The 106,595-nt window shown below is 70.3% G+C and carries 96 protein-coding genes and 2 tRNA genes; 51 read left to right on the top strand and 47 right to left on the bottom strand.

The window, feature by feature from the left end:
• From VGT80_RS05405 to VGT80_RS05375, 7 genes are all read right to left on the bottom strand, one after another.
• The coding region (locus VGT80_RS05405; RefSeq protein WP_327453611.1) for a Coq4 family protein at positions 1–746 on the bottom strand (746 nt) is incomplete at its 3' end.
• Positions 747–748: 2 nt separating this feature from the next.
• Entirely contained in the window at positions 749–1,063 is a 315-nt protein-coding gene (locus VGT80_RS05400; RefSeq protein ID WP_327453610.1) for an EF-hand domain-containing protein, read from the bottom strand.
• An 82-nt stretch (positions 1,064–1,145) separates the two neighbouring features.
• A complete protein-coding gene (locus VGT80_RS05395; protein ID WP_327453608.1) occupies positions 1,146–2,078 on the bottom strand; it encodes a prephenate/arogenate dehydrogenase family protein in 933 nt (310 codons plus the stop codon).
• 3 nt (positions 2,079–2,081) lie between these two features.
• Complete coding sequence (gene hisC / locus VGT80_RS05390) at positions 2,082–3,239, bottom strand: histidinol-phosphate transaminase (protein WP_327453606.1); 1,158 nt, start codon at positions 3,237–3,239, stop codon at positions 2,082–2,084.
• Positions 3,240–3,290: 51 nt separating this feature from the next.
• Positions 3,291–4,100, bottom strand: a complete 810-nt coding sequence (locus VGT80_RS05385) for a chorismate mutase (RefSeq protein ID WP_327453604.1) — start codon at positions 4,098–4,100, stop codon at positions 3,291–3,293.
• Positions 4,101–4,555: 455 nt separating this feature from the next.
• A complete protein-coding gene (locus VGT80_RS05380; RefSeq protein WP_327453602.1) occupies positions 4,556–5,605 on the bottom strand; it encodes a hypothetical protein in 1,050 nt (349 codons plus the stop codon).
• A gap of 131 nt (positions 5,606–5,736) precedes the next feature.
• A complete protein-coding gene (locus VGT80_RS05375) occupies positions 5,737–6,846 on the bottom strand; it encodes a response regulator (protein WP_327453600.1) in 1,110 nt (369 codons plus the stop codon).
• A gap of 184 nt (positions 6,847–7,030) precedes the next feature.
• Here VGT80_RS05375 and queC point away from each other — a divergent pair, with 184 nt between their 5' ends.
• From queC to VGT80_RS05360, 3 genes are read left to right on the top strand one after another with little or no spacing between them, the layout of a single operon-like run.
• Positions 7,031–7,756 (top strand): 7-cyano-7-deazaguanine synthase QueC, encoded by a 726-nt coding sequence (gene queC, locus VGT80_RS05370; RefSeq protein ID WP_327453598.1) that lies wholly within the window; start codon positions 7,031–7,033, stop codon positions 7,754–7,756.
• Positions 7,753–8,388, top strand: coding sequence for a 7-carboxy-7-deazaguanine synthase (gene queE / locus VGT80_RS05365; protein WP_327453596.1), 636 nt, complete (start codon positions 7,753–7,755; stop codon positions 8,386–8,388). The genes queC and queE overlap by 4 nt, the downstream gene beginning before the upstream one ends.
• 43 nt (positions 8,389–8,431) lie before the next feature.
• A complete protein-coding gene (locus VGT80_RS05360) occupies positions 8,432–8,803 on the top strand; it encodes a 6-carboxytetrahydropterin synthase (RefSeq protein WP_327453594.1) in 372 nt (123 codons plus the stop codon).
• 3 nt (positions 8,804–8,806) lie between these two features.
• On the opposite strand, the gene VGT80_RS05355 is transcribed toward VGT80_RS05360, so the two are convergent.
• The 4 genes from VGT80_RS05355 to VGT80_RS05340 form a co-directional block, all read right to left on the bottom strand.
• Positions 8,807–9,034: a hypothetical protein gene (locus VGT80_RS05355; protein WP_327453592.1), complete on the bottom strand. Its 228-nt coding sequence runs from the start codon at positions 9,032–9,034 to the stop codon at positions 8,807–8,809.
• Between the two features lie 58 nt (positions 9,035–9,092).
• Positions 9,093–9,605: a response regulator gene (locus VGT80_RS05350; RefSeq protein WP_327453591.1), complete on the bottom strand. Its 513-nt coding sequence runs from the start codon at positions 9,603–9,605 to the stop codon at positions 9,093–9,095.
• Positions 9,606–9,770: 165 nt separating this feature from the next.
• A complete protein-coding gene (gene aroC, locus VGT80_RS05345; RefSeq protein WP_327453589.1) occupies positions 9,771–10,892 on the bottom strand; it encodes a chorismate synthase in 1,122 nt (373 codons plus the stop codon).
• Between the two features lie 47 nt (positions 10,893–10,939).
• Positions 10,940–11,620 (bottom strand): DnaJ domain-containing protein, encoded by a 681-nt coding sequence (locus VGT80_RS05340; RefSeq protein ID WP_327453587.1) that lies wholly within the window; start codon positions 11,618–11,620, stop codon positions 10,940–10,942.
• A gap of 117 nt (positions 11,621–11,737) precedes the next feature.
• Here VGT80_RS05340 and pdxH point away from each other — a divergent pair, with 117 nt between their 5' ends.
• The 3 genes from pdxH to VGT80_RS05325 all read left to right on the top strand — a co-directional run bounded on the left by pdxH (position 11,738) and on the right by VGT80_RS05325 (position 15,614).
• Complete coding sequence (gene pdxH / locus VGT80_RS05335) at positions 11,738–12,403, top strand: pyridoxamine 5'-phosphate oxidase (RefSeq protein WP_327453585.1); 666 nt, start codon at positions 11,738–11,740, stop codon at positions 12,401–12,403.
• The gene (locus VGT80_RS05330; RefSeq protein ID WP_327453583.1) at positions 12,400–13,881 is read left to right on the top strand and encodes an AAA family ATPase; all 1,482 of its coding nucleotides are present in this window, start codon (positions 12,400–12,402) and stop codon (positions 13,879–13,881) included. The genes pdxH and VGT80_RS05330 overlap by 4 nt, the downstream gene beginning before the upstream one ends.
• Before the next feature lie 80 nt (positions 13,882–13,961).
• Positions 13,962–15,614 carry a long-chain-fatty-acid--CoA ligase gene (locus VGT80_RS05325; RefSeq protein ID WP_327453581.1) on the top strand — a complete coding sequence of 551 codons (1,653 nt, stop codon included), beginning with the start codon at positions 13,962–13,964 and terminating at the stop codon, positions 15,612–15,614.
• A gap of 6 nt (positions 15,615–15,620) precedes the next feature.
• Here VGT80_RS05325 and VGT80_RS05320 read toward each other — a convergent pair whose 3' ends face one another.
• The 3 genes from VGT80_RS05320 to VGT80_RS05310 are packed head-to-tail and all read right to left on the bottom strand — an operon-like array spanning position 15,621 to position 17,466.
• A complete protein-coding gene (locus VGT80_RS05320) occupies positions 15,621–16,142 on the bottom strand; it encodes a hypothetical protein (RefSeq protein WP_327453579.1) in 522 nt (173 codons plus the stop codon).
• Positions 16,143–16,155: 13 nt separating this feature from the next.
• Complete coding sequence (locus tag VGT80_RS05315) at positions 16,156–17,052, bottom strand: MBL fold metallo-hydrolase (protein WP_327453577.1); 897 nt, start codon at positions 17,050–17,052, stop codon at positions 16,156–16,158.
• Between the two features lie 3 nt (positions 17,053–17,055).
• Positions 17,056–17,466: a TIGR01244 family sulfur transferase gene (locus VGT80_RS05310; RefSeq protein ID WP_327453575.1), complete on the bottom strand. Its 411-nt coding sequence runs from the start codon at positions 17,464–17,466 to the stop codon at positions 17,056–17,058.
• Positions 17,467–17,592: 126 nt separating this feature from the next.
• Here VGT80_RS05310 and oppB point away from each other — a divergent pair, with 126 nt between their 5' ends.
• Positions 17,593–18,516: an oligopeptide ABC transporter permease OppB gene (oppB, locus tag VGT80_RS05305; protein ID WP_327453573.1), complete on the top strand. Its 924-nt coding sequence runs from the start codon at positions 17,593–17,595 to the stop codon at positions 18,514–18,516.
• Positions 18,513–19,418 (top strand): ABC transporter permease subunit, encoded by a 906-nt coding sequence (locus VGT80_RS05300; protein WP_327453571.1) that lies wholly within the window; start codon positions 18,513–18,515, stop codon positions 19,416–19,418. The genes oppB and VGT80_RS05300 overlap by 4 nt, the downstream gene beginning before the upstream one ends.
• A 67-nt stretch (positions 19,419–19,485) precedes the next feature.
• Here VGT80_RS05300 and VGT80_RS05295 read toward each other — a convergent pair whose 3' ends face one another.
• Positions 19,486–20,025 carry a hypothetical protein gene (locus tag VGT80_RS05295; RefSeq protein ID WP_327453569.1) on the bottom strand — a complete coding sequence of 180 codons (540 nt, stop codon included), beginning with the start codon at positions 20,023–20,025 and terminating at the stop codon, positions 19,486–19,488.
• A gap of 443 nt (positions 20,026–20,468) precedes the next feature.
• Between VGT80_RS05295 and VGT80_RS05290 the strand changes: the two genes are divergently transcribed.
• The 3 genes from VGT80_RS05290 to VGT80_RS05280 all read left to right on the top strand — a co-directional run bounded on the left by VGT80_RS05290 (position 20,469) and on the right by VGT80_RS05280 (position 25,892).
• A complete protein-coding gene (locus tag VGT80_RS05290; protein WP_327453567.1) occupies positions 20,469–23,459 on the top strand; it encodes a TonB-dependent receptor domain-containing protein in 2,991 nt (996 codons plus the stop codon).
• Positions 23,460–23,592: 133 nt separating this feature from the next.
• On the top strand, positions 23,593–24,261 hold the full coding sequence (locus tag VGT80_RS05285) for a Fe2+-dependent dioxygenase (RefSeq protein WP_327453565.1): 669 nt from the start codon (positions 23,593–23,595) through the stop codon (positions 24,259–24,261).
• Positions 24,258–25,892 carry a tetratricopeptide repeat-containing sulfotransferase family protein gene (locus tag VGT80_RS05280; protein ID WP_327453563.1) on the top strand — a complete coding sequence of 545 codons (1,635 nt, stop codon included), beginning with the start codon at positions 24,258–24,260 and terminating at the stop codon, positions 25,890–25,892. The genes VGT80_RS05285 and VGT80_RS05280 overlap by 4 nt, the downstream gene beginning before the upstream one ends.
• Before the next feature lie 9 nt (positions 25,893–25,901).
• On the opposite strand, the gene VGT80_RS05275 is transcribed toward VGT80_RS05280, so the two are convergent.
• The 4 genes from VGT80_RS05275 to VGT80_RS05260 form a co-directional block, all read right to left on the bottom strand.
• Complete coding sequence (locus VGT80_RS05275) at positions 25,902–26,438, bottom strand: hypothetical protein (protein ID WP_327453561.1); 537 nt, start codon at positions 26,436–26,438, stop codon at positions 25,902–25,904.
• 13 nt (positions 26,439–26,451) lie between these two features.
• Complete coding sequence (locus VGT80_RS05270) at positions 26,452–26,718, bottom strand: hypothetical protein (protein ID WP_327453559.1); 267 nt, start codon at positions 26,716–26,718, stop codon at positions 26,452–26,454.
• 94 nt (positions 26,719–26,812) lie between these two features.
• Positions 26,813–27,643, bottom strand: a complete 831-nt coding sequence (locus tag VGT80_RS05265; RefSeq protein ID WP_327453557.1) for a 2OG-Fe(II) oxygenase — start codon at positions 27,641–27,643, stop codon at positions 26,813–26,815.
• Positions 27,633–28,673 (bottom strand): hypothetical protein, encoded by a 1,041-nt coding sequence (locus VGT80_RS05260; RefSeq protein WP_327453555.1) that lies wholly within the window; start codon positions 28,671–28,673, stop codon positions 27,633–27,635. Before VGT80_RS05260 ends, VGT80_RS05265 begins: the two co-directional genes overlap by 11 nt.
• A 136-nt stretch (positions 28,674–28,809) precedes the next feature.
• Here VGT80_RS05260 and VGT80_RS05255 point away from each other — a divergent pair, with 136 nt between their 5' ends.
• Together VGT80_RS05255 and VGT80_RS05250 are read left to right on the top strand one after the other, a co-directional pair.
• Entirely contained in the window at positions 28,810–29,769 is a 960-nt protein-coding gene (locus VGT80_RS05255; protein WP_327453553.1) for a retropepsin-like aspartic protease, read from the top strand.
• Positions 29,770–30,051: 282 nt separating this feature from the next.
• Positions 30,052–33,108, top strand: a complete 3,057-nt coding sequence (locus tag VGT80_RS05250) for a TonB-dependent receptor domain-containing protein (RefSeq protein WP_327453551.1) — start codon at positions 30,052–30,054, stop codon at positions 33,106–33,108.
• A gap of 282 nt (positions 33,109–33,390) precedes the next feature.
• On the opposite strand, the gene sppA is transcribed toward VGT80_RS05250, so the two are convergent.
• Together sppA and VGT80_RS05240 are read right to left on the bottom strand one after the other, a co-directional pair.
• Positions 33,391–35,169 (bottom strand): signal peptide peptidase SppA, encoded by a 1,779-nt coding sequence (gene sppA, locus VGT80_RS05245; RefSeq protein WP_327453549.1) that lies wholly within the window; start codon positions 35,167–35,169, stop codon positions 33,391–33,393.
• A gap of 121 nt (positions 35,170–35,290) precedes the next feature.
• Positions 35,291–35,367 (bottom strand) — tRNA-Pro (locus tag VGT80_RS05240).
• Between the two features lie 135 nt (positions 35,368–35,502).
• Here VGT80_RS05240 and VGT80_RS05235 point away from each other — a divergent pair.
• Positions 35,503–35,576 (top strand) — tRNA-Gln (locus VGT80_RS05235).
• A gap of 38 nt (positions 35,577–35,614) precedes the next feature.
• Here VGT80_RS05235 and VGT80_RS05230 read toward each other — a convergent pair.
• The 3 genes from VGT80_RS05230 to VGT80_RS05220 all read right to left on the bottom strand — a co-directional run bounded on the left by VGT80_RS05230 (position 35,615) and on the right by VGT80_RS05220 (position 37,515).
• Entirely contained in the window at positions 35,615–36,541 is a 927-nt protein-coding gene (locus VGT80_RS05230) for a cytochrome c (protein ID WP_327453547.1), read from the bottom strand.
• Between the two features lie 34 nt (positions 36,542–36,575).
• The gene (locus VGT80_RS05225) at positions 36,576–37,028 is read right to left on the bottom strand and encodes a cytochrome c (RefSeq protein WP_327453545.1); all 453 of its coding nucleotides are present in this window, start codon (positions 37,026–37,028) and stop codon (positions 36,576–36,578) included.
• A 103-nt stretch (positions 37,029–37,131) separates the two neighbouring features.
• Positions 37,132–37,515 (bottom strand): cytochrome c, encoded by a 384-nt coding sequence (locus VGT80_RS05220; protein WP_327453543.1) that lies wholly within the window; start codon positions 37,513–37,515, stop codon positions 37,132–37,134.
• Between the two features lie 222 nt (positions 37,516–37,737).
• On the opposite strand from VGT80_RS05220, the gene VGT80_RS05215 reads away from it, so the two are divergent.
• From VGT80_RS05215 to VGT80_RS05205, 3 genes are all read left to right on the top strand, one after another.
• The gene (locus VGT80_RS05215; RefSeq protein ID WP_327453541.1) at positions 37,738–39,939 is read left to right on the top strand and encodes a TonB-dependent receptor; all 2,202 of its coding nucleotides are present in this window, start codon (positions 37,738–37,740) and stop codon (positions 39,937–39,939) included.
• Between the two features lie 191 nt (positions 39,940–40,130).
• Entirely contained in the window at positions 40,131–40,808 is a 678-nt protein-coding gene (locus VGT80_RS05210; RefSeq protein ID WP_327453540.1) for a TetR/AcrR family transcriptional regulator, read from the top strand.
• A gap of 11 nt (positions 40,809–40,819) precedes the next feature.
• Positions 40,820–42,487, top strand: a complete 1,668-nt coding sequence (locus VGT80_RS05205) for a carboxylesterase/lipase family protein (RefSeq protein WP_327453539.1) — start codon at positions 40,820–40,822, stop codon at positions 42,485–42,487.
• Positions 42,488–42,502: 15 nt separating this feature from the next.
• Here VGT80_RS05205 and VGT80_RS05200 read toward each other — a convergent pair whose 3' ends face one another.
• The 5 genes from VGT80_RS05200 to VGT80_RS05180 all read right to left on the bottom strand — a co-directional run bounded on the left by VGT80_RS05200 (position 42,503) and on the right by VGT80_RS05180 (position 48,354).
• A complete protein-coding gene (locus tag VGT80_RS05200) occupies positions 42,503–44,005 on the bottom strand; it encodes a putative 2OG-Fe(II) oxygenase (protein ID WP_327453538.1) in 1,503 nt (500 codons plus the stop codon).
• A 26-nt stretch (positions 44,006–44,031) separates the two neighbouring features.
• On the bottom strand, positions 44,032–45,189 hold the full coding sequence (locus VGT80_RS05195) for an aspartyl/asparaginyl beta-hydroxylase domain-containing protein (RefSeq protein ID WP_327453537.1): 1,158 nt from the start codon (positions 45,187–45,189) through the stop codon (positions 44,032–44,034).
• A 106-nt stretch (positions 45,190–45,295) separates the two neighbouring features.
• The gene (locus tag VGT80_RS05190; RefSeq protein WP_327453536.1) at positions 45,296–45,721 is read right to left on the bottom strand and encodes a VOC family protein; all 426 of its coding nucleotides are present in this window, start codon (positions 45,719–45,721) and stop codon (positions 45,296–45,298) included.
• 10 nt (positions 45,722–45,731) lie between these two features.
• Complete coding sequence (locus VGT80_RS05185) at positions 45,732–46,277, bottom strand: GNAT family N-acetyltransferase (protein ID WP_327453534.1); 546 nt, start codon at positions 46,275–46,277, stop codon at positions 45,732–45,734.
• Positions 46,255–48,354, bottom strand: a complete 2,100-nt coding sequence (locus VGT80_RS05180; protein ID WP_327453532.1) for a S9 family peptidase — start codon at positions 48,352–48,354, stop codon at positions 46,255–46,257. Before VGT80_RS05180 ends, VGT80_RS05185 begins: the two co-directional genes overlap by 23 nt.
• Positions 48,355–48,534: 180 nt before the next feature.
• Here VGT80_RS05180 and VGT80_RS05175 point away from each other — a divergent pair, with 180 nt between their 5' ends.
• A complete protein-coding gene (locus VGT80_RS05175) occupies positions 48,535–49,362 on the top strand; it encodes a serine protease (protein WP_327453530.1) in 828 nt (275 codons plus the stop codon).
• 25 nt (positions 49,363–49,387) lie between these two features.
• On the opposite strand, the gene VGT80_RS05170 is transcribed toward VGT80_RS05175, so the two are convergent.
• Both VGT80_RS05170 and VGT80_RS05165 read right to left on the bottom strand, forming a co-directional pair.
• Positions 49,388–49,837, bottom strand: a complete 450-nt coding sequence (locus VGT80_RS05170) for a MaoC family dehydratase (protein ID WP_327453528.1) — start codon at positions 49,835–49,837, stop codon at positions 49,388–49,390.
• Between the two features lie 91 nt (positions 49,838–49,928).
• Positions 49,929–51,470 (bottom strand): acyl-CoA synthetase, encoded by a 1,542-nt coding sequence (locus VGT80_RS05165; protein WP_327453526.1) that lies wholly within the window; start codon positions 51,468–51,470, stop codon positions 49,929–49,931.
• A 139-nt stretch (positions 51,471–51,609) separates the two neighbouring features.
• On the opposite strand from VGT80_RS05165, the gene VGT80_RS05160 reads away from it, so the two are divergent.
• The 3 genes from VGT80_RS05160 to VGT80_RS05150 all read left to right on the top strand — a co-directional run bounded on the left by VGT80_RS05160 (position 51,610) and on the right by VGT80_RS05150 (position 53,926).
• Positions 51,610–52,494 carry a crotonase/enoyl-CoA hydratase family protein gene (locus VGT80_RS05160; protein WP_327453524.1) on the top strand — a complete coding sequence of 295 codons (885 nt, stop codon included), beginning with the start codon at positions 51,610–51,612 and terminating at the stop codon, positions 52,492–52,494.
• A gap of 317 nt (positions 52,495–52,811) precedes the next feature.
• Positions 52,812–53,231, top strand: coding sequence for a MucR family transcriptional regulator (locus tag VGT80_RS05155; RefSeq protein ID WP_327453522.1), 420 nt, complete (start codon positions 52,812–52,814; stop codon positions 53,229–53,231).
• 209 nt (positions 53,232–53,440) lie between these two features.
• The gene (locus VGT80_RS05150) at positions 53,441–53,926 is read left to right on the top strand and encodes a PAS domain-containing protein (protein ID WP_327453520.1); all 486 of its coding nucleotides are present in this window, start codon (positions 53,441–53,443) and stop codon (positions 53,924–53,926) included.
• A gap of 56 nt (positions 53,927–53,982) precedes the next feature.
• On the opposite strand, the gene VGT80_RS05145 is transcribed toward VGT80_RS05150, so the two are convergent.
• Entirely contained in the window at positions 53,983–54,408 is a 426-nt protein-coding gene (locus tag VGT80_RS05145; RefSeq protein ID WP_327453519.1) for a SufE family protein, read from the bottom strand.
• Between the two features lie 42 nt (positions 54,409–54,450).
• A complete protein-coding gene (locus VGT80_RS05140) occupies positions 54,451–55,158 on the bottom strand; it encodes a HAMP domain-containing sensor histidine kinase (protein ID WP_327453517.1) in 708 nt (235 codons plus the stop codon).
• A gap of 323 nt (positions 55,159–55,481) precedes the next feature.
• Here VGT80_RS05140 and VGT80_RS05135 point away from each other — a divergent pair, with 323 nt between their 5' ends.
• Complete coding sequence (locus tag VGT80_RS05135; RefSeq protein WP_327453515.1) at positions 55,482–57,056, top strand: HAMP domain-containing sensor histidine kinase; 1,575 nt, start codon at positions 55,482–55,484, stop codon at positions 57,054–57,056.
• Here the strand turns inward: VGT80_RS05135 and VGT80_RS05130 are convergent, their stop codons facing one another.
• On the bottom strand, positions 57,057–58,100 hold the full coding sequence (locus VGT80_RS05130) for a hypothetical protein (RefSeq protein ID WP_327453513.1): 1,044 nt from the start codon (positions 58,098–58,100) through the stop codon (positions 57,057–57,059). It abuts the gene before it with no gap.
• A 40-nt stretch (positions 58,101–58,140) separates the two neighbouring features.
• Positions 58,141–59,055, bottom strand: a complete 915-nt coding sequence (locus VGT80_RS05125; protein WP_327453511.1) for a hypothetical protein — start codon at positions 59,053–59,055, stop codon at positions 58,141–58,143.
• 205 nt (positions 59,056–59,260) lie between these two features.
• Between VGT80_RS05125 and VGT80_RS05120 the strand changes: the two genes are divergently transcribed.
• The 6 genes from VGT80_RS05120 to VGT80_RS05095 are packed head-to-tail and all read left to right on the top strand — an operon-like array spanning position 59,261 to position 64,313.
• Positions 59,261–60,019 carry a methyltransferase domain-containing protein gene (locus VGT80_RS05120; RefSeq protein ID WP_327453509.1) on the top strand — a complete coding sequence of 253 codons (759 nt, stop codon included), beginning with the start codon at positions 59,261–59,263 and terminating at the stop codon, positions 60,017–60,019.
• A 4-nt stretch (positions 60,020–60,023) separates the two neighbouring features.
• Positions 60,024–60,359, top strand: coding sequence for a hypothetical protein (locus VGT80_RS05115; protein WP_327453507.1), 336 nt, complete (start codon positions 60,024–60,026; stop codon positions 60,357–60,359).
• Between the two features lie 4 nt (positions 60,360–60,363).
• Positions 60,364–61,305, top strand: coding sequence for a glycosyltransferase family 2 protein (locus VGT80_RS05110; protein ID WP_327453505.1), 942 nt, complete (start codon positions 60,364–60,366; stop codon positions 61,303–61,305).
• A 1-nt stretch (position 61,306) separates the two neighbouring features.
• On the top strand, positions 61,307–62,875 hold the full coding sequence (locus tag VGT80_RS05105) for a hypothetical protein (RefSeq protein ID WP_327453503.1): 1,569 nt from the start codon (positions 61,307–61,309) through the stop codon (positions 62,873–62,875).
• 34 nt (positions 62,876–62,909) lie between these two features.
• A complete protein-coding gene (locus VGT80_RS05100) occupies positions 62,910–63,242 on the top strand; it encodes a DUF1491 family protein (RefSeq protein WP_327453501.1) in 333 nt (110 codons plus the stop codon).
• Between the two features lie 21 nt (positions 63,243–63,263).
• Positions 63,264–64,313 carry an ATP-dependent DNA ligase gene (locus VGT80_RS05095; protein WP_327453499.1) on the top strand — a complete coding sequence of 350 codons (1,050 nt, stop codon included), beginning with the start codon at positions 63,264–63,266 and terminating at the stop codon, positions 64,311–64,313.
• Here the strand turns inward: VGT80_RS05095 and VGT80_RS05090 are convergent.
• Complete coding sequence (locus tag VGT80_RS05090; protein ID WP_327453497.1) at positions 64,304–66,679, bottom strand: transketolase; 2,376 nt, start codon at positions 66,677–66,679, stop codon at positions 64,304–64,306. The two genes, VGT80_RS05095 and VGT80_RS05090, sit on opposite strands and share 10 nt — an antisense overlap.
• Positions 66,680–66,851: 172 nt before the next feature.
• Between VGT80_RS05090 and VGT80_RS05085 the strand changes: the two genes are divergently transcribed.
• The 3 genes from VGT80_RS05085 (at position 66,852) to VGT80_RS05075 (ending at position 71,165) form a co-directional block, all read left to right on the top strand.
• A complete protein-coding gene (locus tag VGT80_RS05085; protein WP_327453495.1) occupies positions 66,852–68,483 on the top strand; it encodes a peptide chain release factor 3 in 1,632 nt (543 codons plus the stop codon).
• Positions 68,484–68,656: 173 nt separating this feature from the next.
• Entirely contained in the window at positions 68,657–70,039 is a 1,383-nt protein-coding gene (locus tag VGT80_RS05080) for a hypothetical protein (protein ID WP_327453493.1), read from the top strand.
• Between the two features lie 49 nt (positions 70,040–70,088).
• Positions 70,089–71,165, top strand: a complete 1,077-nt coding sequence (locus tag VGT80_RS05075; protein WP_327453490.1) for a TonB family protein — start codon at positions 70,089–70,091, stop codon at positions 71,163–71,165.
• Here the strand turns inward: VGT80_RS05075 and VGT80_RS05070 are convergent.
• The 5 genes from VGT80_RS05070 to VGT80_RS05050 form a co-directional block, all read right to left on the bottom strand.
• Positions 71,162–71,929: an ABC transporter permease gene (locus VGT80_RS05070; RefSeq protein ID WP_327453488.1), complete on the bottom strand. Its 768-nt coding sequence runs from the start codon at positions 71,927–71,929 to the stop codon at positions 71,162–71,164. The two genes, VGT80_RS05075 and VGT80_RS05070, sit on opposite strands and share 4 nt — an antisense overlap.
• On the bottom strand, positions 71,926–72,663 hold the full coding sequence (locus VGT80_RS05065) for an ABC transporter ATP-binding protein (RefSeq protein ID WP_327453486.1): 738 nt from the start codon (positions 72,661–72,663) through the stop codon (positions 71,926–71,928). The genes VGT80_RS05070 and VGT80_RS05065 overlap by 4 nt, the downstream gene beginning before the upstream one ends.
• Before the next feature lie 10 nt (positions 72,664–72,673).
• A complete protein-coding gene (locus tag VGT80_RS05060; protein WP_327453484.1) occupies positions 72,674–73,684 on the bottom strand; it encodes an ABC transporter substrate-binding protein in 1,011 nt (336 codons plus the stop codon).
• Between the two features lie 528 nt (positions 73,685–74,212).
• Complete coding sequence (locus VGT80_RS05055; RefSeq protein ID WP_327453482.1) at positions 74,213–76,021, bottom strand: ABC-F family ATP-binding cassette domain-containing protein; 1,809 nt, start codon at positions 76,019–76,021, stop codon at positions 74,213–74,215.
• Between the two features lie 60 nt (positions 76,022–76,081).
• Entirely contained in the window at positions 76,082–76,351 is a 270-nt protein-coding gene (locus VGT80_RS05050; protein ID WP_327453480.1) for a hypothetical protein, read from the bottom strand.
• Between the two features lie 138 nt (positions 76,352–76,489).
• Between VGT80_RS05050 and VGT80_RS05045 the strand changes: the two genes are divergently transcribed.
• Complete coding sequence (locus VGT80_RS05045) at positions 76,490–76,954, top strand: YcgN family cysteine cluster protein (protein WP_327453478.1); 465 nt, start codon at positions 76,490–76,492, stop codon at positions 76,952–76,954.
• Here the strand turns inward: VGT80_RS05045 and VGT80_RS05040 are convergent.
• The gene (locus VGT80_RS05040) at positions 76,951–77,442 is read right to left on the bottom strand and encodes a DUF805 domain-containing protein (protein WP_327453477.1); all 492 of its coding nucleotides are present in this window, start codon (positions 77,440–77,442) and stop codon (positions 76,951–76,953) included. The genes VGT80_RS05045 and VGT80_RS05040 overlap by 4 nt on opposite strands.
• A gap of 158 nt (positions 77,443–77,600) precedes the next feature.
• Here VGT80_RS05040 and VGT80_RS05035 point away from each other — a divergent pair, with 158 nt between their 5' ends.
• The 16 genes from VGT80_RS05035 (at position 77,601) to VGT80_RS04960 (ending at position 95,139) form a co-directional block, all read left to right on the top strand.
• The gene (locus tag VGT80_RS05035; RefSeq protein WP_327453474.1) at positions 77,601–78,554 is read left to right on the top strand and encodes a J domain-containing protein; all 954 of its coding nucleotides are present in this window, start codon (positions 77,601–77,603) and stop codon (positions 78,552–78,554) included.
• 66 nt (positions 78,555–78,620) lie between these two features.
• A complete protein-coding gene (locus VGT80_RS05030) occupies positions 78,621–78,953 on the top strand; it encodes a hypothetical protein (protein WP_327453472.1) in 333 nt (110 codons plus the stop codon).
• A 22-nt stretch (positions 78,954–78,975) separates the two neighbouring features.
• On the top strand, positions 78,976–79,665 hold the full coding sequence (locus VGT80_RS05025; RefSeq protein ID WP_327453470.1) for a response regulator transcription factor: 690 nt from the start codon (positions 78,976–78,978) through the stop codon (positions 79,663–79,665).
• A 95-nt stretch (positions 79,666–79,760) separates the two neighbouring features.
• Complete coding sequence (locus tag VGT80_RS05020) at positions 79,761–81,143, top strand: sensor histidine kinase (protein ID WP_327453468.1); 1,383 nt, start codon at positions 79,761–79,763, stop codon at positions 81,141–81,143.
• An 86-nt stretch (positions 81,144–81,229) separates the two neighbouring features.
• A complete protein-coding gene (locus VGT80_RS05015) occupies positions 81,230–82,615 on the top strand; it encodes a hypothetical protein (RefSeq protein WP_327453467.1) in 1,386 nt (461 codons plus the stop codon).
• Positions 82,616–82,656: 41 nt separating this feature from the next.
• The gene (ccmI, locus tag VGT80_RS05010) at positions 82,657–83,739 is read left to right on the top strand and encodes a c-type cytochrome biogenesis protein CcmI (protein WP_327453465.1); all 1,083 of its coding nucleotides are present in this window, start codon (positions 82,657–82,659) and stop codon (positions 83,737–83,739) included.
• A complete protein-coding gene (ccmE, locus tag VGT80_RS05005) occupies positions 83,736–84,239 on the top strand; it encodes a cytochrome c maturation protein CcmE (protein WP_327453463.1) in 504 nt (167 codons plus the stop codon). Before ccmI ends, ccmE begins: the two co-directional genes overlap by 4 nt.
• Complete coding sequence (locus VGT80_RS05000) at positions 84,236–86,209, top strand: heme lyase CcmF/NrfE family subunit (protein ID WP_327453461.1); 1,974 nt, start codon at positions 84,236–84,238, stop codon at positions 86,207–86,209. Before ccmE ends, VGT80_RS05000 begins: the two co-directional genes overlap by 4 nt.
• Complete coding sequence (locus VGT80_RS04995; protein WP_327453459.1) at positions 86,206–86,658, top strand: cytochrome c-type biogenesis protein; 453 nt, start codon at positions 86,206–86,208, stop codon at positions 86,656–86,658. Before VGT80_RS05000 ends, VGT80_RS04995 begins: the two co-directional genes overlap by 4 nt.
• 148 nt (positions 86,659–86,806) lie before the next feature.
• Entirely contained in the window at positions 86,807–88,390 is a 1,584-nt protein-coding gene (locus VGT80_RS04990; RefSeq protein WP_327453457.1) for a Do family serine endopeptidase, read from the top strand.
• 36 nt (positions 88,391–88,426) lie between these two features.
• Positions 88,427–89,098, top strand: a complete 672-nt coding sequence (locus tag VGT80_RS04985) for a response regulator transcription factor (protein WP_327453455.1) — start codon at positions 88,427–88,429, stop codon at positions 89,096–89,098.
• Positions 89,099–89,129: 31 nt separating this feature from the next.
• Positions 89,130–90,533: a HAMP domain-containing sensor histidine kinase gene (locus VGT80_RS04980; RefSeq protein WP_327453617.1), complete on the top strand. Its 1,404-nt coding sequence runs from the start codon at positions 89,130–89,132 to the stop codon at positions 90,531–90,533.
• A gap of 34 nt (positions 90,534–90,567) precedes the next feature.
• Positions 90,568–93,450 carry a bifunctional [glutamine synthetase] adenylyltransferase/[glutamine synthetase]-adenylyl-L-tyrosine phosphorylase gene (locus VGT80_RS04975; protein WP_327453453.1) on the top strand — a complete coding sequence of 961 codons (2,883 nt, stop codon included), beginning with the start codon at positions 90,568–90,570 and terminating at the stop codon, positions 93,448–93,450.
• Between the two features lie 117 nt (positions 93,451–93,567).
• Positions 93,568–94,203, top strand: coding sequence for an RNA polymerase sigma factor (locus tag VGT80_RS04970; protein WP_327453615.1), 636 nt, complete (start codon positions 93,568–93,570; stop codon positions 94,201–94,203).
• A gap of 22 nt (positions 94,204–94,225) precedes the next feature.
• Positions 94,226–94,639: a hypothetical protein gene (locus tag VGT80_RS04965; protein WP_327453451.1), complete on the top strand. Its 414-nt coding sequence runs from the start codon at positions 94,226–94,228 to the stop codon at positions 94,637–94,639.
• Positions 94,636–95,139 carry a periplasmic heavy metal sensor gene (locus VGT80_RS04960; protein ID WP_327453449.1) on the top strand — a complete coding sequence of 168 codons (504 nt, stop codon included), beginning with the start codon at positions 94,636–94,638 and terminating at the stop codon, positions 95,137–95,139. Before VGT80_RS04965 ends, VGT80_RS04960 begins: the two co-directional genes overlap by 4 nt.
• On the opposite strand, the gene VGT80_RS04955 is transcribed toward VGT80_RS04960, so the two are convergent.
• The 4 genes from VGT80_RS04955 to VGT80_RS04940 all read right to left on the bottom strand — a co-directional run bounded on the left by VGT80_RS04955 (position 95,136) and on the right by VGT80_RS04940 (position 102,980).
• Positions 95,136–96,965 (bottom strand): sensor histidine kinase, encoded by a 1,830-nt coding sequence (locus tag VGT80_RS04955; protein ID WP_327453613.1) that lies wholly within the window; start codon positions 96,963–96,965, stop codon positions 95,136–95,138. The genes VGT80_RS04960 and VGT80_RS04955 overlap by 4 nt on opposite strands.
• A 106-nt stretch (positions 96,966–97,071) precedes the next feature.
• Complete coding sequence (gene pepN / locus VGT80_RS04950; protein ID WP_327453447.1) at positions 97,072–99,702, bottom strand: aminopeptidase N; 2,631 nt, start codon at positions 99,700–99,702, stop codon at positions 97,072–97,074.
• 217 nt (positions 99,703–99,919) lie between these two features.
• A complete protein-coding gene (locus VGT80_RS04945) occupies positions 99,920–101,104 on the bottom strand; it encodes a glycosyltransferase (RefSeq protein ID WP_327453445.1) in 1,185 nt (394 codons plus the stop codon).
• A 274-nt stretch (positions 101,105–101,378) separates the two neighbouring features.
• Positions 101,379–102,980, bottom strand: coding sequence for an amidase (locus VGT80_RS04940; protein WP_327453443.1), 1,602 nt, complete (start codon positions 102,978–102,980; stop codon positions 101,379–101,381).
• A gap of 112 nt (positions 102,981–103,092) precedes the next feature.
• Between VGT80_RS04940 and VGT80_RS04935 the strand changes: the two genes are divergently transcribed.
• Entirely contained in the window at positions 103,093–104,184 is a 1,092-nt protein-coding gene (locus tag VGT80_RS04935) for a YeiH family protein (protein WP_327453441.1), read from the top strand.
• A gap of 115 nt (positions 104,185–104,299) precedes the next feature.
• Here the strand turns inward: VGT80_RS04935 and VGT80_RS04930 are convergent, their stop codons facing one another.
• On the bottom strand, positions 104,300–104,482 hold the full coding sequence (locus VGT80_RS04930; RefSeq protein WP_327453438.1) for a CsbD family protein: 183 nt from the start codon (positions 104,480–104,482) through the stop codon (positions 104,300–104,302).
• Between the two features lie 214 nt (positions 104,483–104,696).
• Here VGT80_RS04930 and VGT80_RS04925 point away from each other — a divergent pair, with 214 nt between their 5' ends.
• Both VGT80_RS04925 and ettA read left to right on the top strand, forming a co-directional pair.
• Positions 104,697–105,062, top strand: coding sequence for a hypothetical protein (locus VGT80_RS04925; protein ID WP_327453436.1), 366 nt, complete (start codon positions 104,697–104,699; stop codon positions 105,060–105,062).
• Between the two features lie 76 nt (positions 105,063–105,138).
• The coding region (ettA, locus tag VGT80_RS04920; protein ID WP_327453434.1) for an energy-dependent translational throttle protein EttA at positions 105,139–106,595 on the top strand (1,457 nt) is incomplete at its 3' end.

Below are 106,595 nucleotides of genomic sequence, written 5' to 3'. Positions count from 1 at the left end.
GCCAGCACCACGGCCAGGAACATCGCCGAATAGTGGTGGCCGAACTGGCCGAGCTGGAAGCCGGAGATCGCCGCCTCGTGCAGGGCGGTGGTGCGGTAGCCGGCCGCCAGGTGCCACAGGTCGTGGCACTGCAGGATGCGGGCGTTGAGGTAGTTGTGCGGATGGGGCGCCTGCGCCAGGCCCATGGCGTCGCGGTCGAGCACTTCCAGGTCGAAGCCGTTGTCGACGATCAGGTCGTGGAAGGCAGCCCCCAGCGAACCCTTGGGGCAGCGGGCCAGGGCGTCGAGCGTGAAGCGCTGCGGATAGCCCTGCGCCACCGCCGCCGCGCAGCCGGGATAGGCCAGCGACGCCGCCCCCACCCGGGCGCTCAGGCCCGGCGCCAGCAGGCCGAGCAGCTCCGCCGTGCGCACCGTCACCCCGCCCGCGTCCAGCCCGCCGGCCGGCTCGTCCAGCAGCGCCCAGAACCCCTGCCAGAACGCCCGCGGGATCGGCTCCGGCGCCCGGTCGGTGAGGGGGATGTCCGGCGCCGCCGGGGCCTGGCCGAGCCACCCCGCCGCCGCCCCGTCGTAGATCGCCGGCAGCCGCTCGGGCGCCGCGGCCGCCGCGTTCAGCCACAGCGCCGCCAGGGCCTCCAGGTCGGTCCGCTCGCCGCGCGCCTTGAGCGCCTGGGCCAACGACCGCGCGCAGGCCCCGTCGCCGGGCGCCTGGGTCAGTTCCTCGAAGGCTCGCCGGTCGACGTCCGCCATGCTCAGCGCGGGCCGCCCGGCGGGAGCGCCGGGGCCGGGGCGGGCGGGGCCGGCGGGGCGCCGCCCTGCCGCTGCCGCATCGCCGCCATCGCCGCCGTCAGCTCCTCGACCGTGATCTTCCCGTCGTGATTTAGATCAACCAAATCAAAGCGTTCGGCCGGGCGGCCGGCGGCGATCCACTCGGCCTTGTCGACCGTGCCGTCGCCGTCCTTGTCCCAGGCCTTGATGATGTCGGCCGGCGCTGGGGCCTGCGCCGAGGCGGTCGTGGCGACGGCCAGCATGGCGGCTGCCGACGCTGCCAGGATGAGGGTGCGCATTTGACGTCGTTCCCTGAATGTTCTAGAATACCGTTCGGTTCGTAGGCTATCAGACACCGTCTATTTTGCGCTTGTGTTGCGGCTACGGTTGCCGGTGGTCGCGGCCGAAGTTGGGCTCCGGGCTCTCCTGGCCGGCGGCGACGATGCCGCGGCGGATGTCGCGGGTCCGGCTGAACAGTTCGAACAGCTTGTCGCCGTCCCCCCACCGGATGGCCCGCGACAAGGCCTGCAGATCCTCGGTGAACCGCCCCAGGATCTCCAGCACGGCGTCCTTGTTGCTGAGGAATACGTCGCGCCACATGGTGGGGTCCGACGCGGCGATGCGGGTGAAGTCGCGGAAGCCGCCGGCCGAGTACTTCATAACCTCGGCCTGGGTGACCTCCTCGAGATCGGCGGCGGTGCCGACGATGTTGTAGGCGATCAGGTGGGGCAGGTGGCTGGTGACGGCCAGCACCAGGTCGTGGTGGGCGGCGTCCATCCGCTCGACGTTGGAGCCCAGCGCCTTCCAGAAGTCGGCAAGGCGTTGGACGGCGTCCAGATAGGCGTCGTCCTCGCGCTTCTGCGGCGTCAGGATGACCCAGCGGTTGTGGAACAGCTCGGCGAAGCCGGCGTCTGGGCCCGACTGCTCGGTGCCGGCGATCGGGTGGCCGGGCACGACGAAGACATTGGCCGGCGCGGCTTCGGCCAGGGCGTCGGCCACCGAGGCCTTCACCGAGCCCACGTCGGTGACGATGGCGCCCGGCTTCAGGGCCGCGGCGGCGGCCTTGGCGGCCTCGCCCATGGCCAGCACCGGGACGGCGAAGACCACCAGGTCGGCGTCCCGCACCGCCTCGGCGATGTCGTCGGTGACCTGGTCGGCGAGCCCCAGCGCCTGCACCCGCTCACGGGCGGCGGGAGAGGCGTCGGCGACGGCGATCTCGCCGACCACGCCTGCCGCCCGCGCGCCGCGGATCAAGGAGGAGCCAATCAGGCCGCAACCGATCACCGCCAGCTTGGGGAAGAGCACCTTGGCCATGCCTCAGGGCGCCTGCATGAAATCGGCGAGCGCGTCGACCAGGGCGCGGTTGTGCGCCTCCAGGCCGACGGTGATGCGCAGGTGATTGGGCAGGCCGTAGAGACTGACGCCGCGGACCAGCAGGCCGCGGCTGGCGAGGTAGGCCTCCGCCTCGGCGGCGGTCCTGCCCGGCGCCGTCGGGAAGCCGACCAGCAGGAAGTTGGTCGCCGAGGGGCCGACGACGTCGAGCCCCGCTCCGCCGAGTTGCTGGGTCAACCAGGGCCGCCACTGCTCGACGAGCGCGATGGACGCCCGCTGGAAGTCCTCGTCGGCCAGCGCCGCCACGGCGGCCGCCTGGGCCGGGACCGAGGTGTTGAAGGGCAGGCGGATGCGCTCCACCGCTGCGGCGATCTCGGCCGGGGCATAGCCCCAGCCGACCCGCAGGCCGGCCAGCCCATGCAGCTTGGAGAAGGTGTGGGTGACCACGATGTTCGAGGAATCCCGCGCCAGATCGAGCCCGTCGTTGAACTGAGCATCGAGCGCGAACTCGCCATAGGCGCCGTCCAGCACCAGCACCACCGACGGCGGCAGGGCCTCGTGCAGCCGGCGGACCTCGGAGAAAGGGATCCAGGTCCCCGTGGGATTGCCGGGGTTGGCCAGGAAGACGATGCGGGTGCGGTCGTCGACGGTCGCCAAAAGCTCGTCCACGTCGATGCGGTAGCCGGGCTCCTTGGCCAGCTTCACCTCGCCGCCGGCCGCCCGGGCGCCGATGCCGAAGGCGGCGAAGCCGAACTCGCCCTGCACCATGTTGTCGCCGGGCTCCAGGAACACCTGGTTGAGCAGTTGGAACACCTCGTCGGAGCCGCAGCCGAACACCAGCCGCTCCGGCTCCAGCCTGAAGCGCTCGGCGATCGCAGCGCGCACGATATTGGCGCGGGGGTCGGGATAGACGTGCAGTTGGCGGGCGGCCTCGGCATAGGCTTCCAGGGCCTTGGGGCTGGAGCCGAGGGCGTTCTCGTTGGCCGACAGCTTGATCGGCGCCGCGACGCCCTCGGCCTTGGCCTTGCCTGGGACATAGGCGTGAATGTCCAGGATGCCAGGCTTGGGGGCCGGGCGGTCGGCGGCGGCGCGGTCGGAGGGGGCCTTCGGCGCGCCGGCGAGATCAGACGAGACTTCAGACATACCGGTCGGTTTCACGTGCGGCCCCGGAGGGGGCCAAGGAGGCTGAGCCTCTTACACGTCCAGCGGGCCCGGCGCAGCCCCGATCACGCCGGAGAGCCGGCCGGGCGCGCGGACCAGGCGCGGATCGTGCGCCTGGTAGTAGCCGCCGAGCACAAAGAGCTTCAGGCCGCCCGCCTGCACCAGCAAAGTCGCCGCGACCCCGTCGCGACTCAGAGCGGCCTCGATGGCCGGCCCCGGCTGCGCCGCATCTGTAACCCAGAAGGTCCGGTCGTCGCCGGTGGGCTCGACCTCGACCTGGGCGACGGCCAGGGCCGCCATCGGGCCCCAGGCGCCGAGGCAGGGCAGGGCGGCGAACACCTTCAACTGCGGTTCGGCCAGCAGCCGGCCCCACCAGGCGTTGTCGGCGGCGAGCGCACAGATCGCGACCCCGCCGTTCGTGCGGGCGGCGGCCAGGGCCTCCTCGGGCTTCGCAAGGTTGCGCAGCGGCGCGGCCGCGCCGAACCGAAGGCGGGCGAGCTCGACGGCGCGCGGCGCATCCTTGCCGCCCCAGACGTTCAGGTGGAAGGGCCCTTGGGCGGCCAGGCTCGCGCCCATCAGCTCGCGCCAGATGCGCACCACCAGCGAGGCCGAGGCCGAGCCGCGCGGGGCGGAGAGCAGCTTGCGGAGCAACTGGGCCTCGCGGCCGGGGCGCAGGCCGAAGCGGCCGGCGTCGCCCGCGGCGGCCTTGGCGGCGACGACGGCGCTGGCCAGCCCCGCCCGCTCGTCCACCAGGCGCAGGAGCTCGGCGTCGATCGTATCGATGCGCGCGCGTACCTCCTCCAACGACGGGGTGGCGGACGGTGCGGGCTTGGCCTGGGCCATATTCTCCCCCGAAATGAAGGTTCGCGACCTAAGTCATTGCGGACGGTGGCGCAATAGGGCGTCTAGCCGCAAAATTGTTGCCGGGGAAACGACGAGCCGGCGCAGGCCGGCGCCTTCAGTCTGGTCCTGACCTGCCCGGAGGGCCCGTCACGCCGCTCGCTGGCCGGGGCCGGGGATCAGATGGTCGGCGATGATCGAGCGGGGTCGCTGCGGCGACGACAACCATGACCATGCTGAACGACAACAGGGGCAAGCCGAACACGGTCAGCCAGAAGCGCAGGATCTAATGCAGAAACAGCAGGATCGTCGCCGCTGCTCCGATCACGCCGACCGCGAGCACCAGTCCGGGCCCGCGGGTCCTGCAAATGGGGCCGGCGTCCGTCAGCCCGCCTAGCGGCAAACCCCGACTCCCCGAAATGGGTAATTAGGCGAACAGGCGCCGAACATCGCCTCGGCTAGGACGCCTTGGCGGCCGGCTTGGCCGGCGGGCGCGCAGGCGCTGCCGCGGGCGCGGCGGGCTTTGCCGCCGCTTCAGCGGCCGCGCGCTCCTCCGCCCGCGCGCCGGACAGGGCGTTGGCCAGGCTGTAGTTGCCCTCGTGGCAAGCGTATTCGTAGATCGGGCCCTTGGACGGCCGCATGGGCATCTGGGCGCTCCACGGCTTCTTGAAGCTGGCCGGATCGCTGACTGTGAACTCGTACATGATCTCGTTGGCGGCGGTGCGGGTGAACCGCTCGACGATGCGGGTGGTCGCCGAATAGGCGAAGCCGCCGCCCAGGCCAGCCACGCTCACGCCCGGCCGCAGATTGGCGGTCTCGACCACCAGGGTGTCGCCATCCCACCAGCCCACCGAGTCGCCCAGCCACAGGCGAATCGCCTCAGGCGCATGCTGGCGGTCGGTCATCCGGATGATCCGCACGTCGTGGTTCATCTCGATCTCGATGGCCACGTGGTCCGGGGTCTGGACGATCTGGTAGTTGGCGTTGAAGCCGGTGTTCAGCATCGGCGGGCCGTCCGGCGAGCCGACGGCTGTCAGGCATTGCTCGGACAGCGGTCGGCCCTCGGGGCCCTCGTAGGTGTCGGTGTTGGCCGCGCGGTTGGCCTTGCGGCCCGCGTCGGTGAACGGGATCTTGCCATCCGCCGGGTCGACGATCCAGGAGGAGCGCATCTGGCCGTTCACCTTGGCCAGGTGCAGGTCCATCTCCAGGTAGTCGGCCTGCGGGGCCTCCTTGACGACCGCCGGCGCGCCGCCCTTGGGGTCGGCGGTCGGCTTGAGCAGGTCGCCCACCAGGCTGTTGAAGCCGGCCTCCATGGTCTTGGCCTCCGCCTCGGTCGCCACCAGGTTCTTGAACACCGGCGGCCGCTGCATGAAGGTCAGCGAGGAGTTGGTCCAGAGGCCCTGCAGGTCCGGCCTCCCGGTGCTGGTGCGCGGGGCGCGATAGGGCGCGGCCTGGGCGGCCCCGGCGAGGACCGCGAGCGCGGCGATCAGGTAGGTCAGGCGGCGCATAGCGACTCTCGCATTCCCGGGTTGACGAGCGTGACTATCCACCCGGGCGCGGCGCGGAGCCATGACGTCACGCCTCAGATTCATGACCCTGCGTAACAGGGCGCGCCGAAAGGCGGCGGGGCGGCAGCGCCTCAGGCGACGGCCGTCTCGCCGGCCATGCCGTTCAGCGCCTGCTGCAGGACCGCCAGCAGGTGCTCGGGCTTCATCGGTTTTTCGATCACCCCGTCCATGCCCGCGGCCAGATAGCCGGCGGCGTCGTCGGGGTCGGCGTTGGCCGTCAGCGCGACGATCGGGATCTCGCCCGCCTCGCCGCCGAGCGCGCGAATGGCCCGGGCGGCGGTGACGCCGTCCATCTTGGGCATCTTGATGTCCATCAGGATCAGGTCGAAGCGGCCGTTGCGCACCGCCTCGATGGCCTCCAGCCCGTCGCAGGCCGCCTCGCAGGTGCAGTCGAACATCTCGCAAAGCGCTTGGGCGACCATGCGGTTGGTGGCGTTGTCGTCGACCACCAGCACATGGGCCGAGCGGCTGGTGGTGCGGCGCTCCGGCCCCGGCGCGGCGGCGGTCTCTTCCAGCTCCATTTCGAAGATCACCGTATGGCCGGCGCCGGGATTGACCTCGTCCGTCAGTCGCCCGCCGAGGTCCTCGACGATGCGCCGCGCCAGCAGCACGCCCAAGGCCACCTCGAGCCCGAATTGGGAGGCGACGTCGCGGACCCGCGCCTCGAGTTCGCGGGTCTCCCAGGCGGGATCGCGGGGCCCGCGCACCCGGCCTTCGACGCGCAGGTGGCCGCCGGCGGCCTGCGCCTTGAGGCTCGCTTCCACCGCCTCGCGGCGCGCGCCGCCCATCGCCTCGCCGATGAAGCCGTCGAACACCTGCAGCAGACGGACGCGATCGGAGATGACCGCGGCATCGGGATCGCCGTCGTAGGACACCAGCAGGGTGACGCCCGCCATGGCCGCGGCCGCGCGCCAATGATCCTGCACCTCGTCCATCAGCTCGCGCAGGCGCAGCGGCTTCGCTTCGAGCCGCAGACCCTCCGTGGCTACCTGGCGCAGGTCGAGGGCGGCGGTGAGCATGCGCCGGACGCTGTCGGCCGCCTCGGAAACGCCGGAAACACACGCCTGGGCGTCGGGGGAGAGGCGCTGGCGCGCCAGCTGCTCCGTGAGCGCCGCGATGCCCTCCATCTGCTGCCGGATGTCGGCCGTCACGCGGTCGAAGATGAAATCCGGCAGGGCCATGGACTTGAACGAACTCGGAGCCTGTTGGCCCGGCAATATGACCGGCAGCGCTTGCGGAGAGGTTAAGTCGGGTAAGTGACCCTGACCGCGGGCTCAAGGGGGCCAGGACGAAGAGATGTTCTGCGCCCAGGGGCAGCGAACGGCATGCTGCCGGGCGCTTCCGCTTTGGCCGTCGAGCGCGCATATGGGCCCCATGAGCGAGACCGCCCTTGTCCTGTTCTCCGGCGGACAGGATTCCACCGTCTGCCTGGCCTGGGCCCTCGAGCGCTACCCGCGCGTCGAGACGGTGGGTTTCGACTACGGCCAGCGGCACGCGGTGGAGCTGCAGGCCCGCCAGACGGTGCGCGCCAAGTTCGCCACGGCCTTCCCGCCCTGGGCGAAGCGTCTGGGCGAGGACCACATGCTCGACCTCAAGGGCTTCGGCCAGGTGGCGCAATCGGCGCTCACGGCCGAACGCGCCATCGAGATGACCGACAAGGGCCTGCCCTCCACCTTCGTGCCGGGGCGCAACCTGGCGTTCCTCGTCTATGCGGCCGCGCTCGCCGACCGCCGGGGCTTGCAGGCCTTGGTCGGCGGCATGTGCGAGACCGATTTCTCCGGCTACCCAGATTGCCGGCGCGACACGATCGAGGCCATGCAGACCGCGCTCAACCTCGGCATGGCGCAGGACTTCACGGTCGAGACCCCGCTGATGCAACTCACCAAGGCGCAGACCTGGGCGATGGCCAAGGCGCTGGGCGGCGCGACCCTGGTGGAGATCGTGCGGACCGACACCCACACCTGCTACCGCGGCGAACGCGGGGAGCTGCACGCCTGGGGCCACGGCTGCGGAACCTGCCCGGCGTGCGAGCTGCGGGCCCAGGGCTGGGAAGCCTGGGTCGCGGACGGGCGGCCCTCGCTCGCAGCATGAGCAGCTACGCCGTCAAGGAGATATTCCTCACCCTGCAGGGCGAGGGCGGCCAGGCGGGCCGGGCGGCGGTGTTCTGCCGCTTCGCCGGCTGCAACCTGTGGTCCGGCCGCGAGCAGGATCGGGCGAGCGCTGTCTGCAGCTTCTGCGACACCGATTTCGTCGGCCTGGACGGACCGGGCGGCGGACGCTTCGCGACGGCCGATGACCTGGCGGCGGCGGTCGAGGGGGCCTGGCAAGGCGGGCGCGGCGACCGGCTGGTCGTTCTGACCGGCGGCGAGCCGCTTCTTCAGGTGGATGACGAGCTGATTGCAGCGCTGCATGCCCGCGGCTTCGCCCTGGCTCTGGAGACCAACGGCACGCTTCCGGCGCCCCAGGGCATCGACTGGGTCTGCGTCAGCCCCAAGGCCGATGCCGCCGTCGTCCAGACCACGGGCCAGGAGCTGAAGCTGGTCTATCCGCAAGCCGGCGTCGATCCGGCGCGGTTCGAACGGCTCGACTTCGAGCGCTTCCTGCTGCAGCCGATGGACGGGCCCGACCGCGCCGCCAACACCGCCGCCGCCATCGCCTATTGCCTTGCCCACCCCCGGTGGCGTTTAAGCGTCCAGACGCACAAATATCTGGGCATCGCGTGAGGGACAGCTCCGCGATCCCCGCTGAAAATCCCCCCGAGAGTCCATGAGCTCCGCCATTTTTGAGATCACCAAGGCCGCGACTTTCGACGCGGCGCACCATCTGCCGGACGGCCCCGTCGGGCCCTACACCCGCCTACATGGCCACTCGTTCCGCGTGGAGGCCACGGTGCGGGGCGAGGCGCAGGGTCCCGTGGGATGGGTGGCCGACCTCGGCGACCTCGACCGCGCGCTGAAAACCATCGCGGGCGAGCTGGACCACGGCCTGCTGAACGAGAAGCCCGGGCTGGAAAGCCCGACCCTGGAGCGGCTCTGCGTCTATTTCGCCGAGAAGCTGAAGGCCGAGTTCCCCGGCCTGGCGCGGATCGTCGTCTCGCGGCCGACCGTTGGCGAGAGCTGCGCGCTGGTGATCGACTAGCCCCTACTCGCCGGCCTTCTTCTGATCCTTGTTGTCGCCGCCGCCGGTCGCGGCGTTCACCGCCATGTGGCCGACGTGGACGGTCCCGGCGGCCACCTTCGCCGTGGTTCCGACCGCGGCGCTGGCGACGCCGACCGCCGTGCCGGCCACGGCTGCGGCCAGGCATCCCGAGAGGCTGGCGCTCATGAGGCCGAGCACGGCGAGGCGGATGGCGATGGACGTCAGGCGCATGGTTCTTCCCCCAGGGAGACGGCACCATGCCAGAGCCCGGGCCCGGAATTAGGGCGGACTACCCGTCCTTCGGTGCGGCGTTTTGCTGCGTATCGGTGGAACGCCGCCAGGGCCCGTTAAAGTTCGGGTCGGCGCGGCGGCGGCGGTCGGGGCCGAAGTAGTTGCCGGTCCTGACATAGGGACGCGGGTTCTCCACCACCTGGCTGAGGCGCTCGATGACGCCGCGCGCAGTCAGCGGCTTGACCAGGAATTCGTTGACCCCGGCGTCGCGCGCCTCGGCCACCCGCTGCATGGTCGAATGGCCGGTCACCATGATCACCGGAACCATGGGATTGGGGCTGTCGGGTGAATTGCGCAGCAGGCGCACGAAGTCGATGCCGTCCAGCGGCTGCATGGAAAGGTCGGTCATCACGATGTCGACGGGCGCGCTGCGCATGGCCTGCAGGGCCTCGGCGCCGTCGTTCGCCTCGTGGATTTCCTTGACGCCGATGGCGCGCAGGATCTCGGCCAACAGCACCCGCATGTAGTGGTTGTCGTCGACGAGCAGGATCTTGAGCAGGTCGTAGCGCAAGTTTGACGGCCAATCGTCAGAAGCGAGGAAGGCGCTGATTACGGGTCCGCAATGAGTGCGGTCAACCGGAAAAGCGGTGTTCGTCGGAGTCCGCCTAAGCCCTTGTCACGAGTAGACTATCGACCTGCAAGCTTAACTTGTATCGTCTTTCCGACCAATGCGGCCCTAGCGCCGACCACTCGCGCCAGGCGCGAATGCGCCGCCGCCGGTCTGCGCGCGGTGGCGCAGGAAGGCGTCGGCCAGCACGCAGGCTGCCATGGCTTCGACCACCGGGGCGGCGCGCAGGCCCACGCAGGGGTCGTGGCGGCCCTTGGTGCGCACCTCGATCTCCCCGCCCGCCTCGTTCAGGCTTAGGCGCGGCGTCAGGATCGACGAGGTCGGCTTGAACGCCACCCGGGCGGTCACCGGCTGGCCGGTGGAGATGCCGCCCAGCACCCCGCCCGCCTGGTTCGACAAGAAGGCCGGCCCATCATTGCCGGCCCGCATCTCGTCGGCATTCTCCTCGCCGGACAGCGCCGCGGCGGCGAAGCCCGCGCCGATCTCCACCCCCTTGGCCGCATTGATCGACATCAGCGCGCCGGCCAGTTCCGCATCGAGCTTGCCATAGACGGGCGCCCCCCAGCCGGGCGGCACGCCGTGCGCCTCGACGGCGATGATCGCCCCGGTCGAGGAGCCGGCCTTGCGGATGGCCTCCAGGTGCTCTTCCCAGACGCCGACCATGGCCGGGTCCGGACACCAGAACGGATTGTCGCCCACCGTGGCCCAGTCCATGCGCTCGGGGGCCACGGCGTGAGGCCCGATCTGCACCACGCAGGCGCGGAGCGAGACCTGCGGGATGATCTTGCGGGCGATGGCGCCGGCCGCGACCCGGGCGGCGGTCTCGCGCGCCGACTGGCGGCCGCCGCCGCGATAGTCGCGCACGCCGTACTTGGCGAAATAGGCGTAGTCGGCGTGGCCGGGGCGGAAGCTGTCGGCGATGTCCGAATAGTCGCGGCTGCGCTGGTCGACATTGTCGATGATCAGCGAGATCGGCGTGCCGGTCGTCACCTGCTCGGCATGGCGCTCGTCGGAGAACACCCCCGACAGGATGCGCACCGCATCCGGCTCCTGCCGCTGGGTGACGAACTTGCCCTGGCCCGGGCGGCGCTTGTCGAGGAAGCCCTGCAGGTCGGCCTCGCTGAGCGGGATGCCCGGCGGACAGCCGTCCACCACGCAGCCCAGCGACGGCCCGTGGCTCTCGCCCCAGGTGGTCACGCGGAAGAGGTGGCCGAAGGTGTTGTGCGACATGGCGGGCGCGTTCTAGCGGAAGCGCCGCCGCGCGCCAAACGTCCGGCTCAAGCCGCCCAGGCGGCGGTGAAGCGGCGCAGCAGGTTGCGGGCGGCGCTGTCGAGCGGTCCGTGCTTGGGCGCCAGGCGCACGAACAGGCAGCCTTCCGGGTGTCGCCCGCGGGCGGGAAGCCCGAGGCCGGGCGCGCGGACCAGCCGGCGCTCGCCCGCCTTCTTGGTGACCCACAGGATGCGTCGGCCGATCGGGGTGACGACCGGCACGCGGCCGCCTTCCTCGAGGGTGCGGGCCGGCACGCTGACGGTGATCCACAGATCGTCGCCGCGGACGATCATGCCGCCCTGGCCGCGGATCGTCACCGCCAGCCTCTCGGTCCCGGCGCGGACGATATCGCCATTGCGCAGGCCGACCGGCAGGCGGATGCGGAGCTTCTTGCCATCGGCGGCGGTGTGCTCGACGGCCCCGCCGCCCCAGGCCATCAATGGCGTAATGGCAAGCTCGCCGGTGGCGTAGCTGGGCCGGGACGGCGCCGCGCCCTGTGCGCGCTCCAGGCTATGGGCGGCCGGCTCGAGCTGGCGGTAGGCGGCGACGATGCGGCGGAAGTCGTCGGCCGCGCCGCCGGAGGCGTCCGGGTGGGCGGCCTTGGCCTTGGCGCGGAAGGCGGCACGAATGTCGGCGGCGGTCGCGGCGGCCTTCACGCCCAGCAGGGCGCGGGCTTCGCTGAGCGTCATCTCATGAGACGCGTTCTCTGGGGACGAGCCGGCCATGGGGACGAAGTCTGCACGCGAGGGGGTCAATGCGGGGTTAAGTCTCGGCAGGGCTTGGGAAGTCGCGCTATATCCGGCGCGATGACCGACAAGGCCCCGATCCCGCCGTCGCCCAGCGAGGACGACTACGTCGCCCGGGTGGCGACCGCCGAGCCCCCGCCGCTGCTCAGCGAGGCGGACCCCTTCGCGCTGTTCAACGAATGGCTGCGCGAGGCCTTGGCCAAGGAGCCGAACGACGCCAACGCCATGTCGCTGGCCACCGTCGATGGGGCCGGCATGCCGGACGTGCGCATGGTGCTCCTGAAGGAGGCCGACGCCCGCGGCTTCGTCTTCTATTCGAACCTGGAGAGCGCCAAGGGCCGTCAGCTCGCGGCCAATCCCAAGGCCGCCCTGCTGTTCCACTGGAAGTCGCTGCGCCGCCAGGTGCGGGTGCGCGGCGCCATCTCGCCGGTGTCCCCCGCCGAGGCGGACGCCTACTGGGCGACGCGGGCCAGGCCAGCCCAGCTCGGCGCCTGGGCGTCCGACCAGTCGCGGCCGCTCACCGACCGGCTGGCGCTGGAGAAGAAGATCGCCGAGGTGGGCCTGAAGTTCGGGCTCGGCAAGGTGCCGCGCCCGCCGCACTGGTCCGGTTTCCGGGTGAGCCCGCAGATCATCGAGTTCTGGCGTGACCGGCCGTTCCGCCTGCACGAGCGGCTGGTGTTCGAGCCGGCCGGCGACGGCTGGACCACGCGGCGGCTGTTCCCTTGAGCGATGCGCAGGAGGCCGAGCTGGTCGACTGGCTCTCTGGCCAGGCCGAGCGCGTGGTCGAGACGGCCTGCGCGCGGGTCTTCCTCATGGACGAGGTCGCCTACAAGCTGAAGCGCCGGGCCGACCTGGGCTACGTCGACTTCTCCTCCGCCGAGGTGCGGCGCTGGGCCCTGGAGCGCGAACTCGCCTTCAACCAGGCGACGGCGCCGGATATCTACCGACGCCTGAGGCGGATCACCCGGGAGGGCCAGGGTTTCGCCTTCGATGGGGCGGGCGAGACCGTGGAGCTGGCGCTGGAGATGCGCCGCTTCGCAGACGAGGCGGTGCTGTCCATCCGTCCCGAAGCGCTGGACGGCGACCTGGCCGAGGCGCTGGGCCGCACGGTCGCCCGCTTCCATGCCGAGGCGCCGCGGCGCGACCGCAACGGCATGTCGTTCACCGTGCCGTCCAACGCCCGGCTCCTGGAGGCGCTGGCGCCGCAGCTCGGCGGGGCCGACGTCGCCCGCCTGGTCGCGGCGACCGACGCCGAATACGCCCGGCTCCGACCCTTGCTCGACCGCCGCGTGGCCGAGGGTTTCGCCCGCCGCTGCCACGGCGACCTGCACCTCGGGAACATCCTGGTGGAGGACGGCCGCCTGATCCTCTTCGACTGCATCGAGTTCCACGACGAACTCATCGACATAGACGTCCTGTACGACCTCGCCTTCGTGCTCATGGATCTGGCGTTCCGCGACCGGCGCGACGCCGCGGTGCGGGTGCTGTCGGCCTATCTGGACGAGGCGGCGCGGAGCTTCCCGGAGAGCCTCTGGGCGGGGCTCGAGGCTCTGCCTCTGATGCTGTCGGTGCGCGCCGGGGTGCGCGCCCATGTGCAAGCGCACCAGGGCGACCTCGCCGGCGCCAGGGGCTATGTGGCCGCCGCGCTTGCCCATCTGTCGCCCGCGCCCCCGGTGCTGGCGGCGGTCGGCGGCCTGTCGGGGACGGGCAAGTCCACCGTCTCGCGCGGCATCGCCCCGGCCCTCGGCGCCGCGCCCGGCGCGGTCGTGCTGCGCACCGACGAGATCCGCAAACGCCTGTTGCGCGTCACCTCGACCCAGCCGGTCGACCGTGCGCTCTACACGCCCGAGTTCTACGTCCGCACCTACGACGCCCTGTTCGATGACGCCCGCGCCCTGCTGAAGGCCGGCCGCGCGGTGGTGCTGGACGCCACCTTCCTCAACCCGGCCCTGCGCGAACGGGCCGAGCGGCTGGCGGCCGACTGCGGCGTCCCGTTCCACGGCCTTTGGCTCGAGGCGCCAGCCGAGGTGCTGGAAGCCCGCGTGGCGGCCCGCAAGGGCGACGCCTCGGACGCCACCGTCGAGGTGCTGCACGACCAGATGGCTCAGCTGGCGCATACCGAGGTCGGCTGGCGCCGCATGGATACGAGCGGCGACGTGGCCGCGGCGGCGCAAGCCTGGGCGTCGCGGCGCGCCGTCCGTTGATTATCGCCGTTCAGGAAACTAACCTCGCGGAAAGCCTGGAAGAGCGCGGGACGGCGATGTCGTTTGGGGAGGATTTTTGAATGCTTGGCCTGATGCAGAACTGGCCGCTGACGGTCGACAAGATCCTCGACCACGCCGCCCGGTGGCACGCCGACGTCGAGATCGTCAGCCGTTCGGTCGAAGGCCCGATCGTGCGCACCACCTATGCGCAGGCGCACGAGCGCGCCAGGCGCCTGTCGAATGCGCTGGCCAGGCTCGGCGTGCAGCGCGGCGACCGCGTCGCGACGCTCGCCTGGAACACCGCCCGCCACCTCGAGGCCTGGTACGCCATCATGGGCATGGGGGCGGTCTGCCACACGCTGAACCCGCGCCTGTTCGCCGAACAGCTCTGCTACATCATCAACCACGCCGAAGATAAGATCATCTTCACCGACCTGACCTTCGTGCCGACGCTGATCGAGCACCGGGCCAAGATGCCCACGGTCAAGCATTTCATCGTCATGACCGACGAGGCGCATATGGGGGCCGCGGCCGGCCTCGAGGGCGCGCTCTGCTTCGAGACCCTGGTCCGTGACGCCTCGCCCGATTTCGAATGGGGCGGCTTCGACGAAAATACCGCCGCGGGCCTTTGCTACACCTCCGGCACCACCGGCAATCCCAAGGGGGTGCTCTATTCGCACCGCTCCAACTTCCTGCACACCCTGGTGACGCTGGGCGCCGACGTCATGGGCATCTCGGCCAAGGACACCGTCCTGCCGGTGGTGCCGATGTTCCACGCCAACGCCTGGGGCCTGGCCTTCTCCGCCCCGGCCGTGGGGGCCAAGCTGGTGATGCCCGGCGCCAAGCTCGACGGCGCCTCGGTCCTGGAGCTGCTGGAGAGCGAGCGGGTGACCTTCTCGGCGGCCGTGCCGACCGTGTGGCAGATGCTGCTGGCCGAGCTGCGTGAGAAGAAGGCCAAGCTTTCCACCGTAAAGCGCGTGGTGATCGGCGGCTCGGCGGTGCCCGAGGCCATCGTCCGCGGCTTCCGCGACGAGTTCGGCGTCGATGTGACCCACGCCTGGGGCATGACCGAGATGTCGCCCATGGGCACGCTCTCCAGCCCTAACGGCGACGTGGCCGCCCTGGGCGCCGAGGAGCAGCTCAAGTACAAGCTGAAGCAGGGCCGCGTCCCGATCGGGGTGGAGATGAAGTTGGTCGACGACGCCGGCGGGGACCTGCCGCACGACGGGACCACCTTCGGCCGCCTGCTGGTGAAGGGCCCGGCCGTGGTGGGCGAATACTTCAAGGGCGAGGGCGGCGAAATCCTCGACGCCGAGGGCTATTTCGACACCGGCGACGTCGCGACCATCGACGCCCACGGCTACATGCAGATCACCGACCGGGCCAAGGACGTCATCAAGTCCGGCGGCGAGTGGATCTCCACCATCGAGATCGAGAACCTGGCGGTCGGCCACCCGAAGGCCGCGCTCTGCGCGGTGATCGGCGCGGCGCACCCCAAGTGGGACGAGCGGCCGGTGCTGCTGGTCAAGCTGAAGGACGGCGAGGCGGCCTCGAAACAGGACTTCCTCGATTTCCTCGAAGGCAAGATCGCCAAGTGGTGGACCCCCGACGACGTGGTCTTCGTCGACGACATCCCCCTGGGCGCCACCGGCAAGATCGACAAGAAGCTGATCCGCGAGCGGATGAAGGGGTACGTGCTGCCGACTGCGCAGCCGGCGAAGGTGGGCGCCTAAGCCTGCTCAGTCGATGAAGGCCTTGGACACGTCGAAGTAAGTCGTGTGCTCGGCCGCGACGCCGGCTTCACTATCGATGATGGTGCGTTCGAGAACCCGTCTTCGATCGAAGAGCACCCGCGCTTCGTAGGCCGCCGCTGCGTCGCCGCCCCTGAGGACCAACTCATAGTGACCTTTGCCGTGCGGGCGAAGTTGTGCGCCGCCGATGTCGGTTAGGCTGCCGAAGACTGAGCGCGGAACTTCCACTACGGCGCCGTCAACACGAAGTTCCAGAACGTCGGTGATGACGCACGGTATCCGGCTGTAGGTGCAGTTCGTCCGGGGTCGCTCGGGCGGCGGATCGCTCGCGCGACCGATTTCGACGGTGTGGGTCGCGAGCGTCGCGACCACGCGGGCTCGGCCGACGGTCACGGCAACGAGTGTCTCGCCGCTCGGCATGACGCGGACCACGTTTATGCTCGCGGCCGAAACAGGCGAGGCCGCGAGCACCGCAAGCCCGGCCGCAAGGCTGAAGATGGCAGATCGCATTTTGCCCTCCAGATCAGGCCAGCCGATACTCGCTCTGGGGCCCCGGCTCCCCGTCCGCCGCGAGCTTTCCCTCGCGCACCAGGTGGATCATCGCCGCCAGCATGGAGCGCGACGCCGCGGGCCACAGCTTCGGATCCACGTCCGCATAGAGCCGCGGGACCAGGTCGGCGATCTTGGCCGGGCCGGACTTCAGCGCGCCGAGGATCTGGTCGATGCGCTCCTGGCGGTGCTGCAGATAGGCGGCGATGAAGGCGTCCGCCTCGCGGATCGGCGGGCCGTGGGTGGGCCACAGGGTGGCGAAGCCGCGCGCCCGAATGGCCTGCAGGCTCGCGATATAGTCCGTCATGTCGCCGTCGGGGGGCGTGATCACCGTCGTCGACCAGCCCATGATGTGGTCGCCGGTGAAGCAGGCGTTCTCCTGCGGGAGCGCGTAGCAGAGGTGGTTCGAGGTGTGGCCCGGGGTGGGGATGGCCTCCAGCGTCCAGCCGGGTCCCGAGATCGTGCCGCCGCCGCACAGGCTGACATCCGGTGTGAACGCCAGGTCGTGGCCAGCCTCCATCTTCACCCCGGTGTCGTCCTCGGCCGGGTGGGCGACCGCGCAGCCGTAGATCGTCGCGCCGGTCGCGGCCTTCAGCGGTCCGGCCAGCGGCGAGTGGTCGGAGTGGTGGTGGGTGATGGCGATATGGCTGACGCGCTCGCCCTGCACGGCGGCCAGGATCGCTTCGAGGTGCTTCGGATCGTCGGGCCCAGGGTCGATCACCGCCACCTCGCCGTGGCCGACGATGTAGGTCCCGGTGCCCAGGAAGGTGAAGGGGCCCGGATTGTTGGCGATCACCCGCCGGATCAGCGGCGAAACCGGGTCTGAGCGGCCGTATTCGAACTCCAGCTGGCGGACGTAGGGGATGCCCACCGCTCAGCCGCCCAGCACGCCGGAAAGGTCGTAGCCAGCGGCGCGGCCGAGGCCGACCAGCTCCTGCGGCGTGCGCGCGCCGGCCTGCGCCTGGCTGAGCGACCAGGTGACGATGGAGCGCGTCCCGGAGCGGCAGAAGGCCAGCACCGGGGCCGGCGCCTCGGCCAGCACCTTGCCGGTGGTCTCCACCTGCTCGGGCGTCGGGCCGCCGCGGACCGGGATGTGAAAATAGGTCAGGCCCGCGGCCTGGGCCGCCGCCTCGATCGCGTCGCCGGCGGGCTGGGCAGGGTCCTCCCCGTCGGGGCGATTGTTGATGATCGTCTTGAAGCCCTGCTGGGCGGCCGCCGCCACGTCGGCGACAGCGATCTGCGGGCTGACGGAAATGTCGTCGGTGACGCGTCGGAAATCGGTCATGGCGCTCGCACTCATCGTGGGTCCCGGCGGGGGAGGGGACCCTTCGTTGACATCATCGGGGCCCGATGGAAGTTTCGCAACGGGCCGGCCCCGAAATGGCCCCAACCGCGAGGCCTGATCCGCGCCATGCTCCGCTTCATCGGCCGGCGCCTGCTCGTGGCCATCCCGACCCTGTTCGTCGTCGTCACCGCCGCCTTCTTCATGATGCGGGCCGCGCCCGGCAACCCGTTCTCGCTGGACCGCAAGCTCTCGCCAGCCATCGAGCGGAACCTGCGTGAGAAGTACGGCATGAACCGGCCGCTCGCGGCCCAGTACCTCGACTATGTCGGCGGCGTGCTGAAGGGCGATCTCGGCCCCTCGCTGAAATACAAGGACAAGACCGTCCTGGCGATCCTCCAGGAGAACTATCCGGTCAGCCTGAAGCTCGGCCTGTCGGCTATCGTCCTGGCCTCCGTCACGGGCGTCAGCCTGGGCGTGCTGGCCGCCATGCGCCAGAACCACAGCCTCGACTACGGCGTGATGGCGGTCGCCATCCTGGGCGTCTGTGTGCCCACCTTCGTGACCGCGCCCCTGCTGGTGCTGGGCTTCGCCTCGAAGCTCGGCTGGCTGCCGACCGCCGGCTGGAACGGCGGCGCCCTGCCCAATCTCGTCCTGCCGGTGACGGTGCTCGCCCTGCCGCAGATCGCCATCATCTCGCGCCTGACCCGGGCCGGGATGATCGAGGTGCTGCGCTCCAACTATGTCCGCACCGCCCGCGCCAAGGGCTTGCCGGAGCACCGCATCGTCACCCGCCACGCCCTGCGCGCCGCCCTGCTGCCGCTGGTCAGCTACCTGGGCCCGGCCTGCGCGGGCCTGCTCACCGGTTCGCTGGTGGTGGAGCGGATCTTCAACCTGCCAGGGCTGGGCAAGTTCTTCGTCATCTCGGCCCTGCAGCGCGACTACACCGTCGTGATGGGCATGGTGATCGTCTACGCCGGCCTGATCCTGACCCTCAACCTCGTGGCCGACCTGCTCTACGCCGCGCTCGATCCCAGGGTGCGGCTCGCATGACCGCCTCGATCCTCATCCCCGGCTCGCGACGCGGCGCGCAGAGCATGCAGCGGGTGGCCGGCCGCAGTCTGTGGGACGACGCGCGCCGCCGGCTGATGCGCAACCGCGCGGCCATGGCCGGGGCGGCGGTCCTGGCCCTCTTGGTTCTGGCCGCCGTGATCGGCCCCTACCTCAGCCCCTTCGCCTATGACGAGATCAACAAGGCCGACGTCTGGATCGGGCCGCTGCGGCACGGCCACCTGCTGGGGACCGACGCGCTCGGTCGCGACCTCCTCGTGCGGCTCCTGATGGGGCTGCGCGTGTCGCTGGCCATCGGCCTGGTGGCCACCCTGGTCTCGCTGGTGATCGGCGTCGCCTGGGGCGCGGTCGCGGGCTACCTGGGCGGGCGGATCGACGAGGCCATGATGCGCATCGTCGACGTGCTCTACTCTCTGCCGTTCATCTTCTTCGTGATCCTGCTGATGGTGACCTTCGGGTCCAACTTCATCCTGATCTTCGTGGCCATCGGGGCGGTGGAGTGGCTGACCATGAGCCGCATCGTGCGCGGCCAGACCCTCACCCTGAAGCACAAGGAGTTCGTCGAGGCGGCCCGCGCCGCCGGCCTCGGCCAGCGCGGCATCATCGCCCGCCACATCGTGCCCAACCTGCTGGGGCCGGTGGTGGTCTATGTGACGCTCACCATCCCCGCCGTGATCCTCGCCGAGAGCTTCCTGAGCTTCCTGGGGCTCGGCGTTCAGCCGCCCATGGCTTCGCTCGGCACCCTGATCGCCACCGGCGCCTCGGACATGGAGCTCGCGCCCTGGCTGCTGGTCTTCCCCTCGCTGGTCATGGTCGTGACCCTGATGAGCTTCAACTTCATCGGCGATGGCCTCCGGGACGCCATCGACCCGAAGGATAGGTAGGGCTGTTCATTTCTCTGCGCGCAGCCGGGCGCGAAGGCGTTTCCCGCCTTTGCTGGCGGTCGCTCGGTTACCGGATCCGCTTGGCCCGGAGCGCGCGCTGGCCGTCGATGTTCAGGAAGAAGCTGCCCATGGCCGCCTTGCGGATCTCGACCTTGGAGCCCTTGTGCGGGTCACGGAGCAGCTTCTCGTCGTCGGTCTGCTCCCAGACGCCGCCGTCCTCCAGCTCGACGATCCACAGGCCGCCGCCGCTCTGGTAGGCGCGGGCCACGACGCCGGAGATCTGCTGCAGCTCGGCCGGCTTGTCGCCGCGCTCGAACAGGCTGAGCGAGGGCAGGCTGAAGCCGAAGGCCTGGCGCTTCACCTTGGCCACCCGCTCATGGTCCACGACCACGATCTCGCCGGAGGCCACCAGCCGGCCGAACTCGGCTGCCGCACCATCGTAGCAGGCCAGCCGCGTGGCGTCGGGCGCGCTGCGGCAGTCGAGCAGCCGCTGGACGGCGGCGGGCAAGGGCGAGCCGGCGGTCTCCGCGAGCGCCACGCCGAGCGCCAGCGCCGCCGTCGCCACGCCGAGCCCGGCGGCCAGCTTCGCGCGCTTCAAGACACCCATGCCGTCGCCCTCGATCCCGATTCGGCCGCATTGAAGCCGCCGCGGGAGGCCGACGCAATCAACCTCGCCGCGGACCTGGGCGCGACCGTCCCGGGCCGGGCCTCAGGCATAGCCGGCGCGACCGGCTGGCGGCCCTTTTTGGTCCGGATTGAGGTATCGGCGTTCGTCGACCCGGGTCGCTGATTCTCTTGGCAAATCCCGGCCTCGAGGCGCCGCCGGAGGCGAAATGCGCCCAGTCGTCGTGGGGGGTGCGACAATCTGTGACCATAAAGCGACAGAGCTGCACCATCCGCGCGACCGGACTGTGTTGGTCGTTGACCCTCTTTTCGATCGGTCGGTAACTCGGCCACAACCGGATCGAAGACGATGCCGGGACCGCAATCTTATTGGGGAGCAGCCGCACCTTCGCCTCCGACGGAGCGGGCTGCTGGAGGATGTAGACCTTGAAAAACCAATCCACGCGCGAGCGCCTGCTTGCGTCGTCCATGATCTGTGGGGCGGCCATCATTGGCCTTTCCGCGACGCAGGCCGCAGCGCAGACGGCTCCAGCCGCCAGCGCCCAGGTCTCCGAAGTCGTCGTCACCGGCTCGCGCATCCCGCAGCCGAACCTGACCAGCACCAGCCCGGTGACCGCGGTCAGCAGCCAGGAGTTCAAGCTCGAGGGCACGACCAACGTCGAGAGCCTGCTGAACAACCTGCCGCAGGTCTCCGCCGGCCAGACGAGCACCGTCTCGAACGGTTCGACCGGCATCGCGACCGTCAACCTGCGGGGCCTCGGCTCGCGCCGCACCCTGGTCCTGATCGACGGACGTCGCCTGATGCCCGGCGACCCTGTCACGCCGGTGGCCGACCTCAACGCCATCCCCGCGGCCCTGGTGGACCGGGTGGACGTGCTGACCGGGGGCGCCTCGGCGGTCTACGGTTCCGACGCCGTCGCCGGCGTGGTCAACTTCGTGATGAACCGGAACTTCGAAGGCTTCCGGATCGACGCCCAGTACTCGGGCTACCAGCACCACAACGCCAACAGCGAAGTCCGCGGCCTGATCAAGAACGCCGCCTTCCCGATCGCTCTTCCCGCCAGCGACGTGTTCGACGGCCAGACCACCGACATCACCGCGATCATGGGCATGAACGCCCCCGATGGTAAGGGCAACATCACCGCCTACGTCGGCTATCGGAACCTGCAGCCGATCCTGGAGTCGCAGCGCGACTACTCGTCCTGCTCGGTCTCGGCCACCAACACCGCGACCAGCACCGTCTATGACGCCCACGTCTGCGCCGGTTCCTCGAACAGCGCCTTCGGCCGCTTTATCGCCCGGCCCAATACCCCGCGCGGCGGCTTCTCGGTGAACCCGGATGGCACGCAGACCTTCGTGCCGTTCACCAACGCCCTGCGCTTCAACTTCGCGCCGCTGAATTACTTCCAGAGGCCGGACGACCGCTACACGGCCGGCTTCTTCGGCCACTACGACCTGAACAAGACGGTCAACCTCTACAGCGACTTCATGTTCGCGGACGACCATACGGTGGCGCAAATCGCGCCGTCGGGCCTGTTCCAGGGCACGGGCGCCAACGGGACCTCGACCTTCGGCATCAACTGCAACAACCCGTTGATGACGGCCGCCCAGCAAACGCAGCTCTGCGGCGCCGCCGCCGGCACGCCGTTCGTCCAGCAGACCACTCTTGGCTTCCGCTTCGCCGGCCAGCCGCGTCAGGACGACCTGCGCCACACCTCCTACAAGATCGACCTGGGTACGAAGGGCGAACTGGCCGACGGCTGGAACTACGACGCCTACCTCCAGTACGGCATCGCGATTTACAACGAGCACTACAACAACGACGTCTCGCTCAGCCGGGTGCAGAACGCCCTGCTGGTGAATCCCGCGACCGGTCAGTGCCAGGTCGGCGGCGCCTGCGTGCCGCTCAACCTGTTCCAGGCCGGCCACCTGACGCCGGCCATGCTTGCCTATGTCATCGCGCCCGGCTTCAAGAGCGGCTCGACCAGCGAGCAGATCGCCTCGGTTTCGGTCACCGGTGATCTCGGAAAGTACGGGATGAAGCTCCCCTGGGCGACCGACGGGGTCGGCGTCGCGCTGGGCGGCGAATATCGGCGTGACGCGCTCGACCTGAGGGCCGACGCGGAGTTCACCTCCGGCGACCTGTCGGGCCAAGGCGGTCCGACCAAGTCGAATTCCGGTTCGGTGGACGTCTACGAGCTGTTCGGCGAAGCCCGCATCCCCATCGCGCAGGACATGCCGTTCGCCAAGGACCTGAGCCTGGAGCTGGGCTACCGCTTCTCCGACTACTCCTCGGCGGCGCACACCACCAATGCCTACAAGATCGCCGGCAACTGGACGATCACGGACGACATCAAGCTGCGCGGCGGCTACAACCGCGCGGTCCGGGCGCCGAACGTGACCGAGCTGTTCACCCCGGCGGGTGTGGGCCTGTTCGGCGGCTCCGATCTCTGCGCCAACGGCGGCGCTTCAAGAGCCAACTGCCTGGCGAGCGGCGCCACGGCGGCTCAGCTCGCCGCCGGCATCCCGCAGTGCCCGGCGGCCCAGTGCACCGCGCTCCTGGGCGGCAATCCGAACCTGGCGGCGGAAATCGCCGACACCTACACGGCCGGCGTCGTGCTGCGGCCGCACTGGCTGCCGGGCTTCGACCTCACCGTCGACTACTTCAACATCAAGGTGGCGAACCTGATTTCCTCGCTGCCGGCGTTGACGGTCATCGACTGCCTGCGCAACGGCAACCCGGCGGCCTGCGCCCAATTCCATCGTGATCCCGCCTCGGGCGGAATCATCGGCGGCCCGGGCTTCGTGACCGCCCTCAACATCAACACCGGCTACCTGAAGACCTCGGGCGTCGACGTCGCCGCCAACTACCGCACGAACTTCTCCGACTGGGGGATGGGCGAGTGGGGCGGCCTCGGCTTCAGCATGGTCGGCACCTACACCAACAACTACATCACCCAGCCGGCGACGGGCGGCGGCACCTTCGACTGCGCCGGCCTCTTCGGTGTCGTCTGCTCGAGCAACGCCAACCTGAGCCCGATGCCCAAGTGGAAGCACAAGCTGCGTGTGACCTGGAACACCCCGTGGCCGGTGACCGTGTCGCTGGATTGGCGCTACCTCTCGAGCGTCAAGTTCGACCTCAATGAGTCGAACGTCTTCCTGAAGGGCGCCGTTCGCGACATCCCCGATGCGAAGATCCCGGCGTTCAACTACATCGACCTGTCCGGGACCTGGAAGGTGCGCGACACCGTCACGCTCCGCGCCGGCGTCAACAACGTGTTCGACAAGGATCCGCCGGTCCTCGACTCCGACGCCTTCCCGGCGTCCGGGCCGCCCGCCGGCAACGGCAACACCTACCCGGGCACCTACGACGCGCTCGGCCGCACGGTGTTCGTCGGCATCACCGCCGACTTCTAGGCCGTACCACGAGGCAAGATCGGGAGCGGCGGGCCGAAAGGTCCGCCGCTTTCATTTCGGCCGACCCTCCTTTTCGCCGCGTTGTTCGCGTCCGCCCCCGGTGCTACCCATCCGCGGGCAAGCCGGGTGAGTGATGTTTCTCGAGATCGACGAGGTCCTGACCTCCGAAGAGGTCGCGCAGCTGCGGGCCATGGCCGAGACGGCCCGCTTCGTGGACGGGCGCATCTCTTCGCCGCATTCCACGGTGAAGGACAACCTGCAGGTCGACCATGGCGACCAGGCCTATCTGGCCTCCTCGCGGTTGATGGCCGAGGCGTTGATGCGCAACGAGCCCTTCCGCAATTTCGCCTTCCCCTGCCTGCTCGCCCCGCCGCTGCTGGCCCGCTACGAGCCGGGCATGAAATACGGCGTCCATTCCGACTCGGCGATGATCCAGCTCGGCCAGCGCCAGCTGCGCTCGGACCTGTCCTGCACCCTCTTCCTGACCCCGCCGGAAAGCTATGAGGGAGGTGCGCTCGCCATCCACCTCGGCGGGCGGCGCGTGGAGTTCAAGCTGCAGCCGGGCTGCGCGATCGTCTATCCCTCGACCACCCTGCACGAGGTGACGCCGGTGACCGCGGGCCGGCGGCTGGTGGGGATCACCTTCGTCGAGAGCCAGATCGCCGACTGGACCCTGCGCGAGTTGCTGTACGACCTGGACGAGGTGGCCGCGACCGAGGGCGCACTGATGTCCCCGGAGGGGCGGGTGCGGCTGCAGCATGTGCGGACCAACCTGCGCCGGATGTGGAGCGTGTCGAAGTGAGTGATGCCTCGGATGTCGCCGCGGTGAGCGTCGATCAGATCTACGCGGCGGTCGAAGCGCGCGACATGGATCGCGCCATCCGCCTCGCCGCCCAGGCCCATGCCGCCGGCTCGCAGGCGCCCCTGGTGCTCAATCTCGTGGCCTACCAGCTCGAGCTGGACGACCGCATCGACGAGGCGCTGGAGGTGCTGAACCAGGCCCTGAAGGTCTCGCCGGGCGACCCGACGATCATCAACTCCATCGGCGTCTGCTACTCCAAGCTCGCCCGGCCCCAGAACGCGCTGGCCGCCTTCGACGACGCCCTGCTGCTCAATCCGGATTTCCCCCACGCCCACAACGGCCGCGGCCTGGCGCTGCAGAGCCTGGGCGACAAGGACGGCGCCAAGCTGGCCCAGCTGCGCGCCGCCGAGCTCGATCCGCAGTTCCCCGAACCGCTGGGCGCCCTCGCCGCGCTCGCCGCCGAGGACAAGGAATGGGACGCCGCGCGCGACTACGCCGAGCGCGCCCTGGCGCTGGAGGCCGATCAGCCGGCCGGCGCCATGGCCTTGGCCGCGGTCGAGCTGAACGCCGGCGACCCCACGGCCTGCGAGACGCGGCTCACCAAGCTGATCGCCGCCGGACGGCTGACGCGGCTGCACCTGGCCAATGCGCTCAATCTGCGCGGCGATGCGCGCGAGGCGCTCGGCCGCGCGCCGGAAGCCATGGCCGACTACGCCGCGGCGAACCGCGAGCTTCGGCCCCGCCAGGTCGACGCTCAGGTCGGCCGCGAGCTGGGCCTCGACACCTGCAACCGGCTGCTGGCCTATTTCGAGAAGGCCGATCCGGGGCCTTGGAAGGACCCGGTCCCCGAGAGCCAGCCCACCGACCGCGAGATGGGCCATGTCTTCCTGGTGGGCTTCGCCCGCTCCGGAACCACGCTCCTGGAGCAGATCCTGGCCAGCCACGCCGACATCGTGGCCCTGGAGGAGAAGCCGGCCGTCGATCCGCCGATCATCGAGTTCCTGATGAACGACGCCGACATCGACCGCCTCGCCCATCTCGATGAGGCCGGCGCGCTGCACTGGCGCAAGCTCTACTGGGCGCGGGTGCGCGAGTTCGGCGTCGAGCCGGCCGGCAAGGTGTTCGTCGACAAGCTGCCGCTGCACACCATCTACCTGCCGGTGATCGCCAAGCTTTTCCCGCGGGCCAAGATCCTGTTCGCCCGGCGCGATCCGCGCGACGTGGTGATCAGCTGCTTCAAGCACCGCTTCCGGGCCAATCCGCTGACCGTGGAGTTCACCGACCTGGAGCGCACCGCCCAGGTCTATGACCGCTTCATGCGGCTGGCGGAAATCTATCGCGCCAAGCTGCCGCTTCAGGTGCACGTCCACAAGCACGAGGATCTGGTGGAGGATCTCGACACCCAGACCCAGGCGATCTGCGCGTTCATCGGCCTGCCGTGGGACGCCAATATGCGCAACTTCGTGGAGACGGCGAACCGCCGCAACATCCGCACGCCCAGCGCCGGCCAGGTGCGGCGCGGCCTCTACCGCGAGGGGCTCGCCGCCTGGCGCAAGTACGGGGACACCATCGAAGTCATCAAGCCGATCCTGGCGCCCTGGGCCGAGACCTACGGATATCCCAAGGACTAGCGCCCGGCTCTACTGGTCGCGGTGGACCTTGATCGATGGCTGGCCGTCGACGTTCATCAGGAAGCTGTCCAGCGAGCCGTGCCGGACCTGCACCTTGGAGCCGTGCTTGGGCGGCCGGTTGAGATCGCCGGAGATCTGCCGCCACACCGCCCCGCCCTCGAGCACGAAGGTGTAACGGCCGTTGATGTCGGTGCGGAACGCCTCGACCACGCCGTCCACCCGGTTGACGTCCTCCGGCTTTAGCGCCCGGGTGACGAACGACAGGCTGGGGACGTGAAGGCCGAAGGCCTCGCGGTGGGCCTGGGTCGCCTGGGCGCGGTCGATCACCACGATCTCGCCGTGGCTCTCCGCCTCGCCCATCTTGGCCGCGGCCGCGTCATAGCAGGCCAGGCGCTGGGCGCTGTCGGCGATCCCGCGGCAGTTCAGCACCGCCTGGAACTGAGGCGCGCGGTCGGCGGCGTCCTTGTCCTTGGCCTGGGCCGCGAGGGGCGCCGCGGCGAAGGCCGCCAGCGCGATCACCGCCGAGGGGTAGCTCAGACGCCCCATCTGTTCCGCCGGCTCAGTGCTGCATGCCGGTGACGTTCTTCTGGCTGGCGCGGATCTGCGCCTGTTCTTCCAGCCGGGCGGCGTCCATCTCGGACTTCTTGCGGCAGATCTTCTTGGGGAACATCGAGCCGGTGACCGCCTCGGTCTTGCAGACCACGTCGTCGGCGGCGGCCTTCTGCGGGGGTTTGGCGGGCGCGGCGGCGGCCGGTGGGGCGGCGGTGGTGGCCGGGGCGGCGTCGGGGGTGGCGGCGGCCAGGCTGACCAGCAGGGCAAGCAACATGTGGAACTCCGATGATTTTTCGCGCAGACGCTAAGCGCTCGCGCCCTCGCGTGCAACCGCACGGGGCGCTGCGCCGCAGCGGGACGTAACAAAGTTACACCCGCGCCCGGTCCCTGATCCATTGTGACAGCAGCCACTTCTCCCCGGCGCTGGGCGGCAGGCCGGCGTGCAGGGTGCGACGGTCCGGCGCGCCCGTCGGATCGACGTTGGCGAACATCAGCGCCTCGCCGACCTGGCCCTTGAATTTCAGCCCCACGAGCGGGAAGTCCGTCTCGCCGCCTTCGTAGCCGGTGTTCAGATAGACCAGGAAGGTGACGATCCGCTGGCCGGAGCGAGCGATGTCGGCGGCGTAGCCGGGCACGGCGACGTCGAGGAAATCGTGATGCCGCTCGAAGGTCTGGCCCGGCGCGTAGTGCAGCACCTGGATCGGCTCCAGCGCGCCCTGCGGCACGCTCACCGTGGCGGCGATGCGGGCGCGCACCGCGGCGGCCACCACGTCCAGGTCGGCGAAGGCGAATTCGAAGGCGCCGTTGTTGCGCGCCGATTCACGCCGCGGGCCGCCGGTCGCCGGGTCGAAAACCAGGGCGGGCTTCACCCGGCCGCGGGCCCGGCCGGTCAGCCAGGCGCAGACTTCGGGCGGCAGGAAGTCCGCCGCGGCGGAGACCCGGGGGCTCGCCAGCAGCCTTCGCCGCTCCGGCGCCTGCATCGTCCAGCCGTCCAGGTCGCCCAGCCCGGCCAGGGCGGTCAGCTGGCCTTGCGCGGCCGCCTCGCCCAGGTCCGCGGCGCGCGCCAGCCGCCGCAGGGCCTCGGTCCAGCTCTGCGGCTCGCCGACGCCCATGGCGGCCAGCACGGCGGTGAAGGCGACGGCCGGCGCCTCGCCCGCCGCGGCCCGGCGGCGCACCGCCGCGATCTCCTCAGGCGACACCGATCGTCTCCGCCCGCTGCAGCGCCGCGGCGACGGGCCCGTGACAGGCGGCCCGGTCCAGCCAGGCCAGGCCCCGGGCAATCTCCGCGCCCGATTCGTGACGCGCCGCGGCCAGCACCTCGCGCCGCACCTGCGGCCCGTAGCCGTATTCCGGCGCCTTGGAATAGCGCTGGAAATAGGCTGAGGCCGCCAGCCGTTCGACTTCGGCCCGATCGGCTCTCCCGTGCAAGGCCTGCAGCGCTATCGTCAGTCCCGCGATGGGATCGGCCAGGAACCGGTCGAAGTCGATCCAGGCCATCCGTCCGTCCGTCGCGTCGTCGGCGGCGCCCAGCGCCATCATCTCGCAGGCCCAGCTCATCGCCGCCTGCTCGCCCTCCGCGAGGTCTTCGATGCGCCAGGGCGGGCCGCCCAGCCGGCCGTTCAAGCGCGCCAACCGCGCCGGGGCGGTGGCGCGCAGCTCAACCCGCGAGTTGGGCCCGCCCAGGATGGTCGCCAGGTAGGTCTCCGGGCCCACCGTCATACTGAGCGCGCGGCTGCCAGGCTCCAGCGCCATCAGCTCGCCGGCGATGCCGCTCACCAGGCTGGTCGCCTTCACCAGGCTGCGCTGGTCCGGGAGCCAGGTCCGCGAATAGAGGGCCGCGAAGACCGCCAGCCGGCGGGCCCGCTCGACCGCCACCCAGGGTTCGCGCGCAGCCTTCGCCTGCGCCAAGGTGCGCAGCGCCATCGGCTCGCGCAGTGAGAACACCTTGGGATGGGTTCCCAGCAGCCGCGAGACCAGCGTCGAGCCCACGTGGCCGACGTGGAAGATGTAGTCGCAGGCGACCGGCAGGCCCCGTGCCGCCTCGGCCAGCTCGGCGAAGGTCGGTGTCAGCACCGGCCTCTGCTCCAGCCGCGTGTCCAGGAAGCTCGCCTTCTCGTAGTCGATCCGCGAGAGCTGCAGCAGCGCGACCTGGTCGGTCGGCGGGTGCAGGTCGATCGGGAACAGCTCCGGCGAGGCGCGCAGTCGCGATGGCCAACTCACGGCGGTCATGGGCGTCCATTGCGGGCGTTCCGCCGCGACGGTCAAGGCGAGGGCGCGCGGCCGGCGCGAGATGTCGGCTTCCAAAGCCGCGCGCGGCGGCGATAATGACCCCATGTCGGGGGTGGCGTGGTCGAGACGGACGGCGATGGCGGCCCTGGCCGTCGCGGTCGGCGGATTCCGGGCGCCGGCCCAGGCTTCGCCGCCGGATCCAGGACCCGCCGGCGGCGCGCCGCGAACCTTCCTCGAGACCGCCTTCGATCAGGCCCGTCGGCTCGCCGTCCCGGTGTTCGTCAACGGGCGTGGGCCTTTCGACTTCGTGGTCGACACCGGCTCCAATGTCTCGGTGGTGGCCACCGAGGTGGCCGAGACCTGCCGCCTGCCCGAGGCGGGCGCCGCCTTGGTGCACGGCATCCTCAGCGCGGAGCCGACGACCCTGGTGGCGGTCAGCCGCCTGCGCGTCGGCAAGGTGATCTCCGCCGGGCTGCGCCTGCCGCGCGCGTCGGCCTCGAGAATCGGCGCTGACGGCATCCTGGGGCTCGACATGCTGCATAGCCGCCGGATCGTCCTCGATTTCCAGCGGCAGACCTTCGAGATCAGCCCGTCGGACGTGGGCGCCCAGCTCGGCGAGGCGCGCAACAGCCGGCTCGCCGCCCCCAACCAGCCGGTCACGGTTCCGGCCCGGTTCCAGGATGGCCAGCTGGTGATCATCGACGCCGAGGCCGTCGGCCAGCCGGTCACCGCCTTCCTCGACTCCGGATCGCAGGTGACGGTGGCGAACGGCGCGGTTCGCGCCGCGGCGCTCGCCCGCCGGCCCGAGCTCGCCAACCACCTGATCCATTCCGAGCTGATGAGCGCCACCGGCCAGCGGGCCCCGGCCGAGTTCGGGGTGCTGCCCGGCCTGCGCCTGGGCGGCCTGCCGATCGAGGCGCCGCTGGTGGCCTTCGCCAACCTGCACATCTTCGACCTGTGGGACCTGCAGTCACGTCCGACGGTCCTCATCGGGGTCGACACCCTGCGCCGGTTCGACCGGGTGGCCTTCGATTTCGGCCGGAAACTGATCACCTTCTGGCCGCTCACGGGACCGGCCTTGCGGCTTCCCGGATAAGGTGCGCTCGACCCACCGCCCGGCGGGTCGCGGTACGGACGTGACGGTTTTGCCCGCTTTCCGGGCATGATGTTGCCGCTGCGGCATTGGGTCGCGACCTATGTGACCTGAAAGCGACATGCGTCCCGCCGAAGCTACGCCGGTACGCGATGGAGGTTGACCGAAAGCTTCGCCGTTACGTAACTGCGTTATTAACCGGGCATGTTCGTGCCCCGGGGGCATACGTAATTTTGGGGGCGGTCCCGCCGCGAAGGACGGGGCCACGGAGGTAACAACTTGAAAATGCACGTGACTCGGGAGCGCCTGCTGGCCTCCTCGATCCTTGGTGGCGCGGCCCTGCTGGCCGCCATCGCCACGCCCGCCGCCGCGCAGACCAAGGCGGCCACCACCGAAGTCGAAGGCATCGTGGTCACAGGCTCACGGATCGTGCGCCAGGACTACACCGCCGACAGCCCGATCGTCACGGTCGGCGCGGAAGCGCTGCAGAAGACCGGCGCGGTCTCGGTCGAGAAACTGCTGAACCAGCTTCCGCAGTTCATGCCGAGCGTCACCGACACCTCGAACAACCCGTCCAACAACGGCCAGGCCAACATCCAGCTGCGCGGTCTCGGGACCGCCCGCACCCTGGTGCTGATGGACGGCCACCGGATCACGCCGTCGAACCCCTCGGGCGTCATCGACGTGAACACCATCCCGATCGCCCTGATCGAGAACATCGAGACGATCACCGGCGGCGCCTCGGCGACCTACGGCTCCGACGCCCTCGCCGGCGTCGTGAACTTCAAGCTGAAGCACCACTTCCAAGGCATCCAGATCGACGGCCAGTACGGCGTCACCGATCGACGTGACGGCCAGACCGAGACGGTGAACGTCACGCTCGGCGGCGACTTCGACGAGAGCCGCGGCAATGCGGTGATGGCGTTCAGCTACGGCAACCGCGCCAAGATTTTCAACAGCGCCCGCGCCTTCTCCGCGGTGAGCGGCGCTTCCGGCACCCTTCCGCAGGGCGTCTGGCCGGTGAACGGCGCGACTCAGGCGGCGATCGATTCGGTGTTCGCCAAGTACGGCATCGCCCCCGGCACGGTCAAAAGCCCCGACAAGCTCGGGTTCAATAACGACGGCACGCTGTTCTTCAATGGCGTCAACTACAAGGGCCCGCTGACCCCGGACTTCGCGACCATCCCGCTGGGCGTCGGCAGCGTTCCGACCGGCAACTACAACACCGGCGTTCTGAACGAGCTGCAGCTGCCGCAGACGCGCTACAACGTGTTCAGCCGCGTCGAATACGACGTGACGCCGGAGATCAAGGCCTACGGCCAGGCCTATTTCACCAACTATACCGCCGACACCGAGTTGGCGCCGTCTCCCGCCGCGTCCAGCCCGACCGGCACGGCCACGGGCCTGGGCAGCACCGGCTTCCTGGTGCCCTTCCATACGGTGGTCAACGGCGTGACGCTGACCAACCCGTTCATCCCGGCGGACCTGGCGACCCTGCTCAACTCGCGCGCCACCCCGACCGCGCCGTTCCTGCTGAACAAGCGCTTCAGCGAAGTCGGTCCGCGTCACGAGAACGACGAGTACAACGTCTATCAGCTGCAGCTCGGCGCCTCGGGCAAGGTCGGGTTCAAGGACTGGACCTGGGACACCATGCTCGCCTACGGCAAGATGGATCTGCTCGTCACCCAGACCGGCAACGTCAGCCACGCGGCGGTTCGCAGCCTGCTCGAAGCGCCCGACGGCGGCGCCAGCCAGTGCACCGGCGGCTACAATCCCTTCGGCCTCAACCCGGTCTCGGCCTCGTGCATCGCCTTCATCTCGCGGACGACCAAGAACTCCGAGACCTACGTTCAGCGGCAGGCGGAAATCAACTTCCAGGGCGGCGCGTTCGACCTCCCGGCGGGCGAAGTTCGCGTCGCGGCCGGCGCCGACTATCGGCGCGACAACTTCAGCCTGACGCCGGACTCGGTGCTGTCGACCAACGACATCTCTAACCTCGGCACCGTGCTGCAGAACAAGGCGCCGGGCGTGGTCGGCTTCAACGCCCAGAACCCGCTGAACGCCGGCACGGACGTGTACGAGCTGTACGGCGAAGTGCTGATCCCGATCCTGAAGGACCTGCCGTTCGTCCATTCGCTGAACGTCAACATCGGCGGCCGCTTCTCCGACTATTCCACCGTAGGCGGCATCAACACCTACAAGGCCGACGTCGAGTGGAAGCCGATCGAGCAGTTCCTGATCCGCGGCGGCTACCAGCGCGCCATCCGCGCCCCGAACATCAACGAGCTGTTCGCGCCGCAAGGCCAGAACTTCCCCTCGATCGGTCCGGCGATCACGTCCACTGGCGCGCCCGCGGGCCTCAACAGCGGCGACCCCTGCGATACGCGCAACGTCTACCGCACGGGCCCGAACGGCGCCCAGGTCCGGGCGCTGTGCTTGGCGCAAGGCATTCCGACCTCGCTGATCGACACCTATGTCTACAACAACACCCAGATCCAGGGCACGACGGGCGGCAACCCGAACCTCATCCAGGAAACCGCCGACTCCTATTCGGTCGGCGCGGTGTGGCAGCCGCACTTCGACATGGAGCTGTTCCGCCGCTTCAGCGCTTCGGTCGACTACTACAACATCGACATCAAGAACGCGGTCGGCACGGTGACGGCCTCCAACGCCGTGGCCAAGTGCTTCAACGCCGACGGAACGTCGAACCCGACCTATTCGAACAGCAACTTCTTCTGTTCGCTGGCGGTGCGCGATCCGCTCACCGGCCAGTACGGCAACAGCCAGCAGACCAACGCCAACCTGGCCGAGTTCAAGACCGCGGGCGTGGACTTCCAGGTCGACTGGAGCTTCGGCCTCGGCGCGGCGGGTCTCGACGACAGCTATGGCACCGTCGGCCTGAACGTCATCGCCAACATGCTCACCGAGATGCAGGTGCAGCTGCTGCCGAACGGACCGTTCCGCGATCTGAAGGGTTCGATCGGCGACCAGTCGATCACCAACGTCGGCAACGCCTTCGCCAAGTGGAAGACCTTCACGACCCTCAACTACGGGATTGGGCCGTTCTCGGCGTCGTTCCGTTGGCGCCACGTGGACAAGATGATCGACCAGTCCTGCATCGGGAAGTCGACCTGCACGGCGGCCAACCCGCCGGCGGTGGACTACTTCGACGTCTCCGGCGCCTGGAAGATCAACGACAACTATGAGATCAGCGGGGGCGTGAACAACATCGGCGACAAGCAGCCGCCGTTCTTCACCTCGTTCATCCAGGCGAACACCGACCCGTCCACCTACGACGTGCTCGGTCGCCGCTACTACGTCGGGGTCAAGGCGCGCTTCTAGGCCGTCGAACCACGATCGGGAGAACCGGGGGCGGCGGAGCGATCCGCCGCCCCTTCTTTTTGATAAAGGCCCAGGCGGCGGAGCGATCCGCCGCCTTTTTTTGACGCTACGTCCCCCGTGAGCGGTGGCGGACGGGGGAGGGGGACCGCACGCCGAACGATGCGGAGGGCGGGCGGTGAAGGGGGCGAGCCAAGCGCACTGCGCCAGCACGTCCCTCCGCCGCCCGATTTTCACGGCGTTCGGCCAATGGTCCTGGCTCCCCGCTGAGGCGGGGCGGGCAGGTCAGTGCAGCCGGTCGGGGGCGAGCACCATGCTCTGGTGGCCTTCGCGCAGCCGGGCCTCGGCGAGGTTGTCGAGGATGCCCTGGGCGCGCGGATCGCCGAACACCCAGGCCGCGGCCGCCAGGGTCCGGGCCGAGGTCGCCGAAACGCCCACCATCCGCTCCACCGCCTCGAAGGGCGAGGATTGCGGGGTCATGCGCCGCAGTCGCGGCTCGCCGGAAAGACCCGCCAGGCTCTGCGCCTTGGCCACCGCGTCGTAGAAGCCGCCCACCTCGTCCACCAGGCCCAGCTGCTTGGCCTGCACGCCGGTCCAGACGTGGCCCTTGGCGATCTCGCGAACCCGGTCGGGCGGCAGCTTGCGGCCCAGGGCCACGCGGGCGACGAAGTTGTCGTAGATGCGGTCCATCCACTGGGAGAGGGCCGCCTTCTGCTTGGGCGTGAATTCCTGGCCCATGCCGAAGGCGCTGGCGTAGTCGCCGCCGACGCCCAGGTGGCGCACGTCCACCCCGAAGCGCGCCAGCGCCTCGCCGATCGCGAACTTGCCGCCGAACACTCCGATGGAGCCGGTCAGGGTGGAGGGCTCGGCGATGATCGAGGAGGCCTCGGAGGCCACCCAATAGCCGCCGGAGGCGCCATAGGTGCCCATGGAGACCACGACCGGCTTGCCCGCCGCCTTGGCCGCGCGCACTGCATCGAGGATCTGTTCCGAGGCGGTGTCGGACCCGCCCGGCGAATTCAGCCGGAACACGATGGCCTTCACGTCCTTGGCCTTGGCAGCCTGGTAGAAGGCGTCGGAGAGGTCGTCGGAATAGATGTTGGAGCCGCGGCTGAACGGGCTGCGCGCGCCGTCCTTGCCGGTGACGATCGCGCCCTCGGCCTCGATCACCGCGATGGACGATCCCACGCGGCTGGGCCTTGGCCGGTGGCCGCGGGCGAAGTCGTCGAAGTCGATCAGTTCGGCGCCCGCGCCGGCCCGGCGCAGCAGCATGTTCGCCGCCTCGTGCTCCTGGCCGACCTTGTCGATCAGCTTCAGCCGCTGGGCGTCCTCCGCCAGATAGGGCCCGGCCTCCAGGCTGGTGCGCAGCACCGCGGGGTCGAGCTTGCGGTCGGCCGCGGCGGCGGCCAGGTCGCTGGTATAGATCGAGCCCATCCACGACAGCTCGGCCGCGCGGTGGGCGGGCGTGTAATCGTCGTAGAGGTAGCCGTTGACCGCGTTCTTGTACTCGTAGCGCTGCTCGTAATCGGCCTTGACGCCGTACTTGTCGAAGGCGCGCTTGAAGAACAGGTCCTCGTTGGAGATTCCGGTCACCTGGAACGAGGCGCCCGGCTGCATCCAGAACTCGTCGGCGGCCGCGCCCACCTCATAGGTCGCCGTGACCGTGCCGGCCGGATATAGCCCCTGGCTGAACGCCACCACCGGTTTGCCAGAGGCGCGGAAGTGCTTGATCGCCAAGCGCAATTCGTCGGCGACGCCCGGCTCCATGCCGTCTTCCGGCAGCCGGATGAGCAGCGACTTCACATGCTCGTCGCTTTCCGCGCGGCGCAGCGCCACGATGATCGACATCACCGATTGCGAGCGGCCGCCGATCCCGGCCAGCGGGCTCTGCGGCGACTGGTCGGTCAGCGGGTCGCGCAGGTCGAGCTGCAGCACCGCCTTGGCCGGCAGCGGGCCAGGCCCCGCGGCGTTGGCGGCCATGGCGATCAGCACGAACGGCACGCCGATGAGGAAGATCATGAGGCCGGCGAACACGCCCGCGGCCGTGATCAGGAACTGCTTCATCGATGCGAAATCCGGCGTCAGGCGCCCCCGCAAGGATTTGGGGCGCAACCACCGCCTGTCGCACACTCTGAGGAGCGCGGAAAGTGACTGATGGGGGACTTAGGTCGTCGCGGGGAGGAAATGGTCGGAGTGGCAGGATTTGAACCTGCGACCCCCGCGTCCCGAACGCGGTGCTCTACCAGACTGAGCCACACTCCGACTTGGGAGCGCGCCTTATAAGGGAGTGAACTGACCGCGGCAAGCCGGGCCCAACGCGGCGTTGCATCGCCTGAAACCGTGCGCTACATCGGCGCCTCCGCGGAGGGGGCGAACCCTCTCCTGCGCCGTTCCTGCTGGGGGATGGTGTAATGGTAACACTGCGGTTTTTGGTACCGTCATTCTAGGTTCGAGTCCTAGTCCCCCAGCCACGGCCCGCCTTTCGTCGCGAAGGCTTGCGCGCGGCCGATCAGCAGGTCTTGTGCTTCCCGTTGCCGGGCATCGGCGGCAGGCCGTGGATGTAGATCGCGATCGCGGTCACGTCCGCATCGGTGAGCTGGCTGGTGGAGGTGACCACGTTGCGCATGCCATCCGGCTCGTTGAAGCACTTGTCCGTGCCCGACTTCAGGAAGTCGGCGAGCTCCTCGACCGACCAGTCGCCGATGCCGTCCTTCGAAGGCGTGATGTTGCTGGCGAAGCGGCCGCCGGCCTCGAGATTGGGCGCGCCCGCGTAGAGCCGCCCCTCGTCCATGCCGCCCAGCATGTTGCGGGCGGTGTGGCACTCCGCGCAGTGGGCCGGGCCTTCGGCGAGATAGCGGCCGCGGTTCCAGGCCGCCGACTGCTTCGGATCGTCGGCGTACTCGTGCGGGTGGAAGTAGAGCAGCTTCCAGAAACCGACCGCGCGGCGGATGTTGAACGGGAATTTCAGCTGGTGCGGCTGGCTGGGCGTCTCCACCGCCGGCAGGGTCTTCAGATAGGCGTAGAGGTCGCGCACGTCGGAGGTCTTCAGCAGGCTGTAGGCCCCGTAGGGGAAGGCCGGATAGAGGTGGCCGCCTTCGTCGTCCACGCCGCGCTTCATGGCGTTGACGAACTCCAGCTCGGTCCAGCCGCCGATCCCGTGCGCCTTCGAGGGCGAGATGTTCGGCGTCACGAACAGCCCGAACGGGGAGGCCAGCTTGACGCCGCCGGCCAGCACCGTGCGGTCCTTCTGACCCGGCGCCATGTGGCAGGCCGAACAGTTGCCGGCGTTGAACACCTCGCGCCCGTTGGCGAGGTCGGCGTGGTAGCCGGCCGCCAGCACCGAGGGCGGCAGCTTGCTGGGCGCGGTCAGGAACCAGGCGGCGACCAGGCCGGCCAGCACGACGACGGCCAGTCCGACGAGAACCCGCCTGAGCATCGCCGCCCCCTTGGTCCCAGCCGCGCGCGCGGCCCTAGGACTTCTTCGCCCGGTAGTCGTCGTGGCAGCTCTTGCAGGCGCCGCCGAGCGCCTTGAACGAACTCTTGAATTCATCGACGTTGGCGCTCTTGCCCGCCGTCGTGGCGGCCGCCGCTAGGTCGTCCAGCTTCTTGTCGAAGTCGGCCCTGTTCTCCCAGATCTTCGGCAGGGCCTCGCTCTTGGGGTCCTTGTCGCTGCCCTTCGGGAATAGGCCGTGGGCCTTCTTGGCGTCGGCGGCGATGCCATCCATGATCGCCTTCACCTTGGCCGCGTCCCAGGCCTCCTTGCCGGTGACGTAGGCGGAGGCTTCCTTCACCGACTGCCCAACGTGCTTCATCGTCGCCTGGCGTTCCTCCACGGGATTGGCGGCGCCGGCGGCCGAGGCGGCGACGATCAGGGAAAAGCCAATGCCCGCGGCGGCGGCGAGGGCGGTTCGGAAAGGGATCATCTGGGACTCCGGAAATGCGCGTCGGTGAGTATGAGCGCCACCTTGGACGATTCAGTGCGGCGCCGTCGAGAGGCTCGGCCGGCAAGGTCGAGCCCCGCCCGGGTTATTTCTGCGGCGTGGCCGGGGGCGGCGGCGCGGGCGTCGGGGGCGGCGCGGCCGGATCGGTCGGCGCGGCTGCGGGCGCGGCGGCCGGCGCAGTCCCCGTGCCGAGGGCCGTCGACAGATAGGCGATGATCGACTTTTCCTTGTCGGCGTCCATGACCGCGCCCATCGACTTCATCCGGCCTACCACATCGACCCATTCCTCGGGCGCACGGTGGCGCGCGGAGATGACGGTCGTCGCGTGGCACTGGCTGCAGGTCGTGGCGACGTCGGCCTTGCCCGGCCCCTCGGGCAGGTCGTCGGCCTGGGCGAACACGCGGCCGGCGCTCAGCGCTGCGAGCGCGGCGGCGCAGACCGCCGCGACGCGGTGGACAGGAATGGTCATCGATCCTCCTCGGAGCCGGAACTCGGTCTGGTCAAGCCAAATAGCGTTGAATTTGCGCCTAGGCCAGACGGCCAAGTCAAAGCTCCCAGGGGCGCCATGGCTCCGGGCGATATCCGCGCAAGACATTCGCTCGTGAGAGAATGAGTATTGACGGCATAGCGAATTCTCGCCAGCTTCCGGAACGCGCCGAAGAGCGCCGGGCAAACTGGTTGGGAGGGAATCGTGAAGATCCACGCTTTGTGGCTGAGCGCGTCTGTGCTGGCTCTGGGATGGAACGGCGTCGCCGCGGCGCAGACCTCACCAGGCGGAAACACGCCCTCGGGGTCGAAGGCCAGCAGCAACCAGGTCTCCGAGGTCGTGGTCACCGCCGACCGCCGCACGACCAACCTGCAGACCACGGCCATCGCCGCGACCGTTCTGAGCCAGGACGACCTGTTGCGCGAAGGCGTCAACACCGTCGACCAGCTGCAGTTCGTCTCGCCCTCGCTCACCGTCAACAACTTCGGCCAGGGCAACAACATCGACATCCGCGGAATCGGCAAGGGCGAGCACAACAGCCAGACCACCACCGGCGTCATCACCTACCGCGACGGCGTGGCGACCTTCCCGGGCTATATCCAGGAGGAGCCGTACTACGACATCGCAAACGTCGAGGTGCTACGCGGGCCGCAGGGCACCTTCTCCGGCCAGAACGCCACCGGCGGCGCGCTCATCGTCACCACCCAGGACCCGCAGATCGGCGGCGGCTACACCGGCTATGTGCGCGCCCACTACGGCAACTACAACGATGTCGGGGCCGAAGGGGCGGTCAACCTGCCGATCAGCGATACCTTCGCCGCGCGGGTCGCCTTCTACGCGCAGCACCGCGACACCTTCTACCACCTCACCGGCCTCACCCAGGGCGACCCGGACCTGAAGTGGGGAGCGGCGCGCCTGTCGCTGCTCTGGAAGCCCATCGACGCCCTGCGCGTCTCGCTGAAGGTGGACTACGGCTACCTGGACAATGGCGGCTACTTCGGCGACCCGATGGCCACCAAGGGGACCGACCACCTCTTCGACCTCGGCTATAACGGCAAGACCTTCGCGCTCGACACCTATCTGCGCACCGCCTTGCGGGGCGACTACACCTTCGACGACGGGGTCACCTTCCGCACGGTGACCAGCTACCAGTACGGCCGCTCAGGTTGGAAGGGCGACATCGACGGCACGGCGGTCAACGCGGCCGACATCAACGAGGTCGTTCCGGTGACCATCTGGTCCCAGGAATTCAACCTGATCTCGCCCACCACCGGCCCGCTCAGCTGGATCGCGGGCGCCTACTACTCCCACAGCGACTATGCCTTCCCGTACTTCGACATCGGCGTGCCGCCCGGCATCATCAACGCGGATCTCGCCGGCCACAACCTGACCCACACCTACGCCGCGTTCGGGCAGGTGAGCTACAAGCTGCCGCACGGCTTCGAGCTGCAGGCCGGCCTGCGGTACTCGACCTGGAGCACCACCAACAACGTGCTCTACTTCATCCCCCAGTTTGGAACGCTCCTCAACCAGGTCCAGCATGAGACCGAGACCGGCGACAACCTGACCGGCAAGGTCACGCTGAACTGGGACCTCGACGATCACAACTTCCTCTACGCCTTCGTCGCCACGGGTGCGAAGCCAGGCGGCCTGAACGTCTCGCTCTACAGCTTCCCGCAGGTGCCGATCCCCGCGCCGTTCAAGCAGGAATACGTCACCGACTACGAACTGGGCTGGAAATCGAGCCTGCTGGACAACCACATCCGCACGCAGATCGGCCTCTATTACAACAACTTCGAGCACTTCCAGGTCATCGTCCCGCTGCCGAACGACCCGATCCACACGACCGAGCAGAACAACCCGAAGGCCACCGTCCTCTACGGCTTCGAGGCCTCGGCCCAGGCGGTGTTCGGGGCGCTGACGCTCAACGCCAATCTCGGGATCGAGCGCAGCAAGCTGGGCCAGGTGTTCATCTACGATCCGCGCCTCGCGGCCGCCGGCATTCCGGCGCCTGCGCGCGGCGCCTGCAACCAGGTGTCCGGCCCCGCGGCGCCCAATTGTAGCGATCTCGGGGGCCATCCGCACACCTACGCGCCGGACTTCACCGCCAACATCGGCGCCCGCTACGATTTCCACCTGGCGAACGGCGACCTCCTGACGCCCAGCGCCAACTTCTCCTATATCTCCGAGCAGTGGTCGACGCTGTTCGACAACCGCGCGGCGGGCGACCACCTGGGTCCGCGGCAGATCCTCGGCGCATCGCTCGCCTGGACCCACGGGCCGCTGATCACCACTCTCTATGGCTACAACCTGACCGACCGGCGCTACATCGCCGCAAACGTCTCGCCGATCCGGCTGGCCGGTGCGCCACGCCAGTTCGGCATCAGCATCATGAGACCCTTCTAGGGGTTCCTCCCCCATTGGCCGCCGCGCCGCTCGCGCGGCCGGCGGCCACCCTTTTCTCTCATTCCGCCAAGGTCCATGTCATCCAGCGCCTTCACGGCAACCTTCGCATTCGGCGGCGGCGATCCCGCCCGGCGGAGATTGACAAGACCCGCTCGCGTGCCGACTACGCATGGGGTGAAGGGGCTAGCCTGATGCCACAGGGTCCAACGGCCAAGCGGGTCCGCCGCACGAAGGCGGAGCAGCGCGCGGAGACCCTTGAGCAGATCCTCGACGCGGCGGAATACCTGTTCTCGCGGCACGGCCTGCACGGCGTCACCCTGCGTGACGTGGCGCTGCGCGTGGGGGTCCACACCACGCTCCTGCATTACTATTTCAAGGACAAGCGAGACCTCTTCGAGAAGGTGTTCGCCCGCCGCGCGGGCATTACCAGCGGCCGACGCATGGAAGCCCTGGAGCGCTACGAGGCCGAAGCCGGCGACAATCCGACTGTCGAGGGCGCCCTGCACGCTTTCCTGGACACCGACCTCGACCTCTATGTCGAAGGCGGCGAGCCGTGGATGAACTATGCCGCCTTCGGCGCGCGGGCCAGCAACACCCCCGAGGGCGCGGCGCTGATGGACGTCTATTTCGATCCGGTGGTGCTGAAACTCGTCTCCATCCTCAAGCGCGCCCTGCCGGACATGCCAGAGGAAGACATCTTCTGGGGCTACCACTTCGTCACCGGCTCGCTGATGAACACGCTGGCCCGCACCGGCCGGATCGACCGGCTGTCCGGAGGGCTCTGCAAGTCCGGCGACTTCATGGCCGTGAAGCGCCGGATGGCCCGCTTCATGGCCGCAGGTTTCCTGGCCTTGAGCAAAGGCGTCTGAAGGGGATATCCGTGGCTGTCCGTGTGAGCTTTGCCGCCTGCGCCGCGGCGGCCCTGCTGGTCCTGCCGTCGCTGGCCTGCGCGCGCCCCGGACCCGTCGTCGATGCGCCTGCGGGCGCCGTGGAGGGCCGGGCCGACGGCGGGCTGCGGGTCTTCAAGGGCCTGCCCTACGCCCAGCCGCCGATCGGCCGGGCGCGATGGACCGCCCCGAAACCGCTGGCGCCCTGGACCGGCATCCGCCAGGCGACGGACTTCGGTCCCGCCTGCGTCCAGCCGTCGCCGCCGCCGGGCAACCTCTACGGCGACGCGCCGCCCCGGATGAGCGAGGACTGCCTTTCGCTCAACATCTGGACGCCGGTGCACGCGCGCCGGGCGCCGGTCATCGTCTGGATCCACGGCGGAGCGCTGACCACGGGGGCCAGCAGCGAGGCGGTCTACGACGGCGCCCATCTCGCCCGGCGCGGCGCCGTCGTCGTGTCGATCAACTATCGCCTCGGCGTCCTCGGCTATCTGGCCCATCCGGCGCTCAGCGCCGAATCCGCGGTCGGCGTTTCGGGGAACTACGGGCTGCTCGATCAGATCGCGGCGCTGGGCTGGGTGCGCCGGAACATCGCCGCGTTCGGCGGCGATCCGGCCAATGTCACCATCGCCGGGGAATCCGCGGGCGGCCTCAGCGTCATGTACCTCATGGCCGCGCCGGACGCGCGAGGGTTGTTCGCCAAGGCGATCGCCGAAAGCGCCTACATGATCTCCACCCCCGAACTGAAGCAGGCCCGGTTCGGCGCGCCCTCGGCCGAGACGGCCGGGGTCATGCTTGCAGCCAAGCTGCACGCCCCCGACATCGCAGCCCTGCGCGCGATGGACCCGCGCATGCTCACCGACGCCGCCGCCGTGGCCGGCTACGCGCCGTTCGGCGTCGTCGATGGACGCACCCTCCCGCGCCAGCTGGTCGAAACCTTCGATCGGGGCGAACAGGCGCCCGTCCCGCTTCTCGCGGGGTTCAACAGCGGCGAGATCCGCTCGTTGAGGTTCCTCGCCCCGCCGCGGCCAACCAGCGCCTCGGTCTATGAGTCGGTCATCCGCGACCGCTACGGCGACCTCGCCGACGGCTTCCTGCGGCTCTACCCCGCGACGAACCTGGAGGAGAGCGTGTTGGCCACGACCCGCGACGCCCTCTACGGCTGGACGGCCGAGCGCCTGGCGGCCAAACAGGCCGCCCTTGGCCGCCCAGCCTATCTCTATCTCTTCGATCACGGATACCTGGCAGCGGACAGGGCGGGCCTTCACGGCTTCCATGCGAGCGAGTTGCCCTATGTATTCGGGACCGCCGAGCGCCTGCCGGCGCACTGGCCCAAACCGCCGGCCGGGGGCGCGGACGCGGCGCTGTCGGACGCGATGATCGGATACTGGACCAGCTTCGCCCGGACGGGGACGCCCACGGCTTCCGGCGAGCCGGCCTGGCCAGCCTACGCCGCGGGCCGCGCCTACATGACCTTCGCGGACCGGCCACGTCCGTCGGACCATCTCATGCCGGGGATGTACGCGCTCCACGAGCAAGCGGTATGTCGCCGGCTCCGCAAGGATATGGGCTGGACCTTTAATGTCGGCGTCGTGTCACCGCGGCTCACCGATGACGACGGCGTTTGCCGCCGCGCCGCCGCCGACGCGCTGCGGCCGTAGCGCCGCAGGCTGGCCTCAGCCGGGGATCACGTCGAAGGCGATGGTCAGGCGCCGCTCGTCCGTCGTGAACGGCTCGGTGCCGTGCCACATGTAGGACGGGAACAGCACCAGCCGGCCGGGCTGCGGGCGGACATAGTGCTCCGGCTGCAATGGCGGATCGAGCTTGATCGGCGGTTGGCCGAAGCGGATCCAGCCCCCTTTGTCGCCAGCGTCCAGCGCCTGGTCGGGCGTCTCCACATAGAAGGCCGAGGACAGCCAGCCCTGCGGATGGAAATGGTCCTTGTGGAAGCCGCCGGGCTTCAGCGACACCGACCAGGCCCCGTCGATCAGATATTTGCCGGTGTTGCGGCGGCGTAAGGGGTCGGTCCCCTGGCCGAGCCAGGCCATGTGCTCGCGGATCGGCTTGTCGATGGCCTGGAAGAAGGCCTGCAGCACCGGCTCCGTCGTGCCGGTCAGGGGCTGCATGGTCTGGCTGCCGTGACGCAGCGACTGGTGGAAGGGATGCTGGTCATAGGGGTGCATGCGGCGCAACACCGTGGCAAGCTCGGCCAGGTAGGCCTCGAGCGAGGCCCAGCCCTGCGGCGTCTCGAGCTGATAGGCGCCGACCATGTGCTCGTAGTCATAGACCTCGCCGTACAGCGGGTCGCCGGCGGCCCGCGCCGCTGTGGCCGCCCAGCCCCACAGCGACTGGTTGCCGGGATCGATGGCCAGGCCCCGCCGGGCGGCGGCCAGGGCCTTGTCCGGGCGGCCCGCGGCCAGCTCGACGATGGTCGCCTGGTTGAGCACCTCGGGGCGGTCGGGGCCCAGCGCCAGGGCGGCGGCGGCGAATCGTTCGGCCTCGGCGATGGCCCCGGTCTCCACCGCGGCCTGGGCGGCGGCCAGCAGCACCGGCAGTTCGCCCGGCATCCGTTCCACGCCCATGGCCAGCAGCCGCGCCGCGGCCGGGTGATCGCCGGAACCCTCCAGCAGCTTGGCCTTGACCAGCAGCAGCACCGCCGGCGAGGCGCCGCCGTGGAAGGCGCCGTCCAGCACCGCCTGCGCCGCGGCCATGTCGCCGCGCCGCATCCAGATGACGTTGGCGTATTCAGTGGCGACCTCCACCTCGCCCGGCGCGCGCAGCAGGCATTCGCGATAGGCCCGCTCGGCCTCGTCCAGGGCCCCCACGGCCAACAGGGCGCGGGCATAGACGCTCCAGGTCTGCGACACGTCGAGGCCGCGCCGGAACGCCTCCTCGGCGGCCTTGCGGGCCGCATCGCCGCGTCCGAGATCGCCCAGGGTGGCGGCGAGGTTGTGCCAGGCCACGCCGCTGGCCGGAAAGCGCCGGGTCGCCTGTTCGTTGAACGCCAGGGCCTCCTGGGGCCGGCGCAGCGCCTTCAGCACCACGGCGTGGGAAGTGAGGGCGGCGTGGGTGGGCTCGGCGGCGGTCGCCAGCGGCTGGGTCAGGGCCAGCGCCTCGGCGGCGCGGCCCTGACCCACCAGGGTGTCGGCTTTCTTGAGGACGTCGGGGGAGGCGGTCACGGAGGCCTTGCGGGGACGGTGGGCGGCTAGCGGGCGTAGAACTGATCGCGCGCCGTCAGCATGGCGCAGACCAGCTCCCGTTCCGCCGGCTCGAGATGCGGGTTCCAGATGTCGAGGATCAGGATCACGCGCAAGCTTTCTGCGTCGTTCCAGGCTTCATGCTCGATGGTGTCGTCGAACACCCAGGCCTCGCCCATGCGCCAATCGCGGGTCTCGCCGCCCACCCGAAACCGCGCCGGCCCGGGCAGGATCAGCGGCAGATGGACCAGGAGCCGGGTGTTGGTCGACCCGGTGTGCGGCGGGATGTGGGTCCTGGGCTCGAGCGCGGAGAACACTACATTGGGCGCGAAACCCGGCTGGTGGCAGAGCGGCAGGGTCTCGAGGAAGGCCACGGTTTTCGGGCAGTCGAACGCCGCCTGCGCCTGGCGCTCGCCGTTCTTCCAAAGGTCGTAGGAGGTCCAGCGCTGCGAGTGGTTGAGCTCGCCCCACTGGTTCACCGGCGCGTCTGCCGGATATTGTATGTAGGGGTCGAAGCCCGCGCGGCTGGTCAGCAGCGGCTCCAGCTCGGCGCGGATCGTCTCGGTCTGGGCTTCCAGGTCGGCGAGCCATGGGAAATCGGCGCGGTCGGGGAACGGGATCGCGGGCAGCCTCGGATAGTGCAGGTCGATCGGCTCGGAGTTGTAGATGCGCCCCTTGCCGGAGAACACCCGCACGCTCTCCTCCAGGCGCGCTCGCGCCGGCCCCGTGCAGGTCGCGTCGACCCCCTTCAACTGCTCGTGCAGCCAGGCCTCCAGCGCATCGGCCGCCCCGGCCACCACTTCGCGGGCCCGGGCGAGGGGCCCCTGCAGGCCTGGCGGCGGGTTGGGCGGGGCGATCTTCAGGGCGTTGCGATAGGTCAGCGCCGCCTGGCGCTCGCCGTGCAGCCGCTCGATCAGGGCGCCTTTGCCGAGCAGGGCCACGAAATTGTACGGATCGAGCGCCAGCGCCGCGTTCAGCGCCCGCAGCGAGCCCTCCAGGTCGCCGCTGACGCGCAGCGCCACGGCCTTCTGCATCTTGATCTCTGGATCGGCCGGCCGCGCGGCTTCGGCCTCATCCAGCAGGCGGATGGCCGTGGGCATGTCGCGCCGACGCAGAGCCTCGTCGATGCTCTGCGCCAAAGATCCCGCCAGACCCGCGTCGCTCACCGGCGTTACGCCCCTTCCGTCACCTGGAGCGGCGCAATGTATCGAAGTTCGCCGCCCGTCACTATGCGACGGTATGGGCGCCGCGACGTTACCCGTGACGGCGCGCCTATCGCTTGACGCTGACCAGCTCGATCTCGCGGCCTTCCGGGTCGAGCACGAAGGCGACGCGAAGTCCGCCTGTGTCCCAAGGTGTGCGCTGCGGCGTCGCGCCCTGCGCGACGGCGTGGGCGAAGGCGGCGTCGACGTCGCGGACATAGAAGCCAACCGGGCCATAGCCGTTGCCGAGCGTGATCTCGCGGCCGTCCTTGTGACGGTAGAGGATCAGGCCCGCGCCCGCCTCCTGGCCGGGCTTGCGCAGGATCTTTTCGGTCATCTCGGGCGTGTCGATCGTCTGGACGGCGATCAGGCCCAGCACGCGGCCGTAGAAGTCGAGCATGGGCTCCAGCTCGCGCACCACCAGCTTGACGAAGCCGAAGGTGGCGGAGGGGGCCGTCTTCGCGGCCGGGGGTTGCTCGGTGACGGTCTCGGACATGGGGTCCTCCTTAGTGCCCGGTCAACGTAATCCCCGGGGCGTCCGGCAGTCGAGCATCCCCGCCGTTCAGCGGCTTCTGCATGTGCACGATGTCCACCCAGCGGCCGTGCTTGAAGCCGACGCTCTTGCCGACGCCGGTCTGCTCGAACCCCACCGCGCGGTGCAGGCCGATGGAGCTGTCGTTGCCGCTGTCGCCGATCACCGCCATTAGCTGGCGCACGCCGAGCGCCTCGCAGGCCGCGATCACCGCCGAGAGCACCGCGCGGCCGATGCCCTTGCCCCTGGCGGCCGGGGACACATAGACGCTGTCCTCCAGGGTGTAGCGGTAGGCGGCCCGCGGCCGGAACGGGGCGGCATAGGCGAAGCCAAGGACCTCTCCGTCCACCTCAGCCACCAGATAGGGCAGGCCTTGATCCTGCACGGCGCGGCGCCGGGCGTCCATGTCGGCGGCCGACGGCGGGACCTCCTCGAAGGTGCCGAAGCCATACAGAACCGCGTCGCCGTAGATGGCGGCGAGCGCCTTCGCGTCGGCTTCAGTCGCCTGCCTTACGATCATCCCGCCAGCCCCCCTCCATCGCCCAGACCGCGAAAGCGTAGTCGAGGGCGATCTCCTTGAGGAAGTCGAAACGGCCCGACGCCCCGCCGTGGCCGGCCTCCATGTTGATCTTCAGAAGGATCGGCGCCTCGCCGCTCTGGAATTCGCGCAGCTTGGCCACCCACTTGGCGGGCTCCCAGTAGGTCACCCGCGGGTCCGACAGCCCGCCGGTCGCCAGCACCGGCGGATAGGCTCTCGCGCTTACCTGGTCATAGGGGCTGTAGCTGGCGATCAGGTCGTAGGCGGCGGCGTCCTCGATCGGGTTGCCCCACTCCGGCCACTCCGGCGGGGTCAGCGGCAGGGTGGTGTCGCTCATGGTGTTCAGCACGTCGACGAACGGCACCGCGGCGATGATCGCGCCCCAGAGGTCGGGCCTGAGGTTCGCCACCGCCCCCATCAGCATCCCGCCGGCCGAGCCGCCATAGGCCGCGATCCGGCCCTTGGTCGCGTAGCCCTCGCGGATCAGGTGCTCGGCGCAGGCGATGAAGTCGGTGAAGCTGTTGGGTTTCTTCTCCTTGCGCCCGTCCAGGAACCAGCCCCAGCCCTTGTCCGAGCCGCCGCGGATGTGGGCGACGGCCCAGATCCAGCCCCGGTCCACCAGGGAGAGGTTCCGGATCGAGAAGCTGGGCTCCATGGCCATGCCGTAGGCGCCGTAGCCATAGAGCATCACCGGCGCCGAGCCGTCGCGCGGCGTGTCTTTCAGCATCAGCAGGGTGATCGGCACCCTCTCGCCGTCCTGCGCCGTGGCCTGGATGCGCCGGGCGACATAGCGGGCCGGATCGTGGCCGGAAGGAATCTCCTGGGTCTTGCGCAGGGTCCGCTCGCGGGTGGCGAGGTCGTAGTCGAACCATTGCCGCGGCGTGGTCGGCGACTGGTAGACGAAGCGGGCAAGCGTGGTGACGTACTCGTAGGTGTGGTCGAGGCTGAGCGCGTAGGCCTCCTCCGGGAAGGCCACGATGTGCTCCTCGCCGTCCCGGGCCGTGACCACCAGCCGGTCCAGCGCCTCGACCCGCTCGGCGCGGACGATGAAGTCCGCATAGGCGGCGAAGCCCGTCAGGTAGTGGCCGGGGCGATGCATCACCCAGTCGCGCCAGGTCGCCTTGGCGGGGACGGCGGCCTCGGAGACGGCGAGCTTGAAGTCCACCGCCCCGTCGTCGTTGGTGCGGATCACCCAGCGGTCGGTCCAGTGGTCGAGCTCATACTTGACGCCCACGCGCCGGGGCTCGGCGACGACCGGCTGGGCTGTCGGATCGGCGGCCGGGATCAGCCACAGCTCGGTGGTCTCCTGGTTGCCGACGTGGATCAGCACGTGGCTGTCGTCCGACGCCGTGCCCACGCCCAGGAACATGCCGTCGTCCAGCTCCTCATAGACCAGCACGTCCTCGCCGCCCCGCGATGGGCGGCGGAAGACCTTGGCGGGGCGGGCGTTCTCGTCGCGCCAGATCCAGAAGATCCACTGGCTGTCGGGCGAGAAGGCGAAGTCGCCGTAGGCGCTCTCGATCGGCGCGGCGGCCTCCTCGCCGGTCGCCAGGTCCTTCACCCGGATCGAATAGTACTCCGAGCCCTGTTCGTCGGCCGCCCAGGCATAGAGCGCGTGATCGGGACTATGGCTGGCGGCGCCCACGTGGAAGTAGGCCTTGCCCTTGGCCAGCGCCGCCTCGTCCAGCAGCAGCTCTTCCGGCCCGCTGCCGCGCGGGCGGCGCACATGCCTCGGATGCTGCGCGCCCAGCTCGTAGCGGGCGTAGTATTCGAACGGTCCGTCGGGCGTCGGCACGGAGGCGTCGTCCTCCTTGATCCGGCCCTTCATCTCCTCGAACAGCTTGGCCTGCAGCGGCTCGGTCCCCGCCAGCAGGGCCTTGGTGTAGGCGTTCTCCGCGCCCAGGTGCTCGCGCACCTCGGCCTTCAGCGCCTTCGGGTCGCGCAGCACCTGCTGCCAGTTGTCGTCCTTCATCCAGGCGTAGTCGTCGACCCGGGCGCGGCCGAGCTGTTCGGTGCGCTTGGGGATCTTCGGCGCGCGGGGCGGGATGGGCGGGCTCATGGCCGCTACATGCGCCGCGCGCCGTGGACGCTCAAGCGGCGCCTTGCACGCGGCGTTTGGGCGCGGGCTGTGGACATGCTGTCGCGTTGTCGGCGCGGCGCGACTCTGACCAAATCGCATCTGTCATCGAGACCGCGCGCAAGACGCGGACGCGAGCCTGAAAACCTAGTCGGGGACGCCATGGCGATCGATCTCGCCGTCGAGCTGATGCACGCCACGGTCCAGCTGGAACAGCCGCTGGGCGATGGCACGCGCACGGTCGGCACCGGATTCCTGATCTCCGAGCCCTCGCCGGACGGGCGGCCGCGCACCGTGCTGATCACCGCCAACCACGTGCTCTCCGGCATGCCGCGCGGCATGGCCACCATCGGCTACCGCATCGAGAACGCCGACGGCAGCTGGGCCTATTCCCCGCAGCAGCTGAAGATCCGCGACGGCGCGGGCCACGAGCTCTGGACCCACCACCCGTCGCGCGACGTGGCGGCCCTGGTCATCACCGCCCCGCCGGAGTTCGCCAAGGCGGCGATCCCCGCCAGCTACCTGGCCGGCGACGACACCTTCGCCGACTACAAGGTCCGGGCGGGCGACGAGATGATGGCGCTGGGCTTCCCGCGGGGCCTCGCGGCCAACCAGGCGGGCTTCCCGATCCTGCGCTCGGGCCGCGTGGCCTCCTATCCGGTGGCGCCGGCCAAGATCTTCCCGACTTTCCTGCTCGACTTCGCGGTCTTCCCCGGCAATTCCGGCGGCCCGGTGTACATGACCAACCAGGATCACCGTCCCTCGGGCGCCGCCGGCGGGGCGCCGGAGTTCATCGCCGGCCTGCTCACCCAGCAGGTGGAGCTGAACCACGAGCGGCTGGAGATCGGCATCGTCACCCACGCCAAGTTCATCCGCGAAACCCTGGCCCGGCTCCACGATCCGACGTCCCCGGTGACCACGGTCGCCCAGGAAGTCCCGGTGACGGGCGCCAAGGCCGCCTCCGCCGAAGAAGCCGCAAGGCCGGACTAGAAGATCCTCCCCCGGGGCCGAACCGCTACCCCCCGTAGACGATCGACATCGTCTCGGCGACGCAGGCCGGCTTGTCCTCGCCCTCGATCTCGATGGTGCACTCATTCTTCAGCTGCATGCCGCCGGCCTTCGGCTCGGCGCCGATCAGCTTCTGGCGCAGGCGCACCCGCTTGCCGACCCGGACCATGTTGGTGAAGCGCACCTTGTCGGAGCCATAGTTGATGCCCCGCGTCACGCCCTTCACCGGCAGCATGCCGGCCGACAGGTGGGGGATCAGGGAGAGCGTCAGGTAGCCATGGGCGATCGGCCCGCCGATCTCGCGGGTGGCGCGCTCCACGTCCACGTGGATCCACTGGTGGTCTCCGGTGGCGTCGGCGAACTTGTTCACCCGGTCCTGGTCGACCAGCAGCCAGTCCGAAACGCCAACCTCCGTGCCCACCAGGCCGGGCAGGTCCTTGATCTCAACCGGGTTCATTCGGATTGCTCCCTCGTATGGTCTCTGAATTCAGGCCTCGACCTCTAGCAGCCCCTACCGCCCCTGCGAAGCGGGGGGAGGGGGCGGGCAATCAGGCGATCCGCGCGCCCGCCTTGTCCCAGTAGGCGTCGCGGATGAGGCGCTTGTAGAGCTTGCCGGTCTGGTGCCGCGGCAGCTCCTTCATGAAGTCAATCACCCGCGGCGCCTTCACGTGGCTCAGGTTGGCGCGCGCATAGGCCATCAGCTCGGCGCGTAGCGCCTCGTGGTCGGCGTCCCAGTCCATCGGCTGGATCACCGCCACGACCTTCTCGCCCATCTCCTCGTCTGGCGCGCCGACCACCGCCGCGTCGGCCACCTTCGGATGGGTGATCAGCAAGTTTTCTATCTCTTGCGGATAGATGTTCACCCCGCCGGAGATGATCATGAAGCTCTTGCGGTCGGTGAGGTAGAGGTAGCCCTCCTCATCAATCCAGCCCACGTCCCCAAGCGTCGTCCAGCCATGCTTGTTGCGGCTCTCGGCGGTCTTGGCCGGGTCGCCGTGGTACTCGAACTGGCCGCCGCCTTCGAAGAACACCATGCCCTCGGCGCGCGGGGGCAGGGGCTCGCCCTCCTCGTCGCAGATGCGCACCTGGGCGGTCAGGCCGCGGCCCACCGATCCCTTGTGCGCCAGCCATTCGGTGGAATTGATGATGCAGAAGCCGTTGCCCTCGGTGCCGGCGTAATACTCGTGCACGATCGGGCCCCACCAGGCGATCATCTGTTCCTTCACCGGCACGGGGCAGGGGGCGGCGGCATGGAACACCGCTTTCAGCGACGACAGGTCGTAGCGGGTCCGCACCTCTTCCGGCAGCTTCAGCATGCGCACGAAGTGGGTCGGCACCCACTGGGCCGAGGTGATCTTGTACTGCTCGATGAACCGCAGGGCGTCCTCGGCGTCGAAGCGCTCCATCATCACCACCGTGCCGCCCATCGCCTGCACGGCCATGGACCAGCCCAGCGGGGCGGCGTGGTAAAGCGGCGCCGGCGACAGATAGACCGTGTCCGGCGTCCAGCCGTAGAGCGCTTGGCCGAGGTTGGCCAGCGGGCTGGGCGCGTCGATCGCCGGATCGGCGGGGGTGGCGCGGCGCACGCCCTTGGGCCGGCCGGTGGTGCCGGAGGAATAGAGCATGGCCCCGCCGGCGCTCTGGTCGGCGATCGGCGTGGTCGGCAGATCCGCGCGGGCGTCCTCCAGGCTCTTGTAGGCGCCGGCCTCGCCGCCGATCATCAACAGCGTGACGCCGCCGATGCGCGGGGCGACCTCGAGGGCGATCTCCGACAGGGCCTGCGAACTCACGAACACCTTCGCCCCGCAGTCCTTCACGATGTACTCGACCTCGCCCACCGTCAGCTTGGAGGACAGGCAGGTGAAGCGCAGGCCCGAGCGCTGTGCGGCCCACAGCAGCTCGTAGTAACGCGGATGGTTCTCGATGAAGAAGGCGATCGCATCGCCGGCCACCAGGCCCAGCCTGCGCAACAGGTGCGCCGTCTGGTTCGACCGCGCCTCCAGCTCCCCATAGGTCACCGTCTCGCCGGAATAGGCCATGATGTAGGCCGGCTTGTCGGGATGGGCCCTGGCGTGGGCGGACGGATGCATGCTGTTCACTCCCCGCGGGGCCCAAGCGAACCTTGGCCGGGCCCTGACTTATCTTTGTTCAGTCGCCATTGCGGGCCTTGACCTACCGTCCGTCAAGACGCTGGGAATGCCCGATCGACCTCCGGAGGATGACAGAGAGATGGCCGCTACCAGCTTCGAGACCCTGCTCTATGACGTGGACGACGGGGTCGCCACGGTCACCCTGAACCGGCCGGAGAAGCTCAACGCCTTCAACACCCAGATGATGGCCGACATGATCGCGGTGTTCGACGCCACCGACGCCGACGACGCCGTGCGCTGCGTGATCGTCACCGGCGCGGGCCGGGCCTTCTGCGCCGGCGCCGACCTCTCGGCCGGGGCCACGACCTTCGACTACGACAAGCGCGGCGGCGAGGACCGGGCAGCCCGCACCGTCGACGGCCTGCAGCGCGACGGCGGCGGCCTGCTCACCCTGCGCATCTTCGAGAGCCTCAAGCCTGTGATCTCGGCCTGCAACGGCGCCGCGGTCGGCGTCGGCGTCACCATGCAGCTGGCCATGGACATCCGGCTGGCCTCCACCGCCGCGCGCTACGGCTTCGTCTTCGCCCGGCGAGGTCTCAACCCGGAGGCGGCGTCCTCCTGGTTCCTGCCGCACCTGGTGGGCGTCCAGACGGCGCTCGAATGGTGCTACACCGGCCGCATCTTCCCCGCGCAGGAAGCCCACGACCGCGGTCTCGTCCGCTCGCTGCACGAGCCGGACGACCTGCTGCCCGCGGCCCGCGCCCTGGCCCGCGAGATCGCCGACAACACCTCGCCGATCTCCATCGCCCTGACCCGCCAGCTCATCTGGCGCATGGCCGGCGCCGCCCATCCCATGGAGGCCCACCGCGCCGACAGCCGCGGCATCCAGGCCCGCGGCCGGTCTGGCGACGCGCGCGAAGGGGTGACCTCGTTCCTGGAGAAGCGCCCGCCGCGGTTCCCCGACACCGTGTCGAAGGACCTTCCCGACATCTGGCCGCACTGGACCCCGCCGACCTTTGGCTAGGGCGGATTCCGCCAGGCGGCTGATTGAGGGCCGACCGACACAGGCTCAAGGTGACGAAGTCTTTTCATGAACCGATCGTCTCCCACGCGAGCCGGCGGCGACCAATTTCTCGCAGGTAGAGTCGCGTTTGCTTACTCGGGGGAAGCCCGACGTTCGACTTTGATATCCCGGTTCAATTGCTTTTTTTGGCGAGCAAGGCCGAAAAAACCGAAAAAGCACGGCTTGTGCTTGCCTTGAGTTCCAGATAATGACCTCGCTACTGATCTTATGATCGATTCAGCGCCCGCTGTTGGCGCGTTTCCTGTGGAACGACAAGAATGGACGAGAAGTCGGAAGTCATCGAGATGACCGCGGACATTGTTTCCGCCTACGTCGGAAACAACTCTGTCACGGCGAGTGACCTGCCGAGCCTGATCCAGAGCGTGCACCGCGCGCTGGCCGGCATCTCTTCCGGGGCCGAGGCCGCCGAGGCCGCGCCGAAGGAGCCGGCCGTTCCGATCCGCCGCTCGATCACGCCCGACTACCTCGTGTGCCTCGAGGATGGCCGCAAGTTCAAGTCGCTGAAGCGGCACCTGCGCACCAAGTACAACATGAGCCCCGAGGAGTACCGGGCGAAGTGGAGCCTGCCGAAGGACTATCCGATGGTAGCCCCCAACTACGCCAAGGCCCGCTCGGACCTGGCCAAGCAGATGGGCCTCGGCCAAGGCGGCCGCCAGGCGGCGCGCAAGAAGCGCTAGCCCCGGCCTCCATCGCGAAATCCCAGACGCCCGCTTTCACCGGCGGGCGTTTTCGCGTCGGAGTCGCTTCTCCCGCAAGGGGAGAAGGACATGTAAGACTCACCCGCCTCGAAACCGCCGTTATTAACCCAATTTCGCTTGCCGCCGATTCGCGCATCAGGCGATAAGTGATTCGCTGCGATTCCAAGCAGTTGTAAGGGAATTTGAGGATGGCGGCGCAGATCGGCGCCCCGGCGGCGGCCATCCGCGCGCACGAGGAGCTGTTCGCCTACTGGGCGTCACGCCGGCGCGGCGCGGCGCTGCCGGCCCGCCGCGATCTGCACCCCGGCGACATCAAGCGTCTGCTGCCCACCCTCAGCCTCATCGACGTCGTCCGCGAGCCGCTGGATTTCCGCATCCGGCTGGCCGGCACCGGCCTCTACGACGTCTATGGGCGCGAGATCACCGGCCGCGGCCTGGCCGAGGTCTACAACGCCGCCGCCGCCGATTACTGGCGCCTCGAGCTCGGCAAGGTGGTCGCCGACGCCCGCCCGGCGGTGGGCGTCCACAGCCTCGCCTGGCGCGGGGCCTCGCACCTGTCGCTGCTGTGGCTGCGCCTGCCGCTGGCGTCCGAGGGCGGGGATGTGGACATGATCCTCGGCTACGACGCGGTGATCGGCCTCGGCCAGGTGATCAGCGGGGTCCGCGCGGCCTAGAAGCGACAGCCAGCAAAAGTGGGGACCGCTTTTGCGTCCGGCTGCGCGACCCAGAATCAGGCCGCCGCCGCCAGCTCCGCGTCCCTGCGGATGCGGGCCACCATCGAGGCCAGGCCATTGGACCGCTGCGCCGAGAGCGCGCCGGAAAGCCCCAGCCGGTCGAACGCCGCCTTGGCGTCGAACGCCAGGATCTCACCCGGCGCGCGCCCGGAATAGAGCCTGAGCAGGATGGCGATCAGCCCGCGCACGATATGGGCGTCGCTGTCGCCGCGGAACCGCAGCGATCCGTCGTCCTGCGGCTCGGTGACCAGCCACACCTGGCTGGCGCAGCCGCGCACCTTGTTGGGCCCGGTCCGCTCGGCGTCGGTCAGCGGCTTGAGGTCCTTGCCGAGGTCGATGACATAGCGATAGCGCTCCTCCCAATCGCCCAGGAGGTCGAACTCGTCGGCCAGGGCGGTCAGCTCGGTGTCGATGGCGCTCATCGCGGGCGACTTAAGGACCCCCGGCGCTATCCGCAACCGCCATCAGGCGGCCGGCAGGGTCACCCGCGCCGCCAGCCCGCCCCGCGGCCGGGCGCTCAGCGCCAGCCGCCCGCCCATCGCCTTGGCGGTCAGAGCGCAGATGGAAAGGCCCAGCCCTGCGCCGTGCGACCGGCGGGTGAGGGCGGTCTCCCCCTGCTCGAAGGGCTGCAGCAGGCGGCCGACATCGGCGGGCTCGAACCGCTCGCCTGGGTTCTCGATGGCGATCTCGACGGTCTTGCCGCGCTGCAGGGCGGCGATCTTCACCTCGCCGCCCGCCGGCGAAAAGACGATGGCGTTGTGGATCAGGCCGGAGAGCAGCGTCTTCAGGCCACGTTCGTCGGCCAGCACGCTGGGCAACGACGCCGCCGGCGCCTTCACCGTCACCGCGCCCTCCGCGATCTCGGCGGCGAAGCCGGCCAGCAGGTCCTCGATCACCGGCCCCAGCGCCTCGGGCTGCGCCTCGAAGTCCATGGCGTCGCCTTCCAACCGGGCGATCTCCAGCACCTGGTTGACCAGCTTCAGCAGCTTCTGGCCGCTGTCGCGGACGATTTCGGCATATTCCTGGTACTGCGGCGCGCCCAGCGGCCCGTAGAGCTCCGTGGCTAGGATCTCGGAGAATCCGAGGATCGAATTCAGCGGCGTGCGCAGCTCATGGCTCACCATCCGCAGGAACGAGCGTTTCTGCGCTTCCAGCGCAGCGTCCTTGGACACGCGCCGAGCCGGGGCTTTTTCAGCCGCTGTGCGCATCTTGCGGGCGCGGGCCTTCAGGTTTCAGAGATCGGCATTCTTTCGCGTCCCGCTTACGATTTTGTTTCCGACGAAGCTCTTAGGGTCGTGCGAAGGTCGCGCAGCAGGCGAGCGGTCTTAACCGGGCTCGCGTAGGCCGCTAAGCTGCAACCGTCCGCAACTTGCGCGGACAGAGATGTGGAGGGCCGATCCTGGCCGGATCCAGCCGACGATCGAACACGGCGAAGCGGGCGCAGGCGCGGGAACGACGCTTCGCGGTCCTGTGGCATCTGGCCTGGGCCGCCGCCGTGCTGGCCGCCGGGGCGGGCCTCGTGGCGCGCAGCCTGCTGGGGCCGGGCGTCGAGCTGGCCGCCTTGGGCGTCGGCGCGGCCGCGGCGGTCTTCGGGGCGCTGCTGGCGCTCGCGGGCTCGGACGGCGCGCGCGGCGTCGCCATCGTGCTCTGGGGGCTTTCCGGCGCCCTCGCCTGCCAGATGACCGGCGGGGTGGCCGGACCGCTCGCCGCCTGGTGCCTGGCCCCATTGGCCGCCACGGCCGCCTTCCGCGTCGCCCGCCTGCTGCCGCTGGGGGCCGCCGCCGCCGTCGCGGCCACCGGCATCGCGGCGCTGGGCAGCCTGCTCCTGCCCCTGCCGCACGTAGAACCGGCCGCGGCCCCCTGGCTCGGCATGCTCGCCACCGCCACCTCGGCGCTGGGCCTGGGCGCGGCGCTCGTGGCGCTGCACGCCGCGGTCCGCCGCCGCGACCGGGAGCGCGATGACGTCGAGTTTGGCCTGCGCGAGGTGCTGGCGAACCAGCCGCAGTTGCTGCTCACCCTCTATCCTGGCGGCCGCGTCCTGGAGGCCTATGGCCAGCCGCCGCCCGGCCTCGACCTCCACGACATCGCCTCGCGCAACTTCGGCGAGTTCGTCGCCGCCGACGAACGCCCGGCCGTCGACGAGGCCCTGCAGCGCGCCATCGCCGAGGGCACGGCGGAGATCGCCTTCACGCCTGCGCACGATCCGCTCGGCTGGTGCGTGCTGTCGCTGCGCCGCATGAGTTCGATCCGCATCGCCGGTGCGCTACGCGACGCCCGCGCCCAGCGCAGCCGCGAGACCGAACTCGATCAGGCGCGCACCGCGGCCGAGGCGCAGAACGCCGGCAAGAGCCGCTTCCTGGCCAATATGAGCCACGAGCTGCGCACCCCGCTCAACGCCATCATGGGCTTCTCCGACATCATGCGGCAGCGGCTGTTTGGCCCGATGAGCGACCGCTACGCCGAATACGCCGACCTGGTGCACGACGCCGGCGCGCACCTCCTGGAGCTCATCAACGACGTGCTCGACATGTCGAAGATCGAGGCCGAGCGCTTCGAGCTGGCCCGCGAGGCTTTCGACGCCCGCGACGCCGTCAGCGCGGTGATCCGGCTGATGCGCGGCCAGGCCGAGCGGGCGGGCGTCCAGCTGCGCGGCGTCCTGCCTTCGGAGGCCCTTGAGGTCGAGGCCGACCGTCGCGCGATCAAGCAGATCGCCCTCAACCTGGTCTCCAACGCGCTCAAGTTCACCCCGCAGAACGGCTCGGTGACCCTCACCGTCCAGGCGGTGGAGGAGATGCTGGAGATCGTCGTCTCCGATACCGGCGTCGGCATCGCGCCAGGCGACCTGGAGCGGCTCGGCACCCCCTTCGAACAGGCCGGCGACGCCACCCAGCGGGCCGCTGGCGCGGGCCTTGGCCTGTCGCTGGTGCGGGCCTTCGCCAAACTGCACGGCGGCGAGATGTGCCTCGAGAGCACGGTGGGCGAGGGCACCACCGTCACCGTCCGCATGCCGGTGGTGGTGCTGGATCCGCCGATTGCGGTGGCCCCGGCGGAAGCCTCGGTCGGCGGCTGATCAGCGGCTCTCGAAGGCCGCGATCACCTCGGCGACGACGCTTCCCCAGTCCAGCAGCTTCGGCTGCCGGAACAGGCGCATCGCGGGATACCACGGCGTGTGCGCCCCGCGCTCGCCCCAGCGCCAGTCGGGGGTGAAGGGGATCAAGGTCCAGCAGGGCTTGCCCATGGCGCCGGCCAGGTGGGCTACCGCCGTGTCGACGGTGATCACCATCTCCAGCCCCTCGACGATCGCCCGGGTGTCCTCGAAGTCCTTCGCCCCGGTCACCGCCGGATCGAGGCTGACCGCGCCCGGCAGGGCCAGCAGCCGCTCGGCCAGCGGCCTGGGCAGGGCGCGCCGCGGATCGGGATCGAGGCTGCCCACCGTCATCACGCCCACGCCGCGGCCGCCTGCGCCGCCCGGCAGATAGACCGCCTCCGGCACGGTGGCCGGCGTGGTCCCCATCCTGAGCGGCAGCGAGGGCGACAGGGCCCAGGCCTCGGCGCGGGGGACCTCGACGCTGGGCCCCAGCGGCAGCAACCGCACGCCGAGCGCAGCGAACAGCCGCTCAAGGCTCGGCCGGCAGAGCAGGGTCACCTCGACGCCCTGCGCCTTCAGCACGGGCACGTAGCGGTTGAACATGATCTCGTCGCCCAGCCCCTGCTCGGGCAGGATCACCAGCGATTTCACCGGCCCGCCATGCCACTCGGGAAAGCTCAGGCGCGGGCGGCCGACCATGGCCTTGGTGATTTTCACCTCGCGCCGCTCGTAGAGGCGGAACCCCTCGGCATAGTCGCCGGCCCTGAGCAGGTTCAGCGCCAGCGGGAATCCGATCGTCGGCTCCTCGGGGGTGGCGGTCAGGGCGGCGCGAAAGATCGTCCGGGCCTCGTCGAAGCGGGCCTGGTGCTCCAGCACCACGCCCAGGGTGACCAGGAGGTTCGGCCCCTGCGCCACGCGGAACGCCAGCCTGAGCAGCCGCTCGGCCTCGTCCGGCCGGTCGGCGTCGCCGGCGGCGAGCGCCTGTTCATAGAGCTCCTGGGCGGTGAGGGTGCGCTGGGTCGACACAGGGGCGCTTATCGCCGCCCGCCGGGCCCTACGCAATTCTCTAACGAGAGGCCATCTGCACGAAAGCCCGGCCCGCCGCGAAGTCGCCGACCTCCACATAGGCGCGGCGCACCTTGTCGCCCGGGAACAGGAAGTCCACCGCCACCGCCTCGCGGGGGTCGAGGTTGGCCAGCGCCAGCGCCGCCTGGGCCGGGAAGCGGAAGGCCCAGCCTTCGTCCTGGCCCTGCTGGCCCTTGGGCAAGAGGTCGTGACCCGCCTCGCCCCGCGCCTCGGCCAGCATGCCGGTCAGCGCGCCGGCGGGCGGCAGGCGGTCGGGCAGGCTCAGCCCCACCGTGGGGCCGGCGCCGGAGCGCCTGAGATAGGGTCCGGAGCTGCGGCGAGTGTCGCGCAACACCAGGCGCGCGCCATAGGGCGTCGCCCCGTCGGCGAACTGGGCCACGGCCAGCAGCACCGCGGCGTCCTCGCTCCCCGCCAGGCCGAACGACATATGGTCCGCGCCGAACGCGCTTTCCTGCTTCAGCCGCCACGGATTGGTCGGCGTCACATAGCGATCGGCCGCCCAGGCGGCGACATCGCCGTGATAGGTCAGCCGGTTGATGCGGCCATAGCTGGCGAAGGCCTGCTTCACGCGGTTGGCGGCCACGGTCACGTCCTGCGAGCGGCAGTCGGCCTCGGCGGCGCGCAGGCGGGCGACGCGGTCGGCACGCTCGATCTCCTCACGGCTGGCCCCGGCGCGCAGGGCCGCGCCCCGCGCCTGGGCGGCGGCGGCGGCCAGCGCGCTGGCCAGCTGTGGGGTGAACAGGCCACAGCGCGAATCCGCAGCCTCCATGACCGTACGCTCGTAGAACAGGTCCAGCGGTTGCGCGCGTGCAACGGCGGGCGCCACGACCAGCGCCGCACCCAACAACCCCATCCACCGAGACGCCGGCCGCGCATTGATGCGCGTGTCCGTCATGCGTCTTCTGTCTCTTTGCGGCCCAACAGAACACGGGCCTTGCCAGGGTCTTAGCGGAACGGGGTTTCCGGACCGTGAACCGGCAGGCGGCAATCGCGCCCGTGCGACGAGGCGCGCCGTTGCCACGCCCGCGCGCCGCGCTTAACCCATCTTCCATCCTTGCGGCGCAGCTTCGCGGCTGCCTCAACCTGGGTCCGGAACGCGCGTGTCCCAAGCCATCTCGCCCTACGACGACACCTTCTACGAGTATCAGCGGGAAGGCGCGCTGCGTTCCGCGCGCCTCTTGCTGCCGCTGGTCCATGAGGTCCTGAAGGTCCGCAGCGTCCTCGATGTCGGCTGCGGCGCGGCCGCTTGGCTGCGCGTGCACCAGGAGCTCGGCGTCAGCCAGGTGCTGGGCCTCGACGGCGACTACCTCGACCCCGCGCTGCTACTGATCGCCCCCGACGGCTTCTGGCCCGCCGATATCACCCAGCCGCTGGCGCTTGGCCGCCGCTACGACCTGGTCCAGTGCCTCGAGGTCGCCGAGCACGTCCCGCCCGACGCCGGGCCCGGGCTGATCGACAACCTGGTCGGCCACGGCGACCACATCCTGTTCTCGGCCGCGGTCCCGGGCCAGGGCGGCAAGGGCCACATCAACGAACGACCGCTCGGCTACTGGCGCGACCTGTTCGCCGAGCGCGGCTACCGCGCCTTCGACTACCTGCGTCCGCGCATCGCCCGTGAGGCCGAGATCGAGTGGTGGTACCGCTACAACACCCTGCTCTACGTCCATGAGCGCGCCACGGCCGCCCTCCCGGCCCAGGTCCGCGACGCCGAGATCGCACCGGGCTCGCCGGTGCCCGACGTCTCGCCCCTGCCCATGAAGGTGCGCAAACTGATGCTGCGCGCCCTGCCGGCGTTCACGGTCTCCCACCTGGCGGCGATGAAGCACCGGCAGTTCGTACGCGCCCTGGCGCGGGGCTGAGGCCGTGCCGCTCTGGGTCCATGCCCTCCTGCTCCTGAGCAGTCTCTCGGCGGCGGGCGGCCAGCTCATGCTCAAGCAGGGCGCGGCGGGTCGCGCCGCGGCGATCGATTTCGTCAATCCGTGGCTGGCGGGCGGCCTGACCTTTTACGTCCTGGGCGCCCTCTTGTGGATCTTCGCCCTGTCGAAGGCGCCGCTGACGCTGGTCTATCCCTACACGGCGCTGACCTTCGTCATCGTCTATGTCAGCGGCGCGATGTTGTTCGGCGAGGTCGTGCCGCCGCGGGCGCTGGCCGGCGTCGGCTTTGTCCTCGCGGGCCTCTTGCTCATCAACCTGCGTTGATCCGATGAAGCCCAAGCGCCTCAACCTGGTCGTGCCTTGCTTCAACGAAGAGGCGGTGCTGCCCGAGACCATCGCCCGCCTGCTGGCCCTGCTCGACGACCTGGTCGCCCGCAGCCTGGTGAGCGCCGACAGCGCCATGACCTTCGTCGACGACGGTTCGCGCGACGACACCTGGGCGATCATCGAGGCGGGCCGGGCCGGGGACGCCCGCGTCGGCGGCATCCGGCTGTCGGCCAACCGCGGCCACCAGCACGCGCTCCTGGCCGGTCTGCTCAACGCGCCGGGCGACGTGCTGATCAGCCTGGACGCCGACCTGCAGGATGATCTGGCGGCCATTCCCAAGATGCTCGAGGCCCACCAGCGCGGGGCCGAGATCGTCTACGGCGTCCGCGGCCGCCGCGTGCACGACAGCCTGTTCAAGCGCTACAGCGCCTGGACCTACTACTGGCTGCTGCACCGGCTGGGCGTCGACGTGGTCGCCGACCACGCGGACTTCCGGCTGATGGGCCGCCGCGCCATCGAGGCCCTGTCCGGCTTCACCGAGGTGAATCTGTTCCTGCGCGGCATCGTCCCCTTGCTCGGCTTCCCCAGCGAGGTGGTCACCTACGAACGCAACGCCCGCTTCGCCGGCGAGACCAAATATCCGTTGTCGAAGATGATCGCCCTGGCCGCCAACGGCGTCTTCTCCTTCTCCACGGTCCCCCTGCAGTGGATCACCGTGCTGGGCTTCGTGGTGGCCCTGGGTTCGGTCGGCGCCGGGTTCTGGGCGCTGGGCGTGCGGCTGTTCACGCCCTACGCCCTGCCGGGTTGGGCCTCCACCGTGATTCCCATGTATTTCCTGGGCAGCGTGCAGCTCTTGGCCATCGGCATCATCGGCGGCTACGTCAGCCGCATCTACGCCGAGACCAAGCGCCGGCCGCGCTTCATCATCGAGAAGACCCTCTGAGATGACCTCCCTCGCCGCGGCGCTCGGGGGCCGCTCGCTGCGCGCCCGCCTGGCGCCGATCGACGCCGCGATGCTCGGCCGTCTCGCGCTCTTCGCCCTGGGCGCCCTGGTCATCTGGATTTCGCCCCGGCCGCTGATGATCGACCTGCCGCAGCACGCGGGGCAGGTGGCCCTGTTGCACGACCTGGCGCTCGGTTGTTCGCCCTGGGCCGGCGAAATCCACGTCAATCTCCTGACCCCCTATCTGATCGGCTATGGCTTGGCCCTGCCGCTCGCCTTCGTGATGTCGGCGGCGGCGGCGCTGAAGGTGGTGCTGACCGCGGCCTATGGCGCCTTCATCTGGGCCTGCATCGCCATCCGCCGCGAGCTCGGGGCCTCACCCCGGCTCGACGCGTTCTACGCCTTCAGCTTCTTCGGCTTCGCCTACGCCTGGGGCATGTACACCTTCCTGGTGGCCGCTCCGCTGGGCCTGGCCTTCATCTGGCTTTCCATCCGTTACGCCCGCTCAGGCCTGGCGCGACAGGGCGCGGGCCTCGCCGCCCTGGGGCTCGCCCTGCTGCTCTCCCACGGCCTGGTGTTCCTCTTCGCCGGCGCCATCGGCGGCCTGATCCTGCTGGTGCGGGCCAAGAGCGTGCGCCAGCTCATCGTCCGCTCCTGGCCGTTCTGGATCCTGCTCGCGGCCGCCGCGGCCTTCGCCATCCTGACTCGCCAGCGCGAGGCGGCGATCACCCACGACTTTGCCGCCAAGGTCGTTTTCGGCGCCTGGCGGGCCCACCTCCTCTCGGCCCTGCTCAATCCCTTCGACGCGCCCTTCAGCCCCTGGCCGGCCTTCTGCATCCCGATCTTCGGCCTGCCGCTCATCGCCGGCTTCCGGCCGGACTGGCGGGCCCGCGAAGCGTTGGTGATCGTCGGCGGCGTCCTCGGGGCCATGCTCCTGGCGCCGCACTACGCCTGGTCGACAGCCCTGCTCTACGAGCGCTTCGCCCTGTTCCTGCCGCCGGCCTACGCCTGGCTGCTGCGCGAGCAGCCGCCGGCGCCGGACAGCCTGGCCCGGCGCCTGCAGCCCCGGCTCGGCCTGATCGCCGGCCTCGCCGCCGCCGCCATCCTCCTCCAGCACGCCCGGCTGTCCTTCGAGTTCGGCCGCGAGCAGCGCGATTTCGACGGCGTGCTCGCCGCCGCCGCGCCGGGCCAGCGGGCGCTGGCGCTGATCTACGATCCGACCAGCCAGGTCGACCGCAGCAGCAATGCCTACATGCACCACGCCCTCTGGTACCAGGCCGAGCGGGGCGGCTTCGTCGACTTCAACTTCGCCGCCTTCCATCCGCAGATCGCCCGCTTCCGGCCGGCGGCCACACCTGCGGTCGACGAGATCATCGCCCAGAACCCGACCCGCTTCGACTGGCGCGCCGACGCCGGTGACCGTTACCGCTACATCTTCGTGCGCAGCGCCGGCGCTCCGCCTGCGCAGATGTTCCAGGGCGCGACCTGCGCCCCGGTCCAGATCGCCGCGGCCGGCAAGTGGCGGCTCTACGAACACCGCCCGTGCGCCGTGGCCAACGCGGCTGGATGACAGTCCCGCCCGCATCAGCGCATCTTCCCGCCCGATGCTGCTCTCCACGGACATCTGGGTGACCGCGCTGATCCGCCGGGCCGAGCTGGGCGGGGCGTTCGGCGTGGTGGCGCGCAAGGGCGACCCGCGGGCCGGCGCGGTGCTGGTGAAGGCGCTCAACCGCACCGACGGCACGGCCCGGCTCTATGCCGAGGCCACCCGCCTCGACGGCGAGCGCGTCTGGATGGAGCCCGCCGCCTCGCACGCCGAGCCCGACCTCGACCGCTACATCGAACGCGCCCTGCGCATCGATCCCGACGTCTGGGTGGTGGAGATCGACGACAAGGAAGGCCGCCACTTCCTCACCGAGCCCGTGGAACGGAGCTGAGCGCGCGGGCGCTTGGCGGTCATGCGCCTCGCCGACCTCGCCGTCCCCCTCGACCTCGCCCCCATGGAGGCCAAGCTGGTCGCCGACATCCCCGCCGAGCCCGGCTGGCGCTTCGAGCCCAAGTGGGACGGCTTCCGATGCCTGGCCTTCCGGGCGGGCGACACGGTCGAGCTGAAGTCGAAATCCGGCAAGCCGCTCGGCCGCTACTTCCCCGATGTGGTGGCCCTGCTGCAGGCCCTGCCGGTCGAGCGCTTCGTGGTCGATGGCGAGCTGGTCATCCCGGTGGGCGGGGAACTCTCCTTCGACGCCCTGCAGCTGCGCCTGCACCCCGCCGAGAGCCGGGTGCGCAAGCTCGCCGCCGAGACCCCGGCCTCGCTGGTGCTGTTCGACTGCCTGCTGGACGCCAGGGGCCGTTCGCTGGTCGACGCCCCGCTCACCAGGCGCCGCGCCGAACTGGAGGCGCTCTTCAAGCGCTTCGAGGCCGCGCCGCGCATCCTGCTCTCGCCGGGCACGGACGATCCCGCCCAGGCCGGCCAATGGCTCAAGGAGGTCGGCGCCGCCCTCGATGGCGTGGTCGCCAAACGGCTGGACGGGCCGTACCTGGCCGGCGAGCGGGCCATGCTGAAGATCAAGGCCATGCGCACCGCCGAGTGCGTGGTGGGCGGCTTCCGCTACGAACAGGACAGCAGGCTCGTGGGCTCCCTGCTGCTCGGCCTTTATGACGGCGAAGGCCGGCTCGACCACGTGGGCTTCACCTCGACCATCAGCGACGCCGACCGCCCGGCGCTCACCAAACGCCTGGAGAAGCTCGCGGGCGGGGAGGGGTTCACCGGCGACAGGCCCGGCGGTCCCAGCCGCTGGTCCAACGGCCGCGCCACCGAATGGACGCCGCTCAAACCCGAACTCGTTGTCGAGGTCCGCTACGACCACGTCACCGGCGACCGCTTCCGCCACGGGACCAAGCTGCTCCGCTTTCGCCCCGACAAGGCCCCGCGCCAATGCACCCTGGCCCAGCTCCGCGCCGAGGCCGCCCCGCGCGAGATCCTGGCGGCGACGAGGGCTCAGGCGTAGAGGTCGGCGCACGCCTCGACGATGGCGTCCACGTCCAGCCGGTAGTGGCGGTAGAGGTCGGGCAGGTCGCCCACCTGGCCGAAGCCGTCGAGGCCGAGCGGGCTGACCCTCTGGCCGCGCACCGCGCCCAGCCACGAGAGCGTCGCCGGCGCGCCGTCGATCACCGTCACCAGGCCTGCCCCCGGCGCCAGCCGGCTCAGCAGGGCCTCGGCATGGCTCTCGCGGCGGCCTTCGCCGCGCCAGCGGCCGCGCCGCGCCGCGATCCAGTCGCGATGCAGCCGGCCGGGTGACACCACGTTGAGCACCCCCAGGCCGGGGATATCCTCGGCCAGCGCCTCGGCCGCCTGCAGCACCTCCGGCGCGACCGCGCCGCAGAAGGCGATGGCCATTTCGGCGCCTGCGGCCGGGTCGATCAGCCAGTAGCCGCCCTTCAGCGCATCGTCGCGCCAGGCCTCATCCCGGCGCTCGGGCTGGGCGATCTGGCGCGTGGTCAGCCGCAGATAGACCGAGCCGCCGCCGTCGGCCTGCATGTGCTCGAAGGACCAGCGCATGACCTCGGCCATCTCGTCGACGAAGGCCGGCTCGAAATAGGTCAGGCCCGGCTGGCCGATGCCGATCAAGGGCGTGTAGATCGACTGGTGGGCGCCGCCCTCGGGGCCGAGCGTCAGGCCGGCCGGCGTCGCCACCAGCATGAAGCGGGCGTCCTGATAGCAGGCGTAGTTCAGCGCATCCAAGCCTCGCGAGATGAACGGGTCGTAGACCGTGCCGATCGGCAGCAACCGCTCGCCGAACAGCGGCGCGGAGAGGCCGAAGGCGGCCAGGTTCAGGAACAGGTTGTGCTCGGCGATGCCCAGCTCGACGTGCTGGCCCGCCCCGCCGCCAGCCCATTTCTGCGGTGAGGGGATCTTGGCGTCGCGGAACACGTCGGCCGTCTCGCGCCTGCGGAACAGGCCCCGCTGGTTCACGAACCCGCCGAGGTTGGTGGAGACCGTCACGTCCGGCGAGGTGGTGACGATTCGGTCGGCCAGCGGGCCAGGGCTCTTGGCCAGCTCCAGCAGGATCTTGCCGAAGGCCTGCTGGGTGGACTGTTCGCCGCCCTCCGGGCTCGGGAACGCGCCGCGCGGCGGCACCGGCACAGGCTCGGCCTTGAACTGGCGTTCGCCCGGCTGGGCGAAGGGCGCGGCGTCGATGAAGGCCCTGACCTCCTGCGCGGCCTCGGTGGAGAGGCCGGCCAGCGGCTCCCATTCCTGGCCCTGCGGCACCCCCATGGCCTGGCGCAGCGCCTCGACCTGGGTGGCGGTCATCAGGCCGGCGTGGTTGTCCTTGTGGCCCTGCAGCGGCAGGCCGAAGCCCTTGACGGTGTAGGCGATGAACAGGGTGGGCGTGTCGTCCTGGGCCGCATCGAAGGCCTCGGTGAGCGTCTCCAGGCAGTGGCCGCCGAGCCCGATCATCAGTTGGTGGAGGTCCTCGTCGGAAAAGCTCTCCAGGAGCGCGGGCGCCCCCGGCTCTCGCCCGATGTCGGTGGTCAGCCGCATCCGCCACGCTGCTCCGCCCTGATAGGTCAGGGCCGCGTATTCGGCGTTGGAGCAGGCCTCGATCCAGGCCTTCAGCGCCGCCCCGCCCGGCCGGGCGAAGGCGCGCATCTGGGCCTTGCCCCACTTCAGCGTCACCACCCGCCAGCCGGCGGTCTCGAAGATGTCGTCGAAGCGGTCGAACATCCGGTCCGCGGTGGTCGCGTCCAGGCTCTGGCGGTTGTAGTCGACGATCCACCAGACATTGCGGATGTCGTGCTTGTAGGCCTCGATCAGGCACTCGTAGATGTTGCCCTCGTCGAGTTCCGCGTCGCCGAGCGTCGCCACGAACCGGCCCTCGCGCGCCGGATCCAGCATGCCGTGCGCCTTCAAATAGTCCTGCATCAGCGAGGCGAAGGCGGTGATCGCCACGCCCAGGCCCACCGAACCGGTGGAGAAGTCGACGTCGTCCTTGTCCTTGGTGCGCGACGGATAGGACTGCGCCCCGCCGAAGGCGCGGAACGCCTCCATCTGCTCGCGGGTCTGGCGGCCCATCAGATATTGCGCGGCATGGAACACCGGGCTCGCGTGCGGCTTCACCGCCACCCGGTCCTGCGGCTTCAGCGCATGGAAGTAGAGCGCCGTCAGGATGGTGGTCATGGAGGCGCAGGAGGCCTGGTGGCCGCCCACCTTCAGCCCGTCGCGGCTCTCGCGGAGGTGGTTGGCGTTGTGGATCGTCCAGGTGGCGAGCCAGCGCAGCCGCTCGTCGATCCGCCCGAGCATCTCAAGCGAGCGATTGGTGGCGAGGGGACCGGGTCCTGGGACCGGTTTCGGCATGGCGGCGCGGGTCTTCATGGTCTCTGCGATAGCACCAGAATTGGGGCAAGAGCTTGCCGATTTTGCCGCATGACGGGGCGCGAAGCCGTCCGATCTACGCCCTGGCGCAGCAGGTTTTGGCCCGCTCGGCGCCTGGCTCTCGCCGCGCGCCGTTTGCGAAACCCGGCCGCGCAGGCTACCTGCCGCGCCCATGAGCTCTTCCCCCGCCGCCGAGGCCGCCAATGCTCGTCCAGGAATCGCCGCCCAGGCGGCGCGGCGGCGCACCTTCGCGATCATCTCCCACCCGGACGCCGGCAAGACGACGCTCACCGAGAACCTGCTCTTGGCAGGCGGCGCCATCCGCGCGGCCGGCCAGGTGCGGGCCCGCGGCGAGAACCGCCGCACCCGCTCCGACTGGATGAAGATCGAGCGCGAGCGGGGCATCTCCGTCTCGGCCTCGGTGATGACCTTCGATCACGCGGGCCAGATGTTCAATCTGCTGGACACGCCCGGCCACGAGGACTTCTCGGAGGACACCTACCGCACGCTCACCGCCGCCGACGCCGCGGTGATGGTGCTCGACGCCGCCAAGGGCATCGAGCCGCAGACGCTGAAGCTGTTCGAGGTGTGCCGGCTGCGCGACATCCCGATCCTGACCTTCATCAACAAGATGGATCGCGAAGCGCAGGACCCCTACGCCCTGCTCGATGAGATCGCCTCCAAGCTCGCCCTCGATCCCGCGCCGCTTTACTGGCCGGCCGGCTCCGGCGGCCGCTTCAAGGGCATGATCGATCTGCAGCGGGCGCGGTTCATCCCGTTCGCCAAGAAGGTGGCCAATAACGACGAGGGCCATCCCGAGCCGGTGCCGCTTGGCGGAAATTCCACCGCCGCCTTCCTCGACGCCGCGGAGCAGGCCGAGGTGGAGGAGGGGGCCGAGCTGGTGCAGGCGGCCTCCAAGCCCTTCGACCTGCAGTCCTTCCTGGAAGGCCACATGACGCCGGTGTTCTTCGGCTCGGCGCTCCGCCACTTCGGCGTCGACCAGCTGCTGGAGGGCCTCGGCGAATATGCCCCCGCGCCCAAGGCGGTGAAGGCGACCAGGGCCGAGGCGCCGATCGAGGTCGAGCCCGGCGACAAGGAGGTCTCCGGCTTCATCTTCAAGATCCAGGCGAACATGGATCCCAACCACCGCGACCGCATCGCCTTCCTGCGGCTGACGTCGGGCAAGTTTGCGCGCGGCATGAAGCTGAAGGTGCAGAACACCGGCCGCCAGCTCTCGGTCAACGCCCCGGTGATGTTCTTCGCCTCCGACCGCGAGCTGGCCGAGGAAGCCTACGCCGGCGACGTGATCGGCATCCCCAACCACGGGATCCTGCGCGTCGGCGACAGCCTGTCCGAAAGCGGGACCCTGCGCTTCGCCGGCCTGCCCAACTTCGCGCCGGAGATCCTGCAGCGGGTCCGCGTGAAGGACCCTCTCAAAGCCAAACACCTCACCCGCGCCCTGCAGGGCCTGGCCGAGGAGGGCGTCACCCAGCTGTTCCGCCCGACCATGGGGGCGGACTTCATCGTCGGCGCCGTCGGGCCGCTGCAGTTCGAGGTGATGGCCGACCGGCTCGCCAACGAATACCAACTCGAGGTGATCTTCGAGGCGAGCCCCTATGCCGAGGCCCGCTGGATCGCCGCCGACAAGGCCGATCTCGAGGATTTCATGGGCAAGCACCGGGGCGCGATGGCCGTCGACATCGACGACCAGCCGGTGTTCCTCGCCAAGTCCGCCTGGGAGATCGGCTATGTCGCCGAGCGCTTCCCCAAGGTCCGCTTCGAGCGCGCCAAGGAACGCGCCTAGCCCCTCGCCGCAAGGAACCGAACCCCGGTCCGCGCCTTTCCGGTTAAGCTTCGGTTAACCACACAGGGCGCGTTAAGCACTTGTTAAGGCCCCCGGCTCCGGCTTTGCTGTTGTCGTTCAGGACGCTGGCCGACCGTCTCATCCCGGGACGGACGCCTGGCGGGAGCGGCGGCATGTTCGAACTGGGGCGGGAGATCTTCCGGCGTCTGGCGCCGGAGCGGCTCAAGACGGTGGCCGATGGCCTGACCGGCGGCGATGCCACCCTCCTCGAACTGCTCGACCTCAACCTCATCCAGCAGGAAGGCCGCGCCGCCGACGTGGCCGCCGGCCGGATCAGCGCCAAGGACCGCGCCCAGCGCCGGCTCGACGCCGCCGTGGTCTGGCGCGAGGTCGCCCGCCGCACCGGCGATCCCGCCACCCTGCGCAAGGCCGCCGCCGGCGCCGAGGCCGCCGCCGCCGCCTTCGAATCCGCCCGGCGCTGGGAAGGCTGGGCCCGCGCCCGCTGCGAACAGGCCTTCTGCGCCCTGCTGGGCGCCGAGACCTTCGGCGACCCCGGCCTCGAAGCCGCGGCCGAAGCCGCCTTCCGCGACGCCCGCGGCGGCGCCCGCACCGGTGTCGCAGCCCCGCTGGCCGACATCGGCCTGGCCGCCATCGAGGCCCGCCGCGAGCTGGCCCTTGGCGACGCCACGGCCGCGCGCTACGCCGCCGGCCGCTTCGCCCAGCCGATCGCCGCGCTCGAGGCGCTCAGCCGCCGGCTCGGCCACGCCCGCGTGTTCGCCGCCGAGGCCCGCATCATCCGCGCCGACCTCACCTGCGCCTGGGCCGCCCGGCTGAAGGACGAGACCCTGTTCCGCGACGCGCTCGATGACGCCGTCGCCGCCGCGGCCCGCCTCGATCCGGCCTACGAGCCCCTGACCTGGGCCCGCGCCGAGCTGCTGCGCGGCCAGGTCCTCACCCTGTGGGGCGAGATGATCGGCGACGTCGAAATCCTCGCCGCCGGCGCCGCCGCGCTCGCCGCGGCCATCGACCAGGTCGGCCGCGACCACAGCCCGCTGGACTGGGCCCGCAGCCAGGTGGCGCTCGGCCAGGCCCTGCAGGGCCTCGGCGACGCGAGCGCGCAGCCGCGCGCCTACGAACAGGCGGTCACCTGCTACGACCGCGCGAGCCTGGTCCTGAAGAAGCTCGACGCCAGTCCCTTGCGCGGCCTGGCCGCCGGCGCGCGGGCCGTCTGCCTCGCCCGCCAGGCCGAGATCACCGGTGACCTCGCCGTGCTCGACGCGGCCGAGGCGGCCATGAAGATGGAGCTTGCCAACCTGCCGGCCCGCCGCGATCCGGTCGGCTGGGCCCTGTCGCAACTGCACCTTGCCCGGCTCTACGAAGCCCGCATCGACATCACCGGCCAGGACGGCGGCCGCCGGGTCGCCGCGGTCACCGCCCTGGAAACCGCCCTCGACGTCTTCTCCGAACAGGGCCTGGCCTCGCTCAGCCGCCTCGCCGCCGACGCCCTCGAGCGCCTGCGCCCGGCCTCCGAAGTCGGCCGCGGAATCGAGAGCTAGGGGTCAAGGACAGCGGAGCGGCAGCGCCTCCGCCCTAAGGGAGCAATCCATGAGACGAGTGATCGCCGCCTTGGCGATAGCCCTCGCCGGGCTTGGCTCGGCCCAGGCGCAGACCTCCAACGCCGACTGGCTTCGCAAGCCCACCCGCGACCAGCTGCTCTCGGTCTGGCCCCCCGCCGCGCTGAAGCGCCAGGTCAAGGGCAGCGCCACCGTCTCCTGCACCGTCACCGTCCAGGGCGCGCTGCGCGACTGCAAGGTGACCGAGGAAAGTCCCCCCGGCATGGGCTTCGGCTCGGCCGCTCTGGCGCTCACCCCGCAGTTCCTCATGCGCCCGGCGCTCAAGAACGGCGTCGCGGTGGAGGCCAAGGCCAACATCCCGATCGTCTGGGCGGAGGTGCCCAGCGACGTGGCCGATACCATCACCCGGCAGCCGGAGCCCTACACCGGCTCGCGGCTGGCCTCGGTGTCCGTCGAGCAGCGCAACGCCAATAAGGTGCTCAGCAACATCCCCTGGACCGCGGCGCCAAGCGTCGCCGACGTGCGGGCGGCCTATCCGGCCAAGGCGCGCAGCGAAAAGAAGGATGGCCACACGACGCTCGACTGCGTCTTCAATCGGCGCGGCGGCCTCTCCGACTGCCGGCCGATCTTCGAGGAGCCGCGGGGCTACGGCTTCGACCGCGCCGCCGAACGCCTCGCCGAGAAGTTTACCGGGCCGGCCACGGACGCGGCGGGCGGGCTCATCGCCGGCGCCCACACCCAGATCGTCTTCAGCTTCGCCGCGAGCGGCCTCGACGCCGACACCCCGGCCATCGGCAAGCCGCACTGGATGGTCCTGCCGACCTACGAGGAGTTCAACGCCGCCTTCCCCAGCGCCGCCGCCAAGGCGGGAATGCTGAAGGCCCGGGTGGTGCTGAAATGCAAGGTCGCCGCCGACGGCGCGCTCACCGGCTGCGCGGTCGAGAGCGAGGATCCCAGCGGCTACGGCTTCGGCCCCGCCGCCGCGTCCCTGGCCGGCAAGTTCCGGCTCAGCGTCTGGACCGCCGAGGGGCTGCCGGTGGTCGGCGGCTCGATCAGCGCGCCGATCCGCTGGGAGCTGGCCCAGGTCCCGCAAGCGACCAAGCCCTAGCGCCCGCTCCACCACCTGAGGCCGGCCCGCTCGACGGCGTCAAGCACCGCGTAGAGCACCGCGCCCATCACGCCCAGCACCACCAGGGCCGCGATCATCCGCGCCGTCTGCAGCTTGAAGCTGGCGTCGAAGATGCGCCACGCCAGGCCCTGCACCTTGCCGGAGCCGGCCACGAACTCCGAGACCACCGCGCCCACGATCGCCAGGCCGGCCGCCACCTTGTGGCCCTGCAGCAGGAACGGCACGGCAGACGGGATGCGCAGCCGGACGAGCCGCTGCAGCCGCCCCGCGCCATAGAGGTCGAACAGCCGCATCAGGTCCTGATCGACCGCCTTCAGCCCGGTCAGCGCGCCGGAATAGATCGGGAAGAAGGCCACCACCATGGCCAGCGCCACCACCGCCCGCTCCGGATGGTCGGTCCCGGCCCAGATGTTGACCAGCGGCGCGATGGCGATCACCGGGGTGACCTGCAGCACCACCGCCAGCGGCTGCACCGCGCGCTCCAGCACGTTCGACAGCACCACCGCCAGCGCCAGGGCCTGGGCCAGGAGGCTGGCGATGACCAGCGCGATGAGGGCGCTCGACAGGGTGTACCAGGCGGCCTTCAGCAGGCCGGGCAGGTCCTGGACCAGCGCCAGGGCCACGGCGCTCGGGGGGCTGAGGAAATAGCTCGGCACGTGGCCGGCGCGGCAGGCGATCTCCCAGCCCGCCAGCAAGGCGGCGATCAACAGCGCCGGCGCCAGGGCTTCGATCACCCGCCTCATGCGCTCATGCCCTGGGCCAGCGCCTTGGAGACCATCTCCACCGTCCTGCGGAAGCCCGCCGAGGTGCGGAAGCCCGCAGGCCGCGGCAGCGGCCCTTCCACCGCCACCTCGCCCGCCAGCCGCCCGGGGCCGGCGCTCATCACCACAACGCGGGAGGCCATGTAGACCGCCTCCTCAACATTGTGGGTCACGAAGACGATGGCCGGCTGCAGGCCCTGCCACAGCCCCAGCACGTCGTCGGCGAGCGCGCGCCGGGTGATCTCGTCCAGCGCCGCGAACGGCTCGTCGAGCAGCAGCAACTTCGGCTCGGTGGTCAGGGCGCGGGCCAGCGAGACCCGCATGGCCATGCCGCCCGAGAGCTGCGCCGGGCGCGCGTCCTCGGCCCCCGCCAGCCCCACCCGCGCCAGCGCCTCGCCGGCCCGCCGCATGGCCTCGCCCCCGCCCATGCCCGCCAGCTCCAGCGGCAGGGCGGCGTTGGCCCGCGCGCTCAGCCACGGCGCCAGCGTCGGCGCCTGGAAGACCACCGCGGTCTCGCCGCGGCCCGGCGTGCGGATCACCCGGCCGGCGCTCGGCGCCTCCAGCCCGGCCAGCAGCCGCAGCGCCGTCGACTTCCCGCAGCCCGAGGGCCCCACCAGCGCCACGATCTCGCTCGGCCCGATGCTCAGCGAGAACGGCCCCAGCGCCCGGCCGCGGGCATAGTCCACCTCGACGTTTTCGAGGGCCGCGATGGTCATTTCTGGCCAATCACTTGGGGACCGGCAGGCTCACGAAGTCCAGCGTGTAGGCGGCGTGATAGTCCATCGTCTTCGGATAGACCCCCTGGCCGGCCGCCACGTCGAAGAACGCCTTCCACCGCGCCTCGGTCATGGCGCCGACGCCCAGCGTCTTGGCCTCGGCCCCATCGACGATCCCATAGGCCTTCATCTTCGCCCGCGCCTGGCTGAGGACATCCTCGGTCATCTCCGGATTGTCCTTCATGATCAGGGCGTCGGCGGGCTTCGGATCGCCGTAGAGATAGTCATGCCAGCCCTTGGCCGACGCCTCGACGAAGGCCTTCACCGCCGCCGGGTTCTTCGCGATCAGGCTGTCCGGCGCCAGCACCATGGCCGCGTAGCCGGGGTAGCCCTCGTCGGCCAGCAGGAACACCTTCGGCGTCAGGTGACCTTCCTTCTCGATCGTATAGGGCTCGCTGGTCAGATAGCCCTGCTGAACCACCCGTTTGTCGGCCAGGAACGGCGCGGAGTTGAAGGTGTACTTGCGCACCTGGTCGTCGGTGAATCCGTACTTGGACTTCAGCCACACCCAGAACGCCGTCACCGAGGCGTCGGACAACAGGATCGGGTGGCCCTTCAGGTCGGCGATGGTCTTCAGCCCCGGGTCGGGGTGGGCGATCAGCACCTGCGGGTCCTTCTGCATGAAGGCCGCCACCGCCTTCACCGGCACCTTCTGTTGGGCCAGGTTCATGACGATGAAGCTGTTGGACCCGTCGCCGAGCTCCACCGCGCCGGCCGCCAGCAGCTGCGGCACGTTCACGCCCGGCCCGCCCTGGATCAGCGTCACGTCGAGCCCGCGCTTGGCGTATTCGCCCTCGGCGAGCGCTTCATAGAAGCCGCCGTGCTCGGCCTCGGCGCGCCAGTCGGTGGCGAAGCGGATCGGCGTCCTGCCCGACGGCGCCGCGGCGTGATCGGACTTGCCCGGCGAACAGGCGGCCAGCAGGCCCAGCATGGCCAGCAGGGCGGGACGCAGCAGCTTCATGGATATCCCCGACAGCAAGGCGGCGGAGGGTAGGGCGCTCCGGCGGAGGTTGGAAGATGCCTGGACGACGTCAGTTTTCGCCGGCGGACGCTGCGGCCGCGGACCCGTTCGCCCATAGCAAGAGGGCGGCGCATCGGTTTCCCGTTGCTCCGCCCTCTCATACAGATCCGTTGGGGGATCTGCGCCTTGAGGCCAGCTGCGACTTCGGTTCACGAGTTGCCCCGTGGGTTTTCCGCCGCGTCCGAGTTTCCCGTCCAGACTGGTCCCGGGTTGCCCCGGTCCCGCGCCTCTTCTGGAAACCTCCGCTCGCTTGAGCCGTCCGGTCGCCCGTCCAACTCCGCGCCGCAGTTCCTCTCAGCAAAAGGACGATGCGCCCGGCCCCGGGAGGTGGCAAGCGCCCGATTCGCCCCCCATGTGGGCGAGCCGTCAAAACACTGTGAATAAGCTGTTAACGATTTGGGGATGACGGCCAGATAATCCCACGAAATCAACGGCTGAACTTATCCACAGGAAACCGCGAAACAGAGCTCAACGGCCGGTTTCCAGGGCCTCGCGGCGCTCCTCAAGGGCGAACCATTCCTCCTCCGCCGCGGACAGCTGGGCCCGCGCCGCCTCCAGCTCGCGGCTCAGCCGATCGAACGCCGCCGGGTCGCGTCCGTAGAGCCCTGGATCGGCGAGCTTGGCCTCCAGCTCCGCGATCGTTCCCGGCAGGGCGTGGACCATCCCGTCGAGCTCGGCCAGCCGCCGCTGGTCCTTGTAGGTGAGCTTGCTGGGCCCTGCCGCCGGCGGGCGCGGCGCCGAGGGGCTCTTGGGCGCGGCCCTGGGTGGGGCGGGCGCGGCAGCCCGGGCGCCGAAGAAGCCCGGGTTCTGGGACACGAAATCCTGCCAGCCGCCCGGCGTCTCCACCGCGCGGCCCTGCCCATCGAGGCCGATGGTGGAACTGGCCAATCTATCGATGAAGTCGCGGTCGTGGCTGACCAGGATCAGCGTGCCCTCATAGTCGGCCAGGAGGTCCTCGAGCACGTCCAGGGTCTCCATGTCGAGGTCGTTGGTGGGCTCGTCCAGCACCATGACGTTGGACGGCTGGGCCAGCGCACGCGCCAACAGCAGGCGGTTGCGCTCGCCGCCCGACAGGCTCTTCACCGGCTGGCGCAGCTGGCCCTCGCCGAACAGGAAGTCCTTGGCATAGGAGACCACGTGCCGGGGCTCGCCACGCACCATCACCTGGTCGCCGCCCTGCGGGGTCAGCACCTCCTTCAGGGTCATCTCCGGCGACAGCACGCTGCGCGCCTGGTCGATGTAGGCGACCTCCAGATTGGTCCCGAGCTTCACCTCGCCGCTATCCGGCGCGAGATCGCCCAGCAGCAGCTTCACCAGCGTCGTCTTGCCCGCCCCGTTCGGTCCCACGATCGCCACCCGGTCGCCGCGCAGGATGCGGGTCGAGAAGCCCTTCAGGATCGTCCGGTCGCCGAACCCCTTGGAGATCGCCTTGGCCTCGGCCACCCGCTGGCCGGACATGCCGGACGAGGCTACGCCCATGGAGAGCCCGCCGCGCGCCTCGCGCATCCGGTCGGCCTTGGCCAGGCGCATGGAGTCCAGCCGCCGGCGCCGGCCCTCGTTGCGGGCGCGCCGGGCCGTGACGCCGCGCGCCATCCAGTGCTGCTCGCGCTGGATGAACCGCTCGAGCCGCCGGGCCTCCTCGGCTTCCTGGGCGGCGATCTTCTCGGCCCAGTCGTCGAAGGCCGCGAACCCCTTGTCGAGCCGCTTGACCTGCCGGTACTCGAGCCAGAACGAGCGCCGGGTCACCCGCTCCAGGAAGGCGCGGTCGTGGCTGACGATCAGCGCCGCGGCGCGGCTGGCGGCCAGCTGCGTCTCCAGGATCTCGATCGCCAGGATGTCCAGGTGATTGGTCGGCTCGTCGAGCAGCAGGACGTCGGGCGCCTCGGCGAAGGCCCGAGCCAGCGCCGTGCGCCGGATCTCCCCGCCGGACAGGCCTTCCGCGCGCTTTGCCGGATCCAGTCCGAAGGCGTCCAGCGCCGCCTTGGCCTGGTGCCCTGGCGCGCCGCCCGCGGTCGCGTGGTCCAGCAGGGTCGCCCCGTCGATCTCGGGCTCCTGCGGAACCAGCGCGATGCGCGCGCCGGGCGTCACCGAGCGCTCGCCGCCGTCCGGCGCGACCTGGCCGGCCAGGATGCGCAGCAGGGTCGACTTGCCGGCGCCGTTGCGTCCCACCAGGCAGGCGCGCACGCCGGCGTCCAGCGCCAGGTCGACGCCGTCGAACAGCATCACCGGCCCGTCCGCCAGGCGGACGTCCTTCAGCGCGAGGATCGGGGCTCTCATGGGCGGGGTGAGATAGAGGCTTCCGCGCCCTTAGCAAGCTCGGCCCGGTCGATCGGCCGGTCAGCCCCGGGCTGCGAACCAGCCCTGCGACGCCAGCTTCGGCGCCGCCGCGGGCTTCTCGATCAGCGGCATGCCGCAGGCCGTGCAGGCGCCCGCGGCCGGGAAGTCCTTGCCGTCGTTGTCACAGCCGCAGGGCGGGCAGATGAACACCTTCGGTGCCTTCGGGTCCGGCTCGGCGGCCAGGGCCGCGCCGGCGATCCCGGCCACGCCCACCGCGCCCAGGGTGACCATCGACATCCGCAGGAAGTGACGTCGGCCGCAATCGCACATGGGTAAGCCCTCCGCTCGAGATGGCCGAAAGCTTGCGCGCGGAGCGCCCCGGCCGAAAGGACAAACACCCCGCCATTCGCGCCACAAATCCTCATGGCTCCGCTCGACGCGCCACCGCGCGCGGCCTAGATCATCGCCATGGCCGGCGAACCCTTCTGGCGCAGGAAAAGCCTCGGCGAGATGACCGCCGCGGAGTGGGAGAGCCTGTGCGACGGCTGCGGCCTGTGCTGCCTGGTGCGCTTCGAGGACGAGGCGACCGGCGACATCATCCCGACCCGCGTGCACTGCAAGCTGTTCGATCCGCAGGCCTGCGCTTGCACCGACTACGCCAACCGCAAGCGCCACGTGCCAGACTGCATCAAGCTGACGCCCGGCAATATCGACGCCCTGCAGTGGATGCCGGGGAGCTGCGCCTACCGTCGGCTGAACGAAGGCCGCGGCCTCGCCGACTGGCACCCGCTGGTCTCCGGCGATCCGGAGAGCGTGCACCGCGCCGGCGTCTCCGTCCGCGGCCAGACGATCAACGAACGCGTGCTGGCGGACAGCGAAGATGCCCTCGATTTCGCCGCCCCGGACCTAATCCCCGAGCGGGGACGAAGCTAGAGATCGTCCTCGCTCAACACGTCCTCGTCGTTCGTGACGAAGCTTCTGGGCCGCCACCATGGGTGAACCTCGTCGAAACGGTTGGGGCCCTGTTGACCCGGAAGTAGGCCCAGCAGCAGCAGAAGGGCGAGGCTGACGAGGCCATAGGCCGCGACTGCGATGATCGCGGTGCTGTCGGACGACCACGCAGGCTCACCCAGGGCCGCAAGCGGAGCAAAGAGCGCGACGGCGGCGAGCAGCCACCATCCGCTTCGGCCCATGTCATGGAGCCGCTTGATGATGTTCAGCGTCCCGACGGCCATCGAACCAAAGATGAGGATCAGCGACACCAGCTCGACTGCCGAATTGCCGCCCGCTTCCCTCGTCACCATGCCTGCAAGCGCTTCCGCAGCCCAGCAGACCACGACCACGATCCAAAAATGCGCGCGGTCGTTACGCCCCTGCGCCGTGAACAGATGGCTCCAGAATTCCGCTGAATTGGGCCTCATCCAAAATCCCCCGTCAGACGATCGACGATAGAACAATAAGGGAACTCAGATCAAGCCGATCACTGTGACAAATCTATCACATCCGCTCTTGCGTGCATGGGCGCGCGGACCAATCTAAAAGGCCAAGTTCTTTAGCGTAATTCAACGAGGTCCATCGCTTGGCGCGCGACCCCTATCAGGAGCTGGGCGTCTCCCGCAGCGCGAGCGCGGACGAGATCCGCAAGGCCTTCCGCAAGCTGGCCAAGGAGAACCATCCCGACACCAATCCCGGCGACACGCCCGCCGAGGAGCGCTTCAAGCGCGTCAGCGCCGCTTTCGACATCGTCGGCGACCCCGTCAAGCGCAAGAAGTTCGACGCCGGCGAGATCGACGCCGACGGCCGCCCGGCCTACGGCGGGTTCGCGGGCGGGCAGGGGCCCTGGGGCACGCGCCCGGCCGGCGGCTACGAGGGCAACTTCAGCCGCGGCGCCGGTCCGCGCGAAAGCTTCGAGGGCGTCGACCTGGGCGACATTCTGGGCGAGATGTTCGGCGGCGGCCGGGCCGGCGGCGGCACGGCCGGGCGCGGCGGCGGCTTCGGCCCCTTCTCGCAGCGCGGCTCCGACGTGCGGGCCAGGCTCGAGATCGACCTCGAGGACAGTATCCGCGGGGGCAAGAAGCGCATCGCCTTCTCCGACGGCCGCACCATCGACGTGACCATCCCCAAGGGCGCCCAGGAGGGCCAGACGCTGCGGCTGAAGGGCCAGGGCGCGCCCGGCCGCGCCGGCCCCGGCGACGCCTTCATCGAGCTGGTGATCGCCCCGCATCCGACCTACCGGCGCGAGGGCGAGGTGCTGGTGATGGACGTCCCGATCGCCGCCTACGACGCGGTGCTGGGCGGCAAGGTCGAGGCGCCGACGCCCGACGGGCCGGTGACGCTCACCGTGCCGCGCGGCTCCAACACCGGCGCCCGGCTCAGGCTCAAGGGCCGCGGCCTGGTCGACGCCCAGGGCCGCCGCGGCGATCTCTTCGCGCGGCTGGTGATCGTCCTGCCCGACAAACCCGACCCCGAGCTCGAGGCCTTCGCCGAGGAATGGCGGAAGAAACGACCCTACACGCCGCGGCGCCGTGTCTAGGCCAGGCTAAGATGCCATAAGGCCCATTCAGGCCCGGTTCAGTCCCGTCCGCTCAAGGTGCCGCCCATGATGTTTCGTATGGCCATCGCCGCGCTCCTCCTCGCCACGGCCGCGCCCGCCAGCGCGTTCGCCGCCCAGGATGGCCGGCCGTCGCTGGGCGCGGGCCGCGGCGACCAGGACGAGGCCCGCGCGGCCGTGCGCGCCGGGCGCCAGATCCCGCTGTCGCGCGTCATTCCCATGATCGCGGCGCGCAACAAGGGCGCCTATCTCAACACCACGACCGGCGATCAGGGCGGCCGCCCGGTCTATCTGGTCCAATGGCGGCTGCCCGACGGCCGGGTGGTGGTCTTCATCGTCGACGCCGAGAGCGGCGCGATGCTCGGCCAGCAGGGCGGCTAGCCGGAAGAAAGGGAGGCCAACCATGCGCATCCTGCTTGTGGAAGACGATCCGGATCTGTCGCGGCAGCTGAAGCTCGCCCTGGCCGACGCCGGCTACGCCGTGGACCATGCGCCCGACGGCGAGGAGGCCCAGTTCCTGGGCGAGACCGAACCCTATGACGCCGTCATCCTCGATCTCGGCCTGCCCAAGGTCGACGGGGTGTCGGTGCTGGAGCGCTGGCGGCGCGAGAACATGGCGACGCCCGTCCTGATCCTCACCGCCCGCGGCGCCTGGAGCGAGAAGGTGGCGGGCTTCGACGCCGGCGCCGACGACTATCTCACCAAGCCGTTCCACACCGAGGAGCTGCTGGCCCGCCTGCGCGCCCTGCTGCGCCGCTCCGCCGGCCACGCCGCGCCGCACCTCTCCTGCGGCGGCCTGCGTCTCGATCCCCGCGCCGCGCGGGCCAGCGTCAACGGCGAGCCGCTTCGGCTCACCTCGCTGGAGTACCGCCTGCTGCACTACCTGATGATGCACCAGGGCCGGGTGATCAGCCGCACCGAGCTGGTGGAGCATCTCTACGATCAGGATTTCGACCGCGATTCCAACACCATCGAGGTGTTCATCGGCCGCGTGCGGAAGAAGATCGGACCCGAGCGTATCGAGACGGTTCGCGGTCTCGGCTATCGCCTGACCTGCCCGGACGAGGAAGCCGGCAGTCAGGCGACCGCGTGACGCGAGCGCGGTCCGCAAGAGTGGAGGGCGGCTTTGCGATCAGAACGCGCTCAAACCTTTAGTCTGAGCCGCTCCCGTCGGGAGCGGCTGGGGTCGTGATCGGAGAGACGCTGCGGCGTCCATCGCTGGCCCGCCGGCTGGTGCTGCTGGCGCTGGGCTGGAGCCTGTCGGCGCTGATCGTCACCGCCGTCCTGCTGGCGCTGCTGTTCCAGCAGGCGGCGCTGCGCCGCTTCGACCTGTCGCTGTCGGACCTGATCGACAACCTGACCGCCGGCGCCACCGTCGACCAGGGCCAGGTCTTCGCCCCCGCCCTCACCGACGAGCGGGCGCTGCGCGCCTATTCCGGCCGCTACTGGGAAATTGCCCAGAGGGGGCCGGACCAGAAGATGCACGCCGTGTCCCGCTCCCGCTCGCTGTGGGATTCCGAGCTGCACCCGCCCGCCGACCTGCTGCGGCGGATGGCCGCCAATCCCGGCCAGCCGGTCACCTTCAAGGCGCGGGGTCCGCTGAACGAGCCGCTGCGGGCCATGGCGCGGCAGACCTCCATCACCGGCCTCGCCATGCCGGTGATCTTCCTGGCGGCGGAGGACCGCTCGCCGATCGACCGCGACGTGCGCGCCTTCGTGGCCTGGACGGCCGGCGCCTTCCTGCTGCTGGGCGCGGGCCTGATCGCCGCGGTGATCTTCCAGGTGCGGGTCGGCCTCCGGCCGCTGTTCGTCCTGCGCCGCGAGATCGCCGACGTGCGCCGCGGCAAGGCCGAGCGGATCTCGGGCGAGTTCCCCATCGAGCTGACGCCGCTGGCCGAGGAGCTCAACGCCCTCATGACCCATAACCAGGAGGTCGTGGAGCGCCAGCGCACCCACGTCGGCAACCTGGCCCATGCGCTGAAGACCCCGATCTCGGTGATGATCGCCGAGGCGGGCCAGCGCCCCGGTCCCCTGGCCGAGGTGGTCTCGCGCCAGGCCGAGATCATGCGCCAGCATGTGGATCACCACCTGCGCCGCGCCCGCGCCGCCGCCCGCACCCAGGGCCAGGGCGAGCGCACCGATGTCTCCGAGGTGCTGGACGAGCTGGCCAGGACCTTGGAGCGCATCTTCGCCGACAAGGGCGTCCGCATCGACTGGGACGCCGAGGAAGACCTCTTCTTCCTCGGCGAGCGGCAGGACCTGATGGAGATCGCCGGCAACGCCATGGAGAACGCCGGCAAGTGGTGCAAGGGCCGGGTCCGGGTCCGCGCCGAGGGGCTTGCGCCGGATCGGCTGATGCTCACGGTCGAGGACGACGGCTCCGGCCTGGCGCCGGACGAGCGCGAAACCGTCGTGCGCCGCGGCGAGCGCCTCGACGAGAACGCCCCGGGCTCGGGCCTCGGCCTGTCGATCATCGACGAGCTGGCCCGCGCCTATCGCGGCGCGCTGAAGCTGGAAGACTCCAGCCTGGGCGGCCTGAAGCTCGCCATCGACCTGCCGCGCGCCGCCTAACCGCGTTTCTTAACATTCGGAAAAGCTTAATAGGTCCGGGGCCATGGTTTCGGTCGGCGGAACCGCTTCCGCGTCCGGAGCCCTCCATGGCCGCTCTCTCCGAGCGCAAGATCGATATCGTGCGGCAGCTCGTCGAAGGCGCGCCGGACAAGGTCGTGGGCGCGCTCCAGGCCGCGCTGGCCGAGACCACGGATGACTCCGCGCTCGCCGGCGTCCGCCGGCTGGTGGAGGTGGAGACCCGCGACCGCCGCCTGCGGAACAGCATCCTGCAGCCGATCGCCCCCATGTGCCTCGGCGATGGCAGAGAGCCCAGCCGCCTGATCTTCCCGGCCCGCGCGCTCGCCTGCATCTGGCGCGGCCTGAAGGTGATCGCCCCCGAGGGGATCGCCGACGCGGCCGTGGCCCTGGTGGACTATCGCCCCGGCGAGAGCCCCAACGAACCCTTCGACAGCCTCGTGCGGCTGGCGGCCAATGCGCTGCGCAACCGCCAGAGCCGCGATTTCGAACAGGCCGCCGATTTCTGCGAGGAGGCGCGCCCCGGCGGCGCCGACCTGTTCGCCCTCTGCCTCGACCTCGCCCCCGTCGTGCGCAAGACGATTCCCAAGCTTCCCGAATGGACCGCCCATTTCGGCGATCAGACCACCGCCTCGGCCCGTCTCGCCTACAAGGACGCCGTGGCCATCGCCGACGATGCGGGTCCGCGCTTCTTCCAGATGCTCTCGGCCCAGCTGCCCTATCCGTGGATGGTCCTGCGGATCATCTCGGCGGTCATGGACAAGCCCACCGAACGTTACCTCGCCGATTCCGAGATGGCGGGCTTCGGCGAGACGGTGATGCGCGAGATCGAGCAGGCGCTGAAGGCCGTCGCCCAGCTCGACACCGACGCCGGCCCCGAGGCCGGCCGCGCGGCCGGCAAGCGCGTCGAACTGATCACCTTCCAGATCAGCGAGATGGAGACCTGCATCGAGCTCTCCCGCGAGCACGGCTGGGGCCACGACCTGGTCAAGCACAAGAAGAGCCTGGCCGGCGTGGTCGAGAGCCATCTGCGCAACGCCGAGAAGTTCACCGCCGCCGCCCTGCCGATGCAGATGATGAAGATCGCCCGCGTGCGGCGCAACGTGCCCCGCCTGAACGCCATGCCCGACCTCGTCACCACCCGCCGGGCGATAACCTTGCTGACCTTCGTCCAGGAAATCCGCTCCAGCGCCAACTACGGGGGCTTCGCCGCGGCGCGCGGCAAGGTCCTCGAAATACTCGGCGACATGCTCGACACCTATGTCGAGGAGGTGCTGGACCATCTGCGCACCGGCGACGTCGAGGACGAGGCGGTCGGCTACGCCTTTCTGGAAGTGGCCGCCGAGGTCAGCTTCCTGGCGCGCGACGAGAAGGCCGCCGAGCTGGTGCGCCGCCGCGCCGCGGCCGTCCGCAACGAAGGCTCCCAGCAACAGGTCCTGCAAGCCCGCGCCTCATGACCCCCTCGCGCGGCTAGGTTCTTTCCGCTACACGGCCGCACATGATCTTGTTCTGGGTCGCAGCCGGCGTGCTCTCGGCCGCCGCAGCCGGCCTCATCCTCAGCCGCGCCGCGCAGGCCGCCTCCCAACCGGAGGCCAGCGATCCCACTCCCATACTCTATCGGCGACAACTCGCGGAGATCGACGAACTCGCCGAGCGCGGGCTGATGGGCGAGGCCGAACGCAAGAGCGCCCATGCCGAGGCCGGCCGGCGGCTGCTGGCGGCCACCGACGCCCCGGCCGCCGCCTGGACAGCCGATCCCAAGGCGCGGACCGGCGTGCTCGTCGCCGTCGCCCTGGCGCCCGCCGCGGCGCTGGTCATCTACCTGACGCTGGGTTCCCCGGGCCTGCCGGACAAGCCGTTCGCGGCGCGGATGCGCGGCTGGGTGGCGTCCAACCCCGCCGAGCTCGCCCCGCAGGAGCTGGCCGCGGTGCTGAAGAAGCTCACCGCCGAGCGGCCCAATGACCCGGAGGGCTTCCGCTATCTGGCGCTCGCCGAAGGCGCCTCCCAGAACGCCCCGGAGGCCGTGCGCGCGCTGCGCCGCGCCCTCAAGCTCGCCCCCGACCGGGCCGACCTCTGGGAAATGCTCGGCGAGGCCCTGATGGCCGAGGCCGACGACAAGCTGACCGACGACGCCAAGGCCGCCTTCCAAGAGACGCTGAAGCGTCAACCCACCGCGGTGGTCGCGCGCTTCCAGCTGGCCCGCGCCCGCATCGAGGGCGGCGACAAGGCCGGCGGCCTCGCCGAATGGCGGGCGCTCGCCGCCCAGCTGCCCGCCGACGATCCGCGCCGCGCGGCGATCGGCCAGGCCATCGCCGCCCACGAGGACCCCGCCGCCGCGCCGGCCGCCCCGGCCGAGGGCCAGATGGCGATGATCCACGGCATGGTCGAGCGCCTCGCGGGGCGTCTGAAGGCCAATCCGGACGATCCGGCCGGCTGGGTGCAGCTGGTGAAGGCCTATGCGGTGCTGGGCGACGTCGCCCACCGCGAGGCGACGCTGAAGGATGCCCGGGCGCGCTATGCCTCGCGGCCTGATATCCTGAGCCAGCTGGACGCCGCCGCGAAAGCGGAGCCGATGAAATGAGCCTGCTGCCGAAATCCCCCAAGGCGCGTCGCCGCCTGACCCTGATCGCCGCCATCGCCCCGGTGCTGGCCATCGCCGTGGGCCTGACGCTCTGGGGCCTGCGCGGTTCGATCTCGTTCTTCTACACGCCCACCCAGGCCGCGGCCGCCAAGCCGCCCGCCGGGCGCTCGGTCCAGCTCGGCGGCATGGTCGCCAAGGGCTCGGTGGTGAAGCGGGCCGACGGCGAGGTCGAGTTCACGGTCGCCGACCAGCACGCCGCTGACCGGGTGGTGTTCCAGGGCGACCTGCCGGACCTGTTCCGCGAGGGCCAGGGCGTGGTGGCCGTGGGCGCGTTCCGCGACGACGGGGTGTTCGAGGCCAAGACCATCCTGGCCAAGCACGACGAGCGCTACATGCCGCGCGAAGTGGCCGATCAGCTCAAGAAGCAGGGCGAGTGGCGTGGCGATGGCGCGACGCCGACCTACGACAAGGCGCCGAAGATCCAGGCGTCTCCCTCATGATCGCGGAACTCGGCGCCTTCGCCCTGATGCTCGGCCTGGCCTGCGCCATCGCCCAGGTGGGCCTGTCCATCGCCGCGCGGGTGCGCCGTTCCACGATGCTGGCCGCCGCGGGCGAAGGCGCGGCCCTGGCCTCGTTCGCCGGCGTCGCCATCGCCTTCGGCGTCCTGATGCACGCCTTCATCGTCTCGGACTTCTCGGTGGCCAACGTGGCCGCCAATTCGCACACCGAGAAGCCGCTGCTCTACCGCGTGGCCGGAACCTGGGGCAGCCACGAGGGCTCGATGCTGCTGTGGGTGCTGGCGCTCACCGGCTACGGCGCGGCCATGGCCCTGTTCGGGCGCAGCCTGCCGCGCGGCCTGAAAGCCGTGGCGGTGGCGACGCAAGGCGCGCTGGGGACCGTGTTCCTCGCCTACACCGTCTTCGCCTCCAATCCGCTCGCCAGGCTGGTCCAGCCGCCGGTGGAGGGCCGCTCGCTCAATCCCCTGCTGCAGGACCCGGCGCTGGCCGTGCACCCGCCGTTCCTCTACTCGGGCTACGTCGGCATGAGCGTGATCTTCTCGCTGGCCGTGGCGGCGCTCGTCGAGGGCCGGGTGGATGCGGCGTGGGCAAGGTGGGTCCGGCCCTGGGCCCTGTTCGCCTGGAGCCTGCTGACCATCGGCATCATGCTCGGCTCGTTCTGGGCCTACTACGAGCTCGGCTGGGGCGGCTGGTGGTTCTGGGATCCTGTGGAGAACGCCAGCTTCATGCCCTGGCTGGTGGCGACCGCCCTGCTGCATTCGGCCATCGTCACCGAGAAGCGCGGCGCCCTGGCCGGCTGGACGGTGTTCCTGGGGCTGGCCGCCTTCTCGTTCTCCATGCTGGGCGCCTTCCTGGTGCGCTCGGGCGTGTTGACCTCGGTGCACGCCTTTGCGGTCGATCCCAAGCGCGGCGTCCTGCTGCTGATCATCCTGGGCCTGACCACCGGCTCGGCGTTCAGCCTGTTCGCCTGGCGCGCGCCGACGCTCAGCCAGGGCGGCGTCTTCGCACCCGTGAGCCGCGAGAGCGCCCTGGTGCTCAACAACATCCTGCTGGCCGCCGCCACCGCCACGGTGCTGCTCGGCACGCTCTTCCCGCTGATCCGCGAGGCCCTGACCGGCGAGGCGATCTCGGTGGGCCCGCCCTACTTCAACCTGACCTTCAGCCCGCTGATGGCCGCCCTGGTCCTGCTGCTGCCCGCTGGGCCGCTGCTCGCCTGGAAACGCGGTGATGCGGCCGGCGTCGCCCAGCGGCTGGGCGTGGCGGCGGCCCTGGCGCTGCTGGCGGGTGTCGCGGCCTATGCGGTGGTCAGCCCCAGGAAGGCGTTCGGCGCGCTTGGCCTGACCCTGGGCGCGTGGCTGATCGCCGGCGGCGTCGCCGAACTGGTCGAGCGCACGCGGGCGTTCCGCGTCCCGGCGGCGGAGAGCTGGCGGCGGCTCACGGGCCTGCCGCGCGGCGCCTGGGGCATGACCTTCGCCCACGTGGGCCTGGGCGTCTTCGTCCTGGGCGCCTGTTTCGAGACCGGCTGGCGCGCCGAGGCGGCCGAGACCCTGCCGCTCGGCGGCTCGCTCAACGTCGGCGCCTATCATCTCACCCTGAAAAGCGTCGATGCGGTCGAAGGGCCCAACTACGACGCCGATCGCGGGGTGATCCTCGCCACCCGCGACGGCAGGCTGGTCTGCCGGGCGATGCCGGAACGCCGGCTCTATCTCGCCAACGCCCAGACCACGTCCGAAGTCGCCATCTGCGAGCGCGGCCCAAGTCACCTCTATATCGTGCTCGGCGAGAAGCGCGACGCGGGCGGCGCGCCGGTCTGGCTGGTCCGCGCCTATTGGAACCCGTGGGCCGTGCTGATCTTCCTGGGGCCCGTGATCATGGCCCTGGGCGGTTTGATCTCGCTCTCCGACCGGCGCCTGCGCATCGGCGTGCCGCGACGGCGGGAGCAGCCGGCGTGAGGCTGCCGGCGATCCTGGCGGCGCTGGCGGGCGTCCTGTGCATCGCCGCGGCGTCCGATCCGGCCGAGCGCCTGCCCAATCCCGCCCAGGAGGCCCACGCCCGCGCCCTGTTCAAGGACGTGCGCTGCCTGGTCTGCCAGAACGAGTCCATCGACGACTCCGAGGCGCCCCTGGCCGGCGACCTGCGCCACATCATCCGCGAGCAGGTGGCGGCCGGCAAAGACGACGACGCCATCAAGGCCTACCTCACCGATCGCTACGGCCAGTTCGTGCTGATGCGGCCCGCCTTCGACCCCGGCAACCTGGCGCTTTGGATCGGCCCGTTCCTGGTCGTGGGGCTCGGCCTGGTCCTGTTGCTGGGGCGCCTGCGGAACCGACAGCCCGACACCGACCTTTCCAAAGCCGAGGCTGATCGCATCGATCGGCTATCGCGGGGCGACGCGCCCTGACATCATTGCGCCTTAGAACGGTCCGAATGCCGAACCGAGGGTGACCTAAACGTAACTTGAGGGTGGTTGCGCTCTCGTGCATCGAACCTAGGTTTGTAGGCGTGCGTCGAAGACTCCCCACTTCGGCCGCGCGCAGGGAAGAAGGCTTATGACCTCGAAGAAGACCGGTTACCTCTTTGGCGCCGTCGCCGGCGCGGGCGTCCTGGCCGCCGCGGTCGCCGGCGCAGGCGTCGGCCTGCCGCGCGCGCACGCCGACCAGGGCCAGGTCATCAAGGCCTCCACCGCGCCGATCTTCGCCCCACCCCCGGGCGCGCCGATGTCCTTCGCGGACATCTTCGAGAAGGTCTCCCCCGCGGTCGTCTCCATCAACGTGACCAGCCGGGTCGATCCCTCCCTGCTGCGCCGCATCCCCGGCCTCGAGGGCTTGCCGTTCGACATCGTGCCGAAAGGCGGCCAGGGCGGCGGGGACGACGAGGAGGGCGGCGCGACGCCGCCCCAGGGCGGCCGGACCGACAAGGGCCAGCCAAAACTGCCGACCCAGCAGTCCTCCGGCTCCGGCTTCTTCATCTCGCCCGACGGCTACATCGTCACCAACAACCACGTGGTCGAGAACGCCGAGACCATCAAGGTCGTGCTGAAGGACGAGCGCGAGCTGGACGCCAAGATCGTCGGGCGCGACGAGGCCACCGACCTGGCGGTGATCAAGGTCACCGGCGGCCCGTACCCGTTCGTGAACTTCGAGAACTCCGGCAAGCCGCGCGTCGGCGACTGGGTGTTCGCGGTCGGCAACCCCTTTGGCCTGGGCGGCACCGCCACGGCCGGCATCGTCTCGGCCTATGGCCGCGACATCGGGGAGACCTTCGTCGACTACATCCAGATCGACGCGCCGATCAACCGGGGCAACTCGGGCGGACCCACCTTCGACATCTACGGCCGGGTGATCGGGGTGAACACCGCGATCTTCTCGCCCACCGGCGGCTCGGTCGGCATCGGCTTCGCCATCCCCGCGGAGGTCGCCGAGCAGGTGACCCAACAGCTCATCCACGGCGGCAAGATCCAGCGCGGCTACATCGGCGCGACCATCCAGAACTTCACGACCGAGATGGCCGAGGCGCAAGGCCTGGGCGCGCAGAAGGGCGCGATCATCTCCGACCTGGTGCCCGCAGGACCCTCGGCGCGCGCCGGCATGATGCCGGGCGACGTGGTGGTGTCGGTGAATGGCCACAGCGTAAAGAACTCCTCGGAGCTGACCCGCGAGGTCGCCAAGGCCGGTCCGGGCGACGTGCTGCGGCTCGACGTGATCCGCGATGGCCGCCATCGCACGGTGGAGGTGCACTCCGGCGTCCGTCCTTCGGAAGCCGAGCTCGCCGCCAACGACAATGGCCAGCGCCGGCCCGGCCCGGGCGGCGGTCCGACGCCGGCCGCCCCCGCGGCGCCGACGGTGCTGGGCCTTCGGTTGGCCCCGCTCGACGACACGCTGCGCAAGCAGTTCGGCCTCCCGGCGGAGGTGCGCGGTGCGGCGATCCTGGCGGTGGACGAGTCCTCGGACGCCGGGGAAAAGGGCCTCAAGCGCGGCGACGTCATCGTGCGCGCTGGCGACCGGGCGGTGGCGAGCGCGGCGGAGGTGGCCTCGGTGGCGGACCTCGCCCGCAAGGCCGGCCGTCCCAGCGTGCTGGTCGGCGTCTATCGCGCCGGCCGGACCCTGTTCCTGCCGTTGAAGATTTCCAAGTAGGATCGTCCCGAGACAAAGTCGCGCTGGGGGGCGGGCATGAAGATCCTGATTGTCGAAGACGACCTGGAAGCCGCCGACGCCATGGAGCGTGGACTGGGCGAGGCCGGGCACGAGTGCGTCAAGTCCGCCGACGGCGAGGAGGGCCTCGCGGCCGCGCGCCAGGGCGGCTTCGACGTCATGATCGTCGATCGCATGATGCCCAAGATGGACGGGGTCACCCTGGTGGAGACCTTGCGGCGCGAGGGCGACGGCACGCCGGTGCTGTTCCTCTCCGCCCTGGGCGAGGTCGGCGACCGCGTCACCGGCCTGCAGGCCGGCGGCGACGACTATCTGGTCAAGCCCTACGCCTTCGCCGAGCTGATCGCCCGGGTCTCGGCGCTGTCGCGGCGGCGTGAGACCGGCTCGGTGGCGACGGTGCTCAAGGTCGGCGACCTGGAGATGGACCTGATCGGCCGCACCGTGCACCGCCAGGGCAAGGAGATCGACCTGCAGCCCCGCGAATTCCAGCTGCTGGAATTCATGATGCGCCACGCCGGCCAGTCGGTGACCCGCACCATGCTGCTCGAGAAGGTCTGGGAATATCACTTCGACCCGCAGACCAACGTCATCGACGTGCACATCTCGCGGCTGCGCTCGAAGATCGACAAGGGCTTCGACCGCCCGATGCTGCAGACCGTGCGCGGCGCGGGCTACCGGCTGGATGCCTAGCCAGCCCTTCATCGGCTCGCGCTAGATGGCGGTGCGCCTGCCGCGCATCTTCCGCACCACGCCGTTTCGGCTGACGGTGCTGTTCATGGCGCTGTTCGCCAGCGCCGCGCTCGCCTTCCTGGCCTACATCTATGTGGCGACGGCGGGCGAGGCGACGCGCCGGACCGACCGCGAGATCGTACGCGAGATGCGCTCCCTCACCGGGGCCTACGACCGCGCCGGCCTCGACGCCGTCAACCAGTCGCTGATCGAGCGGGCGGCCAGCGAGCGGCCGTTCCTCTATCTGCTGATCGGCAAGGACGGGAAGCGGATCTCCGGCTCGATCGAGGTCTCGCCGGTCGACAAGTTCACCGGCGCGCCGACCTGGACCAGCTTTTCGGTCACCGACCAGCTCCCCCGGGGCCGCACCATCAAGCACCCGGCCCGCGGCTTCCAGGAGCGGCTGTCCGGCGGTGAGGTGCTGTTCGTCGGCGCTGACGTGGGCGAGGACGAGGCCTACGTCGACAAGGTGATCCGCGCGCTGCAGGGCGCGGGCGCGCTGGTCATCGTGCTCGGCCTCTCCGGCGGTGTGCTGGTGAGCCGCAACGTGAGCCGCAGCATGGCGGGCCTGGCCGGCGTGCTGGAGGCGGTGAACAAGGGCGATCTTGGCGCCAGGGCCCCGGTGCGCGGCGCCCGCGACGAGTTCGATGAGCTGGCCCAGGGCCTGAATGAGATGCTGGACCGGCTGGAGCGGTCCATGGCCGGCCACAAGCACGCCGGCGACGCCATCGCCCACGACCTGCGCTCTCCGCTCACCCGCCTGCGCGCCCGCCTGGAGGTCGCCTATCTCGACGTGGAGGCCGGCAAGGGCGACCCCACCAAGGCGCTGGCCCAGGCCCTGGAAGACACCGACGGCGTGCTGAAGACCTTCAACGCCGTGCTCTCCATCGCCCGGCTGCAGGCGGCGGGCTCGGCGCCCGATCCGGTGGTGTTCGATCCCGGCGAGCTGGCGGCCGATATCTCCGAGCTCTACGAGCCGCTTTGCGAGGACAAGGAGATCGACTTCGCCGCCGAGCTGACCAAGGGGCTGCAGGTGCGCGGCAACCGCGAGTTCATGGCCCAGGCGCTCGCCAACCTGCTGGACAATGCCGTGAAGTACACGCCGAGCGGCGGGGCGATCATGCTGCGCGTGCGGCGCAGGTCCTCCGGCGAGGTGGAGTTCTCGGTCACCGACACCGGGCCCGGCGTGCCGGAGGCCGAGCGCGGGCGGGTGATCGAGCGCTTCGTGCGCCTGGAGAACAGCCGCAACACCTCCGGCGCGGGCCTCGGCCTGTCGCTGGTGGCCGCCGTCGCCGAGTCGCACGGCGGCCGGCTGGAGCTCGACGAGGGCCCCGGCAAGGTCGGCGAGAGCGGCCCTGGCCTGCGCGTGGCGCTGATCCTGCCGCGCGCGGCCTGATCCCATCCGTCGCGGAGAGTGCTAGGTCAGGGTGATGCCCGCGCTCGGCCAAAGCTTGCGACCCTGCGGCCCCGTCGTGGACGCCAAGGCCGTGGCGCGTGCCCGCGAGATCATCGCCGAGAGCGGCTGGCCCACGGTCGTCGACGACGCCTGGCCCGCGCTGGAGCCGGTGTTCGCCGCCTCGCCCTATCTGGCGAGCTTGGCCCGGCGCGATCCGCAGCGGCTGGCCGACCTGCTGGCTGACGATCCCGAACGGCGCCTGGCGAGCGTGCTGGCCCGCACCGAAGCCGCCGCCGGGCTGGACCTCGACGCGGCTGGCGACACGCTGCGCCGGCTGAAGGCCGAGCTGCACCTGCTGGCGGCGCTGGCCGACCTGGGCGGGGTCTGGAACCTCGACCAGGTGACCGGCGCGCTCACCCGCTTCGCCGACGCCGCGGTCGCCGCAGCCCTCCGCGTCGCCGCCCGGGCCGAGCTGGACGCCGGCCGGCTCACCCGGCTGGGCGAGGGCGCGGAGGGTCCGGTCCCGGGCTGGTTCTGCATCGCCATGGGCAAGCAGGGCGCCTTCGAGCTGAACTACTCCTCGGACATCGATGTCTCGGTGTTCTACGAGCCCGACCGCCTGCCGCTGGCCGACGGGGTCGAGAGCCAGGCCTTCGCCGTGCGGTTGACCCACCGGGTCGCCGAGCTGATGCAGGCGCGCACGGCCGAGGGCTATGTCTTCCGCATCGACCTGCGGCTGCGTCCCGATCCATCCTCCACCCAGCCGGCGGTGCCGGTCCCGGCGGCCCTGGAATACTACGAGAGCGTCGGCCAGAACTGGGAGCGGGCGGCCTTCATCAAGGCCCGGCCCTGCGCCGGCGACCTGCCGGCCGCCGAGGCGTTCCTGGCGGAGCTGCAGGCCTTCATCTGGCGGCGCAACCTCGACTTCGCCGCCATCGCCGACATCCATTCGATCAAGCGCCAGATCCATGCCCACAAGGTGGACGAGCGGGTCTCGGCCAAGGGCGTCGACCTGAAGCTCGGCCGCGGCGGCATCCGCGAGATCGAGTTCTACGTCCAGACCCAGCAGCTGATCCTGGGCGGGCGCCATCCGGACCTGCGCGAGCGCCGGACGCTGGATGCGCTGGCCGCGCTGGCGGCGGCGGGGCACGTGGAGGCCGCGACGGCGGCGGAACTCGCCCAGGCCTACCGGACGCTGCGGGCCATGGAGCACCGCGTGCAGATGATCGCCGACGAGCAGACCCACCGCCTGCCCGAGGCCGACGCCGACCGCCGGCGGGTCGCCGCCCTGCTGGGCTATGACAAGCTGCGCGCCTTCGACGCCGACGTCACCCGGCTGCTGAAGGGCGTCAACGCCCGCTACGGCGAGCTCTTCCCGCAGGAGGAGCCGCTGTCGTCGCGCTTCGGCAGCCTGGTCTTCACCGGCGTCGACGACGATCCCGAAACCCTCGCCACCCTGGCCCGCATGGGCTTCTCCAACCCCAAGCGTGTGTCGCAGACCATCCGCGCCTGGCACCACGGCCATATTCCGGCGACCCGCACCGAGCGCGGGCGCGAGCTGTTCACCCGGCTGGCCCCCAAGCTGCTGGAGGCCACCCGGGCGACCGGCGCGCCGGACGCGGCCTTCAACCGGTTCGGCGACTTCTTCTCGAACCTCTCCACCGGCGTGCAGCTGCAGTCGCTGTTTCTGGCCCAGCCCCGGCTGTTCGAGCTGATCGTCGAGGTGATGGCCTTTGCGCCCCGGCTCGCCTCGACCCTGGCGCGCCGCCCGGCCGCCATCGACGCCATGCTGGACGGGGCCTTCCTGCAGCCCATCGACATCGCCGAGGATCGCGCGGTGATGGTGGCCGAACTCGTCCGCGCGCCGGATTTCGAGGCCGCCATGGACGTGGTCCGCCGGGTGCGCCGCGAGCAGGCCTTCCGGGTGGGTGTCCAGGTGATGAGCGGGTCGGCCTCGGCCGAGGTGGCGGGCCAGGCCTTCGCGGACCTGGCCGACGTCTGCATCGAGGCCTTGGGCCCCGCGGCCCTCGCCGAGACCGAGCGGCTGGGCGGCGCCTTCGCCGGCGAGGTCGCGGTGGTGGCGCTTGGCAAGTGCGGCAGCCGCGAGATGAGCGCCGGCTCAGATCTCGACCTGATGACGCTCTACCGCGGATCTGAGGCCGGCGCCGCGTCGGAGCTCAAGGGCTGGGACGCAGCCACCTTCTACGGCCGTTTCACCCAGCGGCTGATCGCGGCGCTGTCCAGCCAGACGGCCGAGGGCGGGCTCTATGAGGTCGACATGCAGCTGCGCCCGTCCGGCACCAAGGGGCCGGTGGCGGTAAGCTTCGCGGCCTTCGCGGATTACTACGCTCGGGAGGCCTGGACCTGGGAGCTCCTGGCCCTGACCCGGGCGCGGGTGGTCTGGGCGACCACCGAGGCGTTCGCCGCCCAGGCCCAGGCCGCCATCTCCGATGCGCTTCGCCGGCCGCGCGATCGGGCCAAGACGGTCGTCGACGTGCGCGAGATGCGCGAGCTCCTCGAAGCCGAACGGCCGCCCAAGGGCGACTGGGACCTCAAGCTTTCGCCGGGCGGTCTCGTCGACATCGAGTTCGCCGCCCAGTTCCTGCAGCTGGCGCACGCCGCCGCGGGGGGGCCGCTGCATCCGAACACCGCCCAGGCGCTCGCCGCCTTCGAGGCGAGCCGGCTCGCGCCGGCCGCGCCGCTGCGGGCCCTGCAGGAGGCCTGGCGGCTGCAGCAGGACCTGACGCAGCTGCTCAAGGTCGCCCTCGAGGACGGCGATCCCGGCGAGGAGCCGCCGGCGTTCCGCAAGCTGCTGGCCCGGGCCGGCGGGGCGCGGGATTTCAAGGCGCTGCGCCGCAAGCTGGACGCCGCCCAGGCGGCCGCTCGGCAAGCCTACGAGACGGTCGTTCAGGCGTGATCGACGGAAACCGCGGGCCCCGCCGTGCAAGGCTGTGGATGGCGTCACCCGTCGAACCGACCGCAGGACCTTGATGATGAAGCCTTATTTGCTCGCCCGCACCGCCGATCGTGACGACTGGCGCGCCCACGGAGAGCGGATCATGCTGGGCCAGAGGGGTCGTGGCGCTCGTTAGGGCACAGGCAGGCGGGGGCTCGGGCAGGGTTGGACGACACCGATCCGGACGAGGCGCTGCTGGCGCGGGTGGCCGTGGGCGAGCCCGCCGCGGTGCGCGCGCTTGTCGGCCGCAAGCTGCCGCGGCTGATGAGCCTGGCGCAACGGATGCTGGGCGATGCGGCGGAGGCCGAGGACGTGGCGCAGGAGGCGTTCCTGCGGGTCTGGAAACAGGCGCCGCGCTGGCGGCCCGGACGGGCGAAATTCGATACATGGCTGCACCGCGTGGCGCTGAACCTCTGCTACGACCGGCTGCGTCGGCGCCGCGAGGTCGCCACCGATCAGCCGCCCGAGCAGATCGATCCCGGGCCGCCACCCGATCGCGGGCTGGAGGCGCGCGACACCGCGGCGCGGGTTTCACAGGCCCTGGCGGCGTTGCCGGACCGGCAGCGGGAGGCCATCGTGCTGTGTCACTATCAGGAGCTTGGCAATATCGAGGCGGCGACGGTGATGGGGGTGAGTGTGGAAGCGCTGGAGAGCCTGCTGGGGCGCGGCCGCCGCGCCTTGCGCGCGGCCCTGGCCGACATGGCGGAGCGGTGAGATGGCCCCGGGGGATGTCGGCATGACCCGCGAACGCTTCGAGAGCCTGGCGGAGGCCTATGGCGGCGATGTCTCGCGCTGGCCCGCCCCGGCGCGCGAGGCGGCGGCCCTGATGATGGCGTCCGAGCCCGGCTTTACGCAAGCGGCCCTGGCCAGGGCCGGAGCCCTGGACGCCGCGCTCGACGCCTGGCGCCCGGCGCACGCCGGTCAGGCGCTGCTCGCGCGGATCCTGGCGGCCGCGCCACGGGCGCGCCGGCGCGGCTGGATCGGCTGGCTGTCGCCCGCCGCCCTGGGCGCCGGCCTCGCCGCGGCCTGCGTGGCCGGCGTGATGGTCGGCGTCGAGCTGTCGCAACACACCAGCGCCGCACGCGAGGTGGCGGTCACCAACACCCTGACGGCGGTGTCCTCCTCGCTCGACCTGGAGGAGGGCGCGTGAGCCGGCGCACGCTGTTGATCCTGCTGTTCGTCTCGCTGGCGCTCAACCTGTTCATCCTGGGCGCCGGCGCCGGCGCCTTCCTGTTCGGCGAGCGGTTGTTCCCGCATCGCCAGCCGCAGTTCCGCGGCGGGCCGCCGATGTTCGCGGCCGCCTCGACCTTGCCCGACGCCGAGGCCCAGGCCTATCGCGACGCCCTCAGCGCCCAGGCGCTCGCCGTGCGGCCCAGGCTGCGCGAGGCCCGCATGCTGCGCCACGACGCCTGGACGAAGCTCGGCGCCGATCCGGTGGACCCGGCCGGCGTCGTCGCCGACCTCGACAAGGCCCGCGCCATGCAGGCGCAGGCGCAGAGCGAGGTCGACAAGAAGATCGTCGAATTCGCCGCCAAGCTGCCGGCGACCGAGCGGAGGCGGTTCGCCGCGGCCATGGCCGAGCCGCCTCAGCGTCGGGGGGGCCGCGGTCAAGGCCCGCCGCCGCCGGATCAACCCCCGTTCGGGCGCTAGCCGCTCGCCCCCGCCGCGCGGGGCAGGGCGAAGCCGATCTGTTGCACGGGCAATGAAAAGCTCGCCGCCGTGCCCTGGCCGGGCGCGCTCTTCAGGTCCAGCAGCCCGCCGTGCATCTCCACCAGCGACTTGGAGAGCGCCAGGCCCAGGCCCGTGCCCTGCTGGGTCTTGGCGTGCTGGTTCTCGATCTGCTCGAAAGGCTTGGCGAGCCGCGCCAGGTCCTCTGCCGAGATGCCGATGCCGGTGTCCTGGACGGTGATCCGCACCCGCTGGCCGCGGGGGTCGTCGCGGAGATCGGCCTTGATGACGATCCGCCCGCCGCGCGGGGTGAACTTCACCGCGTTGGAGAGCAGGTTCAGCAGCACCTGCTTCACCGCCCGGTAGTCGGCCTCCACCTCCGGCAACTCGGGGAACTCGACGCGCAGCGAAAGGCCCGCGGTCTCGGCGCGGTTGCGCACCAGGCGCACGGCGTCCTGGGCCACCTCCTCCAGACCGATCGGATCGAAGCGCAGGTTCATCTTGCCCGCCTCGATCTTCGACATGTCGAGGATGTCGTTGATCAGCGCCAGCAGGTGCTGGCCGGAGTTGAGGATATCGCGCGCGTAGTCGCGGTAGCGGCCGTCGCCGAGCGGGCCGTACATCTCGCCGACCATGATCTCGGAGAAGCCGTTGATGGCGTTCAGCGGGGTGCGCAGCTCGTGGCTCATATTGGCCAGGAACTCGCTCTTGGCCCGGTTCGCGCCCTCGGCCCGGACCTTCTCGGCCTCATATTTGCGGGCCAGCTCTGAGAGCTGCTCCTGGCTGCGCTCCAGGTTCACGACGGCGCGGCGCAGCTCCTGCTCGTTCTGCTTCAGCGCCTCTTCCTGCGCCTTCAGGGCGGAGATGTCGGCGGCGGTGACCACCAGGCCGCCCTCGGCCGTCGGGCGCTCCGAAATCTGCACCCAGCGGCCGTCGACCAGCTCGGCCTCGCGCACGCCGCTCTGGCCGCCGTGGAATTCCTGGAGGATCGCCTGCTGGGCCACGGCCTCGACCTGCTCGCGGGCCGCGCCCGGCTGCAGCGCCTGCGGCTCCATGCGGAAGAACTCGCGGTAGTTCCGGTTGCACATCAGGAGCCGGCCCTGCCGGTCCCACAGCACGAAGGCCTCCGAGACGCTCTCGATGGCGTCACGCAGCCGGCTCTCGGCGGACTGGGCGCGGGCCTGCGCCAGCCGCTCCTCGGTGACGTCCAGCGCGACGCCGATGATCCGCGCATAGCCGCCTTCCTCGGCCTGGCCGAAGCCCTGGCCGCGGGCGTCGATCCAGACCGGGCGGCCGCCGGTCAGGCTGGGCACCCTGAAGGAGACGTCGAAGCCGCCGTAGATCGCCGCGGTGGCCAGCGCATCGCGCAGCCCGTCGCGATGGCCGGGCGAGACGCGGTCCAGCACCTGCTGACCCTCGACCACGCCGCCGCGCCAGCCGAACAGGGCCGCGGTGACGTCGGACATGAAGATGGTGTCGGTGGTGAGGTCCCACTCCCAGATGCCGCAACGGGCCGCCTCCACGGCCATGCGGAAGCGCTGTTCGGAATCGGCCGAGGCCGCGTGCGCCCGCTCCATCCGCAGGCTCTCGAGGATCAGCACCACGCCGAGGCCGGCGGCGACCAGGAGCGGGGCTGCGAGCCATGCAAAGAGTTCGAGCTGGCCCTGCGGCGGCCCCTCGAGCCGGTGGATCGCGGCGGCGGAATAGGCGCCCAGCAGCGCCAGCGCCGCGCCGATGGCGACGCGGACGAACCGCTGGGTCGGCGGCCGGGCAGGCCCCGCCGCGGCGCGCTTGCCGTGCGATCTCACCAAGGCCGGATTTCCACGCCCCGTAGACCCCCAAATCAGTCGAAGCAGGGTTGAGTCTAAGCGGACAGAGTCACCCCGTCATTAAGAACGGCGGCGCTTGATTGTCTCAGCCTGCGCCGTCCTCGCCGAGCGAGCGGGTGACCAGCTCGAAGACGTTCTTCGACAGGGGCTCGGCCTTGGCGATGCGCTGCAGCTCGGCCTTCATCAGCTGGCCCAGCTCCGGGGCGTAGCGCCGCCACGCGCCGAGCACGTCGACGAGCCTGGCCGCGGTCATCGGGTTATAGCGGTCGACCGCCAGGATCTGGTCGGCCAGGAACCGGTAGCCGGCCCCGCTGGGGTCGTGGAAACGGACCGGATTGAAGTTGGCGAAGGTCGAGACCAGGGCCCGCAGCCGGTTGGGGTTCTTGGCGTCGAAGGCCGGGTGGGCGGTCAGCCCCATGACGCGGCCGAGCGCGCTCTCGTCCGGATCGCGGGCCTGCAGGGCGAACCATTTGTCGATCACCAGCGGTTCAGAGGTCCACTTGGCATAGAAGTCGGCCAGCGCCTGCTCGTACTCGGGCCCACCGATCAGCATCAGCGCGTTCAGCCCGCCCATGGCGTCGGTCATGTTGCCGGCCCCGCGATAGTGGCCCTCGGCGAGCTCGGCGGTCTCGGCCCGCGGATTGGCCGCGAGCAGTTCGAGGGCGGCGTTGCGCAGCGCCCGGCGTCCGGCCGCGGCGGCGTCGGCGGAGAATTCGCCGGGTTCCTGCAGGCCCGCATGCAGCCGGCGCAGGTCGGCTTCCAGGTGGACGGCCAGCCGCAGGCGCAGGGCCTCGCGCGCCTCGTGGATCGCGGCGGGATCGGCGGGTTGCAGGGCGAGCGCCAGGTCGGGCTCGGACGGCAGGGCGAGCATCAGCGCCTTGAACGCCGGATCGGCGGCCTGATCGGCCAGGGACCGGCCCATGGCCTCGGCGAAGCGCTCCTCGCCCACGTCGTCGGGGTGGCCCTTGGCCCGGCGGAGGATCAGCTCGCGGGCCAGTTCCTGGCCGGCTTCCCAGCGGTTGAACAGGTCCGGATCGCCGGCCAGCAGGATGTAGCGGTCCTTGGGCTCCGCATCGCTCGTCAGGACCACCGGGGCCGAGAAGCCGCGCAGCGCCGAGACCACCGGCGGGCGATCGACGCCCTCCAGCCGCACCTTCGCCCTGGCCGCGTCGAGGACGATCACGGTCTCGTCCACCGCCTCGCCGTCGCGTTCGAAGGCCAGGGTGCGGCCGTCGTGGTCGAGCAGGCCGAGCCGCACCGGCACCGGGGCCGACGTCTTCACGGGCTGGCCGGGGGTGGGCGGGGTTTCCTGCGTAAGCTCCAGGTCCAGCGTCCGCTTGGCGGCGTTGTAGCGGCTGGCGAGCTGCACCCGCGGCGTGCCCGCCTGTTCGTACCAGGTGAAGAAGGCGGTCAGGTCACGGCCGGACGCCTCGGCGAAGCACTTGATGAATTCCTCGACCGTGGTGGCGTGGCCGTCCCAGCGCTCGAAGTAGAGGTCCATGCCGGCGCGGAACGCCTCGGGCCCGATCAGGGTCTTCAGCATGCGGATCACCTCCGCGCCCTTCTCGTAGATGGTCGCGGTGTAGAAGTTGTCGATCTTCAGATAGCTGGACGGCCGGACCGGGTGGGCCAGCGGCCCCTGGTCCTCGGCGAACTGCCTCGCCCGAAGCGCTTTCACGTCCTTGATCCGCTGCACGGCGTGGCCGCGCATGTCGGCCGAGAAGCTCTGGTCGCGGAAGACCGTCAGCCCCTCCTTGAGGCACAGCTGGAACCAGTCGCGGCAGGTGATCCGGTCGCCGGTCCAGTTGTGGAAATATTCGTGGGCCACCACGCTCTCGATGCGCTCGTAGTCCATGTCGGTGGCGGTCGCCGCATCGGCCAGCAGCAGCGAGGAGTTGAAGATGTTCAGCCCCTTGTTCTCCATGGCCCCGAAGTTGAAGTCGCGCACGGCGACGATCATGAACAGGTCGAGGTCGTACTCGCGCCCGAAGGCCGCCTCGTCCCATTTCATCGAGCGCTTGAGCGCGTCCATGGCGTAGGCGGCGCGCGGCGCCATGCCGGTGTCCACGAAGATCCGCAGGTCCACCGTGCGGCCGCTCATGGTGACGAGCTTGTCTTCCAGGACGTCGAGCTCGCCGGCCACCAGGGCGAACAGGTAGCAGGGCTTGGGGAAGGGGTCGTTCCAGACGGCGAAATGGCGCCCACCGGGCAGCTCGCCCGCCTCGATCAGGTTGCCGTTGGAGAGCAGGTGCTGGAACTTGGCGTCGGCCTCGATGCGGACGGTGAAGCGTGACAGCACGTCGGGCCGGTCGGGCCAGTAGGTGATCTTGCGGAAGCCCTCCGCCTCGCACTGGGTGCAGAAGCGGCCGCCCGACATGTAGAGGCCTTCCAGGGCCTTGTTGTTCTCCGGATCGATCTCGACCTCGGTGGTCAGCACGAAAGCGTCGGGCACGTCGGCGACGGTCAGGAATTCGGGATCGACGCTGCGTTCGGCCTCGTTGAGGGTCCGGCCGTCGATCGCCACGGAGATCAGCTTCAAGCGCTCGCCGTTCAGCTTCAGCGGCTCGGAGGATGCGCCGTTACGGCGGACGTTCAGGGTCGCCGTCACCCGCGTGCTGTTGGGCGCCAGATCGAAGGCGAGGCTCACCTCATCGATCAGGAAGGCGGGCGGGCGATAGTCGGAGAGGCGGATCGGTTGGGGCGTTTCGGTGCGCATCGCAACGATCTAGTCCCTGCACATGACCGCGGAAAGGCACTTCCTTTCCCGCGAAGCGGGAGAGGGGGACCGTCGGCCGAGCGCAGCGAAGAGCCGATGGTGGAGAGGGCGAGCCAAGCCCACTGCAGAACCGTCGCCCTTCCCACCACCCGCTCTACCGCCCGCCTGCGCGGGCGTCGGCGTGCGGTCCCCCCTTCCCGTGATCGGGAAGGGAAAATCAGGCGGTGAGCGCCAGCGGCTGGCGGCGCGGGGTCTTGGCGATGAGGTCCGCATAGAGCTTGGTCAGGCCGTCGAAGGTGGCGTCCCAGCTGTGGCGCGCCACCGCCCGCCGCCGCGCCGTGTCGGAGATCGCGCCCACGTCGCGGGCGAACAGCGCCTCGATGGCCTGGGCCAGGTCGGCGGGGTCGGAGGTCGCGGCGTGCTGGCCCACCGCCTCGTCGATCAGCTCGCCCACGCCGCCCTTGTTGGGCCCGATCACCGGCAGGCCGGCGGCCATGGCCTCCAGCACCACCAGGCCGAAGATCTCGTTCTCGTTGGCGTGCAGGAAGGCGTCGCAGGAGGCGACCACCGCGGCCAGCCGCTCGGGCTCGCGCTCGAAGTCGAGGCTGACCACCTGGGGCGAATAGCGCGCGCCCTGGCCGGCCCCGATCAGCACCAGCCGGTAGGGATCGCCCAGCTTCTCCACCGCCTCGATCATGCCCTCGACGTTCTTCTCGCGGGCGGGCCGACCGGCGAACACCAGCAGGCGGCTGTCGCTCGGCAGGCCGGTGCGGCGCAGCAGGCGCGCGCGGTCGCCGCGGCTCGGATGGAAGAGATCGGTGTCGACGCCCAGCGGATGGACGCTGACGTGCTCGACGCCGGCTTCGGACAGCCGCGAGGCCGTATGCCAGGACGGCGCGACCACGGCGTCGAAGCGGGAATAGGCCTGGGCCCAGAAATTGAAGGTCGGTCCCTCGGCCCAGTCGCCCAGGTGCAGGGCGGCGAGCGCGGCGGCGTCGGTGTGGCAGAAGCCCACGACCGGCACGCCCAGGGCCTCGCCGGCCTCCAGCGCCGCGTGTCCCGGCACGAAGACGTCGCCCGCCTCGATGACGTCCGGCTGCAGCGCGCTCAGCACGGTCTCCCACTTGGTGACGCTGGCGGGCATCCGATAGCCGTCGCCGAACGGCAGGCGGGTCGCCGCGACGGTGACCAGGCCGGGGCCCTCGGCGCGGGTGTGGGCGCCGGGCACCACCAGGGTCTGGCGGATGTCGGGCCGTTTCTTCTCCAGCCAGGCGCGCTTGGCCGTCAGGTAGCGTTTCACCCCGCCGGACCGCGGGGCGTACATCATGGTGGTGTCGATCAGGTGGAAGGTCGGATGTTCACCGCCGCCGAACGCCGGCGCCTCGGTGGCGTCGAAGCGCACCAGTCGCGCGGCGCCGGGCGCGCCAAGACCCTTGGCCCGGCGGGCCTGACGCTTCTCGACGCTGGAGGAGGCGGCCAGGAACAGGGCCTCGGTGCGTTCCCGGCCCTCGGTCCCGGCGAGCCGGCGTTTGCGCGTCTTGCGGCCGGCGGACTTGTTCCAGAGTCTGGCCAGGGCTTTGGTCCTTCGTCTGCCTTACGCGCACTCGTGAGAGTCGTGGTGGTAGCAGCCTTCCGCCGGGGGCGTCACCTCCTGCGTCAATATTGCGAGGGGGATCTCACCGCGCATCGTAGGCGGCGGCCACCTCCGGCCTGGCGGCCAGCGAGGGCAGGAAATGCGGCGTCGGCCGGGCGTGGGTAGCCAGCTCGAAGGCATTGCCCAGCGCCAGCAGCCGGGCCTCCGACCAGGCCGGCCCGATCAGCGACAGGCCGATCGGCAGGCCCTTGGCCTCGCCCATGGGCAGCGTCAGGTGCGGATAGCCGGCCACCGCCGGAAGGCTGGACACCGAGCCGAAGAACTGGCTGCCGTTCACCGGGTCGACGATCGAGGGCGGCGCGCCGCTCGCCGAGACCAGGGCCACGACATTGTTCTGCGCGAACATCTCGTCGAGCGCGGCGCGGGCCGCCTTGCGGGCGGCGGCGCGCTTGGCGAGGTAGGCGGGATCGGTGATCGCCGGGCTCTTGGCGGCGGCCTCGAAGATCTCCTGGCCGAAGAGAGGCGTCTCGCGCGGCTCGGCCTTGTCGAAAGCGATCAGGGCGTCGAGCGTGCGGGTCTTGACCGTGGGCGGGGTGCTGGCCAGGTAGTCGTTGATCGCCGCCTTGAACTCGGCGGCGAGGGATTCGAACTCCGCCCCGCTGATCTCGCCCCTGACCTTCTGATCGGGCAGTTTCACGTCGACCAGCACCGCGCCGGCCCGCTTCAGGGCCGCCAGCGCGGCGTCATAGGCCGCGTCGGTCTGGGCGGAGTTGCGCACCACGCCCTTCAGCACCCCGATGCGCGCGCCCTGCAGGGCGGCGGGGTCGAGCGCGGCGAGGTAGTTCGTCTTGTGGGCGTCGGCGTCGCGGGTCGCCGGATCGCCGGGGTCGGAACCGGCGATGGCGCCCAGCACGGCGGCTGCGTCGGCGACCGTGCGGGCCATCGGCCCGGCCGTGTCCTGCTCGGCCGAGATCGGCACGATGAAGCGCCGCGAGACCAGGCCCACCGTGGGCTTGAGGCCCACCACCCCGTTCATGGCCGCCGGGCAGGTGACCGAGCCGTCGGTCTCGGTGCCGATGGCGGCGGAGGCGTAGCCGGCGGCGACCGCCGCGCCGGAGCCGGCGCTGGAGCCGCAGGCGGTGCGGTCGAGGCCGTGGGGATTGCGCACCAGCCCGCCCACGGCGCTCCAGCCGGAGATCGAGTTGGTGGAGCGGAAGTTCGCCCACTCCGAGAGGTTGGTCTTGCCCAGGATCACCGCCCCGGCGTCGGTGAGCCGGCGCACCAGCGGCGCGTCGCGATGGGTGACATTGTCCTTCAGGGCCAGCGATCCGGCCGTGGTCGCCGTGCCGTCGTCGGACTCGATATTGTCCTTCAGGAGGATCGGGATGCCGTGCAGCGGTCCACGCACGTGGCCGGCGCGGCGCTCGGCGTCGAGCTTGCGGGCGTCGGCGATGGCGTGCGGGTTCAGCGCGATGATCGCGTTCAGCCGGGGCCCGACGTGGTCGAGCTGGCCGATGCGCGCCAGATCCGCCCGCACCAGGGCTTCCGAGGTCAGCTTCCCGGCAGTCATGGCCGCCTGGGCCTCGCCCGCCGAGGCGTAGGGGCTGAGGGGCACAGCTTGCGCGTGGGCGGGCCCCGCGACCAGGATGGCGGCCGCAATCGCCGGGATCGTATGCTTGAACATGCCCCACTCCCCAAGACTTGAGGGTCTTTTATGACCGCGCCGTCGCCGCGACGCCAGCCGCCATGACCGACTCATTGCGGGCGGGCTATGAAGGGGCGAGCAGGCGAGGGCCATGACCGACTTCGACACCGACACCGCCGCCGCCCATCGGATGTTCCGGTCCTTCGACGGCATGGAAGGCCTGCCGGAGGTGGCGGCCCCGCCGCGCACCGGCCTGCCGGGCCAGAGCCTGGTCGCCAAGGTGTGGCCGGGCGTGCTGGCGGCGGCCACCGTGGCCCTGGCGGCGTCGTGGCTGGCGCAGCACTACACCGCCCCGGTGATGCTGTTCGCCCTGCTGTTCGGCATGGCCTTCCACTTCCTGCACGAGGAGGGCCGCTGCGTCGCCGGGATCGAGTTCTCGTCGAAGGCCATCCTCAGGACCGGCGTGGCCCTGCTGGGCGCGCGGATCACGGTGGAGCAGATGCTGCAGCTCGGCGTGACGCCGATCCTGATGGTCGTGGTCGGCGTCGCGTCCACCATCGCGCTGGGCTTCCTGGCGTCCCGCGCGCTGGGGCTCAGCCGGTCGTTCGGCGTCCTGTCGGGCGGGGCGGTCGGCATCTGCGGCGCCTCGGCGGCGCTGGCGATCGCGTCTGTGCTGCCGAAGACCAAGGAGAGCGAGCGGGACGTGATCCTGGCCGTGGTGGTGGTCACCGCGCTCTCGACGCTGGCGATGATCTTCTATCCGATGCTGGTGACCGCCCTGGGCTTCGACCACCAGCGGGCCGGCCTGTTCCTCGGCGGCACCATCCACGACGTGGCCCAGGTGGTGGGCGCCGGCTACATGATCTCCCAGAAGACCGGCGACGTGGCGACCTATGTGAAGCTGCTGCGCGTGGCCATGCTGCTGCCGGTGGTGGGCGTCATCGCCGTCGTCGTGGCGCGGGGCCAGGGGGCAGCGGTGGGCGGCAGGGCGCCGATCCCGTGGTTCCTGTTCGCCTTCGCCGCCCTGGTGGCCCTGAACAGCCTCGGGCTATTCCCCAAGGCGGTGGTCGATGGCGCGGGCGAGGTCTCCCGCTGGTGCCTGGTCACCGCCATCGCGGCGCTCGGCATGAAGACCGCGTTCAAGGAGCTGGCGGCGGCGGGCTGGCGGCCCGTGGCCCTGATGGTCGCCGAGACCGCCTGGATCGCCGCCCTGGTGCTGGTGGTGGTGACCTTCTTCACCTGAGCCGGACAAGGAAAGGGCCGCGGCGCACAGCCACGGCCCCAACCCCCAACGGAATGTCTGCTGAGAGGGTGTCTCTTGCTGGCGCGCCGCGGACGGCGTCGCCGGGTGGTCGCGTCTAGTTCTTCAGCGCGTTGCGCGCCGCGTCCTTGATGTTGCCGACGCCCTTCTGGACCTTGCCTTCGGTCTTCTCGGCGATGCCGCGGGCTTCCATGTCGCGGTCGCCGGTGGCCTTGCCGGCGGCTTCCTTCATCGAGCCCGACATATCCTTGGCGGCGCCCTTGATCTCGTCCTTGTGCATGGCGAATGTCCTCTTTGCGTGTCGTGTCCGAGCCGGAAAAACCGCCTCGTTCGCGTGACTTACGCGGAAGGCGCGGTAGTGGTTCCCACGGCCCAGGCTGCTGAAGTGGCGCGACGAGGTCAGCCCCATCCTCTGTCCCGGTGCGCGCACCGGAGCTTGACCATGGCCGTTTACGGTGAGGTTATTTGGCTCGCTTGCAGGGGAGCGCGGTCAAATGTCGATGTTTCGAAGGGCGTTGGTCGCCGGCGGCATACTGTCGTTCATGGCGGCGGCCGCTGATGCGGAAAGCGTCGATCTGACCTGTTCGACCGTGTCCCGACCGAACGAGGTGGCGCTTTACGTCCGCGTCGATACTTCGTCGAATACGGCTTCCGCCTGGACGCCGGGTCAAACAGGCGCGGCCTCGGCGCCGGCGACCGTCACCGCCTCGCAGGTGACCTGGACCCATGAGTTTTCGCCCTACGCCGTGAACTATAGTTTGAACCGGGCCAACGGCGCCCTGACGACGCAGGTGACGCCGAACGCGAGAGGGGCGGCGCCCGTTTCATTGACCTGCAAGAGGGCCAGCCCCGTCTTCTAGTCGTGCCGCCATTGCACCGGGGGAGCGCCGCCGCTATCTGCACGCGACTTCCTCACATAGCGAGACGCGGACGCCGATGGCGCAGCAATATATTTTCCAGATGCAGGGCCTGACCAAGGCCTTCCCGGGCGCCCCGAAGAAGCTCTTCGAGAACATCTGGCTGTCGTTCTACCCGGACGCCAAGATCGGCGTCGTCGGCGTCAACGGGTCGGGCAAGTCGTCCCTGCTCAAGATCATGGCCGGCATCGACAAGGACTTCACCGGCGAGGCCTTCTCGGCCGACGGGGTCAAGCGCGGCTACCTGGAGCAGGAGCCGCAGCTCGACGACCAGCTCGACGTCTGGGGCAACGTCATCGCCTGGTGCGAAGAAAAGCAGATCTTCGACAAATACAGCGAGGTCGCCGCCAGGCTGGGCGAGGACTACTCCGAAGCCCTGATGGAGGAGATGACGGCGCTGCAGGAGAAGCTGGACGCCGGCGACCTGTGGGACATCGACAGCAAGATCGAGATGGCCATGGACGCCCTGCGCTGCCCGCCCAACGACTGGCCGGTGGACAAGCTCTCCGGCGGCGAGCGGCGCCGGGTGGCCCTGGCCCGCCTGCTGCTGGCCAAGCCCGACATGCTGCTGCTCGACGAGCCCACCAACCACCTGGACGCCGAGAGCGTCGCCTGGCTCCAGCACCACCTGGAAGCCTTCCCCGGCTGCGTGATCCTGGTCACCCACGACCGCTACTTCCTGGACCAGGTGACCAAGTGGACGCTGGAGCTCGACCGCGGCAAGGGCCTGCCGCACGAAGGCAACTACTCCTCCTGGCTCGAGCAGAAGACCAAGCGGCTGGCGCAGGAAGAACGCGAGGAGGCCGGCAAGAAGCGGACCATGGAGCGCGAGCTCGCCTGGGTGCGCTCCTCGCCCTCGGCGCGGCGCACCAAGTCCAAGGCGCGCCTGGCGGCCTTCGACCAGCTGCAGAACGCCGCGGAGAACGCCAAGCAGACCTTCGCCCAGATCCAGATCCCGCCAGGCCCCAGGCTCGGCAACCTGGTCATCGAGGTCGACAACCTGGAGAAGGAGTACGGCGACAAGGTCCTGTTCAAGAACCTGTCCTTCAAGCTGCCGCCCGGCGGCATCGTCGGCGTCATCGGCCCCAACGGCGCGGGCAAGACCACGCTGTTCAAGATCATCACCGGCCAGGAAACGCCCGACCAGGGCAGTGTCCGCCTCGGGGAAACCGTCAAGCTGGCCTATGTCGACCAGAGCCGCGACAGCCTGAACCCCAACAACAATGTCTGGGCCGAGATCTCCGGCGGCCTGGACGTGATGAAGGTCGGCGGCCGCGAGATCCCCAGCCGCGCCTATGTGGGTTCGTTCAACTTCAAGGGCGCCGACCAGCAGAAGAAGGTGGGCCTGCTCTCCGGCGGGGAGCGCAACCGGGTGCACCTGGCCAAGACGCTGGCCTCCGGCGGCAATGTGCTGATGCTCGACGAGCCCACCAACGACCTGGACGTGGAGACCCTGGGCGCCCTGGAAAGCGCGCT

It is taken from the genome of Phenylobacterium sp. (assembly GCF_035944335.1).
Taxonomy (GTDB): Bacteria; Pseudomonadota; Alphaproteobacteria; order Caulobacterales; family Caulobacteraceae; genus Phenylobacterium.
Note: the sequence above shows the minus strand (reverse complement) of the source record. Positions and strands in the feature narration are given on the sequence as shown.

What these genes read in the sequence shown, in the direction of transcription:
- VGT80_RS05400 (WP_327453610.1), bottom strand. Translation starts at nt 1,063, where the DNA reads ATGCGCACCCTCATCCTGGCAGCGTCGGCAGCCGCCATGCTGGCCGTC.
- VGT80_RS05395 (WP_327453608.1), bottom strand. Translation starts at nt 2,078, where the DNA reads ATGGCCAAGGTGCTCTTCCCCAAGCTGGCGGTGATCGGTTGCGGCCTG.
- hisC (WP_327453606.1), bottom strand. Translation starts at nt 3,239, where the DNA reads ATGTCTGAAGTCTCGTCTGATCTCGCCGGCGCGCCGAAGGCCCCCTCC.
- VGT80_RS05385 (WP_327453604.1), bottom strand. Translation starts at nt 4,100, where the DNA reads ATGGCCCAGGCCAAGCCCGCACCGTCCGCCACCCCGTCGTTGGAGGAG.
- VGT80_RS05380 (WP_327453602.1), bottom strand. Translation starts at nt 5,605, where the DNA reads ATGCGCCGCCTGACCTACCTGATCGCCGCGCTCGCGGTCCTCGCCGGG.
- VGT80_RS05375 (WP_327453600.1), bottom strand. Translation starts at nt 6,846, where the DNA reads ATGGCCCTGCCGGATTTCATCTTCGACCGCGTGACGGCCGACATCCGG.
- queC (WP_327453598.1), top strand. Translation starts at nt 7,031, where the DNA reads ATGGGCCCCATGAGCGAGACCGCCCTTGTCCTGTTCTCCGGCGGACAG.
- queE (WP_327453596.1), top strand. Translation starts at nt 7,753, where the DNA reads ATGAGCAGCTACGCCGTCAAGGAGATATTCCTCACCCTGCAGGGCGAG.
- VGT80_RS05360 (WP_327453594.1), top strand. Translation starts at nt 8,432, where the DNA reads ATGAGCTCCGCCATTTTTGAGATCACCAAGGCCGCGACTTTCGACGCG.
- VGT80_RS05355 (WP_327453592.1), bottom strand. Translation starts at nt 9,034, where the DNA reads ATGCGCCTGACGTCCATCGCCATCCGCCTCGCCGTGCTCGGCCTCATG.
- aroC (WP_327453589.1), bottom strand. Translation starts at nt 10,892, where the DNA reads ATGTCGCACAACACCTTCGGCCACCTCTTCCGCGTGACCACCTGGGGC.
- VGT80_RS05340 (WP_327453587.1), bottom strand. Translation starts at nt 11,620, where the DNA reads ATGACGCTCAGCGAAGCCCGCGCCCTGCTGGGCGTGAAGGCCGCCGCG.
- pdxH (WP_327453585.1), top strand. Translation starts at nt 11,738, where the DNA reads ATGACCGACAAGGCCCCGATCCCGCCGTCGCCCAGCGAGGACGACTAC.
- VGT80_RS05325 (WP_327453581.1), top strand. Translation starts at nt 13,962, where the DNA reads ATGCTTGGCCTGATGCAGAACTGGCCGCTGACGGTCGACAAGATCCTC.
- VGT80_RS05320 (WP_327453579.1), bottom strand. Translation starts at nt 16,142, where the DNA reads ATGCGATCTGCCATCTTCAGCCTTGCGGCCGGGCTTGCGGTGCTCGCG.
- VGT80_RS05310 (WP_327453575.1), bottom strand. Translation starts at nt 17,466, where the DNA reads ATGACCGATTTCCGACGCGTCACCGACGACATTTCCGTCAGCCCGCAG.
- oppB (WP_327453573.1), top strand. Translation starts at nt 17,593, where the DNA reads ATGCTCCGCTTCATCGGCCGGCGCCTGCTCGTGGCCATCCCGACCCTG.
- VGT80_RS05300 (WP_327453571.1), top strand. Translation starts at nt 18,513, where the DNA reads ATGACCGCCTCGATCCTCATCCCCGGCTCGCGACGCGGCGCGCAGAGC.
- VGT80_RS05295 (WP_327453569.1), bottom strand. Translation starts at nt 20,025, where the DNA reads ATGGGTGTCTTGAAGCGCGCGAAGCTGGCCGCCGGGCTCGGCGTGGCG.
- VGT80_RS05285 (WP_327453565.1), top strand. Translation starts at nt 23,593, where the DNA reads ATGTTTCTCGAGATCGACGAGGTCCTGACCTCCGAAGAGGTCGCGCAG.
- VGT80_RS05275 (WP_327453561.1), bottom strand. Translation starts at nt 26,438, where the DNA reads ATGGGGCGTCTGAGCTACCCCTCGGCGGTGATCGCGCTGGCGGCCTTC.
- VGT80_RS05270 (WP_327453559.1), bottom strand. Translation starts at nt 26,718, where the DNA reads ATGTTGCTTGCCCTGCTGGTCAGCCTGGCCGCCGCCACCCCCGACGCC.
- VGT80_RS05260 (WP_327453555.1), bottom strand. Translation starts at nt 28,673, where the DNA reads ATGACCGCCGTGAGTTGGCCATCGCGACTGCGCGCCTCGCCGGAGCTG.
- VGT80_RS05255 (WP_327453553.1), top strand. Translation starts at nt 28,810, where the DNA reads ATGGCGGCCCTGGCCGTCGCGGTCGGCGGATTCCGGGCGCCGGCCCAG.
- VGT80_RS05250 (WP_327453551.1), top strand. Translation starts at nt 30,052, where the DNA reads ATGCACGTGACTCGGGAGCGCCTGCTGGCCTCCTCGATCCTTGGTGGC.
- sppA (WP_327453549.1), bottom strand. Translation starts at nt 35,169, where the DNA reads ATGAAGCAGTTCCTGATCACGGCCGCGGGCGTGTTCGCCGGCCTCATG.
- VGT80_RS05230 (WP_327453547.1), bottom strand. Translation starts at nt 36,541, where the DNA reads ATGCTCAGGCGGGTTCTCGTCGGACTGGCCGTCGTCGTGCTGGCCGGC.
- VGT80_RS05225 (WP_327453545.1), bottom strand. Translation starts at nt 37,028, where the DNA reads ATGATCCCTTTCCGAACCGCCCTCGCCGCCGCCGCGGGCATTGGCTTT.
- VGT80_RS05220 (WP_327453543.1), bottom strand. Translation starts at nt 37,515, where the DNA reads ATGACCATTCCTGTCCACCGCGTCGCGGCGGTCTGCGCCGCCGCGCTC.
- VGT80_RS05210 (WP_327453540.1), top strand. Translation starts at nt 40,131, where the DNA reads ATGCCACAGGGTCCAACGGCCAAGCGGGTCCGCCGCACGAAGGCGGAG.
- VGT80_RS05190 (WP_327453536.1), bottom strand. Translation starts at nt 45,721, where the DNA reads ATGTCCGAGACCGTCACCGAGCAACCCCCGGCCGCGAAGACGGCCCCC.
- VGT80_RS05185 (WP_327453534.1), bottom strand. Translation starts at nt 46,277, where the DNA reads ATGATCGTAAGGCAGGCGACTGAAGCCGACGCGAAGGCGCTCGCCGCC.
- VGT80_RS05180 (WP_327453532.1), bottom strand. Translation starts at nt 48,354, where the DNA reads ATGAGCCCGCCCATCCCGCCCCGCGCGCCGAAGATCCCCAAGCGCACC.
- VGT80_RS05175 (WP_327453530.1), top strand. Translation starts at nt 48,535, where the DNA reads ATGGCGATCGATCTCGCCGTCGAGCTGATGCACGCCACGGTCCAGCTG.
- VGT80_RS05170 (WP_327453528.1), bottom strand. Translation starts at nt 49,837, where the DNA reads ATGAACCCGGTTGAGATCAAGGACCTGCCCGGCCTGGTGGGCACGGAG.
- VGT80_RS05165 (WP_327453526.1), bottom strand. Translation starts at nt 51,470, where the DNA reads ATGCATCCGTCCGCCCACGCCAGGGCCCATCCCGACAAGCCGGCCTAC.
- VGT80_RS05160 (WP_327453524.1), top strand. Translation starts at nt 51,610, where the DNA reads ATGGCCGCTACCAGCTTCGAGACCCTGCTCTATGACGTGGACGACGGG.
- VGT80_RS05155 (WP_327453522.1), top strand. Translation starts at nt 52,812, where the DNA reads ATGGACGAGAAGTCGGAAGTCATCGAGATGACCGCGGACATTGTTTCC.
- VGT80_RS05150 (WP_327453520.1), top strand. Translation starts at nt 53,441, where the DNA reads ATGGCGGCGCAGATCGGCGCCCCGGCGGCGGCCATCCGCGCGCACGAG.
- VGT80_RS05145 (WP_327453519.1), bottom strand. Translation starts at nt 54,408, where the DNA reads ATGAGCGCCATCGACACCGAGCTGACCGCCCTGGCCGACGAGTTCGAC.
- VGT80_RS05125 (WP_327453511.1), bottom strand. Translation starts at nt 59,055, where the DNA reads ATGACGGACACGCGCATCAATGCGCGGCCGGCGTCTCGGTGGATGGGG.
- VGT80_RS05110 (WP_327453505.1), top strand. Translation starts at nt 60,364, where the DNA reads ATGAAGCCCAAGCGCCTCAACCTGGTCGTGCCTTGCTTCAACGAAGAG.
- VGT80_RS05105 (WP_327453503.1), top strand. Translation starts at nt 61,307, where the DNA reads ATGACCTCCCTCGCCGCGGCGCTCGGGGGCCGCTCGCTGCGCGCCCGC.
- VGT80_RS05100 (WP_327453501.1), top strand. Translation starts at nt 62,910, where the DNA reads ATGCTGCTCTCCACGGACATCTGGGTGACCGCGCTGATCCGCCGGGCC.
- VGT80_RS05095 (WP_327453499.1), top strand. Translation starts at nt 63,264, where the DNA reads ATGCGCCTCGCCGACCTCGCCGTCCCCCTCGACCTCGCCCCCATGGAG.
- VGT80_RS05090 (WP_327453497.1), bottom strand. Translation starts at nt 66,679, where the DNA reads ATGAAGACCCGCGCCGCCATGCCGAAACCGGTCCCAGGACCCGGTCCC.
- VGT80_RS05085 (WP_327453495.1), top strand. Translation starts at nt 66,852, where the DNA reads ATGAGCTCTTCCCCCGCCGCCGAGGCCGCCAATGCTCGTCCAGGAATC.
- VGT80_RS05080 (WP_327453493.1), top strand. Translation starts at nt 68,657, where the DNA reads ATGTTCGAACTGGGGCGGGAGATCTTCCGGCGTCTGGCGCCGGAGCGG.
- VGT80_RS05075 (WP_327453490.1), top strand. Translation starts at nt 70,089, where the DNA reads ATGAGACGAGTGATCGCCGCCTTGGCGATAGCCCTCGCCGGGCTTGGC.
- VGT80_RS05070 (WP_327453488.1), bottom strand. Translation starts at nt 71,929, where the DNA reads ATGAGGCGGGTGATCGAAGCCCTGGCGCCGGCGCTGTTGATCGCCGCC.
- VGT80_RS05065 (WP_327453486.1), bottom strand. Translation starts at nt 72,663, where the DNA reads ATGACCATCGCGGCCCTCGAAAACGTCGAGGTGGACTATGCCCGCGGC.
- VGT80_RS05060 (WP_327453484.1), bottom strand. Translation starts at nt 73,684, where the DNA reads ATGAAGCTGCTGCGTCCCGCCCTGCTGGCCATGCTGGGCCTGCTGGCC.
- VGT80_RS05055 (WP_327453482.1), bottom strand. Translation starts at nt 76,021, where the DNA reads ATGAGAGCCCCGATCCTCGCGCTGAAGGACGTCCGCCTGGCGGACGGG.
- VGT80_RS05050 (WP_327453480.1), bottom strand. Translation starts at nt 76,351, where the DNA reads ATGTGCGATTGCGGCCGACGTCACTTCCTGCGGATGTCGATGGTCACC.
- VGT80_RS05045 (WP_327453478.1), top strand. Translation starts at nt 76,490, where the DNA reads ATGGCCGGCGAACCCTTCTGGCGCAGGAAAAGCCTCGGCGAGATGACC.
- VGT80_RS05040 (WP_327453477.1), bottom strand. Translation starts at nt 77,442, where the DNA reads ATGAGGCCCAATTCAGCGGAATTCTGGAGCCATCTGTTCACGGCGCAG.
- VGT80_RS05030 (WP_327453472.1), top strand. Translation starts at nt 78,621, where the DNA reads ATGATGTTTCGTATGGCCATCGCCGCGCTCCTCCTCGCCACGGCCGCG.
- VGT80_RS05025 (WP_327453470.1), top strand. Translation starts at nt 78,976, where the DNA reads ATGCGCATCCTGCTTGTGGAAGACGATCCGGATCTGTCGCGGCAGCTG.
- VGT80_RS05015 (WP_327453467.1), top strand. Translation starts at nt 81,230, where the DNA reads ATGGCCGCTCTCTCCGAGCGCAAGATCGATATCGTGCGGCAGCTCGTC.
- ccmI (WP_327453465.1), top strand. Translation starts at nt 82,657, where the DNA reads ATGATCTTGTTCTGGGTCGCAGCCGGCGTGCTCTCGGCCGCCGCAGCC.
- ccmE (WP_327453463.1), top strand. Translation starts at nt 83,736, where the DNA reads ATGAGCCTGCTGCCGAAATCCCCCAAGGCGCGTCGCCGCCTGACCCTG.
- VGT80_RS05000 (WP_327453461.1), top strand. Translation starts at nt 84,236, where the DNA reads ATGATCGCGGAACTCGGCGCCTTCGCCCTGATGCTCGGCCTGGCCTGC.
- VGT80_RS04990 (WP_327453457.1), top strand. Translation starts at nt 86,807, where the DNA reads ATGACCTCGAAGAAGACCGGTTACCTCTTTGGCGCCGTCGCCGGCGCG.
- VGT80_RS04985 (WP_327453455.1), top strand. Translation starts at nt 88,427, where the DNA reads ATGAAGATCCTGATTGTCGAAGACGACCTGGAAGCCGCCGACGCCATG.
- VGT80_RS04975 (WP_327453453.1), top strand. Translation starts at nt 90,568, where the DNA reads ATGCCCGCGCTCGGCCAAAGCTTGCGACCCTGCGGCCCCGTCGTGGAC.
- VGT80_RS04965 (WP_327453451.1), top strand. Translation starts at nt 94,226, where the DNA reads ATGACCCGCGAACGCTTCGAGAGCCTGGCGGAGGCCTATGGCGGCGAT.
- pepN (WP_327453447.1), bottom strand. Translation starts at nt 99,702, where the DNA reads ATGCGCACCGAAACGCCCCAACCGATCCGCCTCTCCGACTATCGCCCG.
- VGT80_RS04940 (WP_327453443.1), bottom strand. Translation starts at nt 102,980, where the DNA reads ATGTTCAAGCATACGATCCCGGCGATTGCGGCCGCCATCCTGGTCGCG.
- VGT80_RS04935 (WP_327453441.1), top strand. Translation starts at nt 103,093, where the DNA reads ATGACCGACTTCGACACCGACACCGCCGCCGCCCATCGGATGTTCCGG.
- VGT80_RS04930 (WP_327453438.1), bottom strand. Translation starts at nt 104,482, where the DNA reads ATGCACAAGGACGAGATCAAGGGCGCCGCCAAGGATATGTCGGGCTCG.
- VGT80_RS04925 (WP_327453436.1), top strand. Translation starts at nt 104,697, where the DNA reads ATGTCGATGTTTCGAAGGGCGTTGGTCGCCGGCGGCATACTGTCGTTC.